82 protein-coding genes and 1 pseudogene (2 of these 83 cut by a window edge) are annotated in these 115343 nt (G+C 44.1%); 60 read left to right on the top strand and 23 right to left on the bottom strand.

Features of this window, described 5'->3' with window-relative positions; genetic code table 11:
- The 8 genes from tssH to tssA all read right to left on the bottom strand — a co-directional run.
- Nucleotides 1-928: the 5' end (the start) of a type VI secretion system ATPase TssH gene (gene tssH, locus P5V12_RS13925; protein ID WP_316953693.1), read on the bottom strand. Its footprint begins 1763 nt before the window's first position; only the first 928 of its 2691 coding nucleotides appear in the window; the start codon lies at nt 926-928; the stop codon falls past the left edge of the window.
- Between the two features lie 35 nt (nt 929-963).
- On the bottom strand, nt 964-2094 hold the full coding sequence (gene tssG, locus P5V12_RS13920; RefSeq protein ID WP_316953692.1) for a type VI secretion system baseplate subunit TssG: 1131 nt from the start codon (nt 2092-2094) through the stop codon (nt 964-966).
- Entirely contained in the window at nt 2058-3893 is a 1836-nt protein-coding gene (tssF, locus tag P5V12_RS13915) for a type VI secretion system baseplate subunit TssF (RefSeq protein ID WP_316953691.1), read from the bottom strand. Before tssF ends, tssG begins: the two co-directional genes overlap by 37 nt.
- Entirely contained in the window at nt 3886-4383 is a 498-nt protein-coding gene (gene tssE / locus P5V12_RS13910; protein ID WP_316953690.1) for a type VI secretion system baseplate subunit TssE, read from the bottom strand. The genes tssF and tssE overlap by 8 nt, the downstream gene beginning before the upstream one ends.
- 5 nt (nt 4384-4388) lie before the next feature.
- Complete coding sequence (gene tssC / locus P5V12_RS13905) at nt 4389-5915, bottom strand: type VI secretion system contractile sheath large subunit (RefSeq protein ID WP_316953689.1); 1527 nt, start codon at nt 5913-5915, stop codon at nt 4389-4391.
- Between the two features lie 66 nt (nt 5916-5981).
- Entirely contained in the window at nt 5982-7475 is a 1494-nt protein-coding gene (tssC, locus tag P5V12_RS13900; RefSeq protein ID WP_316953688.1) for a type VI secretion system contractile sheath large subunit, read from the bottom strand.
- A complete protein-coding gene (gene tssB, locus P5V12_RS13895) occupies nt 7465-7995 on the bottom strand; it encodes a type VI secretion system contractile sheath small subunit (RefSeq protein WP_316953687.1) in 531 nt (176 codons plus the stop codon). Before tssB ends, tssC (P5V12_RS13900) begins: the two co-directional genes overlap by 11 nt.
- Before the next feature lie 29 nt (nt 7996-8024).
- Complete coding sequence (gene tssA, locus P5V12_RS13890; RefSeq protein ID WP_316953686.1) at nt 8025-9140, bottom strand: type VI secretion system protein TssA; 1116 nt, start codon at nt 9138-9140, stop codon at nt 8025-8027.
- 384 nt (nt 9141-9524) lie between these two features.
- Here tssA and tagH point away from each other — a divergent pair, with 384 nt between their 5' ends.
- The 29 genes and pseudogenes from tagH to P5V12_RS13745 all read left to right on the top strand — a co-directional run bounded on the left by tagH (nt 9525) and on the right by P5V12_RS13745 (nt 61238).
- Nucleotides 9525-11222 carry a type VI secretion system-associated FHA domain protein TagH gene (gene tagH, locus P5V12_RS13885; protein WP_316953685.1) on the top strand — a complete coding sequence of 566 codons (1698 nt, stop codon included), beginning with the start codon at nt 9525-9527 and terminating at the stop codon, nt 11220-11222.
- A 24-nt stretch (nt 11223-11246) separates the two neighbouring features.
- Nucleotides 11247-11741 carry a type VI secretion system lipoprotein TssJ gene (gene tssJ / locus P5V12_RS13880; protein WP_316953684.1) on the top strand — a complete coding sequence of 165 codons (495 nt, stop codon included), beginning with the start codon at nt 11247-11249 and terminating at the stop codon, nt 11739-11741.
- A gap of 41 nt (nt 11742-11782) precedes the next feature.
- A complete protein-coding gene (tssK, locus tag P5V12_RS13875) occupies nt 11783-13117 on the top strand; it encodes a type VI secretion system baseplate subunit TssK (RefSeq protein WP_316953683.1) in 1335 nt (444 codons plus the stop codon).
- A gap of 15 nt (nt 13118-13132) precedes the next feature.
- Nucleotides 13133-14044, top strand: coding sequence for a type IVB secretion system protein IcmH/DotU (icmH, locus tag P5V12_RS13870; protein WP_316953682.1), 912 nt, complete (start codon nt 13133-13135; stop codon nt 14042-14044).
- 73 nt (nt 14045-14117) lie between these two features.
- Nucleotides 14118-17681 carry a type VI secretion system membrane subunit TssM gene (tssM, locus tag P5V12_RS13865; protein WP_316953681.1) on the top strand — a complete coding sequence of 1188 codons (3564 nt, stop codon included), beginning with the start codon at nt 14118-14120 and terminating at the stop codon, nt 17679-17681.
- Nucleotides 17682-17690: 9 nt separating this feature from the next.
- Entirely contained in the window at nt 17691-18434 is a 744-nt protein-coding gene (gene tagF / locus P5V12_RS13860) for a type VI secretion system-associated protein TagF (RefSeq protein WP_316953680.1), read from the top strand.
- A gap of 7 nt (nt 18435-18441) precedes the next feature.
- Complete coding sequence (locus P5V12_RS13855) at nt 18442-19221, top strand: PP2C family protein-serine/threonine phosphatase (RefSeq protein ID WP_316953679.1); 780 nt, start codon at nt 18442-18444, stop codon at nt 19219-19221.
- Between the two features lie 66 nt (nt 19222-19287).
- Nucleotides 19288-22101: a protein kinase domain-containing protein gene (locus tag P5V12_RS13850; RefSeq protein WP_316953678.1), complete on the top strand. Its 2814-nt coding sequence runs from the start codon at nt 19288-19290 to the stop codon at nt 22099-22101.
- A 48-nt stretch (nt 22102-22149) separates the two neighbouring features.
- On the top strand, nt 22150-22410 hold the full coding sequence (locus P5V12_RS13845; RefSeq protein ID WP_316953677.1) for a hypothetical protein: 261 nt from the start codon (nt 22150-22152) through the stop codon (nt 22408-22410).
- 55 nt (nt 22411-22465) lie between these two features.
- The gene (locus P5V12_RS13840; RefSeq protein ID WP_316953676.1) at nt 22466-23083 is read left to right on the top strand and encodes a MotA/TolQ/ExbB proton channel family protein; all 618 of its coding nucleotides are present in this window, start codon (nt 22466-22468) and stop codon (nt 23081-23083) included.
- A gap of 9 nt (nt 23084-23092) precedes the next feature.
- Nucleotides 23093-23644 (top strand): biopolymer transporter ExbD, encoded by a 552-nt coding sequence (locus P5V12_RS13835; protein ID WP_316953675.1) that lies wholly within the window; start codon nt 23093-23095, stop codon nt 23642-23644.
- Nucleotides 23644-24159 carry a biopolymer transporter ExbD gene (locus P5V12_RS13830; protein ID WP_316953674.1) on the top strand — a complete coding sequence of 172 codons (516 nt, stop codon included), beginning with the start codon at nt 23644-23646 and terminating at the stop codon, nt 24157-24159. The genes P5V12_RS13835 and P5V12_RS13830 overlap by 1 nt, the downstream gene beginning before the upstream one ends.
- A gap of 31 nt (nt 24160-24190) precedes the next feature.
- Entirely contained in the window at nt 24191-25132 is a 942-nt protein-coding gene (locus P5V12_RS13825; protein ID WP_316953673.1) for an AgmX/PglI C-terminal domain-containing protein, read from the top strand.
- A 159-nt stretch (nt 25133-25291) separates the two neighbouring features.
- Entirely contained in the window at nt 25292-27169 is a 1878-nt protein-coding gene (locus P5V12_RS13820) for a hypothetical protein (RefSeq protein ID WP_316953672.1), read from the top strand.
- Nucleotides 27170-27267: 98 nt separating this feature from the next.
- Complete coding sequence (locus tag P5V12_RS13815; RefSeq protein WP_316953671.1) at nt 27268-28029, top strand: hypothetical protein; 762 nt, start codon at nt 27268-27270, stop codon at nt 28027-28029.
- A gap of 23 nt (nt 28030-28052) precedes the next feature.
- Nucleotides 28053-28526: a DUF3592 domain-containing protein gene (locus tag P5V12_RS13810; protein ID WP_316953670.1), complete on the top strand. Its 474-nt coding sequence runs from the start codon at nt 28053-28055 to the stop codon at nt 28524-28526.
- Nucleotides 28527-28975: 449 nt separating this feature from the next.
- Entirely contained in the window at nt 28976-30886 is a 1911-nt protein-coding gene (locus P5V12_RS13805) for a hypothetical protein (RefSeq protein ID WP_316953669.1), read from the top strand.
- 174 nt (nt 30887-31060) lie between these two features.
- A complete protein-coding gene (locus tag P5V12_RS13800; RefSeq protein ID WP_316953668.1) occupies nt 31061-31468 on the top strand; it encodes a DUF6795 domain-containing protein in 408 nt (135 codons plus the stop codon).
- 125 nt (nt 31469-31593) lie between these two features.
- Nucleotides 31594-32004 carry a DUF6795 domain-containing protein gene (locus tag P5V12_RS13795; protein ID WP_316953667.1) on the top strand — a complete coding sequence of 137 codons (411 nt, stop codon included), beginning with the start codon at nt 31594-31596 and terminating at the stop codon, nt 32002-32004.
- 10 nt (nt 32005-32014) lie between these two features.
- Nucleotides 32015-33157 (top strand): lipase family protein, encoded by a 1143-nt coding sequence (locus P5V12_RS13790; RefSeq protein WP_316953666.1) that lies wholly within the window; start codon nt 32015-32017, stop codon nt 33155-33157.
- Between the two features lie 226 nt (nt 33158-33383).
- On the top strand, nt 33384-34250 hold the full coding sequence (locus P5V12_RS13785) for a hypothetical protein (RefSeq protein ID WP_316953665.1): 867 nt from the start codon (nt 33384-33386) through the stop codon (nt 34248-34250).
- A 7-nt stretch (nt 34251-34257) separates the two neighbouring features.
- Nucleotides 34258-34707: a hypothetical protein gene (locus P5V12_RS13780; RefSeq protein ID WP_316953664.1), complete on the top strand. Its 450-nt coding sequence runs from the start codon at nt 34258-34260 to the stop codon at nt 34705-34707.
- Between the two features lie 186 nt (nt 34708-34893).
- Nucleotides 34894-35388: pseudogene (locus P5V12_RS13775) on the top strand (DUF6795 domain-containing protein).
- Between the two features lie 242 nt (nt 35389-35630).
- Nucleotides 35631-36506 (top strand): hypothetical protein, encoded by an 876-nt coding sequence (locus P5V12_RS13770; protein WP_316953663.1) that lies wholly within the window; start codon nt 35631-35633, stop codon nt 36504-36506.
- Nucleotides 36507-36638: 132 nt separating this feature from the next.
- Entirely contained in the window at nt 36639-36971 is a 333-nt protein-coding gene (locus tag P5V12_RS13765) for a hypothetical protein (protein WP_316953662.1), read from the top strand.
- Nucleotides 36972-37213: 242 nt separating this feature from the next.
- A complete protein-coding gene (locus tag P5V12_RS13760) occupies nt 37214-37627 on the top strand; it encodes a DUF6795 domain-containing protein (protein ID WP_316953661.1) in 414 nt (137 codons plus the stop codon).
- A gap of 470 nt (nt 37628-38097) precedes the next feature.
- A complete protein-coding gene (locus P5V12_RS13755) occupies nt 38098-56634 on the top strand; it encodes a filamentous hemagglutinin N-terminal domain-containing protein (RefSeq protein WP_316953660.1) in 18537 nt (6178 codons plus the stop codon).
- A gap of 70 nt (nt 56635-56704) precedes the next feature.
- Entirely contained in the window at nt 56705-58666 is a 1962-nt protein-coding gene (locus P5V12_RS13750) for a POTRA domain-containing protein (protein WP_316953659.1), read from the top strand.
- Nucleotides 58667-59087: 421 nt separating this feature from the next.
- Nucleotides 59088-61238 carry a hypothetical protein gene (locus P5V12_RS13745; RefSeq protein WP_316953658.1) on the top strand — a complete coding sequence of 717 codons (2151 nt, stop codon included), beginning with the start codon at nt 59088-59090 and terminating at the stop codon, nt 61236-61238.
- A gap of 403 nt (nt 61239-61641) precedes the next feature.
- Here P5V12_RS13745 and P5V12_RS13740 read toward each other — a convergent pair whose 3' ends face one another.
- The 4 genes from P5V12_RS13740 to P5V12_RS13725 all read right to left on the bottom strand — a co-directional run bounded on the left by P5V12_RS13740 (nt 61642) and on the right by P5V12_RS13725 (nt 69601).
- Complete coding sequence (locus P5V12_RS13740) at nt 61642-64470, bottom strand: glycosyl hydrolase family 18 protein (protein ID WP_316953657.1); 2829 nt, start codon at nt 64468-64470, stop codon at nt 61642-61644.
- A gap of 668 nt (nt 64471-65138) precedes the next feature.
- Nucleotides 65139-68003 carry a TonB-dependent receptor domain-containing protein gene (locus tag P5V12_RS13735; RefSeq protein WP_316953656.1) on the bottom strand — a complete coding sequence of 955 codons (2865 nt, stop codon included), beginning with the start codon at nt 68001-68003 and terminating at the stop codon, nt 65139-65141.
- 110 nt (nt 68004-68113) lie between these two features.
- The gene (locus tag P5V12_RS13730) at nt 68114-69076 is read right to left on the bottom strand and encodes a FecR family protein (protein WP_316953655.1); all 963 of its coding nucleotides are present in this window, start codon (nt 69074-69076) and stop codon (nt 68114-68116) included.
- Between the two features lie 12 nt (nt 69077-69088).
- Nucleotides 69089-69601, bottom strand: a complete 513-nt coding sequence (locus P5V12_RS13725) for an RNA polymerase sigma factor (protein ID WP_316953654.1) — start codon at nt 69599-69601, stop codon at nt 69089-69091.
- Nucleotides 69602-70645: 1044 nt separating this feature from the next.
- Between P5V12_RS13725 and P5V12_RS13720 the strand changes: the two genes are divergently transcribed.
- Entirely contained in the window at nt 70646-72001 is a 1356-nt protein-coding gene (locus P5V12_RS13720) for a trypsin-like serine protease (protein ID WP_316953653.1), read from the top strand.
- A 166-nt stretch (nt 72002-72167) separates the two neighbouring features.
- Here the strand turns inward: P5V12_RS13720 and P5V12_RS13715 are convergent, their stop codons facing one another.
- The 3 genes from P5V12_RS13715 to P5V12_RS13705 form a co-directional block, all read right to left on the bottom strand.
- Entirely contained in the window at nt 72168-72851 is a 684-nt protein-coding gene (locus P5V12_RS13715; protein WP_316953652.1) for a nucleotidyltransferase domain-containing protein, read from the bottom strand.
- A gap of 34 nt (nt 72852-72885) precedes the next feature.
- A complete protein-coding gene (locus P5V12_RS13710) occupies nt 72886-73410 on the bottom strand; it encodes an HD domain-containing protein (protein ID WP_316953651.1) in 525 nt (174 codons plus the stop codon).
- 384 nt (nt 73411-73794) lie between these two features.
- Nucleotides 73795-74028 carry a 4-diphosphocytidyl-2C-methyl-D-erythritol kinase gene (locus tag P5V12_RS13705; RefSeq protein WP_316953650.1) on the bottom strand — a complete coding sequence of 78 codons (234 nt, stop codon included), beginning with the start codon at nt 74026-74028 and terminating at the stop codon, nt 73795-73797.
- A gap of 274 nt (nt 74029-74302) precedes the next feature.
- On the opposite strand from P5V12_RS13705, the gene prfB reads away from it, so the two are divergent.
- From prfB to ung, 3 genes are all read left to right on the top strand, one after another.
- A protein-coding gene (prfB, locus tag P5V12_RS13700) for a peptide chain release factor 2 (RefSeq protein ID WP_316953649.1) occupies nt 74303-75398 on the top strand; the annotation gives its coding sequence in 2 pieces (ribosomal slippage) (nt 74303-74374 and nt 74376-75398; 1095 coding nt in all).
- Between the two features lie 115 nt (nt 75399-75513).
- Entirely contained in the window at nt 75514-77034 is a 1521-nt protein-coding gene (lysS, locus tag P5V12_RS13695) for a lysine--tRNA ligase (protein ID WP_316953648.1), read from the top strand.
- Nucleotides 77035-77088: 54 nt separating this feature from the next.
- Nucleotides 77089-77775, top strand: coding sequence for a uracil-DNA glycosylase (gene ung, locus P5V12_RS13690; protein WP_316957433.1), 687 nt, complete (start codon nt 77089-77091; stop codon nt 77773-77775).
- Between the two features lie 12 nt (nt 77776-77787).
- Here the strand turns inward: ung and P5V12_RS13685 are convergent, their stop codons facing one another.
- The 5 genes from P5V12_RS13685 to P5V12_RS13665 form a co-directional block, all read right to left on the bottom strand.
- Nucleotides 77788-78630 (bottom strand): HDOD domain-containing protein, encoded by an 843-nt coding sequence (locus tag P5V12_RS13685; RefSeq protein ID WP_316953647.1) that lies wholly within the window; start codon nt 78628-78630, stop codon nt 77788-77790.
- A 78-nt stretch (nt 78631-78708) separates the two neighbouring features.
- Nucleotides 78709-79644 carry a folate-binding protein gene (locus tag P5V12_RS13680; RefSeq protein ID WP_316953646.1) on the bottom strand — a complete coding sequence of 312 codons (936 nt, stop codon included), beginning with the start codon at nt 79642-79644 and terminating at the stop codon, nt 78709-78711.
- Nucleotides 79645-79794: 150 nt separating this feature from the next.
- Nucleotides 79795-80640 (bottom strand): helix-turn-helix transcriptional regulator, encoded by an 846-nt coding sequence (locus P5V12_RS13675; protein ID WP_316953645.1) that lies wholly within the window; start codon nt 80638-80640, stop codon nt 79795-79797.
- 566 nt (nt 80641-81206) lie between these two features.
- On the bottom strand, nt 81207-81953 hold the full coding sequence (locus P5V12_RS13670) for an SDR family oxidoreductase (RefSeq protein WP_316953644.1): 747 nt from the start codon (nt 81951-81953) through the stop codon (nt 81207-81209).
- Between the two features lie 69 nt (nt 81954-82022).
- Nucleotides 82023-82619, bottom strand: a complete 597-nt coding sequence (locus tag P5V12_RS13665) for a Crp/Fnr family transcriptional regulator (protein WP_316953643.1) — start codon at nt 82617-82619, stop codon at nt 82023-82025.
- Nucleotides 82620-82689: 70 nt separating this feature from the next.
- Between P5V12_RS13665 and P5V12_RS13660 the strand changes: the two genes are divergently transcribed.
- Both P5V12_RS13660 and P5V12_RS13655 read left to right on the top strand, forming a co-directional pair.
- Nucleotides 82690-82938 carry a succinate dehydrogenase assembly factor 2 gene (locus P5V12_RS13660; protein WP_316953642.1) on the top strand — a complete coding sequence of 83 codons (249 nt, stop codon included), beginning with the start codon at nt 82690-82692 and terminating at the stop codon, nt 82936-82938.
- A 5-nt stretch (nt 82939-82943) separates the two neighbouring features.
- Nucleotides 82944-83375, top strand: coding sequence for a protein YgfX (locus P5V12_RS13655; protein WP_316953641.1), 432 nt, complete (start codon nt 82944-82946; stop codon nt 83373-83375).
- 12 nt (nt 83376-83387) lie between these two features.
- On the opposite strand, the gene nadB is transcribed toward P5V12_RS13655, so the two are convergent.
- Nucleotides 83388-85025 carry an L-aspartate oxidase gene (nadB, locus tag P5V12_RS13650; RefSeq protein ID WP_316953640.1) on the bottom strand — a complete coding sequence of 546 codons (1638 nt, stop codon included), beginning with the start codon at nt 85023-85025 and terminating at the stop codon, nt 83388-83390.
- A 282-nt stretch (nt 85026-85307) separates the two neighbouring features.
- On the opposite strand from nadB, the gene rpoE reads away from it, so the two are divergent.
- The 13 genes from rpoE (at nt 85308) to rnk (ending at nt 97054) form a co-directional block, all read left to right on the top strand.
- Complete coding sequence (gene rpoE, locus P5V12_RS13645) at nt 85308-85895, top strand: RNA polymerase sigma factor RpoE (RefSeq protein WP_316953639.1); 588 nt, start codon at nt 85308-85310, stop codon at nt 85893-85895.
- Nucleotides 85896-86053: 158 nt separating this feature from the next.
- On the top strand, nt 86054-86710 hold the full coding sequence (locus P5V12_RS13640; protein WP_316953638.1) for a sigma-E factor negative regulatory protein: 657 nt from the start codon (nt 86054-86056) through the stop codon (nt 86708-86710).
- 16 nt (nt 86711-86726) lie between these two features.
- Complete coding sequence (locus tag P5V12_RS13635) at nt 86727-87701, top strand: MucB/RseB C-terminal domain-containing protein (protein WP_316953637.1); 975 nt, start codon at nt 86727-86729, stop codon at nt 87699-87701.
- Nucleotides 87701-88144: a SoxR reducing system RseC family protein gene (locus P5V12_RS13630; protein ID WP_316953636.1), complete on the top strand. Its 444-nt coding sequence runs from the start codon at nt 87701-87703 to the stop codon at nt 88142-88144. Before P5V12_RS13635 ends, P5V12_RS13630 begins: the two co-directional genes overlap by 1 nt.
- A gap of 76 nt (nt 88145-88220) precedes the next feature.
- Nucleotides 88221-89612, top strand: a complete 1392-nt coding sequence (locus tag P5V12_RS13625) for a Do family serine endopeptidase (protein WP_410483341.1) — start codon at nt 88221-88223, stop codon at nt 89610-89612.
- 214 nt (nt 89613-89826) lie between these two features.
- Nucleotides 89827-91626: a translation elongation factor 4 gene (gene lepA / locus P5V12_RS13620; RefSeq protein ID WP_316953634.1), complete on the top strand. Its 1800-nt coding sequence runs from the start codon at nt 89827-89829 to the stop codon at nt 91624-91626.
- Nucleotides 91627-91666: 40 nt separating this feature from the next.
- Nucleotides 91667-92542: a signal peptidase I gene (lepB, locus tag P5V12_RS13615; RefSeq protein ID WP_316953633.1), complete on the top strand. Its 876-nt coding sequence runs from the start codon at nt 91667-91669 to the stop codon at nt 92540-92542.
- Between the two features lie 28 nt (nt 92543-92570).
- Complete coding sequence (locus P5V12_RS13610; RefSeq protein ID WP_316953632.1) at nt 92571-92984, top strand: DUF4845 domain-containing protein; 414 nt, start codon at nt 92571-92573, stop codon at nt 92982-92984.
- Complete coding sequence (gene rnc / locus P5V12_RS13605; RefSeq protein WP_316953631.1) at nt 92974-93642, top strand: ribonuclease III; 669 nt, start codon at nt 92974-92976, stop codon at nt 93640-93642. The genes P5V12_RS13610 and rnc overlap by 11 nt, the downstream gene beginning before the upstream one ends.
- A 21-nt stretch (nt 93643-93663) precedes the next feature.
- A complete protein-coding gene (gene era / locus P5V12_RS13600; protein WP_316953630.1) occupies nt 93664-94572 on the top strand; it encodes a GTPase Era in 909 nt (302 codons plus the stop codon).
- Between the two features lie 8 nt (nt 94573-94580).
- A complete protein-coding gene (gene recO / locus P5V12_RS13595) occupies nt 94581-95264 on the top strand; it encodes a DNA repair protein RecO (protein ID WP_316953629.1) in 684 nt (227 codons plus the stop codon).
- Nucleotides 95265-95440: 176 nt separating this feature from the next.
- The gene (locus P5V12_RS13590; RefSeq protein ID WP_316953628.1) at nt 95441-96277 is read left to right on the top strand and encodes a DUF2007 domain-containing protein; all 837 of its coding nucleotides are present in this window, start codon (nt 95441-95443) and stop codon (nt 96275-96277) included.
- A 363-nt stretch (nt 96278-96640) separates the two neighbouring features.
- Entirely contained in the window at nt 96641-97054 is a 414-nt protein-coding gene (gene rnk, locus P5V12_RS13585) for a nucleoside diphosphate kinase regulator (protein WP_316953627.1), read from the top strand.
- 79 nt (nt 97055-97133) lie between these two features.
- Here the strand turns inward: rnk and P5V12_RS13580 are convergent, their stop codons facing one another.
- The gene (locus tag P5V12_RS13580) at nt 97134-99905 is read right to left on the bottom strand and encodes a response regulator (RefSeq protein ID WP_316953626.1); all 2772 of its coding nucleotides are present in this window, start codon (nt 99903-99905) and stop codon (nt 97134-97136) included.
- Nucleotides 99906-100116: 211 nt separating this feature from the next.
- Here P5V12_RS13580 and cysM point away from each other — a divergent pair, with 211 nt between their 5' ends.
- The 3 genes from cysM to mazG are packed head-to-tail and all read left to right on the top strand — an operon-like array spanning nt 100117 to nt 104115.
- Nucleotides 100117-101007 (top strand): cysteine synthase CysM, encoded by an 891-nt coding sequence (gene cysM, locus P5V12_RS13575; protein WP_316953625.1) that lies wholly within the window; start codon nt 100117-100119, stop codon nt 101005-101007.
- Between the two features lie 46 nt (nt 101008-101053).
- Nucleotides 101054-103291: a GTP diphosphokinase gene (gene relA / locus P5V12_RS13570; RefSeq protein ID WP_316953624.1), complete on the top strand. Its 2238-nt coding sequence runs from the start codon at nt 101054-101056 to the stop codon at nt 103289-103291.
- 2 nt (nt 103292-103293) lie between these two features.
- Entirely contained in the window at nt 103294-104115 is an 822-nt protein-coding gene (gene mazG, locus P5V12_RS13565) for a nucleoside triphosphate pyrophosphohydrolase (protein ID WP_316953623.1), read from the top strand.
- Nucleotides 104116-104253: 138 nt separating this feature from the next.
- Here the strand turns inward: mazG and P5V12_RS13560 are convergent, their stop codons facing one another.
- Nucleotides 104254-104589: a type 1 pili tip component gene (locus P5V12_RS13560; RefSeq protein ID WP_316953622.1), complete on the bottom strand. Its 336-nt coding sequence runs from the start codon at nt 104587-104589 to the stop codon at nt 104254-104256.
- Nucleotides 104590-104934: 345 nt separating this feature from the next.
- Between P5V12_RS13560 and adk the strand changes: the two genes are divergently transcribed.
- From adk to P5V12_RS13515, 9 genes are all read left to right on the top strand, one after another.
- Nucleotides 104935-105579, top strand: coding sequence for an adenylate kinase (gene adk, locus P5V12_RS13555; RefSeq protein WP_316953621.1), 645 nt, complete (start codon nt 104935-104937; stop codon nt 105577-105579).
- A gap of 1384 nt (nt 105580-106963) precedes the next feature.
- A complete protein-coding gene (locus P5V12_RS13550; protein WP_316953620.1) occupies nt 106964-107698 on the top strand; it encodes a hypothetical protein in 735 nt (244 codons plus the stop codon).
- 498 nt (nt 107699-108196) lie between these two features.
- Nucleotides 108197-108901 carry a tRNA (adenosine(37)-N6)-threonylcarbamoyltransferase complex dimerization subunit type 1 TsaB gene (tsaB, locus tag P5V12_RS13545; RefSeq protein WP_316953619.1) on the top strand — a complete coding sequence of 235 codons (705 nt, stop codon included), beginning with the start codon at nt 108197-108199 and terminating at the stop codon, nt 108899-108901.
- Nucleotides 108902-108951: 50 nt separating this feature from the next.
- A complete protein-coding gene (locus P5V12_RS13540) occupies nt 108952-109752 on the top strand; it encodes an undecaprenyl-diphosphate phosphatase (protein ID WP_316953618.1) in 801 nt (266 codons plus the stop codon).
- Nucleotides 109753-109780: 28 nt separating this feature from the next.
- On the top strand, nt 109781-111076 hold the full coding sequence (locus P5V12_RS13535) for a M18 family aminopeptidase (RefSeq protein WP_316953617.1): 1296 nt from the start codon (nt 109781-109783) through the stop codon (nt 111074-111076).
- Nucleotides 111077-111245: 169 nt separating this feature from the next.
- The gene (locus tag P5V12_RS13530; protein ID WP_316953616.1) at nt 111246-112289 is read left to right on the top strand and encodes a cyclic nucleotide-binding domain-containing protein; all 1044 of its coding nucleotides are present in this window, start codon (nt 111246-111248) and stop codon (nt 112287-112289) included.
- A gap of 89 nt (nt 112290-112378) precedes the next feature.
- A complete protein-coding gene (locus tag P5V12_RS13525; protein WP_316953615.1) occupies nt 112379-113497 on the top strand; it encodes a DUF3524 domain-containing protein in 1119 nt (372 codons plus the stop codon).
- A 102-nt stretch (nt 113498-113599) separates the two neighbouring features.
- A complete protein-coding gene (locus P5V12_RS13520; protein ID WP_316953614.1) occupies nt 113600-114607 on the top strand; it encodes a tryptophan--tRNA ligase in 1008 nt (335 codons plus the stop codon).
- A 286-nt stretch (nt 114608-114893) separates the two neighbouring features.
- On the top strand, nt 114894-115343 hold the 5' portion of the coding sequence (locus tag P5V12_RS13515; protein WP_316953613.1) for a methyl-accepting chemotaxis protein. 639 nt of this gene lie beyond the right edge of the window; only the first 450 of its 1089 coding nucleotides appear in the window; it begins with the start codon at nt 114894-114896; its stop codon lies off the right edge, out of view.

Raw genomic sequence — 115343 nt, 5'->3', positions numbered from 1 at the left:
CAATCATGGTGTGGGCCTCGTCGATAAACATAATAATCGGGTCGGGTGAGGCTTTTACTTCGGCGATCACCGATTTAAGGCGGTTTTCAAATTCCCCTTTTACGCTGGCGCCGGCTTGTAATAAACCGAGGTCGAGGCTGCGAATGGTTACACCTTTTAATGGATCGGGTACATCACCAGAAACAATCCGTAAGGCGAACCCTTCCACCACAGCGGTTTTACCCACACCGGCTTCACCTGTCAGGATTGGGTTATTTTGTCGACGTCGAATAAGGATATCGATGATTTGACGAATTTCTTCATCGCGACCAAGTACCGCATCGATTTTGCCTTCCTTCGCAGCAGCTGTAAGGTTAACTGTGTATTTGTCCAAAGACGGTTGCTTGCTTGGCATACCGCTTGGAACACCTTCTCCACCTGCACCGCTGTCACCGGTTTGCGTGGTTTTGGATTCAGTGGTGGTGCCGACGATTGCACGGACCACATCGCGTAAGGATTCTGGTGGGATTTTTTTCAGTTCACCATTGATCGCACCTGTTGACCGGCGTAAGCCTTCGTCCAACATCAAGGCTGCAAGCACATGGGCGGATGTGGTTTGTGGGTGACCGTATTCAACGGAAGCCAGTAACCAGGCGTTTTTGGCTAAATCAACAATAGTGGGAGAGAGTGCAGGTGCGCGTGAATTACCCGACTTGATGTGGTCCAGCTCTTTATTTAATTCCTGGGCAAACTTGCCGAGGTTTATTTCGAATTTTTCCAGAATGGCGATCATATCGCTGTCGGAAATTTCGAGTAGCTTTAAAAGCCAATGCTCGATCTCAACGTTGTAATGGGTACGGGACAAACAAAGTCCGGCGGCACCTTCCAGTGCCAGCTTACAGGGTTCGTTCATTCGTCCTACAAGGGATTTAAGATCTATGCTAATCATTGCATTGGTCCTTACACGTCGTTTTAATTATTCGCCTAGTTCAGCCGTGATGCCGAAATAGATATTTTCATAGTATTGGATTCATCATCGGGTTTGGGTTTACTGGCAAGCCAGGTATTCCAGCCCATGATGGGTTGATCTTTACTGTCGAGCGTGACTTTATCGGGAATATCTGCTCGATTCACCAGGATGTTGAAGTCATAATCGTTTTCAACACCAATATAAGTTCTTACTAATTCATTAAGTGCTTTTAATGCACTGCTGCCAGGGGAGAATGTATAAAACTGTTCCCGATTAAGTGGCCCCAATACGATGCGTATTTTACCTTGAGCGAACCAGCCGCGGTTGCCCAACATGGCTGAACGGCCGAGGCAGACATTTTGCCCTTTTGGTGTTTGTTTGTCTGGTAACCGGGTTCGGATATCGTCAATTAATTCCTGCCAGCGCCCGAGAAACTCTTCCAGTTTTACCGGGATACCAAAATAACTGGAGAGTATCTGTTTTAAACCGGAAGCGGTACGGATTTGCTGGCTAAACAATCCACCATAGTAAATTAGGGATTCATCTTTGACTACCAGGCGATTGTGTAAACCTCGGGTACCAAAACCGATAATGGAATTCAGTAGTTGAGTTGCGGAGTCTTTAACCTGATTGTTATTGCTTGGGGCGGTTAAACGTTTACGTTCGTATTCCAGCGGTAATTTATATTTGAGTGATGCTTGATAAAACAGCGAAATAATTCTGTGGTTAAACAAATCAAAGAATTCCATCAAGGACGGGTCTTTTTGTCGAATTCGCTGCAGAATCATTTCTGTATAGTGAAATGGCAGTACACCGTGAGAACCGGTTAACCCAAGAAAGCTGGTATAAATTTCCCACTGTTTAATATTGTCTGGATTTGCGTCCCCATCCAGGTGGTTAATTTCTGTTACCGGAAAAGAGAGTGATTGCCGGTTGCGAAAGCGTACGCACTCACTGTTTGGGGGCGTAAATTTCGCGACTGCATTCACCGGGGGCAGGTGCGCCCCTCCGAGTTGGGTTGATCGATTTTTAAACGCAGCGCTACGTTCTATCAGACGAATTGCCTGTAGAAAGTCGAATCCTTGCGGCTGCTGTTTAAGCAGATCAATTACAGAAGTATTTTTTCCCCGGCTCTTGGTGGGCATTTTTTCAGATAACCTTCTTTACTTTTAATTTTAACCAAAACCCTTGAGAAAGAGTTTATTGAGCAATAAAGCCCAAAAAAGTGTTCGAGTACGCTGGCAAACAAGTACGCACTGCTACCAGTGAGTTGCGAATCGTCCAGAGTGATTTCAACTTCAATGCCCCTGCACATGGTTGCCCGCCCTTCAATGGGAAGCGGGGCACTAATCGCGCGTGTATCCACTTCGTAAATTGACTCGACAAGTGCGCGTGACACGGAGGAATCCTTGAAGTCGTACAACCGTAAAATTTCTTTTAACGCGTTAGTGGCATCATCTCGCCCGGTAATGGACAAATGATTTAAGTTCAGGTGCGAAATTAATCGCCAGCGTGCGTGATCTCTTAGTGGTGGTCGGACAACCGCTGTTGGTTGTGTCAGGCAGCGTATGCGCTCACATGGTGGCGCACTTTCCACACACTGTAATTTAGGGTGATCCATATTGTATGGCAGTTTGGCCGGTAGATCCCTATTGCTGCATGTGGTTTCCAGCAGAAGAGTTTTATCACTGGGAACATTCGGATTAAATTTTAAATCCACCAAACTTAAAAAGACGTCAGTGCCGTCGTCGCGCTCATAGTTACTTAATTTGGCGTGTCGTCGGTTGGCGATCCAATAGGCATATTCTTCTGTGTCATGCTGGGCGTGGGTTAACCCATAAAAAGGCAGATAATCTTTTTTATCGCCGTCTGGGGACGACGCGGTCACTTTATCAACCGAATAAACTTCGTATCCTATTGGTCGGCGAATATCCGGGATAATTTGATATTCCGTTTGAGTGTGGTCGAGTTTAATCGGGTCTGCAGTATGGGAGAATAAATTCACCACTGGTGAACAGCCCATAACAAAGGTTTCCGCAGAAATATTATGTTCCAGCTCGACATCCGACTCGGAGAAATAAATATACAGGTTTATTTCATCGGTTACGTTTTCAGGTAATTTATCTTTTAACCCTTCAATGTCGATAAACATGTATTTTTCGGGAAAGACAAAAAACTCAGTCAGCACCCGATAGCCAACGAACGAACCGGGAGGGTAGGGCAGGAGTGCATCCTGACTATCAAACCCAACGGACTTAATGATGTCTTTACCCAGAAATACCGGCGAGGTGTCTGTCTCTGATGCAGTCATGACCACGTTGAGACATTTGCTGAGTAATAATTCATATAGCGGGTGGACGTGCTGCGTTTGTCCTTTCAAATAAAAACGCAGTTTATCCAACTCAATTTCCGGCAGAGAAATATCTGGCGTAAAGCCTTTTATGGTGAGTTTTAATACCCCTGCTGCGCCGCGAACGGAGTCTGAACCGGGAGTAGAAAAAGGAATACCGACCAGGGAAGCATCGCTGACTTCGACGGGTAGCAACTCAGTTTCATACACGGTTGAGAAACGACAGTTCTCGCCCTGGAAGTGCTCCGTTTCCAGAAGGGTGTGTCGTTCAACAGTATACGGTGCGTCCAGCTGATCTTTGTCTGGCACAAATTGGACAATAGAGGTCGACGGAATTGGACGTTGGTAGTGCGGAAATAACACACTGAGTATGGCATCACTTAATTCTGGAAAATCGTCATCCAGTTTGTGTTGAATTCTGGCATTGAGATAAGCAAAGCCTTCAATCAAACGTGATACATGGGGGTCTTCAATCGTGTCTGAACTGATGCCCAGTCGTCCAGCTACTTTGGGGTGTTCTTTGGCAAAGGACGCCCCCATCTGGCGAATAAAAGCCAATTCTTTTTCGTAATAGGGCAGTAACTCATCAGCCATGTTGAGATTCTTCCACGTTTACCGCTCGCGATGCCGGTTCCAAAATAGAGTCGAATACCACGATCTCGGGCGCAGGATCAGCGTAGAGTGTGGCATCGATACGGAATCGAAGTGTGCGGTCAGTATTATCTTTGTTGTCTTGGTAGCTCACTTTGACGGATTTAAAGCGAGGCTCATATGTTTTTAATACGCGTTCAAGGTTCTGGGTAAATTCGCGTTTTTTATCGAGGTCAACAATATTCACAGTGGCCAAATCGGGTAAGCCATAATTCAGTAGCGAAGTATTGGATTCCTGTAATTCTTCTGGTGGTGAAATGACCCGATAACGCGAATTCAAAAGGTTTTCCAGATCCCGTCTAACGCTGTTTCTTAATTCTTTTAAGCGTTGGTGGCGAGTCTTTTCTGTTTCGACCTGTAGATGTGGTTCATCATCAATTAAGCGATCCAGTATCGATGGTCGTAAATTCTTTTTCTTATCAACTCTAGCCATAGATATTATTTCGTTTGCGCCAGTTCAGTGACCAGTTCCAGTTCGGATACCATTTGATCGATTTGATAATGTGGCACCAAGTGAATAACACACAAATACTGCCCGGGTTTTTCCGGGTGCTCGCGAACTTTGACTGCGGCCTCTCGTAATGGGAAACGCGCCTGTTCTTCCCAGTCGAGGTCTTCCCGACCAGTTGTATATTTAAATAGCCACTTACGTAAAAAGCTTTCACATTCTGCGGCACTGATAAAAGAGCCAATTTTGTCACGGATCATGACTTTAATATAGTGCGCCACGCGTGAACCGCAGAGTACGTGTTGTAACATGGCGGACAGCCGGGCATTCACTTCGGTATTTTTTTCTTTATAGTCTTTTGGACGTTGTACCGACTGGTTGTTATAGAACGCGGCAAATGGCACATCGTAGCATTGGCACAATGGAATAAGCCCAATCTCACTCAACTCTTTTTCTACGGCATCCGTAATAATGACGTCCGTTGTGGGTTTTGCGATTAATCCTTCTGAATCGGTAGGGAAGTGATCTACCGCCATATTGGTCAGCAGGCCACCGCCAAGTTGATTTCTGGGAACGCCTCGAATATGGCCAAACCAACCAACGTTATCAAATTCCCGAATTAATATTCGAGCAAAGGCGTAACAGGCATTGCCCCATAAATAACCGGTTAAACCATCGTGAGACAGCTTTTCCTGAAAATACACGCCTTTATAGCTACCGGGCGTTTTTCGGTAGGGAAGACGCATTAACACTCTGGGTAATGTTAAACCCAGAAAACGCGAATCCGCTTTATTTCTTAACGCGTTCCACTTTATGTATTCCTGCTGGGTAAAAATATTCTTCAGGTTTATCGGCTGGCCAAGTTCGGCAAAACTATCAATGCCAAATAACTCTGGAGCCGCAGATGTCACAAAAGGAGAAAATGACGCGGCGGCAATTTGTGCAATGCCTTCCATCGTGGCGATGTCGTTATAGGGATTGTCTGGGGATGGGCGGTGGCTAATCGTGTAATCGCCGATTAATACGCCATATGGTTCACCCCCGGGTGTACCGTATTCCTCGTTGTATACTTTTTGAAATAACTGGCTTTGGTCAAAGTCCAACGCTCGGCCAATGTCTTTCGACACTTCGCTCCAGTTGATATCTAAAACTTTGACTTTAATATTTTTGGTACCTTCAACCTGCTCAACAAGAGACCATAAACCTCGCCACGAGGCTTCGAGTTTTTGGAACTTGGGGGTGTGAAGTATGATGTTAAGTTGATCATTAATTTTATGATCAATTTCTGCAATGCTGTGGTGAAGCGCTTCTTTTATTTCCTGTGCGTCTTCTAAACGCTGGTAATCCTCGTATTCTTTTAACCAATACTCAAGTGCTCGTTTGTAATTTTTTTCTGCGAGAAAATCATCCAGGTTTTTAATATAAGCATCCTGGGTGTACAGCAGATCCAAGTCTATCCGAAAGGCAGACGGGTCCTTTTCTGGCTGAGAGTCCGGTAATACGATATTCGATGTCACAGACAAAATTCCACGAAGTTAGCGAAAAAAAGGGGGGCGATGCCCCCCTTTGTTTTAAGCTATTTTTTAGCCTGCTTTAGGAATATTGGCTACCAACCGTAACGAGGCAGTCAATTCTTCCATTTGCAGCCAAGGACGCATCCAGGCCACTGCGTTGAATACACCAGGTTGACCTGGTACTTCTTTAACTTCAACACGCGCTTCTGCTAGTGGGTAGCGGGCTTTCATTTCAGCACTTGCGCCTGGCGTTCCATTTACATAGTTGCTGATCCACTTGTTCAACCATTCTTCCGCTTCAGACGCTTCCATAAAGGAACCGACTTTATCTCGAGCCATTACTTTCAAGAAGTGAGCAATACGAGAGGTCGCCATGATGTATGGCAAGCGAGCAGAAATCGCCGCGTTTGCAGTTGCATCCGGGTTATCAAATTTCTTAGGTTTCTGAGTGGTTTGTGCACCGAAGAACACCGCGTAATCAGTATTTTTGTAGTGACACAATGGCAAGAAACCAAGTTTACTAAGCTCTGCTTCACGACGGTCAGTAATACCAATCTCGGTTGGACACTTCTGATCCATGTCGCCGTCATCACTGACGAAGGTGTGACTTGGTAAGCCTTCAACTTTACCGCCACCTTCTGCACCGCGGATACTGGTACACCAACCGTATTCAGCAAACGCTTTTGTTAAGGTTGTACCCAAGGCATAGGCTGCGTTCATCCAGCAATAAGTGTCATGTTCACTGGTAACGTGCTGACCAATTTCGTTTGTTGCCGCTTCTTCATAGTTGAATGATTCAACGGGCTTGGTTGCCTCACCATATGGTAAACGAGCCAATACACGGGGCATTGCCAATGTAACAAAGCGAGAGTCATCGCTATCGCGGAAACTGCGCCATTGGATGTATTCTGCCGAGTCGAAAATCTTTTCAAGATCGCGAGGTTTGGACAACTCTGTGTAGCTTTCAAAACCAAACATCTCAGGTGCTGCAGCGGATAGGAAAGGACAGAAGCCCGCAGCCGCAACGTTAGACATTTTTGAAAGTAGCGATACGTCTTCTGGGTGAGAACTGAATTCGTAGTCACCAATCAACGCTGCATAAGGTTCACCACCGGCAATACCAAATTCACTTTCGTAGATTTTCTTGAAAATCTGGCTTTGGTCGAATTCAACCGCTTTCTCAAGGTCACGGCTTAATTCTTTCTTGCTGATATTCATCATGCGGATTTTCATCTGAGAACCTGTTTCCGAGTTCATTACCAGATGGTTCAATCCTCGCCATGAGCCTTCCAGTTTCTGGAATTTCTCATTGTGCATAACAGCAGCAAGCTGCTTTGACATCGCCGCGTCGATGGCAGCAATGGCATTGTTAATCGTTACTGATAGGTTTTTATCCCACTGTAATGAGCCGGATAATGCTTCTTTAGTTAGTGCCTTTAGCAAATCCTCAGTTTGGTCTTTAGGAGTTTGCTTAGTTGCAGAGATTGCCTGATCAAGGAAACTGATTTCCTGGGCTTCCGCCTCCTGGCTGCTATCTGCTACTTGTTCTTCATTATTCGCCATCTTTGCCGTCCTCTCCGTCACCTGATTCAACGCCTAGTTCACTGGATAAAGCGTTAAGTGCGTCAGTATTGCTGAGTATTTTCTCTAAAACTTCTTCTAGCTCTTCAGAGCGGTCTGCCTTGGTAAGCAGGTCGCGGAGCTTGTTGCGAGTGTCCATAAGCTTTTTCAACGGCTCAACTTGTTCCACAACTTTGTGTGGCTCAAAGTCTTCCATATTGTTGAAATCCAGGCTTACTGAAAACTCACTACCGTCATTTTCAAGGGTGTTTTCAACTTTCATATCGAGTTTTGGGTTTACTTTACCCATGACTTCGTTGAAGTTGTCCCGGTCAATTTGAGAGAACTTGCGGTCTTTCAGGGCTTTTTTCCCTTCAGTGTTGTCTCCGGAATAGTCTCCCATAACACCCATAACAAACGGGATTTCCTTATTGACGACCGCTCCATTGGTTTCAAGGTCATAGGTAATATGAACCCTGGGTTTTCTAACACGTTTCAATTTATCATGAATGCTTTCGGACATAATTCCACCCTTGCAGCAATTGGTTTGGATTAATTCTCAACTTTAACGCCTGTTAGTTCGCTAAAGCGTTCTAGAGAGTTGTTGTCTGTAATTAGCTCTTGAATTAGCTCGTTCAATGGCATATTGCCCCATTTTACTGCTTTTTCCAGAACATATGAAACTGGTGAGTGTGGTTCCGTTTTACGGAAGAACTCGGCTATTTCGGTAAGTTGCTTGAATGCGGCTTCGCGACTTTGTACTGGGCCCCGTTGTACCGCAGCGGGAGCAGCTCCTTCCGTTGAATCTGGCGATGATTCTGCGCCATCTTCTGTCATTTCTTCTGCCCCAACTTCCTCAATTGGAAACTTGTGCTTACCTATGTGGTTTACTGCCCCACAACATTCTTCCAAAACTTCGATGATATTTCGGATGGGGGGAGCATCATTGACTCCGCAGTGCTCGTCCAGTAACTGGCCTGCGGCTTTGTATGCGTCAATCGCTTGGGTAATGTCGTCTCTTTGGTTGACAAAAAATTCCTGGCTGGATTCCGATACCGCTTTTTCAACTTCGTCCAGTGTAAAACCTAATTTAGCAGCTTTTGCAGATTTCGTTGATTCATCGGCTACTTTCTGTACGTCGAGAGCTTGTTGGTACTCCCAAAAGCTGTATGGGCCAACAGATTGGCCTTCAGTGATCATCACTTTTCTGATGGGCGCAATCAAAACACCTTCTGCGCCTTCACCATTAAGGCCGGATAGAGATGAGACGCGAGTTTCAATGCCGTCTTCATCTGGCATGGGATACAAATTATCCCAATACTTTTCGATTAAACCGTGAACAAGTTTAAAGCCGTCCCTTAAGCCTTGAAACCCATGGCGACGAACTAGGGCTTCGATATACCAGCTGGCAACTTCCAGGTCTTTGCCTACTGATTTAAGAATTTCTGGTGCAGTGGTTAATACTTTTCGCCAATGATCATCGGCTTCAGTGGTATTGCCGTCGTGCACGCTGTTGCGTTCTGCAGCGCGTGCAGCGTTTCTTTCTGCTTTTATTGTTTGATACGGTGAAGTGGGGGAGCGGTCCTCTCTAGGATCTGAGCCAGCAGGTAGATCGTCCGAAATGGGTTCTAATAAACCACTAACGTCAATGACTTCTGGTGAGGCCATGTTCCTATGTTCCTTTGCAAAAACTTGTTTATCAACTTTAGGCGCTGAAGCATTTTGGCGTCTAAGTCATTTCTTTTTTGTGCTCTGGTTCACACTTAAGGGCTGAGCTGTTTGATGTCCAGAATAAACACCGCTTTTATTGCGGGCAGGTTAACATTGAAGACGGATTTGCACAATTAACTCGCATCGTAGATGTCTGATATAGTGCGGGGTTTGAGCGCATCGTAGGCTTTACCATCAAAGTTGGTAAAAAATCCAAACTCTTTTGGGTTCAACGATTTATACCCCGGCTCAGGGGATATATACTCGCGAGTCTGCTGATGAAGTGGGTGGTGGTAAAGAAGCCCGTCGTTGTGAGTTAAGAATTATTATCAGGACGATCAAATGTCATTAATATTAACAATTGTTAAATCGCCTGAAGGGGTAAGCTTGCCGGAAACCAGTCGTACCTTCGGAGAGGAAGGTGGGAGTATTGGGCGAGGTTCGAATAACCAGTGGATTTTGCAAGATCCCGATCGCTTTTTATCTTCCAGACATTGTGAGGTCAGCTTTTCCGGCGGCCAGTATTTCATCACTGATTTAAGTACCAATGGGACATTTGTTAACGGTTCTCCCGAGCCTTTGGGAAAAGGGAGTCAGATGCCGTTGGCGGATGGTGATACATTCGAGCTTGGGGACTATAGCTTCGAAGCGAGTGTCGACAGTGCCGGTGCGTCTATGAGTGAAGGCATGGGGTCGTCTTCGCCTTTCGGAGATTCTCCGTTCGGTGTTATGGCTTCTGACGATAGCTTGTTCGGTACACCTCCAGCTTCAGATCCCGGTCCTTTTGGTTCATCAGGGCTCAATTTCGAAGACAGTCTTTCTCTCAACCCTGAGCCTGAAGTTTCTGATCCACTTGCCGCGCTTGATAATGCATACAAAAGTCAAAATGATCCATTTGGTGGCGGAATGACGTCGGATAGTGGTTTTGGCTCTGACCCTTTCGGTGGCAGCAGTGCATCCAATAGCGGATTCACTTCCGATCCTTTTGCACCACCTTCAGGGAATTCTGCTTCGCCTTTTGGTTCCGAACCTTCACCGAATAGTTACGGTGACGGTTCAGATCCGTTATCACAAAATGTGAGTTGGCCTTCTTCTTCCGAACAGAATCTGATCCCAGAAGGATGGGATGACGATCTCATGGGTGGCGGTACCGATAATTCTCCTTTCGGTGGGCCAGATATCTCTTCCGAGCCGACAGATTTTTCTATACCTAACCCTGACCCGTTACAAGCGGCTCCACCAGTTGCGCCTGTTCCAGCGCCAACACCTAAACCTGCACCAACGCCAAAGCCTCGGCCTCGCCCGGTTCCTGCTGAGCCCGCAGCCGAAGTTGCGTCTCAGAAACCGCGTCCGGCACGTCAAACTCAAACCGCCTCACCAAAGCCTGGTGGTTCTGCTGAGGCCAAAAAAGCCGAGATGCGAAAAAATGCGATTCAATCCATTAAAGCGGGTAACGCTTTTATTGATGCAATGGGGTTGGATAGCTCTGGCTTGAGTAATGAGCAAGTGTTGGAAATCAGCCAGTTGGCCGGTGAACTGATGCGTGAAGTAGTGGAAGGCATGATGCAACTGTTACGTTCGAGAACCAGCATCAAGAATGAATTTAGAATGAATGTCACCACCATTCAGCCGGTGGAAAATAATCCGCTTAAGTTTTCTGTCAATGTCGAAGAGGCATTGGAAAACATGTTCGTCAAAAAAAGCGCTGCTTATAAAGAGCCTGTTGAAGCATTTAAAGAAGGTTTTCAGGGCGTGGCGGAACATCAGATAGCGATTATTGCGGGTATTCGTTACGGCTTCGAAAGTATGATTGAGCGTTTTAACCCGGAGAATCTGGAAAAAATGTTTGATAAAGGCGGCAAAGCAGCGGTTATTCCTGCAATGCAAAAAGCCAAATATTGGGCTGCCTATCATGAGCACTATAAAAACCTGATGGATAATATGGAGCATTCTTTCCAGCATTTATTCGGTGACGATTTTGTTCAAGCATACGAAGATCAATTACGTCGGCTTGTAGCTGAGCGAAAAAATAAAAATTAAAGATAATTTTTGGGGGACGTCAGTATGTTCAAATACAAATTAGCATGGATCTTTTCCGCCGTGGTTCTAGTTGGATTATCCGGCTGCGAGACTGTAAATAGTGGTGTTGGCGGCGTACTTAATCTGGATACCAACTTAAAGCTCAACTTAATCGTTGATTCTGATATCAATCCAGATGAGCAGAATCGTCCATCACCTCTATTTATTCGTCTTTATCAGCTCAAGTCGACCAAGATGTTTAATAAATCAGATTTTATTGATTTATACGAGCGCGATGAAGAGATTCTGGGAGCGGACTTCGTTTCCAAACAAGAGCTAAAACGATTAGTGCCGGGGCAAAGCCGAATAGAGAAATTTGTATTGGAAGAAGATACTCAATACATCGCGTTATTTGCTCAGTTTTTTAAATATAAAGATGCGAACTACAAATTGGTTTTCCCGGTAACATCAAACAATGTTATTCGTGATTCGGTTAAGGTTCGTATCACCAGCAACGACATTAAATTAATCGAAAAATAATAGCTAATTCGAGTTCATTCGATACCATAAAGAGAAAAGGTATGTCGCTAGATAGCAAGGTAATATGGTCTGAGGGAATGTTTCTTAACCCGCAGCACTTTCAACAGCAGGACCGATATTTTGAACGGTACATTCACGGACGGTGTTCAGCATACGGAGCTTATGGTTGGGGTGTCAGTGAGTTGGAAATTGATCAACAACTTTTGCCTTTAGGTAAAGTATCGTTGCTTCATGCGAAAGGCGTGTTTCCCGATGGAACACCTTTCAGTTTTCCAGATGTTGACGATGTGCCGCCAGTTCTTGAAGTGCCGGAAAATACGCATAATAAAATTGTGTATCTTGCGGTACCGGTAAAACGTGCCGGTGCGGTTGAAATCCTTCCACAGGAAAGCACGCGTGGCCTGGCTCGTTATTATTCCTCGGAAGTGTCGGTTCGCGATGTTGCAACAGATGGTGGCGATAATCAGCCTTTGGAGGTTGGTAAGCTGCGTTTACGGTTGTTGTTGGAAGGTGATGACTTAAGCGGCTACGCCTGTATCGGGGTATTGAAAATCTCTGAATCGAGAGATGATAAAAATGTGTTGCTTGATGACCAATATTTACCGACCTGTGTTGATTGTAAGGCCGCGCCGAAACTGACAGGGTTTATTTCCGAGCTTGCCGGTCTGTTGCATCATCGGGCGGAAGCGATTGCGGGGCGACTTGCAGATGCACGTCGCGGCGGCACAGCAGAAATTGCCGACTATATGATGTTGCAGTTAATTAATCGACTGGAGCCGCTCACTAATCACCTGGCGAAAATGAACGGCCTGCATCCTGTGAATTTGTATGCTGAGGCGCTGCAAATGGTGGGAGAGCTGTCGACATTTGTTGCGCAGGAAAAACGTCCGCCAGCGTTTCCCGAATATTTACACGATGATTTGCAAACGACTTTCTCTCCGGTTATGGGTAGCTTGCGTAAATGCTTGTCTATGGTTTATGAACAAACTGCCGTCGCGCTTAGCCTGGTTGAAAAGAAATACGGTATTCGTGTTGCCGAAATTACCGACAGATCCATGCTGTCTACGGCGACATACATTCTCGCTGTGCGGGCTGATGTGCCTGAAGATGTGATTCGTAACCGTTTGCCTGCGCAAATTAAAATCGGGCCAGTTGAGCGTATTCGTCAGTTAGTGAATGCGGCAATGCCAGGTATTCCGCTTAAAGCGTTACCAGTTGCACCACGTCAAATCCCATTCCGTTCGGAAACCACGTATTTTGAGTTGGAAAAGCAAAATGCTTTCTGGAAAGAGCTACAAAATTCCGGTGGTTTTGCTGTGCATGTGGGTGGGGAATTCCCTGGTCTTGAATTCGAATTTTGGGCGATCCGCCAATAACACTGCTGGTGAATTATGTCAGACGATTCAGATAAAACCGTATTTCAGCAACCGCGCCCGGGAATGGACCGCACGGTAATGCGTCCTTCTCCTGGTCGGAGGCGAGCAGCGGCCCAACCTCGGGCCCCGCAACCTCAGCAGCAAGCACCTGCGAGAGCCATGGCTGGAGGCCGGCCTTCCCTTGACACTGAAGCGGCATACTTTAGAACTGCTTCAGGGTTAAACCCATTGGTCAATGCGGCATCCACATTAATTGCCGTGTTTGAAAAAACCCGACAATCCATGAGTCACCCGGATGTTGCAGGCTTACACACGCGGTTAACCAATGAGATACGTGCATTTGAGGGAAGATTGCGTGACCTGGGCTATAAACAGGAAATTATGCTTTCTGCTCGTTACGTGATGTGTGCAGCATTGGACGAAGCCGTGCTGAATACACCCTGGGGAAGCAATAGCCCCTGGGCACAGCGAACGTTGTTAACGGTATTTCATAACGAAACTTCTGGCGGTGAAAAATTCTTTCTTATCCTGGATCGGATGCGACAAACTCCGGGTGAAAACCTCGACATGCTTGAGTTGATTTATATCTGTTTGAGCCTGGGATTTGAAGGAAAGTATCGATTGGCGAATCGTGGTCGGGATCAACTTGAGCATATTCGCGATGAATTATTCAGCGTTATCCGTTCTTACCGTGGTGAGTATGAGCGCGCTCTTTCAGAAAATTGGCAGGGGTTAGGGAATATTCGTCGTACTCTGACTGATCATATCCCCATGTGGGTCATAGTGACCATTGCTGTTGCAATTCTTTTCTTTGGCTATTCCGGGTTCCGGTATTGGTTGTATAAAACATCGGCTCCCGTGGCGGAAAAACTGGTAGAAATCTCTACCATTGAAGAACAGGAAAATTCAAATAAAAAGCCACAATAATCCTTTGTTGCATTTGAATACGAATTAAATATTGGAATCAGGCCATTAGCTGCCCATTAAACGTGATATAAAAATGAAAAAAATTAAAAATTTTTTCACACATCCAGTAACCATCGCACTGCTAGGCTTATTGCTTATATCGTTGCTTATCTGGTTTGCAGGTCCGCTCATTAAATTCGGGGAAAACAATACTGCTCCTCTCGCCAGTCCGGTGGTTCGATTGGGCATTATTATGGTGTTGCTTGTTCTATGGGGGTTAAACAACCTTCGTGTTCAAGCAAAAGCCAATAAACAAAATGCTGAACTGGTTGAAGACCTGGCGAAAAATCAGGAAGAAGAAAAAAAGAGCGCTGCAAACGATCAGGCAGCAGAAGAAATTCGTCAAATGAACCAACGCTTCTCGCAGGCGTTAGGCACATTAAAAAAACTCAAGTTTTCTGGCGGTCGCTCAAATAAAGCATTATATGAGCTGCCCTGGTATATCATTGTTGGGCCTCCTGGGTCCGGTAAAACAACGGCTTTAGTCAATTCCGGGTTGGACTTTCCGTTGGCTGAACAGTTTGGTAAAGGTGCTGTTCAGGGTGTGGGTGGTACCCGAAACTGTGATTGGTGGTTCACCAATGATGCAGTGCTTATTGATACCGCCGGCCGCTACACAACTCAGGATAGTCACCGAGTGGTGGACAGTTCTGCCTGGGAAGGTTTTCTTAATTTATTAAAACGAAATCGTAAGCGCCGTCCCATTAACGGTGCCATTGTTGCGATTAGTCTGCACGACCTGTTATTGCAGACAGAAGAAGAGCGAATTCAACACGCTAAAGTGATTCGTTCGCGTTTAGACGAGCTAATGGAAAAACTGGAAATTCGCTTTCCGATTTATCTTATGTTTACTAAAGCAGACTTGGTGTCCGGTTTTAGTGAGTTCTATGAGGATTTGGGTAAAGAAGAGCGCGAGCAGGTTTGGGGGGTGTCATTACCCAACGCACCTAAATTAACTCAAAGCCCAGAATTTGATTACATGAATGAAGAGTTGGACAAGCTGATTGGCCGACTTTACGACCGGGTTTTATGGAAAGTGCACCAAGAGCGGGATGTAAAACGTCGTGCATTAGTGCAGGGTTTCCCGCAACAAATGGAAAACTTAAAATCCATTGTCGATGCGTTTGTTCGTCAAACCTTTATTAAAAATCGCTATCGTTTCCAGCCTTATCTTCGCGGCGTATATTTTTCCAGTGGTACTCAGGATGGAACGCCAATTGATCGCTTGATGACCTCGGTCTCATCCAATTTTGGTTTCTCCCGTGAAGTGGCTCAATCACCCTACCAACAAGGTAAAAGTTATTTCCTTGGCCGCCTGTTCCGTGAGGTAATTTTCCCTGAAGCGGAATTGGTGGGAGCCAACGTCCGTTACGAGGCCATGATCCGTTGGGCGCAGAGAGCAACACTGGTTGGCCTGAGTGTGGTAACTGTTGTCTTGGTGCTTGTCTGGAGTGGCAGTATTACTCGTCACAAAATGTTCATGTCCAACGTGAATGATTTTATTGCAGAATTTAACGCTGAAAATAAACGACTCAGCCCATGGAACAAAGATATTCGTGCGGTATTACCGCCGCTGAATGCATTGGCCAACGCAAGTATTGTGTATGACCAGGAAGAACACCCCTGGTTGGCCGGTATGGGAATGTACGATGGCCGTGTAGACCATGAAGCGGATAAAGCCTACGAAACCTACCTTAAGAAATTATTGTTTCCAAAATTAATTGAAAGTATTGAAGAGCAACTTAAGCGTGGGCATGAAGGCGGAGACCTATACAGCACATTTCGTATTTATATGATGTTCGACAAAATGGAAAATATGGATGTGCAAATGGTTACCAACTGGTTTGAAGAACGTTGGGAACAACAATTCCACGGTGAGGCGACCCGCAAGCAAGAGCTTGAAGCTCACTTGCATGCGCTTATGGCGTTGGATCTGGAAGAGAACAGGCCGGAGTTGAATAAAAGCCTGATTGCTTCGACTCGTGGTTTGTTAATGCGCGTACCCGTGTCGCAACGGGTTTATAGTCGCCTTAAAACCAACCCTGAATATCTTCAAAAAGTGGATTTGCGCACGCAGCTGGGTGAGAGTGTGACCTCGGTGTTTAAAATGACCCCGGAAGCGGAAGATGCGTTATCCATACCTTTGCTCTACACCATTGAGGGGTACGAAAATACGGATTTCTCCGTCGAGTCCCCGGTTGTATCCGGTGTGGTGAATGAACGCTGGGTCTTGGCTGACGATGATTCTGAGCGTGTTGATTTTGTTAAAGACGATTTAAATGAAATCAGTGAGAAAGCAAAAGATCATTACTTATCGGATTACACCAAAGTATGGACCAAATATTATCAGGCAATGGAAGTTGCACCCTTCAAGAACTTAAACCATGCCAATGACGTGCTGAGTTTGTTTGTTGATCCGGTTTACTCTCCATTTATTGCGTTGTTGCAGGTGGGTAAAGGCAACACGTTATTGACCCCGATTCCTGAAATTCAGCACACAGAAAAAATTGAAAACGCGAACTACCGTTTACGACATTTTGGTGCAGCGTCTGAATTTGCAAATAGCAAGCTGCCAATTACCAAAGTGGATCGACGTTTTAAAGATGTAAACGCATTATTAAAGGCCTCTTCTCAAGGCGGAGCGCCAATTGATCGAATTTTGGCGAAAGTACAAGAGGTTCAAATATATATTCAGGACATTACCACGGCGCCTGACCCAGCAATGCAGGCTTTTAATATTGCCAAGGGGCGATACTCAGGTGGTGCGGGTAACCCCATTACTAACTTGCGTGAATATGCCAAGAAAACGCCACCGGAAATTCGCGGTTGGTTAACAACGCTGGCGGACGAAAGCTGGAAAGTGGTGATGCGTTCTGCGAATGGGTACGTTAATGCCGAGTGGCGTACACGGGTTTACGAACCTTATTCTCGTGCCTTGGCAGGTCGGTATCCATTAAATAAATCATCACAAGATGAATTAGCTCTGTACGATTTCAGCGAGTTCTTTAAGCCTGGCGGTACAGTCGATTTATTCTATGCCGAGATTCTTCAACCTTTCGTTAATACACGTAAAGATTGGTCAAACAGAGTGGTTGACGGATATTCAATGGGCTTCTCGGAAAGCAGCATTAAGCAAATACGACGGGCGCTGAACATAAAAAATGTCTTCTTCCGCGAAAACCCGGAAACACCGAGTATTAGCCTTGAATTACGTCCTTACGCGTTAGGTGAAAGTGAGGCGAGGTTTACTCTGGATATCGGTGACACACGTTTAACTTACAACCACGGACCAAAATTCTGGAAAGCGATTACCTGGTCTGGAGCGGATGAAAACAAACGTGTGAGGATTGTGTTCGAAGACTTGGATGAGCGAACCCGTGATATGTCTTATAACGGCCCTTGGGCATGGTTCCGGTTAATGGACGATTCCCGGGTTGAGCGCACCAGTCAATCTAATGTTTATCGAATTACTTTCAAGTTGAAAGAAGATGCAAACGACGAGTTGCATCAGATCACCTATGAAGGAAAAGCAAAAAGTATTAATAACCCGTTTAGTAACAACCTGTTGGCGGCGTTCCGTTGTCCGGACAAAATATAAGGTGTCACTATGAATAATACGGGCCTGTTTGGAAAGCTGCCGACCTACGGCGACTTCTTGTGCCGAGATCTGGACGCTGGTTTTGTTGAAGTCTGGGATACTTGGTTGCAAGGTTTTGTCGGAGGCACGCAAGAGCAGCTTGGTGAAAACTGGTTGGATACTTATCTGACCAGTCCGATATGGCGTTTTGCGCTTTCCGAAGGCGTGGTCGATGATCATGTTTGGGCTGGTATTGTGTTACCCAGTGTTGATCGTGTCGGGCGTTACTTTCCGTTTTCCATTGTTCGACAGTTGAAAACTCATATGCGGCCAACGGATTTAATCGCCAACCGCATAGAGTGGTTTGAAGAGTTGGAAGAAATTGCATTGCAAGCGTTGGATGGCGAAATCATGATTGATGAGATCGTCGAGGAAATTAATTTTGCCAAGCTTGACGATACAACCAACTATCAAAAAATGGACTACATGGGTGGTGCTATGGGGCCGGTAATCAATATGGACTTTGAAGGTCAGGCACCAAACTCTGTGTACCCGTTATTTCTTGATGCTTGTATGAGGCAATTGCATGTAAGTTATGGCGCCTGGAGTACTCGAGGCTCTCAGTTAGTTGAGCCCTGTGTATTTTTTACTAAAGGTTTACCACAAATAAGCGGTGTTGCATCTATGTTAGATGGCGAGTGGGCCGAGAGCAATTGGGACGAACCGTTCCAATTAATTCAGCAACCCGAAGAACAAGTAGATTCAGAACTGTAGAAGCGTAATGAGTGATATAACCTGTAGAAGACCCATTACTTGGAGAAGCTGTGCCAAAACCGATGTCGGTACGGTACGTGAAGCCAATGAGGATTCCGTAATCTCTATGCCGAACCGGTGCTTGTGGGCTGTTGCCGATGGCATGGGTGGCCATGCTGTTGGTGATGTTGCCAGTAGTAAAGTCGTGGCTGCGTTGGAGTTTATGGATGACCAGGACAGAATAAGCACCTTCGTTAACACTGTCGAAGACAGATTAATTAGTGTTAACGAACAGCTAATAGAATATGCCGATATTATGTTGGAAGACGCAACCATCGGCAGCACGGTGGTGGCGTTGTTGATTAAAGACCGTGTTGGTGTGTGTTTATGGGTGGGAGATTCCCGCTTATATCGCTACCGAAATTACGAACTTGCACAGCTTTCCCGTGACCATAGCCAGGTCGAAGAAATGTTGCAAATGGGGTTACTCACTCCCGAAGAAGCAGAAAATCATCCCCAGGGTAATGTCATTACTCGAGCTATTGGTGTGGAATCGCCATTGTATGTGGATATTAATGCGTTTAGCACACAGATTGGTGATACCTTTTTACTTTGCAGTGATGGTTTATATAACGCAGTGCCCGAAGCGGAAATTGTCAGTTCTCTTGCCATTCGTGATGTTGAAGAATGCGCTCAGGATTTGATTAATAAAGCGTTGGAAAGCGGGGCAAAAGACAATGTCTCTGTGATAGTAGTACGTGGTGAACCGGGCAAATTTGAATCGCCTGGTTCGAATGATAGCGAATAGATTCATGCATGACGCATTGGAATGATGTGAATTTAGGTTTAGGGACGATAGTGGTAATTTTTTGTAATGAATAATTCGAACGACGATAAAACTCAAATTAAACCAGCGGTTAGAAATACAGACTCAAACGCTTCGTCTGCGCCAAGTGCCGACGACAAGACTCGTATTGCGCCTAAAAAAAGCAATCTTATTGAAGATCCGGACAAAACCCGAATAACAAAAAAAAATCCATTGCCGGATGACAAAACTCGTATAGCAGTAAAAAAACAACCACTGGATGATAAAACGCGGATCGCGGTTGCCAAAGCACGTGCTGTGCAGCTCAAGAAAAAACAACAGATGCAGCAGCAAGCGGCGGCTGATGACCGCACACGCATTAAACAACCGGTTGATGATAAAACCCGAATAAAAACCGCTACGCCGGAACCTTCCTCATCCGGTGCTGATGATACTCAATTTTCCGGTTCAACCCGAACGCAGATGGCACCCGCAGGGTCTGATCGAACAGAAATTTTTGGTAAAACGCAAATGCCAAATCCCAACCGCCTTTCTTCCGAGGCGGTTGCAGAAGAAATGAAATCCGGTGCGCATGGGCTTTTGAAAAAACGTTTTGTTTTGGAAAAAGTGCTTGGTGCCGGTGGCATGGGGGTTGTGTATAAAGCGAAAGATTTGCTGAAAATTGAAGCGCAGGATCGTGACCCCTATGTGGCGGTTAAGGTATTGAGTGAGGAATTTAAATCTCACCCTGAGGCATTTATTGCTTTGCAGAGGGAGTCTCGAAAGTCCCAGCGTATTGCTCACCCGAATATCGTGAACGTACATGACTTTGACCGCGATGGCGATCAAGTATTTATGACCATGGAGTTTCTCGATGGTAAACCCCTCGACAAACTGATTAGCCAATATCGTTCAACCGGGTTGCCTCACGATGAAGTTTGGCAAATTCTGGAAGGTATTTCCTCTGCGCTCGAACATGCGCATAAAGAAAATATCATTCACTCGGACTTTAAACCGGGCAATATCTTTGTCACCAATAAAGGTGTCGCCAAAGTTTTTGACTTCGGTATTGCACGCGCGGTTGCAAAAGCCGAGCATCTGGAAGAAAGCATTGACGACAAAACCGTTTTTGATGCGGGAAATTTAGGCGCATTAACACCGGCTTACGCCAGTTTGGAAATGCTGGAAGGTAGCCCGCCTGATGTGCGTGATGATATTTATGCACTCGGTTGTATTGCTTACGAGTTATTTACCGGAGAGCACCCATACAACCGCGTCCATGCGGATGAAGCTGCACGTCAAAAGTTAAAAGCCAAACGTATTCCGGGGTTAACCAAGCGTCAATGGAAAACCATTGAACGAGCCATTGCCTTTAAACGTCCAGACCGTGTTGCAACGGTTGAAGAGTTTTGGGATGAGCTATCGACTAAGCGTTCTTCCTCGGTAAGAATGTTTATGAGCTTATTCATTATTATGTTCATAATCGCGGGGGCGTATTACCAGTTTGGCCCGCAGCGCCCATCAGACTTTAAAGAAGATGAAGTGCGTAATGAGATCGAATACCAGCTGCGACTGGAGTTGCAAACGGAAGCCATTAACAGCTTGATGCAAAAGATGATGTTTACGCCCACCTGGGAGCAGGAGTTATGGACCCAGATTCAAGCTGCGCGTGAGTTGATGGGGCGGGACGATGTCTGGTTATTGGAAACCGAGGGCAAAATATATGCGGCCTACCTCGATAAGATCAACGAAGGCATGGAAAACAAAGCCTACACTGACGTCGAGCGTTGGTTAGCCGGTGCACGCAACTATACAAGTGATGACAGCAGCTTGGTTGAACTGGATAAAAAGCTGGCACTGGCATTGGAAGCAAAGAAAAAAGCGGAGCAGGAAGCCATCCGACAGCAACAGCTTTCACAACAACGAAAGGTTGAGCGAGCGGAGCAGGCGAAAGTCGAAGCCAAACGTCGTTCGCTTTACGATGCGGCCTTAAAAAATGTGAATGAACAGTTGGCGTGCCGTTCAAATATCGATATGAAAGACTTGGGGATTGCCGTAAATAAGTTGCGAGACCTGGATATGGCGCGCTACCAAAAAGAAGAGACCCGGGTGGTCAGTGCGCTGGCGGTATGTCTGGAAAAAATTGGTCGGAATTTCCCTGAACGGGCAAAAGATTCCAAAAAAGCGGCAATGCGCTTATTCGAATCTAACAAAATTATTGCCGGAATTAACATTATTCCGAAAGACCCATGCGATAGTTCTCTTGAAGGCTTGGGCGCCAGGGGCAAACGCGCAATTTGTCGGGACCGAATTCCGATGGTCGGTAAAGGGCCTGCGTTAGTGGTTGTGCCTGGTCGAGGGAACATTCGCTCTTTTGCGATTGGCAAGTATGAAATAACCGTTGGAGAAATAAACGAATACTGTGAAGCCAGTGGTAAGTGTTCGGTGTTTAGTGGTAATGAGGATTACCCTGTTACCAACCTGCCGGTTGAAACAGTAAAAAACTATTTGAAATGGTTAAGTAACGAAACCAAGAAAAAGTATCGTTTGCCAACTCGTTCGGAGTGGCTTTACGCAGCTGAGGCCGGGAAAAAGAAATTGGATTCTAATCGAAACTGCACATTAAGTTCTCGTGGCATCCAGAAAGGCGGTTCTTTATTAAAAGCCTCTGTTGGGCAGCAAAACGCTTGGGGCCTGGTCAACCACATTGGTAATGCCCGTGAGTGGGTTGTTGAAAAAAGTGGTGGCTATTCGGTGGTAGGCGGTTCTCATAGCACCCCAATGGAAAATTGTAATTTCGATTACCGCGAATCGCACAACGGCGCAAAAGATAAGTTAACCGGGTTTAGAGTGTTGAGAGAAGTTGATAAATCAGCGAAGTAACTCGTAAACAAAAAACGAAGGGAGTCTGGGGATTAATTAGGTGACCCTATGAACAACCAAAATTATTTTTCGATGCTCAGAGCAGTGTGTGACAGTTACTACAACCGCCACATCTCTTTGCAGGATTACAAATTGCAACGCAGCCAGATTCTGGATCAAATAGAAATGGATCTGAATGGCGGCGGTTCTGAACCGTACATGGAAGGGAATGAGGATATTACTCAGCCCTCGCCAAATTATGAGACACAAACGTTTCAGGCGGACGAAATACAAGCGATGCTGGATCAAGAAGAAAAGAAACGGCATTAACCATCATTTAATAAAAGAATTTACACGAAAAAATAGAGATTAAAAGGTAAATACTATGGAGTTAATAAAGCTTTTTCAGTCTGGTGGTGCTTTTATGTACCCAATACTGATCGTCATGGCAATAGGGTTGGCTATCGCTATAGAGCGCTTTTTATACTTGACCAAAACTCAGTCCAAGACCAATAAAATCTGGCGTAATGTTGTCCCTATGCTCAAAGCAGAAGATAACGAACGCGCAGAGAAAAGTGTGGAAGGAATAAACAGTCCGTTGGCAATTGTTTTGAGCTATGGTTTTGCTCGCTTACGCAATAACTCCCGCCGGGAAATTGTGGAAGCAGCAATGGAAGAAGGCATTATGGAAGTGGTGCCCGAGTTGGAGCAACGTACCCACTACCTGGCCACGCTAGCCAACATCGCAACTTTATTGGGGCTACTCGGAACCATTATCGGTTTGATTCAGGCATTTACCGCCGTGGCTTCTGCAGACCCTGCAGAAAAAGCGAACTTGCTTTCTGCCAGTATTTCGGTGGCCATGAATACCACCGCATTTGGTTTGACCGCTGCGATCCCTTTGTTGCTATTTCATTCTTACTTGGCTACCAGAACAACCAAGTTGGTTGACAATATCGAAATGGCTGCCGTTAAGTGCCTAAATATTATGAGCAAAGAGTAAGCTTGAATTATGAAGCTTGTACGTAGAAATCGAATGCAGGAAACCGTTGAGTTAAACATAACCGCGTTTATGAACTTAATGGTTATTCTTGTTCCTTTTCTTCTTATTACTGCAGTGTTTTCCCGCATGACTGTGCTGGATTTGAACTTGCCCGCACTAGATGCAGCTGCAAATGAAAATACAGAAGAAAAATTCCGTTTACAGCTTGTTATTCGTCAAGATAGCTTTTTGTTTCAGGATGGCCGTACAGGAATACCACTCAAGTCTGTTACACGCAGTGCAGAAAATCCAAACTGGAAGGAATTTGACGAGTTTATCAAGCGGGTAAAAATGAAATTCCCCGATAGCCAGGATATTGCGCTGTTGTTGGCCAAAGATGTGACATACAACACCATGATCGAAGTGATGGATCATGTTCGTTCCTATGACGATGTGGTTGCCGCAACGCTGGAAACCTATGAGTTGTTTCCCAATATTTCTATAGGTAACGCGCCAGAAATATCTGAACAAGCAACGACAGTAGAAGCGGGTGCTGGTGAATTGGAAGGGGAGGCGCAGTAATGAAAGTATCAAGACGTGCGCGGAGAATGGAACGTCACCACAAACAGCGTAAACAACCAGCGTTAAACCTAATTTCACTGATGGACATCTTTACCATTCTGGTGTTCTTTTTGTTGGTGAACTCCTCAACATCCCAGCAGATGCCAAGTCAGCAGGATATGAAGTTACCCAACTCCATTGCCAAGAAAGCACCTAAGGAAACTTTGATTATTGCTATCACCAAGAATCAGGTTCTTGTAGGAGGGCGCAGTGTTGGTTCAGTTCAGGAGATTATGGCAAACGGTAAAGACAACATTCCTCAATTGAAAGAGGAGTTGGAGTTTGAGGCGAGTAAAACACTCGTTACTGAAGACGCTATTCAAGCTGCCCAAAAAGGCCGCACAGTGACCATTATGGGTGATAGAAATACCTCCTATGAACTGGTGAGTAAAATTTTGACGACCTGTCAGCAAACTAACTTTACAAATATATCGTTTGCCGCGAATCAAAAAGCAAAAAGTCAGAATGAGTCATAGGCATCAAGCGCAAATAATTAAGAATTGATAAATGACAATATCAACCTATCAGCAAATCGCCTTGCAGTGGCGGCCGGAAAGTCAGGACAACCGACGTTTTTACGTGATTGTTTCGATTGTTCTCGCGGTCTTTCTCGCTATTGCAATTGCTTTCAGTCTTGTCGATGTACCACAAGATGAAAAACGAAAAAAGGTTAACGTGCCGGATCGTGTCGCTCAGTTTATAAAAAAACAGCCGAAAGTAGAGCCTCCGAAACCGAAACCTAAACCCGAGCCAAAGCCCATACCGAAGCCAAAGCCCAAGGTTGAACGGCAAAAAGTGGATGACAAAAAACCGTTAACCAAAGAAGAGAAAAAAGCCAGGGCAAAAGCCGAGCAAACGGGTATTTTGGCGCTTGCCGAAGAGTTTGCAGATTTAATAGACAGTTCAGCTGTGGATGCAGCCGTTACTGCTCAAGTGGTTTCCAGCGGCTCAGGCAAGGAAAAGAAAGCCGGGCACAGTGCGGATATTTTGACCGCTGGTGCGGGAAAAGGCAGTGGTGGTGTAGATAGTGGGCGTTATGCTACCAGTGTTGGCAGCACGCAATTGTCACAAAGAGAAATCGCACTCGTTCAGCAATCCCTGTTTAAAGAGGATGTGGAAGTCGATGAGTCTGATGATGCGGGAAGAGAACGTGGCGATAATGTTCGTTCTGAAGAAGAGGTCACCATTGTCTTTGATCAGAACAAAGGACGTTTGCAATCTATATACAATCGCGAGCGACGGACAAAGCCGGGCTTAAAAGGCAAGATTGTGTTTGAAATTACTGTTGCCCCATCGGGTAACGTGACAAGTGTCAGAGTGGTCTCCAGTGAACTGAACGATCCGGCTCTTGAGCGTCGTCTAATCGCTCGAATTAAGACCTTTGTCTTTGGTTCTAAAGATGTTGAACCTGTAACCGTGACATTTCCTATCGAGTTCTTGCCGTCATAAGCTCGGAAAAGCATGACTTCAGTGAGGAGTAAAGGAAATTAGAACCGCGTCATAGCTATAACCGGGTGTAAAACATATTCTAGTGTTTTACACCCTTGTTTTATTGTTATTTATATTAGCTTAATTTAATAAGCAGATATCTTCAGGGAAGCACAAAGAGTGAACACCCAATTTCTATATAGCAACCTCGGAAAACGATATAAATTGTACTTTGATGGCCGCAGGCCAGAAATCAATAGCACTGTGGGCGCCTCAATCAAGCCCTTGGCTTTTACGGATCACGTCTACACCAAACAATTTATACGTACACTAAGCGCACCGCCAAGCCTATGGCGGAAATTGGCCAATACGCAAATTACCCCTGTACTCAGCCCCGAGCGCGATCAGGACATTGAACATAAAATCAGCCTTTTGTTTATGTCCGGTAAAATCAATGTTTATGAACTGCCGGATGCTCACCATGTTGCCTCCTCCCCTCGGTCATTAAGGACCATAAAAGGTAAAGGCAAGCTATCCTACGAGTTTGCACCCGCATCAACGCTTCTTACTGAAGAACCGACAACGGTTAAAAGTTTTGGCTCTAAAGACGAAGTGGCCAATTTTATTGATGAGCTTGGGCCAGAAACCAGCGAACTTGCTGATCTGGCAAAACAATTAAAAATTCAAGCGCCCAGTAATCAGCAAGCCGATTACACCGCGTTGGTGAATTTAATTGCCGAAGAAATTAGCAAAGGCAATGTCGTCACCATCGAAAATACTGTGAACAACCAAACTCAGCTTCCAAATCAGGGTGGTGATCAATCCAGCGCTGCTTCACCGCAAGACACGCAAGCACCGAGCTTGGGGCCACACGCTGGAGAAGGTGGTGCAACGGCGGCAGTCGTGCAGCAAGCTGCAGAGGAAGAAGAATGCGGTGTTTGTACGGTTAAAGAATTTATTGCGACCTGTGGCCATGGCAGATCCCAAAGTTTACAGGGCAAACTTCGAGTGGTTCCAGGGCAAACTGAAACTCGCAGCATAGAAGTAAAACTCATGGGCGTTAAAGTTGCCATTAAGGAAGAGTTTGGTGGAAAAGAAAAAATTGATTTTTCTGTTTCACTGGATGGTGCAAAAAGGGGGGATTGTCCATACGTTAAAGGAGAGAATGGTTGGGAGCAAAAAGAGAAAGGTTCCCTGGAGGTTCAAGGCACTGTAGGAGAGAATCTAGACCTATGGCCAATTGATGCGGCTCCAAAAACTTATCAGGTGAGTGGTAAAGGATGTACTGGTCCGGCAGGAAATACGACCATTGAAGTCTATCCAAACCAAAAATACACTATCGAAGGAAATCTGGATCTTTTTCAGAAGTGGTCAAAAGAAGTTAATGATGCCTGGGGTAAATGGGGAGAAAAAGTTTTTAGTTATTCCCCTGTCGAATTAAAACCTAAAATCAATCCTCCGTCTGGTAGCTTTTCTGCATCCTGGGGTTGGAAGGAAGACAGTGACTGGAAAGCGTATTACGATGTCGCGGTTTCTCTTGGTCTAAACCCTGTTTTCGGTGTTGAGATTGAAATCAAACTCAGTGTCGTTAAATTGATCGGCACTATGGCTGGCGTGCCTCCTGTTATGTCGAAATTTGCCGCTGAACACTTGGCAGATGTCCTGCTGGGAGCTAAAGCGGGTGCCAAAGCATCGCTTATGGGGACTCCTCATGGGAAAAAATACCCGGATGGAGCCATGTTAGTCAGTGGGGACGCGAAGTTCTCTGCTGAAGGCACTGTTGAGTTATCTCTTACTGCCAGAGTGGGAAGTGACTATATTTTCTCAGCGGCTATGATCGCAAGTGGCCAAGCGAAACTAGCTGGTGAGTCCACCTTGGATTTGAATCGAGATGGTCTGTTTGCGCAAACAGCGATAACGCTAGATCCTCTGATTGCAACCGTCAAAGTTGAATACAAATACCTTGTTGTCTTTACCCGAACAAAAGAGAAAAAATGGACGCCGTGGAAGCAAATGGAACTTTATAAGAGTCCAAACAATAAAATACTGCCAAGGTGATAAAGAGCCTTATGAAAAAAGCTTACTTGCCTTTATCGTTTTTAAAAATTTTCGCAGCACTACTTTTGTGTGCTGGTTGTTCGAAAGGAAATGCTGATATGCAAAACCATTATTTTATATACATTGATGTTGTAGATGCTGCCGTTGAAGTAAAAATAAATGGCGCATCGATAGAAAAGGAAAAGAGAGGCTCCATCAATACCACTAAGCCTGTCAATAAGTGGATTCGCTCCGGTGAGAATACATTGGAATTGAGCTTGGCTGCCTTAAAAAAACAAGACTCAATTAGTGGTCGTGCTGAGATAATGGTTTATTTACACGATAACGCAGAGGATTTTCCTACGCCTAAAGTTGTTCTAGCGAAGGTGTTATTTCCAAACGAGGAATACAAGGGCGAGAAAACCTATAAAACTACAGTTACGTTTGAACTGGCGGATTCTGTACCTGCATTAGTTATGGATCAGGCAGAAGAAGTGCCAGAGCTATCCGCTGCGGATACAGATGAGATCGTGTTACTGATCGAAGGTTTACGAACTGCGTTAACGTCTGGTGACTATAAAAAAGCGGTTGAATTGCAAAAATATAAGATCGAAGAAGACGCGCGTATTGATGGAAAGAAACCAGAGGACCTTTACAAAGTCGCTGAAGAAACATTTCAAATGATTGGCAAAGAGCAAAATCTTGTTTCCCAACCATTCGATAACGAAAGCATGGTTACCGAAGCAATATGGAATGGGAAAATGTATAAAATCAGTAGAAATGATGGTGAGGAAGCGATCACTATTGATTCGGATGACTTGTCTTTTGCGATTCCCATTTTTGTCAGCAAAATATCAGGTCAGTGGAAAATCGTAAGATAGGTTGACTTTAAGTGAAGGTAAGAATGATTGATTTAGCTTTATTTGGCGTTGTTGCTGTGGGGGTTCTCTTTGCCCTGGTAATGCTCTTCAAAAGCTCCAACTGGGAAACCACAGAAGGGGTAATGCTTGAGGCTTCATACAAGCAGAATTACTACAGTAACCCGAATCGCTCTGTTGGAGATAATAGCCCTTTATTTACCTATGATATCAATCTTTCATATGAGTACCATGTAGATGGTCAGCGGTTTGTTGGCCATAAGCTTTATGCTGCTATGCCAAATAAAGTCGATCAAAGCTTTGTTGCCGAAGATGTAGTAGAAAAATATGCGAAAGGTAAGCGGGTAAAAGTCTATTTCGATGCTAAAAACCCCGGTAATGCATGCCTGGAAACTCTTGCGAATGTTGGGCTGGGTGGAAAAATTGCTCTAGTGTTGTCTATTCTCTTCGTTATGGGCATCGTTGGTGGTGGAATCTATGCGTTCAATAAATATTTATAAGCTAAAAACCTCTTATCTGACTTTATAAAAGCATCTCTATATTCCACACCTTATGATCTACTGCGCTTTGCAGTGGATCTCTATTTTTGCAGAAATCTGTATTTTTTTCTCGTTCAGCTTATGAACAACAAACCTTGCTCGATGTATATTATGTGTACCTCTCAGGCTAATTGTTTCAAATCTTTTGCGGTTTTTTATCGATTTTTTGTCTTGTGGTTGAATATTGATCGGTATTTTTTGAAGGTAGGTTCGTGGAAGCGATATGTGAACTAAGTCCACTTTTGATGCCTCTCGGTACATGGAATTTCGCGAACTGGATACCAGCCAGAAGAATTCCTTGATTACACACGCCAAAATAACCAATTAGCGTTGAAACCGATACCGTAAACGCCGAAAATAGGCGTCTTATAACAATCCAGAAGTCTGTCCATCAGGGAGTGGCATATCCTATGTATTCACACGTTAGTGTACGTAAATGGTTAATCCTTTTTACGAGTATTCTTTTTATCGCTGCATGTGGTGGCGATAACAATAACCCTCCATCGCCTCCAGCGAATGACACCCGTCCGAACGCATTTACATTCACTGCTCAATCAGACGCCACGTTGAGTACTCAGTACTCTGCGAGCGCCACGATCAGTGGTATCAACTCTCCTGCAACAGTCAGTATCTCCGGCGGAGAGTATTCGGTAGCGGGAGGAGATTTCACCTCAGCTGGTGGTAGTATTTCAAATGGTCAAACGTTAGCGGTTCGAGCGACTTCTTCTGATCAATTTGCCACCGATACGACAGTAACCGTTACGGTAGGTGGTGTTTCCGCAAGTTTTGTAATTACTACAGAAGCGGAAGATACAACACCAGATGCCTTGGTTTTTACGGCTGTTACTGATGCGACACTGAGTTCGGTACAAACATCTAACACTGTTACGGTGCAGGGAATTAACTCTACATCCGCCGTTTCTATCCAAAATGGTGAGTATGCAATCAATGGTGGCGCATATACCACTGTGGCAGGAACGGTAACCAATGGTCAAACAGTGACCGTGCGCCAAACCTCTGCTGCCAGCTTGGCTACAGAAACAATAGCCACTCTTACAATTGGTGGCGTTGCCGGGCAATTCTCAGTAACCACTTTTGCTGATACTACTGCGCCAACCGTTACTATCGATTTTCCAACCAAGACTTCGGTATCTAACGCGCCAACAGCGTGGATTCGTGGCCGAGCGGAAGACGATTACTCAACTGTTTCGGCTATTACGGTTAACGGTGTAGCGGCAACCACAACAGATAATTTTGCTACTTGGACTGCGGAAGTAAACCTAACTGCAAGTCAGGCTAATACCATAACGGTTACATCACAGGACTCGGAAGGCAATACCAATACTCAAGCGGCAGAGATTTCTGTGCTGCAGGGGAATATTGAAAATGCTTTCCCTAACGACCAAATAGATTTCGATGGTGGTGCCATGGCATATGACGCTGCTAACGAGAGGTTGATTGTTCGGGATTATAACCATACATCGCTGCTGGCTTTAGACATCCACACTTCAGAGCAAACTGTATTATCAGGCCCTGCTACACCTAATACTGATAATGCTTTTTCTGCGATTAAAGATATTGTTGTGGACCAAGCCAATAATCGGGCATTGGTATTAGACAGTACCTTGCTTTCCATTATTGCTGTGGATTTAACAACCGGGGCAAGAACGCTGCTTTCAACTCCAACACAACCGGATCCAATCAATAAGTTTGTAACGCCTGTTGCGTTGGAGTTAGATGTTGATCGTAATCGCCTGTACATCACTGATCAGGGATTGGATGCGATTATCTGGATGAACCTGGATACTGGTGGAAGAACAGTATTATCTAGTTTATTAGTTCCGAATGCGGATACTCAAATTACAGATCCTACTGTTATGGGGGTTGATTCTGGGAACAATACTCTATACGTCACCGCTAACGAACCACAAGAAAAGCTTTATAAGGTGGATTTAACTACTGGTGAAAGAACGGAATTTGTTCTGTTAAATAACTTTGGTATTTTTATTCCTCCCTTATCGATCTCTTTAGATTCCAATCGAAATAATATATTGATGTACACTGGGGGGGGCTTTGAGCTTTCGCAGGCTTCCTTGGCGGGTGATGCTATTACTGTTCTTTCTAGCCCCACGGTTCCTGATACAATAAATTATTCTATGTATTCTTGGCCGGGGCAGCTGCGTGGTGTGCATATGGATACAGGGAAAGATATTACGTTTGTATGTGACTGGGATAATGTTGCAGGTGGTATTATCTATGTTGTAGACATGAAAACCGGTAAAAGGTCTGTAATGGCAGATAGTTTCTCGGTTAGAGATTAAGTATTCAGTGCTTTATGGCTGCAGTTTTAAATACTTGCGGCCATTTTGCTCTATATCTCTCCAATAATATTTTTGGTTTAAGGTAGATCTGTGCTGCCAAGCCCTACTTTAGGAAGAGTTATATTCATCAGCTCGACCTTTCTTTTGTTCTTTATAGCTATCCAGGGAGGGGCTATGTCTATGTTATTTCCTAAAAAAATCTGTCTGTTCTCAGGTTTTACTGGTCAGGTTACGATTAGTGGTAGTCCTGTCGGTGAGGTTCTCGTAAAACGATCTTTTGAGTTTGAAGGAAAAACAACCGAAGAAGAGATTACGACTAATAGTCACGGCTATTTCACCTTTGAAAGCGTATGGACGAAAACTCCTGTCTCGTTTTTAATTCAGTTTGTTGTTCAGCAGCGTATTTATGTCTATGTAAATGAAAAGGAATACATCATATGGGGTGGGGCAAAGTTAATCGAGGACGAATTTGGCGAGTTTAATGGCAAAGTGCCAAAAAACTTAGTGTGTAAGCTCGAAGAAGATATTCGAAGAGTGGACATGGAAATAGGTGCTATTGGAACCAACTGTTATTGGGAATAATTAAATAAACCCCAACTAGTTAATATTTTTGGAAATCTACAATGTTATTAAGCTCTTTAAAAAAATATACGACTCGTTTGAGCTTATTGCTTTTATTTACTTTGTTAGCTACTCAAGGAGAAGCTATGTCTATGCTGTTTCCTAAAAAAGTCTGTTTGTTTTCCGGCTTTACAGGCCAAATAACCTTTGAGGGAAAGCCTCTTTCGAATGTGCGAGTGAAGAGAAACTACTCGTTTGAAAATAAGCGTACAGAAGAAGAAACCACTACGGATGACCAGGGGTATTTCACCTTCGAAAGTGCCTGGGCCAAGACTCGGGCTCCCTTTATCGCGCAATTTGTTGCAGAGCAAAACATATACGTTTACTTTCAAGGTGAGGAATACCACATTTGGACCGCAGGGAAAATGGCAGAAGAGGAATTTGGTGAGTTTGGTGGGGAGCCTGAATCTTTCGCATGCGAACTAACAGAAGAACAATATGCTCCAGAACTCGAAATAGGTTTGGTTTACACAAACTGCCGATGGCAAACTAAGTAAGGATATACTGATGACTACGTTAACACCTTCTCAAGCCTCGTCCCTTTCTGCTGGGGTATATGCGGTTTTAACCCCGGAGTTATTAAAAGCTTTTTATGCCAGATATTCGAATTTGTTTGGGGCTGCTCCAAAAGTTATTAATGCTGACACAGGAGCAAGGCTTGTAAACGGGGAAAGCAGTTTTGCGATATGCGCAAGAGGGGAAAAGGAATATAAGAATGACGCTTTTTTTGTTTTTCGTGGAACGACTGGCACAAACTATGGTGCGGATATCATTACTGATTTACGCATAGGTGTAAGTGTCAGTGCCGGGAATGATCTGGTTCATTCGGGGTTTTATCAAACATTTCGGAGTATGACGGCAGAGCTGGGAAGTTTTATTGCGAAACACCCCGACGTTACAACTGTCCACTGTGTTGGACACAGCCTTGGTGGTGCTATTGCTACATTGGCGGCAGACTGGGTTAATAGAACACTTGGGAAAAAGGCCAAACTCTATACCTTTGGTGCTCCCCGTGTTGGATATGGTTTTAAAGGGTTTTCAAATAAGCTCACAGCGAAACTTGGGAATAGTAATATTCATCGGGTATATCACGGTAACGACCCCGTTACGATGATTCCTGTGTTTCCATATTCTCATGTGCCCAACCCAGGATACGGTCATTATCTTCCATATGCCGGTGTGGTCATTAACCCTAAAGCGCATTTTATCCGAAACTACGTTTCTTCTGTCGGTGGTGCAAGCTGGGAGCAGTTAAGACGTTTACCGCCGTTAACCTTGTCAACAACCAATGTAAAACAGTGGCTTAAATCCAGCTCGCCCGCCAATCTTAATGATTCGAGTGTGTGGGAAAAATTGAATTACGCATTGGCATATGTAGCGCAGGCAGCGCTTGCCACACTGCAACCAGTTTTTGTTGGTACGCTGACGATAGCAGATCAATTGGCTATGATCTTGCAGAAAGGATTAACAAAAGGCAAAGAGATAAGTGGCTGGGTTTTTCATATCATACGCAGATTGATGCAAATGTTAGGTATGAAGTTACTGGAAAAAGTCGAGGACTTGACTACGGCTGTTATACGACTTGTTTTAAACCGTATTATTAACAAGCTGGCGGAAGATGTTCGTAGGGCTATTCGCTCTCTACGCTAAATACATCGATATGCTAACCAATTTTTTTTCTTCTAGGAGGGTGATTAGAATTGTATTTCTATTCGCCCTTTTGTTCATAGTTGCTCAGGAAGGCGCAATGTTTATTATCTCATAGAAAGGTCTGTTTATTCTTAGGTTTTACAGGTCAAATACGTTTGATGTAGAGCCGTAAGTGCATAGTACCTTTATCTATACCGTTTTTAAAAACATATACAAGGATTCCAGTATGATATCTCCCAATCAAAAAGAGCAAATTAAAGCAAAAATACAGGCCAATAAGCATGAAGTATTCATTGTGTCAGTGGAGCAAATGGATGCGATTGTGAATAACTCACCACAGGGAAAACATGAAAGCACGAAAAAAGCTTGGGCAGTGTTAAGGGAGAAGCTTAATATGGGGGCGAGTTATTATGCCTCTGCCGACGATGTGGTGACGTTGACAAAATTGGTAGGAGATTTAGGTGGTATTGGTGCCAGAGCCTATATCAAAACCTACGCCGGAAAGCCGCATATTATCTTGAAAGGTCGTCCAGGGTTGAGAACCGTCTTAACCGGAACCCGGTATGGGATACAAAATCCGAAAGTGATTGCGATGGGGCTAGGGAAATCTGGAGCTGTTAATGCGGTAAAAACGGGTGGTGTGTTAACCATCGTGCTGCTTACCGCATTCAGAGTGGTGGATTATTTTTTGACTGATCAGGCAACGTTAACACAGTTAATCGGAATCTTGGCTACGGATGTGGTCAAGGTGGGAATTTCTGTTGGTGCATCGATTGCTGCTGCTTCATTCGCTGCTGCTTTTTCTATTGCAATAGGACCTATAGTCGCAGCAATCTTTGTAGGAGTTGTAGTCTCGGTTGCTTTGGAATCTTTAGATCGAAAATATGGGCTAACCGATAAAGTCATTTCCGGGCTTGATGAGCTTGAACGTGGCACTAAGGCTCGAATTGAATTGGCAAAAAAGAATATTATTCGAGGAGGAAGTGAAATTGCTAATTCAGTATTGGATTGCATGATAGATTCTGCGAGGCGAATAACAGTTCAACTAATTAAGTCGCGACTGAGAGATTTTATTACTCCATCTTATAGGTGATAAACACATGAATGAAGTGGAAAAACCACCGAAATTAGTCTTATATGGTGGTGTGGCAGTCTTTATATTGATCTCAGTAGCGGCATTTATTTGGTTTGCGTGGTCTATGTTTAGTTTAGCCGTTCAGGTAATCGCTTTATCTTCAATTATTAGCTTAGACAAAGGCGCATTATATTTTTTTGGGGTTTCGCTTGGTTTAGGGGGGGTGTCCGTCTTTATGGTAGTTGAGTTATATTTGGGCAAGCCTCCATCGGAAAAATTTGGCAAGTTTATTGGAAGGTGGGCGATTTCGGGGTTAGTTATTATGTTGATTGTTCCACATTTTGTTCATTATTCTTTAGATTCCTATTTAATGAAAAAACAATATTCTATTTGTGAAAAAGCCTCCCACGCATGGTTGCACGCAAGAACAATTGTATATATGAAAAATCAAGCTGATTGTGATGCTATTGAATAATCATTGTATCCCCAAATTTTTACAAAGTACTCATGGGATCTCTGAATGCACAGAGATTCTGGTTAATGCGTCGTCAATGAAGAATGTAGGGCTGGATCTGATGGTGCGTTGTTTGTTTTCGCTATTGATTATACCTAGGTTCATCGAGTTTAATTTTTAAGTGTTTAATGATTAGGTTATTTCCCGATGGTGTTAAGGTTCCATAAAAAGCATACGATTATTTTTAGTGTATTACTTTTGTTTGCTTCGTTTACTGTTCAAGGAGAAGCTATGTCTGCGCTGTTTCCTAGAGAAGTCTGTTTGTTTTCTGGTTTTACAGGTCAAATTACCTTTGAGGAAAAACCTCTTTCTAATGTGCGAGTGAAGAGAAACTATTCGTTTGAAAATAAGCACACGGAAGAAGAAACCACTACGGATGATCAAGGGTATTTCACTTTTGAGAGCGTCTAGGTTAAGACGAGAGCGCCGTTTATCGCACAATTTGTTGTCGAGCAAAACATATATGTTCACTTTCGAGACGAGGAATACCATATCTGGACAGCAGAGAAAATGGCAGAAGAGGAATTTGGTGAGTTTGGTGGAAAACCTGAATCTTTCGTATGTGAATTAACAGACGAACATTATGCGCCTGAATTAGAGATAGGTTTGGTTTACACAAACTGCCGATGGCAAACTAAGTGAGAATATATCAATAATTGGATTATTAACACTTTCTCAAACTTTGTTTTTTTCACACCTTAAATACAAGTTGTATGGAATTGTATTGTTAACTGGCTGGAGGAATATCTTCGCGGGACTATTTCCTAAAGGGAATACTAACTTTAAGGCATTATTGGTTAATAAACGCTTGATGAAAAAACTTTGAGTATGAGGTTTGTTCATCTAAATAGTTTTTCAAGGAAAATACATACAAGGATTCCAGTATGATATCTCCCAATCAGAAAGAGCAAATTAAAGCAAAAATACAGGCCAATAAGCATGAAGTATTCATTGTGTCTGTGGAGCAAATGGATGCGATTGTAAATAACGCACCACAGGGAAAACAAGAAAGTGCGAAAAAAGCTTGGGTAGTGTTAAGGGATAAGCTTAATAGGGGCGCGAGCTACTATGCCACTGCCGATGATGCGGTCACGCTGACAAAATTGGTGGGAGATCTAGGTGGGCTTGGTGTCAGAGCCTATATCAAAACCTACGCCGGGAAGCCGCATATTATCTTGAAAGGCCGTCCAGGGCTGCGAACCATCCTAACTGGAACTCGGTATGGCATACAAAACCCGAAGGTAATTTCGATGGGACTAGGGAAGGCCGGGGCGATCAAAGCGGCAAAAACTGGAGGTATATTAACGATTGTGTTACTTACCACTTTCAGAGTTGCGGATTATTTTTTGACAGATCAGGCAACATTAACGCAGCTAATCGGAACCTTGGCTACAGATGTGGTTAAGGTGGGGATATCCGTTGGGGCTTCAATAGCACTGGCTTCGTATGTTACAGGGACTACAGTAACAACTTTAGCTATAGGTCCATTGGTTGCCGTTATTGGTATGGGGTTGTTGGTGTCCCTAGCTCTTGATGGGGTTGATTCTCAATTTGGTATTACAAAGAAAGTAATAGCTGGATTGGATGAGTTAGAAAACTCGATAAAACAAAATGTCAATCATACAAAAGCTGGTGTACAAAGAACGGTTTCAGAAGCGGTAAATTCGGCCATTGATTATGTTGTAGATTCAACTACATCATTTGTTGTCAACTGGGCAAAACATCGTATAAATCGTTATTATCCTATTGGAATTCGATAAATGCAGGACAATACTGAAAAACCTCACTTTTTAATCCTGATCTTAGTACCTCTAATACTTTTTGGTTTAGAGGTATTTGTTTTTATCGCATTTCCAATAGAATTGTTTAGAAACATTCGATCACTTATAAATATGCCTGATATTGTTTCATTTAATAAGGGGCACTACTATTTGCTTGGCTTGGGTGTGTGTGTTGGTGTTTTTGGTTTGATTGCCACATTGGAGCATTGGTTTAGCATTATTCTTAGTGAAGCAACTGTTAAAAAACTATTTCGTGTGGCTGTCTTGGGGTTGATGCTTGGACTACTGTTGCCACACTTTTCTCACTTTGGTTTTAGCCGATATTTTCAATCTCATGGTTACATAAGCTGCGACGCAGCTTCGCATCGTTGGTTGCATTCAGTAATACTGGTATATACCAAAAATGAAATGTTATGTAAGGAATTGATTGAAGCGAGAAAGTGACTGTAATACCAAAAATCAAAAGAAAAGAGTTTGTGGAAAACGCTAATATGAGGAACAAGTGAACGAAACTAATGGTTCGGAATACTCAGCTTTATCTGAAGGCTTGTTAGTTATTGTCATGACGATCAGAACGGCGGTTTGATTCATTACATTCTTAACGTGTTGTTAACTATTATTGAAAACATATGGTTCGTTTTAGCTTATGTCTTTTATTTATTTTATTTGCCGTTCAAGACGATGCTATGTCTATGTTGTTTCCTAAAAAAGTCTGTTTGTTTTCTGGCTTCACAGGTCAAATTACCTTTGAGGGAAAGCCTCTTCCGAATGTGCGTGTGAAGCGAAGTTATTCCTTTGAAAATAAGCACACTGAAGAAGAAACCACTACGGATGACCAAGGCTATTTCACCTTTGAAAGTGCTTGGGCTAAGACGCGCGCGCCTTTTATCGCTCAGTTTGTTGTAGAACAACATATATACGTCTACTACCAGGAAACGGAGTATCAGGTATGGTCAGCTGGTAAGTTGCTGGAAAATGAGTTTGGTGAATTTGGTGAGGGTGTAGAACGGTTGAAATCGTTTTCATGCGAACTCACAGAGGAGATTCGATCTCTTAGGCTTCGACCCGGTTTAGCATTAACCAACTGTCGCTGGGAATAAACAAGAGTCTCTTTTCAGTGATCTCTATTAACACCTGATTAGGCTTACGAAACAACCATTCACAGTCGTAATAACCGCCCGTTAACTGGTATTCCTTATCTAAATTAGGGTTTTCTAAAGTTGCTAGCCTTTAAAGTCTGTTTTGTAAAGAGTTGATATTCTTTTTTTTTCTGTTTTTTGTGAACTATATCACTATATGTTTGGCGTTCTATAGAACTAATTGTTTATTAATCGTACAATTGGCCTCGCTTGCTTGGAGTCTGCATGTGGGCAGCAAAGGCCTTTTTTGGCATAATTCACATCCCAAATTTTGGACTCACACGAGGTATGCGGTAAGCATTTCACCTCTGGCAAGACCAAACCCAAAAAATGGATAGGATACACCGTTAAATCAACAAATATCGCGGTGTGCAAGGAGCTTTCCCTTGCTTTTTGAAAGGCAAACTAAAGAGTTTTTAGGATCACATTCAATGAATAAGTCTCTCCAGCGCTTCACCGGGCGCCGTGCCCCAACTGTGTCTAAAAGAAAGCTACCTCTGGCCATAGCCGCGATAACGCAGATGCTTGTTTCCGGGGCTGTTATTGCCGGGCCGGAAGGCGGCGTAGTCGTTGGGGGTAAGGGAAGCATACAGCAATCTGGTCGATCCACGACCATTAACCAGGCGACAGATCGTTTGGCTATCGATTGGCAGAGTTTTGATGTGGCTGCCGACGAACGAGTGACTTTTCACCAGCCAACCTCCAGTTCGATTTCACTTAACCGTATTCTCAGCAATCGGGGCTCTGAGATTCACGGCCGGATTGATGCCAATGGTCATGTGGTATTGGTCAACCCTAACGGGGTGTTCTTTAGTGAAACCGCCACGATTAACGCGGGCGGTTTGCTCGCTAGTGGTCTGAATATTCGCTCCGAAGATTTTATGAACGGTGACTTTGCCTTCTCCGCGCTGGAAGGCACGGATGGCACTGTGATTAATGCCGGGATTATCAACGCGGCAACCGGTGGTTCAGTCACGCTTTTAGGTAAAAAGGTCGAGAACAGCGGCATGATTACCGCCAACTTGGGGGCGGTGAACCTCGCGGCCGGTAAAGAAGCGATTGTGACTTTCGACAACGAAGGCTTGTTGGGTGTCCGTGTTACCGAAGGTTTATTGCAGGAAGAGATTGGCGTAGACCCTGCTGTTTTGAACTCTGGGGATATCAATGCCCAAGGTGGCCGTATTCTGATTTCGGGCAGTGCCAGTCAGGATTTATTCTCCCGCGCGGTCAATGCGGGCGATTTAAATCAGGAAGTCAGCGTGGTGATGCACGATGACGGTAGCTTCACCCTGGGCGCCGGGGCGGACGTAGTGAACACCGGTAACTTGAATGTATCCGCCAATAATACGGACGCCGGTCGCGTAATTGTTGTTGGCGAAAACGTCACATCTACCGGTGAAATACGCGCGGATTCCGCACAGGGTTCCGGTGGTCAAATAGAATTACACGCAACGGACAAAACAGAATTAAAAGAGCTTGCGGTTGTGTCTGCCAACTCCTCTTATGAGGGGGAAGGCGGTAATGTCAAAGTATTGGGTAACAAGGTTGGTTTGTTTGATGAAGCAAACGTAAGTGCTTCTGGTGCAAATGGCGGCGGCACGGTATTAATCGGTGGCGATAAAACCGGTGCGAATAATTTAGTTCGCAATGCAGAATTTATTTATTTAGGTGAAGAGACTCACGTTAGCGCCGATGCACTAGATAATGGCGATGGCGGAAAAGTGATTACTTTCGCTTCCAATACGGCGCGAATATACGGCGGTTTATCGGCACGAGGTGGTGTGCAGGGAGGTAATGGTGGCTTTATTGAAACCTCGGGCTTAAGAAGTTTTGAAATCTGGAATGCCCCAAATGTTAATTCTGTTGATGGTGGTGGTGAGTGGTTAATTGATCCATATGATGTGGAAATTACATGGCGTGAGGATCGGCGGTGGGATAATAATTCCAACGTATATACCCCAAATGATGATACCGCCAGGGTGAATATTGATACTCTAAGAACCGCTTTTATTAACAACACTGGAATAAATATAACCATCACAACAGGTGGGGACGGTTCAGATGGCAGCGAGGCTGGCAATATTATATTTCGAACTGATTTTGATTATAACGGAATAGGAACTGGAGATACTTTAACCTTAACTGCATACAATAATATCGAAACTGGAAGTTACAAAATATATGATTCCAATACTTCAGTTACGAGTACGGATAACTTAAGTTTAAATTTTTCCACAAGCAACGGTGCAATTTATATTGGTCCAACTTCTCCAAGCTCTGCTGTTAATGGCGGAGCGTGTATTACTGCGTACACTGGTGGCTGCATTGATACAAACGGGGGAAGCATTGTTCTCAATTCAAATAATAATTCAGGAGGCTGGACTTCTGATGATGGAGATATTGAAGTCTCTGTCAATATTTATACTGATGGGGGCGATGCCACTTTTATTGCGGATGATAGTTTTTATCATTGGAGAACAAGTAATTCGATAATCGATATTACCGGTGGGCATCTCGATATTCGTGCCACTGATATTAGTGGGGGAGATAGCAGTATAAACCCCGATATTGTGTTGGGAAGAACAAATGCAGGGCAGTTAACCCTTACCAGTGGAGAAGCCATTCGAGGTTGGTCGACACTGAGTACTTCGACGCCGGTGACAGATGCGAACTTTCACATTAATGTTACTGGTACAACAACAATTACTGCAAAAGAAAAATACGTTGACCTACGAAATACGAGCAATAGTTTTGCTGGAAATATTTCCATTGATACAAGCCAGACATATGGAGTATCGGGTAATGTCGATCTTTACGGCACTAACATTCAGTTAGGGGATATCAATACTTCCAATGACAGCGGAAATGCGGGTGTTATCGATGTTAGGGCGTCAGGAACTTTAACGTCAAATGGCACCATCAATGCAAGTACATTGTCAGGTAATGCGGGGCAGGTTGATCTTTCCGGTGCGGACGTTGTCGTTAATGGAACGATAAACACATCAGCGGTTAGTGGAAATGCCGCACAGATAAATGTTGATGTTTCCAATAGTTTTACTGGCAATAGTTTACTTGATGCGAGTGCTGATACCGGCGGTGGCGGTTCGGATGCGGCTATTTCTATAACAGGAGATGCAAGTAATAATACATTTTCAATTGGCTCTGGTTTTTCCTGGGCTGGTTCAGGCTTAACTTTAGATGGCGGAAGTAACACTGCAAGTTCAGCTGGTGATACATTAATTTACACCGGCTCTGCAAACAATACTTGGCTTATCGATGGATCAAACCAATTAACAATCGATTACGATAATGCTGCTGATGCGATTGCTCCGATTGTTATTAATTTCTCCAATATTGAGAGTCTTACCGGTGGCACAGGGAATGATTCATTCACCTTTGATGGTGCCACGGTATCCGGTTTAATTGATGGTACATCTGGAGCAGATGACACCTTTACAATTACCGATATTACTGCTGATTCTACTGTCCAAATTGGTTCAGAAATCAATACCAATATCAATGTTATTAACGTTGATTCAATCGTCAATAACGACGCGGATAATACTCATTCCCTTTATGTGGCAACCGGAAATAATTCCTGGTCGATAAATAACAGCGTGGGCGATGGTACAAATGATGGTTCGGTATCGAGCGCTGCAATTGATCCCGATGGTACTCCAGCAAGTGGTGATGAAATTGCTGCGGCGTTTGATGGCACCGTAAATTTTGAAAATTTCTCTGTGCTCGTTGGTGGTGCGCATACCGATAGCTTTACGATTGATGTGGCTTATGCCGGTAATATTAACGCCGGGGCCGGTGACGACACGTTTAATATTAATGCAGCGTCAACCGGTACGCTTTCCGGTGAGGATGATAATGACAGCTTTATTCTCGGTGCAGCAGGAACGGCAACGTTACTTGAAGGTGGTGCTGGCACAGCAGATTCTATAACGGCAAAAGAGCAGGATACCGATTGGAATATTACAGGTGAAAATGCAGGGAACTTGGAACTATCTCCAAATACCGGCACCTTCTATGTGGATAGTTTTACCGGAGTTGAGGTTCTTAACGGCACTGATGCATACGATGATACCTTTATTTTCTCCAGTAATACTGCACTAAATTCCATTGGACAAATTAATGCGGGTGAGTCGTTATCTGATAACGATGCAATTGATTTATCCGGCCTTGCCGAAGCTATTCAGCTCACGCTTGCTGACGATGGCTCCGTATTAGGCTTCGCCAATATTGAAACGGTTGTGGGGATTCACGATGGTGATGGTGGCGCAACAGATTATAACAGTACATTAATTTTTAATAGTAGTTCAGCCGTTGCCTGGCAAATCGCGAATAACGGTGATGGTCGATACGATGGTATTAATGACGGCAGCGTAAACGGCGTTAATTTTATTAACTTTAATAACTTGACGGGCAGTGATACCGCCGACACCTTCACTTTCAATGGTGGTGTTGTGACTGGTGATGTTCGAGGTGCTGCAATAGCTGCAACCGAAACAGGCAGTGATACGATTATTGTTAACAGCATTGCCACCGATGCCATTGCCTGGACACTCAGTGGTGCCAATCAAGGGGATATTGTGTTAACACCGGATGGTGGTTCTGCGCAAAATATTCTGGGTACCTTCTACAGCATCGATACGCTAACAGGTGGCGACGGTACAGATACCTTAACAGGAAGAAACCAAGCCAATACCTGGACGATTAACTCCGCCGGTAACTCTGTAGCCGGTACAGTCGATTCTTCTGACTCCGTATCGTTTAGCGGAATGGAAACACTTGTCGGGAATGTACTTGAGGATATTTTTAATATCGCAGATTCCATCGCCAATATTTTTGGCGGTGAAGGCGCAGATACTTTTAATATTCAAGCGAATAATATTACAACTACGGTAGTTGGTGGTGAAGAAGGCACTGATACCAGTATTGATGTTATTAATGGGAATAACGCAACAACTGCTTGGAATTTATCAGGTGGTGAAAGTGGACAAATAGATTTAGGTTCAGCGAATTATGCTGTAGCAGATATCACCTTTTCTGATGTGGAATCGGTTGTTGGTGGAACAAGCTCAGATTATTTCTTTGTTGAAGGTGCGATTACACTCACTGCCGATGGCGGCGCTGGCGATGATACATTTAGTATTGCTGATGCTGGTTCTGTAGGCGTTGGTGCGGAACTAAGAGGTGGTTTAGGCTCAGATACTCTGCAAGGGCGAGCTGGGACAAATACCAATTGGGTTTTAGTATCACTAAATTCAGGTGAGTTAACGGATCAAGCTGCAACGCCTTCATCTTACGTTTCCAGCTTTACTGGATTTGATAAATATATTGGTCGAGCGCCATCCAATATTTTAAATGGATTGGATGAAGCAAGTACTTGGACGATTGATACAACTTCAACCTTGGCGTTAACCGCTGCTCCTACAATAACCGTAGAGTTTTCTGGAATGGATGTTTTATCCGGCGGAAACTTAGCGGATATTTTCAATATTAATACCGGTTTTTCCGGGCAAATTCTGGGTAATGCCGGTGATGATGACTTTAATATCAGTGCGATAGTTTCTTCTGCTCTACAAGGTGGTGATGGCGCCGATGAATTTTATCTGCTGGCCAATAATATTACTGCAACAATAGACGGCGGTTCAGATGCCAGTACCGATATTGTTTATGGTCACAACTCGGAAACCTCGTGGAATTTAACCGGTGGTGAAGGTGGTCAAATAGACTTAGGCTCTGCTAACTATGCTGTGGCGGACGTTACCTTTACGGAAATTGAATCAGCTCAAGGTGGAGCAGGTATTGACCACTTTGATATTACGGGTGCTGCCAGTCTGAGCCTGAGTGGCAATGCCGGGGCCGATATTTTTACAATTACCAGTGACGCTTCCAGCGTTATTTCGGGCGGCGCCGATGCTGATACGTTTAATATTGGCGGAAATGTTTCCGGTACCATTAGTGGTGACGCGGGTGCAGATATTTTCGAGATTAATACTACAACGTCAGGCAGTTTAGATGGTGGCGCTAATGACGATGTCTTTAATGTCAATGTCGCAGGTGTTACAGCCAATGTCGTTGGTGGAACGGAATCTGATAGGCTGACTCTCGTATATAGCGATAATGCCACCTGGACGTTCGACGGTTTGGATGGCAATGAAACCGTTACAGACCAAAGTGCGACCCCTGGCACGATTTCATTTGCAGGTGTGGAAGTCGCCTTAGGCTCAGATACGGGTCAAGACACCTTCAACGTTACTTCTGTTTTATCCGGTATTACTACCTTTCAAGGCCGCGGTGGCAACGATACCTTTAATCTAGGTGTGGCCGGTGCAACAATTACCGCTCAAGGTGGTGCTGGAGATGACCAGTTTAATATTGCTGATGCGGGTGTCAGTGGTTCTGTCGATGGTGGTACAGAAAACGACACGTTAACCATTACCCATGGCGGGGCTCCTACCTGGACAATTAATTCAAGCACACAACAAGTCGTGCATGGTACAGGCACAATTACCTTTGATGGGGCGATTGAAAACCTTGAGGGCAGTAATACCGGTGTTGATACCTTCAATATCTCCAATACTTATTCTGGCAATATTACCGGCCGTGGTGCCAACGATATTTTCAACCTGACAGCGCAGGTTCTGGGTGATTTACTCGGTGGTGCGGGCTCAGATATTTTCAATATCAATGCAGCAAACTTTTCTCAAATATTAGATGGTGGGTCAGGTACCGATACGGTTGCGATTGGCCACAATACCGCAACAACATGGACAATCGATGGCGCAGATGGAAGTGAAACTGTTACTAATGGTTCAGGTACCATTACCTTTATTTCAGGAAATACTCTCCAAGGCAGTGACTCCGGTGTTGATAGGTTCAATGTAACCGCGGCGTTTAGTGGCTCTATCGAAGGTCGTGGTGGTAACGATATTTTCAGTTTGGGCGGCGATGTTTCTGGTGGTGTGGCCGGTGGTGATGGAGCGGATGACTTTAATATTTCTGCGAATCAAACAGGAAGTTTGGATGGTGGTCTTGGCCAGGATGATTTCAATATTCTTGCAGAAAATATCGGCGCAACGATTGTCGGTGGCTCAGACGCATCAGGAGATATTCTTTCCTTTGAAACCTTAACAAATGTTTTGGGGTGGACAATAAATGGTGAACCGGAGGAAGTAACTAACGGAACGGGAACTGTTGTCTTTAGTGAAATCGAAGAGGCGAAGTCTGGTTCAGGTAATGACACCTTTACAATTACTTCCGACTTCGCTGGGGTGTTGTTTGGCGGCGGTGGGAATGATACCGCGGACTACTCTGGAAGAAGTGGGGCTTTTGATATTGTTTTGGGAGCGGGCTTTAGTAACGCGCTACAAGAATTTGAAATTATAACTGGTAACAATAACGTAGGAACTGCGTTGGTTCGGGAAGCAGGAACTAGCGCAACTTGGGATGTGTCCGGAGTTAATAGTGGGACTATCAATATTGTTGGCAGTACAGCATTTCCTGATCCAATAACATTTTCTGGTTTTGGTAGTTTAACCGGTGGTTCTGGTAACGATACCTTTAATATTACCGGTGCGTTAGGTGAAATTACTGGCTCAATAAGTGGTGGAAATACCGGTACAGATGTTATTCAAATGCAGCGAGACTTTGCGACCACGTGGACTGTAAATGCGGGTAATACAGGAGAGTTTGTTTACGGAACCGCAACAACGCAATTCAGTTCAATTGAACGCTTAGTTGGATATGCTGATCAGGTAGATACATTTGCCATTACAAGTACATCCGTTACTGTTCAAGTGGATGGTTTAAACGGTACGGGTATTGTCGATATTCTGGATTTGTCGGGTATTGGTGATGCCTTGGATATTACTTTGGGCACTGATCCAGCCGGAATATCCGCTATGAATATTGAACGCATTGAAGGCAATGGGCACGTTGATTCTGTTCTAACAGGTGCTGACGTAGTTAATGTTTGGACAATAGATGGCACTAACTCAGGCAGTGTTTTATCTAATGGAGTTACCACAGAGTTTGGTGGCTTTAGAAATATCACCGGTGGTTCAAATAATGATGATTTTAATTTAGAAAACACTGGCATTATTCAAGGAACAATAAGTGGCGGTACGGGTGGTACAGACACCATTTATGGTCGTGACACGGCAACAACCTGGTCGATTACCAATGGTGGGTCGAACACGCTTTCAGCCAGTGGCGTCACCTATGTTGGCAACTTTACCAATATTGATATTTTACAAGGCGGTACTGCCGACGATCTATTTACTCTGGGGGCAGGGGCTTCTTATATCGGCTCCATTCAGGGCGGTGCTGGAACCGGCTCTGATACGCTGACAGTAACGGACGGCACAAACAATTGGGAATTGAATCCATCCACTTCTACCGGCGTATTAAATACAAATACGCTATTTAGTGAAATCGAAATAGTTAATGGTGGCTCGGGGCAAGATACTTTCGTTTTTGTCACTGCGGGTAATTTTGGCACCTCTGTGGATGCAGGTGGCAATACTGATACCGTTGATATTTCGGGAATTCCTAACTATAGCGCGGTGTTGGGTACCACAACCATTAATGGTGTTACCAATGCAGAACAAATAATTGGTGGTTCAACCAGCTCCTTAACGGGTTTGAATTCTGGAACCAATACTTGGCGAATTTATGATTTTGATGGTGTCGGTGGTGTTGATGGATTAAATGATGGTGAGTTAGAAAATGGTGGTACATCTATACGTTTTATTAACTTTACCAATTTAATTGGTGGTAACAGCGCCATAGATAATTTCACTATTACTTCAACTGGTGCATACAGTGGTGTTTTGAATGGTGGTACGGATACAGCAAATAACTCCCTGACTAATCTGCATGCAAATGGTGGCTGGCAGTTGACATCAGCTTTTGGTGGCTCATTAACTGCAAATGGTCGAACCAGTACATATTTAAATATTCAAAATATACATGGTTCCGGTTCAGATTCTCTAACCGGACTCAATCAAATCAATGATTGGCAAGTCACCAATGCAAATACTGGCACAGTTGGCTTGTCGGGCGATGTTGCCCAGCATATTGCTTTTTCGGGTATGTCAAACTTGTTTGGTAATGTCGATCAGGACATCTTTACGTTAAGTGCCTCAGGATCAATTACAGGTGACATTCGCGGAACCCTTGCAGGGCAAGCGGATAATAATAATGATTTCTTGTACGTTAACAGTACGGCATCCGCTCTTATCGACTGGACGGTTTCTGGGAATAATTCAGGTACAGTGACACCCATTGGTGGCAGCTTTATTGGTATTGAAAACCTTATTGGTGGTGCTGGTTTGGATACCTTTGCCATTAATGCGAATATCACAGGTGTTATTCGCGGTGAAGGTGGGAACGATACCTTTAATGTGAATAATGCAGCTTTAAGTCTATCAATTGATGGCGGAGCCGCGACGATAGGCGATATTTTAACGCTTGGTTATTCAGAGGCATCGAACTGGAGCATCACCGACGCATTACAAACTGCAACCTCAGCAACCTCGAATGGTGTGATTACCTTTGCTGGTATTGAGAATGCCGAAGGTACTGCACAAAAAGATGTGTTCGATATTAATGGCGGCGGTGTGACGGGTATTACCAGTGGTAACGGTGATGATGAATTTTTTATTCGCTCTGCTAATCAAACTCTGAGTATTGATGCGGGAACCGGTGTTGATAGTGACCGCCTGGAAATCGCTTATGCCGATAACACCACCTGGTTAATTAACGGTTCAGGCTATGAAACTGCTACAGCCGATGTGGGCACGGGCGTGGTCAGTTTTACCGGTATTGATGCAATTGATGCGTCTGTGCAAAAAGACACCGTCACAATCAGTGGTGGTTCGGTGGATATTATTCGCGGTCGCGCTGGCAGTGATGACTTTAATGTGGATGCTGCGTTAGTGCTTGAAATTGATGCTGGTGCAGGTGAAACCGATACCTTAACCATTAATCATACTCAGGCAACCACATGGGTATTAGACGGTGGTGATGAAACGGCAGTCGCGAGCGGCAATACACTGACCTTTAACAGCATTGAGACGATTACCAGTTCCAATGCAGCAGATACCGTAACCTTCAATGCGCCATCAGGAAGTGGTGTTGAAGTCACCACCTTCTCCAGCCGAAATGGCGACGATAGTTTCACTGTTAATGATGCGGGTTTAAGTATTACTTTAAATGCGGGCAGCCAAAATAATGTTGATACATTAATACTCGGTTATTCCGAAGCATCGAACTGGAGCATCACCAACGCATTACAAACTGCAACTTCAGCAACCTCGAACGGTGTGATTACCTTTGCTGGTATTGAGAATGCCGAAGGTACTGCACAAAAAGATGTGTTCGATATTAATGGCGGCGGTGTTACTGGTATTACCAGTGGTAATGGTGATGATGAATTTATTATTCGTTCTGCCAATCAAACTCTGAGCATTGATGCGGGAACCGGTGTTGATAGTGACCGCCTGGAAATTGCTTACGCCGATAACACCACCTGGTTAATTAACGGTTCAGGCTATGAAACTGCTACCGCCGATGTGGGCACGGGCGTGGTTAGTTTTACCGGTATTGATGCAATTGATGCGTCTGAACAAAAAGACACGGTCACAATCAGTGGTGGTACGGTAGATATTATTCGCGGTCGCACTGGCAGTGATGACTTTAATGTGGATGCTGCGTTAGTGCTTGAAATTGATGCAGGCGCAGGTGAAACCGATACCTTGACCGTTAACCATACTCAGGCAACCACATGGGTGTTGGATGGTGGTAACGAAACTGCAGTAGCAAACGGCAATACGCTGACCTTTAACAGCATTGAGACGATTACCAGTTCCAATGCAGCAGATACCGTAACCTTCAATGCGCCATCAGGAAGTGGTGTTGAAGTCACCACCTTCTCCAGCCGAAATGGCGACGATAGTTTCACTGTCAATGATGCGGGTTTAAGTATTACTTTAAATGCGGGCAGCCAAAATAATGTTGATACATTAATACTCGGTTATTCCGAAGCATCGAACTGGAGCATCACCAACGCATTACAAACTGCAACTTCAGCAACCTCGAACGGTGTGATTACCTTTGCTGGTATTGAGAATGCCGAAGGTACTGCACAAAAAGATGTGTTCGATATTAATGGCGGCGGTGTTACTGGTATTACCAGTGGTAATGGTGATGATGAATTTATTATTCGTTCTGCCAATCAAACTCTGAGCATTGATGCGGGAACCGGTGTTGATAGTGACCGCCTGGAAATTGCTTACGCCGATAACACCACCTGGTTAATTAACGGTTCAGGCTATGAAACTGCTACAGCCGATGTGGGCACGGGTGTGGTCAGTTTTACCGGTATTGATGCAATTGATGCGTCTGTGCAAAAAGACACCGTAACAATCAGTGGTGGTTCGGTAGATATTATTCGCGGTCGCGCTGGCAGTGATGACTTTAATGTGGATGCTGCGTTAGCACTTGAAATTGATGCAGGCGCAGGTGAAACCGATACCTTGACTGTTAACCATACTCAGGCAACCACATGGGTGTTGGATGGTGATAACGAAACTGCAGTAGCAAACGGCAATACGCTGACCTTTAACAGCATTGAGAGCATTACCAGTTCCAATGCGGCAGACACGGTGACCATTAACGTACCTTCTGGCGGTGCTGTGGAAGTGACAGAATTTTCCAGTCGCAATGGTGACGATCGTTTCACAATTAATGATTCAAACCTGAATTTAACTATTGATGCGGGTTCTCAAAATGCTTTTGACTCGCTCGATTTAGGCTATACCGAAAATGCAACCTGGGAATTAAATGGCGGAAGCGAAACCGTCACTTCATCGACAGGTGGTGAAATAACGTTTAGCAATTTTGAAAATTATTTGGGTAGTGGTGGTACGGATAACTTCACTATTGCAACGAATGTGTCCAGAAATATTGAAGGGCAGGCTGGTGATGATCGTTTTACGTTTACCACAGCAGGTTCTGTCGGTGGCCAATTAATTGGTGGAGCAGGGGATGACACACTTATTGGCGACAATAACAATAACAGCTATACCATTTCTGGTACCAATAGTGGTACTGCAAGTGGTATTAGCATTGGATTTACAGAAATAGAAAATATTACTGCCGGTTCTGGCAGGGATACCTTTACCTTTACTGACATTAATGCCTCAATTTCGGGTTTACTGGATGGTGGTGAATCCAGTGCGACTGGAAGCAGTGAAGTTCGCGATACGTTGAATGTCGAAGTCTTTACTAATGGCGTTGTGGTTGAGATTGGGGAGCCTATTTTTAGCGGATCTTTGGTGTCAGGAACCAGCTCACTACCTAACGTCAATGTGACAAACTTTGAAGTAATTGACGCCGCAGCAGGTACTGGAGCGGAAGAAGCAAATAATTGGCTGGCGATAGCCCATTCGGGAGCGGTTGAGTGGCGTATTACAAATGCCCCTAATAATGGTTTTGTGCAAACACTGGATAACATTGCAGACAAAAACCCTGTCACAAATGAGATTACTCGCTTTACTAACTTCGGTAGTTTTGATGGGGCAAGATCTTCCGGTGAAGAGTCTAATCTAGAGACGGAAGGTAATATCACCGGTGAGTGGCGAAGAGGTTCTGGTTTAATTGCTCTGGATTTCAGTGATGCAACTGGTTTTGTGATTGTTGATATAACAGACCGTGTTCAAAGCGTTTTGGGTAACAATGACACACTTCTTCGTATTACATCCGATACCGCTGAGTTCAATATTGATAACACTTGGACGATTGATGGCGAAAACTCTGGTTCGTTTATTGTGAATTCCGGTGATCAGGCTGGCTTTACGTTTACTTTTACCGACGTGAATCAGTTTGAAGGTGGCAGTGGTCGAGATGCCTTCGTATTCCTGGCAGATGGTCGGTTAACGAATGGAGATTTGGCTAACCCGATTTCAGCTGGTGCAATCAATGGTGGACTGGGTATCAACACGGTTACTGCTGATTTAGCAATAAATAACCTTTCATTTGGTTTGAACCAAACTGACTTGAGAAGGGTGACAGATGGTTTCCCTATTAGCCTAAGAGGTCAGGATGTTGAGGTTTTGCTTGATCGTGAAGGCATTATTGATTTAACTAATGTTGAACAGCTTACTGGAAGTAGTGTTGCTAATGTTGATACTACGTTGTTCAGTGGTTCTGCCGATACATCATATGTCTGGAATATCGCACGTCCTGTAAATGGTTTGCCAACCAATACTCTCGATGGGAACGGTGACAGTTTAACCTTTACTGGTGTCGATTTTATTCGTGGTGGCGAAGCTTCAGATACATTTAATATCTACGACTTGTTAGCGGTGAATGCTAATTATGATGGTGGTGCTGGAACAGGCGTGGATGTTTTAAACCTGCAAAATATTACCCAAGATATTCAACTCTCTTTGGATAGTGCGCTCGCTGCAACAGTTGATGTGGTGGCGACCAATATGAGTCAAATACAAGCCAGTCAGAATTTTGTCAATACATTAATTGCTGAAGGAAGTCAGAATAATAACTGGATTATCAATGGCACTAACTCCGGTACATTAAATGGTATGACCTTTAGCCATTTCGCTAACCTGACTGGTGCCGGTACCGATGATTACTTTGCATTGAATGGCGATGATGCAATTACTGGAAAAATAGATGGTGGTTCAGCCGGTTTTGATACTTTGGATATATCGTCGTTAAATGGTGACACAATTATTTCGTTTGATCCGAGTGTTGCCTCGACATTTAACATTACCAATATCGATTCTTTGATGGGGAATGTGAATACCAATAATACGCTTATTGGTAGTACTGCTCACACGTCATGGACTATTTCTGATTTGAATAGTGGTTCATTAAGTGGTGTGTTATTTACCAATTTTGGCAACCTTATTGGTTCGACTGCAGTAGATATATTCACTATTAACGGACTTGGCCGTATTTCCGGTTTGATTGATGGTGGAATTACCGGAGCTAATACTCTGGATTTCACTGCGGCTACGCAAGATATTGATGTATCTCTTGATCCTAATATCACGCAAAATATCGAAATTAATATCGTGAATGTTTCCACTATTCGCGGTAATGCTACTCGAACCAACTCACTCTACGCAGGTGGCAGTGGGCCGAATACCTGGAATGTAGTGAATGAAAACGCTGGAGACCTGAATGGTATTGCATTTTCTGGCATGTCTAATTTAATCGGGTCAGACCTGGTCAATGATTCGTTTATATTTGGTGTTAATGGTGATGTAACAGGCCTCATAAATGGTGGTACCAATGCCAACGCGGGTACGCCGAATTCTGACTCTCTGAATCTTTCCGCGAAGAATCAAGGTATTGTTGTTGAATTGGGTTCGGATACAACGTCAGAAAATTTGCATGTCGTCAACATTGAATCCATTACAGCGGCAGATACTGCTGCCCTGGCAACCGGTGTGACTGAAGATGCAAACCGATTAATCAGTAATCGCACAGGTAATTACAATTGGATCATCACTTCAGAAAATGATGGCCGTATTGAACCGGATGCGAACGTTACTGAAGAAAATACCATTGTATTTGAGAACTTTGGCTATCTGGATGGTGGCTCAGGCGACGACAACTTTAGGTTTGAAACCACAGGGCATATCACCGGAGCAATTACCGGTGGTTTAGGTACCGATCGTTTGGATCTTTCCATTGTGGAGCGTAATATCGAGTTTACTGTGGGCGATGTGATTGATTTAGGTGCAAATGGTACTTCAATCAGTGGGCTGGAGGGCTTAATTGGTAATAATGATGGTTCTTCTGCAACGGGTTATAACGCCGTATTGAATGTTGCCAGTGGTGATTCAACCTGGACCATTCAGCAAGACACAGGTAATGCTTTGTCTGACGGCATCAACGATGGTACCTATGATAATGGTAGCGGTGGCGCACCAGAAATGTCATTTATTAATTTTAACCAAATTCAATCTGGTTCCGGTAATGACACATTCCGATTTGTTGGTGTAGGTCGATTAACCGGTGGTTTGGATGGTGGAACGGGAACCAATAGAATTCTTTCTGCCGGCTCCACGATTAGTCTAACTGTCAACTTGGGCGCTGAAGTGTTTGACCAGATAAATGCTTCCAACGTTTCCGAAATTGTATTGGGTAATGCCTCCGGTTTAAGTAATCGTTTGGTGGCTGACAATATAGAGAACACCTGGGTTATTAATGGCACAGATGCCGGTACACTGAACAGTGTTATTGATTTCGAAAATATTCAAAATCTTATTGGTGGTACCAACGTTGATCGGTTTGAGTTGGATGGTAATGATTCAATTTCGGGATTAATGGATGGTGGTTTGGGTTCTCTGGACCATTTGGATATATCCGGTATCGCGTCTGGTAGAAATCTGGTTGTTGAACTTGGTACAAACGTATCCAGTAATCTTAATGTTAACGGCGTAGAAACAATTCAAGCCAACCTTGGTAATGAAAATACGCTTGTTGCGGATAATAGTAATAACACCTGGAAGATTGATGGTGATCGGTCAGGGACGCTTGCTCCCACCGTCGGGGCGACACCGGAATCATCGATTGCTTTCTCTGGATTTTCATCGTTAACCGGTGGGACGGGTGATGATCAGTTCACTATTACCGCAACGGGAAATATTCCTGGCATGATTGACGGTGGAGAGGGGAATGACTCACTGGATATTACTGCCTTCACAACAGATAGTTATATTGTGGTTGGAAATTCCATTGACGGTACTTTAAATATCAATCGTCTGGAAAACATTGATGCGAACAGTGCTAACACTGTTACCAATACCTTGCGCGCAGATGACATTGTCAATAGCTGGATAATTGATTCAGCTAATGCAGGTTCCTTAAATGGTATGGCTTTCTCTGGTTTTGCAAACCTGGAAGGTGGTGATAATAATGATCGCTTTGGCTTTACTGATGCTGGTAGTTTAACTGGCTATCTGGATGGCGGTAGCCAAACTGTTGATGGGCAGGATATTTTGGATCTAAGCCAGCAATCGGTAGTGAATATCGTTCTTGGTGGTGGTTTGAATAACGTTCGTGATATTGAATTATTGTTAGGTAACAACACCAATAGTACATTGACTGCAACAGACTCAGTAAATATCTGGGATATTCTTTCCGGGGAAAACTCGGGTTCAATTAACGGTAGTGTATTCTTTGAAGGTTTTAATCACCTAGTGGGTGGAAGCGCTCAAGATACGTTTAATTTGGCTGGTGGTGATGTCACAGGCAATATATATGGTCGAAACGGGAACGATATTTTTAATATTTCAAATGGTAGCAGTGTTGGTGGTGTGATCTATGGTGAAATCGGGAATGATATTGTCAATGCAACTATCCTGGGGGGCACCGCAGCGGTTATCACTTTTGATGGTGGGAGTGACATCAATACGCTAAATACTGCATTAGTGATACCAACTGGCAGTACGGTCAGTTACAACAGTGTTGACTATTCTTTGACGGCACAGGGGAGTGAGAGACTTTTATATCAAGCCGATAATGCGGCGCAGTCTTCGATTGTTTTTACCAATGTAAATACGGTAAACGAAAACGTGGATTCGACTTTGTTGAATATCCAAACAACCGGAAGTGGTGACCTTCTAACATTACGTGATAATCAGTTTGTCTTGAATTCCAATAATATTACTTATTCCACTGTTAATTTCGCCAATAAAGATAGCGTCCGTATCAGTGCTGGAGCGAACGATGAAGTTGCATTAGATGGTGTGATTAACATTGATTCCCAACTGACAATCAAAGGTGCGTCCATTTCTGTTACTAACAGTAATGCACGAATTAATGCGGGAGAGTTAGTACTTGATCAAACTGGTGCTATTGGTTCTGACACGAGTCGCTTGGTCATAGATGTTGATCGTTTGAATGTGACTAACGCCGGTTCTGCAATTTATCTTGCTGAGCAAAACGATATTGAGATTAGTGGATTAAATTCCAGAGATATATTTGATTTAGAGGCGGTAGGAAATATTCAATCCGGTCAGAACCTTACCTCTACAGGAACGTTAACTTTGGAAGCTGGAGGAAACATCAACTTAACCGGTAGTGGTAACCGCTTTGATGGTGATATAAACCTTGTGGCTGGAGGCGCTGGTCTTAACCCTGCGCTAGGAAGTATTAATCTTGTAAATTCAAGCTCAACGATTTTAAATTCGATTTCTGCTCGTGAGTTAAGTGTGCGTTCTTCCGGTGATATTTTGACGAGTACATCAGGAGGTGCAATCCGGGTATTTGAGAATGCTCAGTTCACCGCTCTCAACGGTGCAGTAGGTCAGAGAATTGAACTGACAAACAACAGCAACGACTTTATGGGTGAGTTCCGAATTTCCAATGGCAGCGGTGGTTTGGGAGCAAGCCAAGTCACTTTGCATGATGGAAATGGATTAAATATTGTTGAAGCAGTTGTTGGCGATTTATCGATTAATAATTTGGCCGGAGTACTTCAGACCAGCGGTGTTGTTGCTTCTGGTGGTGTGAATATTGTGACGGAAGATATGACGGTTGCGAATGGTGTTGCTGGAAACGGTATTTCTGCAAGCACGATTAATATTAATGCTTCTGGTCGCTTTGTTCAGGATGGTGGCTTGTTGGCTACTGGTTCGGACTCCATCACCAATGCCTTGGTCATTAATGCCAATCAGTATGAATCGTTAACCGGGCCTGATATTTTCTCCCGTACAACAAATGGTTCAATCGACATTCTGGTTGAAAACGACATTACTACCCAGACATTAGATTCTGCCGGCAATATTACGATTACGTCAAATACTGGAGACGTAAGTTTAGGTCAGGCATTAACGGTTGCGGATTCATTGATTATTAATGCGAATCAGGGAATTCGATTAAGCGAAGATGTTGTGGTTGAGAACGATGCTAACTTTACTGCTGGTGCCGGTGGCTTTACACAGAATGCGAATCTGGTATCTACCCGAGGAGATATTTATGTGGATTCCGCTGCGGGTATTAACATGGCAACGGGAGCTACAACCACAGCCATGGCAGGAAGCATTACCTATGAAGCAGATGGAAGTATTAATCTTTACTCATTAGTTTCCGGGCAATCTGCCAGCTCGATTACTATACCGGATGCTGCAAATATCGTATTACGATCCGGGGGCGGTATTAGTGGTACCACCGGTGTGGTGGCGCTTTCTGCTGACTATGTTCAGATGACTGCTGAATCCGGTATTGGTAATACTGCCGGTGGCTTAGATTTGAGTGTGGGTACGTTATCTGCAGTGAATAATACAGGCGCAGTGTCGTTAACTAATGACAAGGAGATTCATGTCGAGCGTATTCACAATAACGGCAACATTCAATTGTCAGTTTCTGACGGCGACATTGTTATTGGAAGCTCAACTAATGTGCCGTATTTAACGGGGGCATACGCAGGTGATGATCCTGCCTCACTAGATGCACGATTAGGGCAGGGGACAATTAACGCTAACTACGAAATTGGCGATGTACTTCTGACCACAACGGGAAGTATTCGCTTCTTTGGTTCTGCCGGTTGGGCAAATCCTGAAGTCATTGCTAAAACTGCTGTATTCAACGCTCCATTGGGAGAGTTTGGACAACTCGGTCGTATCATGTGGCTCTATGTGAAAGATTATCTGGAAATCCGCTCGCGCTTGAGTAACGTTTATCGTTGGAGTTTTAGTGTACCTCCTGCGGATTGGGAAGACTTTTCTCCTGCTCAGCGAAGCTTAAGCGATATTCTGAATACCGCTGCTGATCAACTTGTTGAAGTAGAAACCCTTGAAGAGGTTGATCCCGCCGTGTTTACCAACGTGCGTAACTATTTTTATGATGATGTTTCTATCAAGATGCCGAGGGATCAATTGTTTGATGACGAATTGGATGATGGCACAGAACTATAACAAGTAGATAAATTGGGGGAGGCGCTTGCAACGAGCGCCTTTTGAATTTAATTCAATTAGATTTAACTGAATGTTTAAAATTACAAAGTCACAAGTTAGTGCACTGGCAGCGCTTTTTCTTCTTGGGCCTGTTGTTCAGGCTGGATTTTTGGAAATGCCGGATACCAGTGAAGTACCGGAATATGAACGGGAATCAATGTTAAAGGATCTGGATATTCCTTCTGTACGCGAGCGGGATCCTGATCCGGAAGCTGGGCCTCGGTTAAATGTTTCTGAGTTTAGAATTCAGGGCATCGTGGAGTTTCCTGAATTGGGTATTACTCGTGAAGCTTTAATTCAGCAGGTAGAGGAGCTTCGGTTTGATTTAATGGCCGAAGGGGAAATGTTGGATTCAGGTTATACGCTTGATGAGCTTGGCGAAGTTTCCGACATGATCAGCGATATTGAAAAGGAAACCGAAGGGGAGCATGTTGGTCCGGTTGATGTTCAGCGTTTGGTTTTTTTGATTCGGGATCAACGTAGAAAGCGGGGAGTCACCCTTGGCATGATCGAAACAGTGGCGGATACGATTACCCGTTACTATCGAGAGAGAGGTTTCATTCTGGCCAAAGCCTACATTCCCAAACAGCGAGTGAGAGACGGTGTTGTGACTCTTACTGTACTGTTGGGCGAATTAGGTGAAGTGGATGTTGTTAACAATAAAAAATACAAGAAGAAAACCATCCAGAAAGTTTTTAAAGACTTAATGGGAAAACCAGTTACCGCAAAGAAAATCGAAGAAAAACTCTATTTGGTAAACGATTTACCTGGATTTACCGGGCAGGGCTACTTTCAACCTGGCTCTCAGGTCGGGGACACCAAGCTAACAGTAAATACACTTGATGAGCGGTGGTTTGATGCCAACGTGCGTGTGGATAATCATGGTTCTGAGAGCGCAGGTGAAAATCGAATATACGCGGATTTATTGGTGAATAGCCTTTTAGGTGGTGATAGTTTGCATCTTGAAGTTCTAACCGCAATAGACCAGACTTCAACGACTTTTGGTTCGATTCGTTATACCACGAAATTTTTTCATCCTAAATTAGAATTCTCTGTCAGCACTTCAACGAATGACTTTATTATTGATCAGGATTCTTTAATTAACGATGATTCTGGCTCATCGCCAACATCGTCATTTGCGTTGGATATTGAAGGGAGTTCTCAGACAAGTAACGCTTCATTTCGTTTGATTCGTACGAGAAGTCGTATCAAGAATACCTCGTTCAATCTGGAGTACTCAAAGATTTCATCTCAACTGGAATCGAGCGGTTCTCCTATCGTGGATGACCAGGTAAGTAATATATCCTTGCGGTACAACTTCGACTTTTTGAACGAGAGGCGTCGCTTCCTTCATGTTGGTAGTGTTTACCTTACGCAAAGCTCGTTGGATAACTCCTTGGAGGTTTCAAGTAATGAAGGTGAAAACGGGCGGGACACCAGTGCAACAATTGTGGGTTACGACTATTCGTTGCTAACATTTGTAAACTCCCCGTTTAGTGATAAAGATACCCGTGTAGTAATTCGAAGCTCCGGGCAGTATTCTGGCGTTTCTATGTCATCCATTAATCAGTTTGGTTTGGCCGGCCCAACCAAGGCGCGTGGTTTTGAAGTAAATAAAAGCTTTAATGATGATGCGATTTATTTGGGCGCGGATTGGTTGTTTAATGGCCCCTCGTTTATGGGGAAATTTGTCGAAAAAACTATTCAGCCATTGCTGTTTATTGACGCGAGTTATGGTATTACGCATCCGATTGTTTCTCAAGGTAGTGAGAAAACCGAAACTCAGTTGGCAAACCTTGGCTTAGGTTTTAAGTTTAATCACAAAGGTAAAATCCGCGGTAACATGCTATTTGGGTTTCCCGTGCTATCGGAGACTAGCTCGAAAGGGCAGGTAATTAGTGGTAGTGAGGGCGGTGGTGGTGATAGCCGTGGTGCTTCGAGTGAGGATGACAAAAGCTCAGTGATTTATTTTGATCTTCAGTACAGTTTTTAATTGGTTCGATACAATTCATTCCCTATATTAGGCACCTTTTGTTAGGTGCCTTTCTTTAGTTTTTTCTAATAGATATTTGGTTCACATTGTCGAAAGTTAAATAATGTCTTGGGTGACAATATTTAACGGGGATATTTCTATTCGATAGACGTATTTGTACAATACTCGAAACAATAATAATAAGTTAAACCCAAGCCCTTTGGTGGTCGAGTATATGATTCGAAACGGATGTCGAGCTGTTCTGCTCTTTGTTAATTTTTTTTCAGATCTGTGTAGCAGAAAGCAGCATGCCTTATATATTTTGGCTTTGTGGTGTTTTCTTTTCTTTATATCGTACCTTTATTTAAATCTTTCATCTTCGGCGCATTGGAGTTCTCAGCTGGAGTTGTATTTAAAAACATCTGAGCCATTTTATGGGAAGATGAAGATTGATACGCCGCGGGGAATGTTGGAAAGCTCCGTATTTGTATCAAACCTGAAAGATTTATCACAAGAAAGGCATAAAATTGAAATAATTAATACGGGTATCTCGAATAAACGCGCACAAACTAACTTGGTTACAATCCAAAGTATCAATATAAACGATAATAATATTTCTTTGGTTCAGTTTGATAAACCGGGTTCAGTAAAATACAAAGATGGATACTTAAGCTTACTACCGAATAGGAAAATATCTTATCAAGGGCATGTCCGTAAAGGGCATATATATTTTTCTGAGCCGGTGTATTCTGCTTTTAGTGAAGTCTATATCGATGATAAGTATTATGCCGGGGTGGATCTATACTCGCATCAAGGTGCGTACAGCTTCAAGTTGCCAATAGGGGAGCACCAATCAATACCGTATTTGCAGAAGTTTGATCTGCCAATTTCCAAAATTAACTCTGTTGCCTTTCAGTTTGATCAAATTCCCAATGATTTTACTTTAATGACCGCAAACTTGCGTGTGAATGGGAAGCTTATCTATCTTAAGCCAAAGGTGGATATAGATCTTGGTCGTATTGAGTTTGATAATGAGGTATTTACCAATAATAAAAGAGATCATAAAGTAGTCGATTTTGCGATATTTATGGTTTCGTTGATTTTATCGTTTTTAATGGTCGAGTTATTTTTATTGTTTAGACGGCGAAGGATGTTTTCCAGACGGTATTGGCCATTTTGGGGCATGTTTATATGTTCGTTATCGATTATCTCTATTTTTTCTCTGTCCGCCTGGCCATCTATTATGCAGACAGACTCGATGGCAACTTGGGCACAAGTAAAATATCTGGATTTTAATACCTGGCACTCTCATGTATATAGTTTTTTTATCCTGTGTCTAACTATAATAACTGATACGCCTGCGGCTTTAACTGCGTTGCAGACCGTGTTGATGTCTCTGCTTATTTCTTATCTGTTTTTTAATTTGCTTGAGTTAGGTTTAAGTAAATTCGTTTTAATTGCTTTTTTTGTTGTGACGCTCACTTCTATTCCAGTTCTAATATACCCTTCATTTTTCGTCAGGGATGTTATTTACTCGATAGCGAGCGTTTTTCTATTCGTATTGTTGTTCTTCTGGTCAATTAGGAAACAGCATTTACCGATACGTTACGCAATTTATATTGGTGTGAGCATTGCTCTATTGGTTGGCTTTCGGTCAGAAGGTATTTATCTGATTGCGGTTGTGCCTGTTTGGTTAATGTTGTTTGTTCGCCCTCGAGTTCCTTTTGTTGGTCTTATGTTTATTTCCAGCTTGGTTGTTTTTTATGCTCAAGGTGCTCCGCTTAAGCATCTTTTAAATGCTCATGAAGATAAGAACTATATCTTAACCCTCTTGATAGAGCCTTTGGGCGAAATAATTAGCCAGCATCACCAAAGCGATAATTACGAAGAAGATAGAAGGGCAATTGATGCTGTTATTTGGTATGACGATTTGGCTAAGCATTATAAATATCTTGAAGCATTTTGGAGTGGGCGTCATTTAAAATATGGCGTGTATTCGGAACGGGATATTGAACGATTAAAAGATGTTGCAATAAAGCTTGTTATAATGAATCCACATATTTTTATAAAAAATCGAGCTAGAGTTTTTTACGATTCATTAATGTCTATTACCGGGGATGTGAATGTCTTACCTGCATATCACTTTTCAAATTCTCGACGTTGGGGGTGGCATGCTTTTGAAGACGATAAGTATCGTTTGGCTGTGTTTGATAGTGTTCCCACTCATCCAGCACTGATTTCTTTTCAATATAAAGTATATGAACGAATCAAGAAAACCCTGGATCTGGGGACTAATTTTTTCTTGAGTGGTAGAACGTTAGTTTGGAATGCAATGTTTTCTTTTTTGCTGACCCTTTTAATCGTTTCTCAGTGGAGCTTTTTTCCTAAGACCGCTGCGGTTTCCATGCTTATATTAATGCGTATGGGAATGCTGTTTCTGTTTTCTCCGATGTCTCACTTTAAGTACTTTTTCGACATTTATTTGTGGGGGTATTTCCTTCTGCCAATGGCGATAACTGAATTTTATTTGTATCGAAGAAAGAAAGCTGAGGCCAATAGATTATTCATGGTTCAAGCGGAAGTGAATGTGTAGTTCTCTTAGATGGGTGATGGTTCTATATTGCTCTGATTTGTTAAGGATCATACGAATAATGGCTTTTGCTCACAGTTATGTGATGGATGCTCCGGTTCTTTATTATGTGAATTTCCTTTTTATCCGTGTCAGTTTGATTATTGTCAGATTTGGAGTATGTCTTGACTCTACCATATCCATTAAAAATCAAAACGTAGAAATGCACATCGAATAGACGACGGCAGGGCGGTCTTCTTCGGCGGGTATAGTGTTTACAGATCTAAAGATAATCAGCTGCTCTAGGTGGAATTAGTCTAAGTTCAATGGAGGCGGGAACTTGTTGCCTCTGGGAATTTCGTAGTGATAACCATGAATAAAAAAAGGCGGCCATTGGCCGCCTTTCTATTATTCTCATAATAGAGAATTAGATATTACATACAAATGTCCAGGAGCCGTCGCTACCAGGCGCTGCCTGAGTCCACCAGTTAGCGCGGTATACCGCACCAGTGTTAGACATCATATCGCCACCAGCCGCATAGCTTGGATTACCCGCCCAGTCGTTTTGAGTCCAGTTGGGGTATGCATTTATCGCAGTTGGGTCAATGCCTTGAGCTGCACAGTCACCGGTTCCACCAGAAGAGCTAGAGCTGCTGCTTGAAGAAGAGCTGCTTGAGCTGCTGGATGAAGAGCTAGAGCTTGAAGACGAACTGCTTGAACTGCTGCTTGATGATGATGAGCTTGTACCACAATCAGCAGGAGCTGTAGTTGCATCCCACGCATAGTTCCATGCCCAACCTACACCTGGCTCATATGCAGAGTTACCGCTTGAACACCAGCCTGCAACTTTACAGCTGTAGTATCCACCCGCGTTAGAAACAACATCACCTACAGAGTAGCTGGAACCCGCAACATATGGGTTACAAGTTTGACCACCTGAAGAAGATGAAGAGCTAGAGCTTGAAGAAGAGCTGCTTGAGCTGCTGGATGAAGAGCTAGAGCTTGAAGAAGACGAGCTGCTTGAGCTGCTGGAAGAACCAGAACCGTCACAAGACTTCAAGAATACCCATGGGCCACCGGCAGTTGGAACATTGCCTTGTGTCCAGTAGCTGTTCTGGTATAAGTCGCCTTGGTAAAGTACTTGGGTTCCGCCTGCGGCGTATGTGGTACCTGCATCCCATTCTGGAGCGTCACATTGAAGAAGTACGAAGTCTGCTGTTGCAGTTTTCGCAAAACCATCGCTGCTGGTAGCAACAACTGTCAATGTGTAGTTACCGAAGTCTGCTGGTGTGAATACGGCGGAGTAGGTGCTGCCACTATTTGAAACAGCGAGTACTTGCGTTCCTACAGCCATTTCAACACTGGTAACAGTTCCTGCAGCGTAGGTAACGTCGGCAGATACCGCAACAGTTCCAAGAGGATCTTGTACGATCTTCACGTCTGGGGCTGTAATGGTTACTTCAGGAGAAAGGTGATCAGTGTTAACCGCTACAGTAATTGTGGCTGACTTCTGAGCGTTGTTTACATTGTCTGTTGCCACAGCGTGTACTTTGTAAGTACCTTCTGCGACGTTTGTCCAAGTGTAAGCAAAGTCAGTACCTGTAGTAGAAGTACCTAGAAGAGCATCGTCTACATAGTAGTCTACGCTTACAACAGTTCCGTCAGAGTCGGTTGCAGCTACTGCTAGAGTAATGTTGCTACCTGGAGCGTGCTTGTCAGCTGAGGTTGGAGCCGTAATACGAACAACTGGGCAGCCTTTACAACCAAGTGCAAAAACTTCATTCATTTTGTTCGCTAGAACTGGGTTTACGCCGCCACACACAGGTAGTTTACCTGCCATTGTGTAACCGCCAACACATTCAAAGTCGCCAGCAACTTGCCAAACAATACCACCGCCTAGGCCGTAGTCGTTTACGTATTGTGCTTTAAGACCAATTGAACGCTCATTGTCATAACTGACGAAGTAGCTTTTAAGGCCGTCTTTAGTCAGGTATGGCACTTTTGCACTGTCATCCCAATGCTCTGTCCAGCCGTCTGCTTTCTTCGATTCGACGAAGAAGTAGTTTGGCGTACCGTCATATACATCTAAAGGCCAGTTGTCATAGTCAGCAGCTGTTGTAACAGGGCCATCAGGCTGGATAGTGACAGATTTCTTGATCGTTGTCTGACCAAGCGCTGCTGGAGCTTCTGTGACAACACCGCGACCGTAGAAGCCGAAGCCCATGTTGATTTTCTCTCCAGGGATACCTTGAGCAAGTAGCCATTGAGCAGTGTCATCAAAGCTCAAGCCCCAAGCGGATCCAGGGTAGTTGAATAGTGGAGAGTTGTGGCCTGCATTATCTGACCAACCACCATCAACGTCATAGGTCATCATGTTGTAGTAGTCCATGTAGTTGTTCAACTCAGCCCAGTTGAAGCCAGCCAATTTGGTTGGGTTCATTGAGAAAGCGGAGGTGATTAACTTGTCTGGACCAATTTTCGTGCGAATTTCCTTAACAAGAGTCAGGAAGTTTGCGTAGTCAGCTTCAGTACCGGTGAAATTCATTCCAGAATATGGGCCTGGGTATTCCCAGTCTAGGTCGATACCATCGAAACCTAGAGCCATCAACTGGTCAACACCTTCCATAAACTTGGCGCGTTTTGCAGGATCTGCAGCCATTTCTGGGAAGTGTTTACACATACTCCAGCCACCAATCGACGCCATAACTTTCACGCCATTGGCGTGGGCATGCTCGATGATACCAGGCTTGCCACCCACTTTTTTAACAGGAATTGGTGCGACACCACTTAAGCCTGTTGCAGTGTGAGTCCAGTTTTGTCCGCTTACTACGAAACCTTGAGCAATACTCTCAGGTGTTTCTTGGTAAACAGGGTCTAGCTCACCCCAGATGAGGTACAAGTCCCAGGAAGAATATACGTCTGTCATTAATAGAGGAGCAGGTTGTTGTACCACACCCTCTTGATAAATGCTCTTGTTGCGGTAGTCACCTGAGTGAAGTGAGCCGTCAACAGCGACACCAAAGAACGAGTAGTTCAATATGGTGTATTTTGACATATCAACGTTTAAGTGGTTCGCGGCACCTTGAACAGGAAAACCTGCTTTAGCGTCTTTCCACGGATCCCACTGAGTAATGTAACCCACGATTTGTTTTTCGTGGTCGGCGGTTGTTGCTGCCAATGCCGAGTTAGCCAAACTCGAAATCATCACTGCCAGCATGGCCACCGCGGCTAATCGTCTGCAAAGCATCGTAATCATATTATTATCCTTATTGGAGTTAGATTTTACGTGCGTAAGTGACACAACGGGTTGCTACGTAAATTTTTTACTGGTCACGGGGTAACAAAAAAACAGGTCTATGCAAGACGGTTTTTAAGTCGCCTTTGAATAGCAAAAGAATTAAAACAGCTGAAAACGAATTTTTGATAATTGGTCATCGCTTCGTAGCAACGTTCATTATTATTGTTTGCCCTCCAATAGCGCGTTTCTATGCATTTTGAAGAACAAACACACGTTACATCAAACTACAATATGACACGGTGACTTGATCTACATAAACGAATAAAAACAGTTGGCCCAAGTCAAATTATGAGCCAATCCATTGCTCAATATTTTCTAATTTATTGAGTTAAAAGAAAATTTGAGCCGTAGTAATTTTAGAACGAATTAAGTTCATCGGGTAAGAGAAATTGGGTATTTCGTTATGTCCTGGATATAGCAATTTTGAATTTAAATACCATTTTATGGGGGAGTTTTAGTTGCTCGCTAATAACTTTATATGGATATCTAATAATGTGTTAATGCTAAAGTTTGGTTCTGTTGGTGTTGATTGTGGTTTTATTATTTATCTTTCCCTTTTTTTTAATACATACATTAATCCGTTGGGTTACACATGCAAATAAACATCGTCAATAATTATGGGTGGTTTAGTTTACTTGCCAGGATAACTGGGTATAAAAATAACGGCCTCTTAAGTCGTGTGTTCTAGCATCGTAGTTGTCAGTAAACGCTGTTGCTGAATAGGGAGGGGGAGTATCGAGTAGGTTGTCGATACCAAGCGAAAAGGTTACTTGAGGGTGAGTGAATGTGTGTTGAAACTGAATATTATGAATCGACCATGAGTCAATTCCCCTAACACCTTTCTCTATCGATGCCTCTTTCATCTTATCGACATAGAGGTGTGAGTAAGTAATTCGATTATCATTAAATTCTGCGGTTATCGAGGTGTTGGTTTTCCATTTGGGCAATGCACCGTGTCCCCCAAGAGTAACATCGACGAAACTACCGGAGAGATCACCACGGCTTTGATCGATCGTGGACCCCATCTCGTATTGTTCAATATAAGTCGCAAAAAAATTAATGTATGTGTTGAACTTCGGGCGTGTGAAATTCAGGCCGAGTTGTAAATCATAGCCTGACAATTCACGTTTTCCTGCATTCACGAGTGTGGTGTCAACCTTTTCCAGATATCCTTCTGCGTTGCGCGTTACCCTATCCGATTCACCTTCCATTGCCTGTTCAAAAACAAGGTATATTGGGTTAAGTAGATGAATAACATTTGTTTGGTTAATGCGAAAGTAATCAACACCGATTGTGTAGGTGTTGTTGGGTGAGCTCTGCCATAAAAAACCAACGGTCTTGCTGCGAGCCAGCTCCGGTTCCAGATTCATATTTCCCTGCTGTGAAATCAAAACAGATTGTGCGTAGTCGGAGATCTGCTGTGTGCAGCCGGGATAGTTTGTCACACTGTCTTCGTATGAACATGGATCTAATACGTTCGAATAATATATAAATTTTTGATCGCTTAATTCATAAAATGAGGGAGCCTGGAAGCTTTCTGAATAACTGGATTTGACTGTGAGTTGTTGGAACGGTTGAATTCTGATTCCAGTTCTGGGGGAAAAATTTTCTCCAAAATCGCTGTAGTTGGAATAACGAAATGCCAGTTCAAATGCTGTAGCGGTGTTTTCGCCAAGTAGCTTTGGGCTGTACTCTAATTCGTTATACCATTCCTGGATATTTCTCTCTCCTTCTAATGGCGGTGTATTTACCGCACCAAAAAAATAAGAATTTTTCCAGTCGTATTCTGGTCGCGTACGTGCTTTTTCCTGGCGGTACTCCAATCCTGTTGCAATCAGTAAAGGTTGATCGCCGATTTCATTCAGGTCGAAAGCGGTTTGAATATTCCAGGAAGATAAGCGACTGGTGGAGATAGATTGCGTTTGTGTGGATATATAATCAATTTGCTCTTCTGTAATACTTCCCCTTGGCCCTAACAAATTAATTGGGGTACAGCCGTCGAATTGGTTCCCCTGGCAAGATGCTGATGGGCCAATTCCTCTTATCAGTCGATAACCATCAACAATATTTAAATACTGCTGCCGTTCCTTGGATTCGCTGTAGTGGTAGGACGCAGATACGACTGCACCTGGCGTTATGTAATCGATGTTGGTTGCAAAAAAATGGTTATCTTTTTGATGAATATTTTTTTGATTTCCAAGTTCCACAAGCCTGCGAGTGACAAATGGTAGATCCATCCCGAATGGATTATAAATGTTGGACATTGATACGTAGGCGGGTAGCACACTGTAGCCTGTTATCACCGGTGTTGGGGCGGATTCCACCTCGCTTTCTGAGTAGGTATAGTAGTAGGAGAGATTGCCCTGTAGAGAAGACGAAAAATCCAGTTGATGATATGTGTAGGCTCCGTACCGTGTTGCAGGGGCGTAGGATGTTGTGTTTTGTTGGATATTATATGCATCATCACTTGCCAATGCTCTGTAGGGGGCTTCTGGATTGTTTGTTGCGATTATGCTGGAGCCATCTGCAAAGCTAATAATGCTATCGGGTGTTGCCCATGAGCGTTTATCGAAGCCACCGTTATCGAGAGTGTTTGCATCATTTGAAATCTGCCTATCTCGACTGTAAATGGCAGACTGATCAAAATAATATGCGGATACATATGCATGGTAACGGTTGAACTCTTTTCCGGCTTTTATCTGCGATACCTGAGTTTCTAAATCGTTTTTGTCCGTTAAACCATAAACGTATCGAGTCTCTATACCATCGTAATATTTTTCCAGGTTAATATTGACCGTTCCTGCTATTGCATCTGAGCCATAAATGGCGGATGTGCCGTCCTTAAATATTTCAATATTATCCGCCGCAAAACTGGGAATGGTGTAGAGATCTACTGACTGGAAATTAGCGCTTTTCGGTGCGACCCGTAACCCATTTACCAACACCAGTGTGGCATCTGATGGAAGGCCTCTAAGGGAAACGGTTGACGAGCCATCACTGCCTAAGCTGATTGCTGTGCTGGAGCTTTCCCCTGTCACAAGGGGATTGTTTTTTAATACATCGTGCAGCGAGGTGGCACTGGTAAGGCTTATTGTATCGCTGTTTATTGTGACTAGTGCGCTGTTGTTATAGGTGCTTTTTCTTATCAAGTGTGAACCGGTTACGGCTTGTCCTTGTACTCGGACTTCCTCAATTTCAGTGACCATTTCTTTACTTCCCGGTTTTGAAACAATTTGAATAATGTATGAGTCCGGGCCCGTGTTAAGGATTTGGCATGAACAGTTCTGGGTGGCCAGTTTTATGGCTTCCATTAGCGTGAGCTTGCCTTTGATCTCGGGGGCTGGGGTATCACCAATATCGTTGGTCTTGAATACGATGGTTGAATGCGTGTCTTTCCCAAGTTTGATCAATGTTCGGGAAAGCATGCCAGCGGGAATGTTGAAGGTAAAAGAAGTGTCGGGTGTGGCTGTTGGTTTTGCACCAGTAGTCACTGCTGAGAATGCTATGAGTATTCCCCAGAGAACACTGAAGATGCATTTAAAATCGACGCTTCTGGTATGAAAAGGTTTCATTTTTAGGGTTGAGAACCTTTACGGCTGGATCAGGATTCATGGACGATCAATTCCTGATCGTCAAACTCCAAATCGTTATTTTTAAGAAGTGTTCGTAATGCGGTTTCGGGGTTATCGAGATTTACTGTGCCGGATATGAGTATTGTTCGTTGAAGCTTGTCGGTGATGCTGATTGAGTAGGGAAGGTAGCGATTCAGTTCCGAAATGACTTCTTCCAAAGGACGAGAGTCGAAAACCAAAAACTTCTCTTTCCACGATACGAGGTTGTCGTTAATGTTCTTGGTAACTTTACCGAGACCGCGGGAGGTGAAGCTCACTGAATCGTTTACTGTGAGTTGTTTGCTTTCCGGTTGATGGTTAGAGGGGGTTTTTCGTTCTTCAACTTTTACGGTGCCTTCTGTTACCACGACACTGGCGTTATGTTTGTCTACTTTAATACTGAACTCTGTTCCCAGGGCGGTGACGAGGCCAGACGAGAGTGAAACCTGAAATGGCCGGCTTTTATCTTTAGCTACGCGGAAATAGGCTTCACCGGAAATCAAACTCAGCTTGCGCAAGCTTTGCTCAAAGCTGACTTCCAGTTGTGAGTTGGTGTTGAGTGTGACCCGACTACCATCTGTTAATGTATAAGACGCCTGCTCCCCAACATGGGTTTGGTATAGCTTGGATTGCGTTTGCTCAAAAGAAAAATGAAAAAATACACTCAGACCGATGAGTAATACACACAAACCAGCCGCAGCTTTATAGTAGTACTGCCTTTTCTGTGAGTTTCTATGTTGGTTTTTATAGGTTTGATAGCTCTGTTGATTGGTATACCTGGATATCGTACTCCAATCTTTTTCGATTCGGTTAAATTCTAATTGATGGGTTTGGTCTGAGTTGTACCAGTTTTTGAACTCGGAAAACTGTGCTTCTGTTAACTTGTCGGATTGCAGTTTTATAAACCACTGTTCTGCTTGCGCTGTAATATGTTTATCCGAAATGATACTCATAGTTTTGGCATATTATTCGTTAATAGTCGATCGACATGTTCTCAGTGCTTGAAGCATATATTTCTCCACGGAAGAAACAGACACCTGCATTTTTTCAGCGATCTGGCTGTAGGACAGTCCATGCATCCGGTGGAGCAGGAATGCCTTGCGCACTTTCTTTGGCATGGATTCTATCGCTGTTTGTACTTTTATCAACTGTCTTTGAGCTTCCACAGTAATCTCGGGTGATCCGAATTCCAGTTCATTCTTATAAATATCTGTTTTGAGTTCGTAGTATTTGTCTTCTACAGATTTATGTCGGAAGTGATCTACTACCAGGTTCTCAGCCATACGGTATAGGTAACCGGGAATGTTTTGCACGTTTTTTAGGCGGCTTTGGTTGGATGAGAGCCGAGTGAAAGTCGTTTGCATGGCATCTTCCGCAAGCTCCTGGTTGTCGTATTTACGTGTTAAGAAGCTGGTTAATCCATCCGAATGCTCTTGATAGAGCTGCTTGAGATTAATCTTGCCTGATTCTGAACTCATATTATTTTTCTGAATTGTAGGTTCAATTTACAAGAGTTGTCTTTATTGCGACCGCGAATGCCTTTATCGGCTGCGGTCGTTGAAAAATCTTAAACTAGTTTTTGCCAAATAGAAACAGGCGAGGTTTGGCTGAACTTCCGGCGTTATTCGAATAGTTGTTGTTAGTTAGTAATAAACGCCCGTCTATATTAGCTAATGTTATATGTGGTTGAGATCAATAAGCGAGATTTTTATATGTATATGTTTGCATCGTGAATGGGTGTGAAAAAAAGGCAAAAAAAACAGATTTTACATGAGGTATTTAAGTTTTTGATCGTCCAAAAATAAATCTATATTTATGTGTGCTTTTTCGCATTTTTAGCCAAAATTTTACGAAGGTTATGGAATAAATCCGAGATTTCGGTGTTTCCTGCTTACTTTTTTGCCGTTGAACGGGAAAAAGCTTTCCTCTGTATATTTGACCTGATTCTTATTCTCATCGGAATGTCTGCAGTTACATAGGGCTTTTGGTCACTTTATTTCTCCACGTTGTTCGTGGGGAGACTCTTGTTGCCGTGCTTGGGTAAGTTGGTCATTTCATTAATAACCGGAGTTGAATGTGTTAGTGATTATGGCGTTTGTGTTTTTTATATTTCTCTAAGCTGGTTTTGTTCTTCGTGGTCATGGCATGTTTATCTTTGCCAAATGGTTTCTCCTCAGGCTGATAGAGTAATTTGAGCATCCTTTATTTCCTAAAAAATGATTTTGACGATTTTTTTTCTAAAAGCCAACGTTTGCGAGACAAAAGAATAAACGCAGTATTAAAGATTCTCTGCAATAGAAAATGTTCGCTTTCTATTTGGATAAACGTTTTTGTTGGGTTCTCCCTCAAGTAAAAAATATGTTTTTTATATGTCTGAGGTGAACGCAAAACTATGCGTCTATTAATTTGAAGTGACTGCTTTATTACTTCATTCCAATTCGTTGTAGTTGACAATAACGTATAAGAGTGTCTTGAGAAAAATGGCATTCTCATGCACACCTATCTATAAGAAGGTATGTTCTATGATTGATGTAATTACCAAGAAAAAATGGCTGCGCTGGACTGCATTGTTGTCCATTGGTATCGCAAGTTATTCTGTTTTTTCAGTTAACGCCGAGGACATAACGCCGAGAGTCGTGAATGGAACTGAAGCTGTTCCTTATTCTCGTCCATACCAGGTTGCGTTAATGTTTAATGGTCGCCAGGGATGCGCCGGAACCTTAATTAGTCAAGACTGGGTACTTACTGCGGCACACTGCCTGGATAATGTGAGCACTTCCTCTTTGAGTGTGCGAGTCGGTGCGCATAGGCTAAGTAGTGGTGATGGTACGGACTATCGCGTTGCGCAAAAAATACAGCACCCAAACTGGACTCGAAATGTGACCAGTGGATGGGATTTGGGGTTGTTGCGTTTACAAACTCCTGCCAGCACGCAGTACACGCCGGCAAAATTACCCACACCTGAAATCGAAGCCCAGTATGCGGGTGTTGGAAGTTATGTAACCGTGTCTGGTTGGGGGGCAACTCGTTTTCAAGGCAGTGGTAGTGATGTCTTGATGGAAGTGGATTTACCGATAATTTCTAATTCACAGTGTGGTAGTGAGTTGAGTACCAGTCTGCCCGGTTCTGTTATTTGCGGTGGATGGGAAAGTGGTAAGTCTGCGTGTAATGGCGATTCTGGTGGCCCGTTCGCGACTCAGGTTGGCAATGACTTTTATAGCATTGGTACGGTGAGTTGGGGGCAGAATTGTGCTTCTGCTTCGGTGTTTACTCGAACCAGCAGTTACCTGGATTGGATTAAGCAAAATACGGGAATCGGTTCGGGTTCATCGTCCTCTTCTTCCAGTAGTTCGAGTAGTTCATCATCATCAAGTTCGTCTTCTTCGGGTGGTAGTTGTAATGGTACGCAGTATGTTCCTGGCACCAACTATTCCGCGGGGCAACGTGTGCAAAATAATGGCCGAGAATATGTGTGTGATGTTCCTGGCTGGTGTTCATCAGATGCTGCGTGGGCTTATGAACCAGGTGTTGGTTTGTACTGGACTACGACTTGGAGCGATGCGGGAGCCTGTGGAGGCAGTTCTTCTTCCAGTAGCTCTTCCACTTCGTCCTCCAGCTCAAGTTCGTCCTCCAGCTCGAGTTCAAGCAGTAGTTCGTCGTCTTCATCTTCGTCGTCAAGCAGTTCGTCCGGTGGATCAACGTGTACTTCACCGGTGTTTGTTGAGGGAGCACATTATAATGCGGGCGACTTAGTGCAAAATGCCGGCAGTGAGTACCGGTGTACAGTTGGTGGTTGGTGTACTCTTGGTGGACCATACGCTCCGGGCACCGGTTGGGCATGGCAATATGCATGGACGCTTAAGCAAAGCTGTCAGTAAGATTTAGCGCTGACTTATGTCACGCTTTTAACTCGGAAAAATCGCCACCTCCTATTTGTTGGAGGTGGTGATCGATAGAAAAAAATACCAACGCCAGTTTATTTGTTTAAACTAAATTGGGACGGTTTTTCGTCAGTGTCATCAAATGAAATATTTGATAATACGACTATGGTTTATTTCCTTCACTGGTCGAGATAAAACTCTCCCATTCTTCTGCATGCTCAGTTTGAATTAAATCCAGTAATCGATTGTAAGACATGCGGATAATCGATTTGCCATCGGTGCTACTCCGTCCCTGAACTCGAATGTCATTTTCCGGATATACCGATAGCTCGACGGGGTATTCCGTATTTAAATAAATATGGGTGAACTGGCGAAAACCATTTTTATAACGTATATCAACAGTTTCCTTTTCATATTGCCAATCTATTTGGTTTAGCTTGGATTCAAGTTTTTCCACGGTATCGGTAAAGACATGTAAATCGATATCACTTCCTTTTTTAATTCTGCCTGTACTGACTGAGCCAATTAATCGAGGAGAATATTCCGCCAGCGTTGCCATTACTTCGAGTGCTAAGAGACGCATTTCAAATAGTCTATCTGTTAATGTTCTGCCTTCATACATGGATGCTAATTGATATGCCCGCTCCGATATTTCGCCATTGGATGGTAAGTCACGGGTACGCACCGTTGCGGCTTTTCCTCCGCCCTGACTCAGAATATTTTTCGCTGCACGCCATTTAGCTGTGTGATATTGCTTAACGTTTTCTTCATACATAAGCCTGGCGGCTTCGTTGGTTAGTAATTGTCTGAAATGTTTGCCTGAAATACTTTTTTTGTTGGTTTTCATTTTGATGAGGGCTTTGTGCCCCGGGTGGTTGAGATTAGTTACAGAGAGAATGGTCTAGTATTTTATGCGAGTGTGGATGCAGAATATTTAAGGCGGTTTGCACACTCATTACTTCGACGCCGACTTTTCTGCCGGCAAGGTCCCAGCGTCTTAATTTCTCTAAGTTGGCCAGCTGGGATGTTCCTTTAAGCTGTCTTCTGGTTTTCGTTGGATTATTAAGTAAATCCAAATGATGTTCGATTAACCAACAAATATCGTTATTCAGTACTCCATAAAATGCTTGGGCACCAGCTTTGTCATGGTTCGGGTAATCGATTCCTTTACCTACATCATGAAATAACGCTGCTGCCAGCAATGTTGGGTCCTGGGTTTCGCGCATCGCGTAGCCAAACACCTGTAGTGAATGGTAAAGAGTATCGCGTTCTGGGTGGTATTTTGGGGATTGAATAACGCCGTTTAAATTACTCAGTAATTCATATAGGTAAGCGTAAATGGTTTCTAACGTCTGGCAAAAAGAATGTGAGTTGTGTTTTGGAAATGCCGTGGGGTGGTTTGTCACATAGTTACCGGTGGAGCCCGGCTGTCTGAAAAGTCGTCGACAAAACTAACAGTCTGATATTTACGCGTCAAGTTTTATTAAGGAAGCGAAGTTTTCTCTTTTCGTGTTTTTCCTCAAGCTTCTTTAAAGTGTGTGTGCCGACGATGCATGCATAATCTGGTGGGTGTTGTAGACAAAAAAAGCCCACCAAAAAGGTGGGCGAACGGTAGTGATGACTACAAGGAAATAGATTGTAGAAGTGCTACAGCTATGTACTACGTGTTTCAAAGGTTATAGGGGAAAGTCATTACAGCCATATAACTTTCCCATATATCGTTACTGAGACGAGTCGGCTAAAAAAAACCTCAAAGAAAAATAACAGAGGTGTGAGTAAACGAAGAAAAGCTAGGCGCAGGCCCAGGAGATGGCTGCCCGGCGTCTTTCTATATAGGCGAACTGTTTTTCACCTGTGCGGGGGTGTTTGGGGTGGCAAAAATGGTGGTGGTCATCGGTGGAGCCCATGTACTCCCAGCAGTGTCCGACAAACAGGCAAATTGGATCGCCTTCGTTAATCGGTTCCAAGGCGAGCATTTCCCACATTTCTAACCATTCAGGGTCTTTTGCTTCTAAGAAGTCCATAGGGCTCTACGTATCTATTGGAAAAGGAGTGATGCCAGTAATCTATATTTTCAATACTTTATTGTAGAATTGTAAAGTTGTTTGTCAATAAAATACTTTAACTTTTTGTTTTTATTGGAAAAACTTCTCACTTTGTCTGTTGGTTTTGATAGTGGATACCGACAGTTGTCCCCTTAAATTAGCCACTTTTTCGGGGGTAAACACATGGAGAAGTCGTACCGGGTCATGTAAAATTGCCGCTTTTTTGCTAGCGGTTGAATCTACGAGAGAAATTATGGAAATCGCCCCACTAATGAATACCCTTGCCGACCTGGAAGAACGCACTAATGTGCTTAGGGGGTATCTTTGACTATGTCGAAAAGAAAGAACGTTTGGCGGAAGTAGAGCTTCTACTTGGCGAACCGGATGTTTGGAATGATCCTGAGCGCGCCCAGGCTCTTGGAAAAGAGCGAGCTTCATTAGAGTTGGTGGTTGAAACCATCGAATCGCTGGAGCAGGGGGTTGCCGATTGTCGCGATCTGGTTGAAATGTCCGTTGAGGAAGACGACGAGGAAGGCATTCAGGATGTTGAAGCCGAAGTTGATGGCCTCGAAAAACAGTTAGCAATTCTTGAATTTCGTCGAATGTTCTCTGGCGAAATGGACCCGAATAATGCGTATTTGGATATTCAGTCGGGCTCTGGTGGTACCGAAGCACAAGACTGGGCTGAAATGATCTTGCGTATGTACCTGCGTTGGGGAGAAGCAAAAGGGTTTAAGACCACACTGGAAGAAGCCTCTCCTGGTGATGTCGCCGGAATCAAAAGTGCAACTATCCGTTTTGAAGGTGAATATGCCTTTGGTTGGTTACGTACCGAGACCGGTGTTCATCGTCTGGTTCGTAAGTCACCCTTCGATTCCGGTAACCGTCGTCATACATCCTTTGCTTCGGTGTTTGTGTCCCCTGAGATTTCTGACGATATCGAAATTGATATTAACCCGGCGGACTTGCGGGTAGATACCTACCGTGCCAGTGGTGCGGGTGGGCAGCACGTAAACAAAACGGATTCTGCAGTGCGTATTACCCATGAGCCTACGGGGGTTGTGGTGCAGTGCCAAAGTGAGCGCTCACAGCATGCCAACCGTGACAAGGCGATGAAGATGCTGCGTGCAAGAATGTACGAGCAGGAATTGCTGAAGCGCAATGCTGAAAAGCAGGCGATGGAAGACAGTAAGGCCGATATTGGTTGGGGAAGCCAGATTCGTTCCTATGTGTTGGATGATCAGCGAATCAAGGATTTACGCACATCGGTTCAAACCAGTAACTGCCAGAATGTATTGGATGGAGATCTGGATCAGTTTATCGAGGCAAGCTTAAAGGCTGGTCTCTAAATACCCGGCGTTTCATCCGCAGGGTGACATGACGATGACCAAAACCGGCTTTAGCATTATTGCTTAGGCCAACATAACCGAACATTTTTTAGTTTAATTTAAGGTGCCACTTAGAATGAGCGACCAACAGAAAAACGCAGCGCAAGATGAAAATAAATTGATTGCAGAGCGTCGAGTTAAATTGTCCCAATTGCGTGAAGAAGCGAAAGAGCAAGGGGTAACGGCGTTTCCAAATGATTTTATCCCTGAGAATAAAGCCAGGGAATTGCAGGACGTTTTCGGGGAGAAATCCAAAGAAGAGCTGGAATCCCTTGGTAATGTTGTGAGTGTTGCCGGACGGGTTATTCGCAATCGCGGTGCGTTTTTGGCGATCCAGGATGTCTCTGGTCAAATTCAGCTTTATGTCACGAAAGAGGCCCGTCCTTTCGCAAAGAAACTGGATTTGGGTGATATTGTTGGCGTTAAAGGTGAGTTGCATAAGTCAGGTAAAGGCGACCTGTATGTGCAACTGGATGAGTATGTACTGTTAACCAAAGCTCTGCGCCCGCTGCCGGATAAATATCACGGCTTGGCTGACCAGGAACTGCGTTATCGACAACGCTATGTGGATTTAATTGCTAACCCTGAAGTTCGCGACACCTTTGTTATTCGCTCCAAAGTGATTCAATTTATTCGCAACTACCTGAACGGCAATAACTTTTTAGAAGTGGAAACGCCGATGTTGCAAACCATTCCCGGTGGCGCAACGGCCCGTCCATTTATTACGCACCACAATGCGTTGGATATGGACATGTATTTGCGTATTGCTCCAGAACTGTATCTCAAGCGTTTGGTTGTGGGTGGGTTTGAGCGTGTGTATGAAATTAACCGAAACTTCCGTAATGAAGGTTTATCCACACGGCATAACCCTGAGTTCACCATGCTGGAGTTTTACCAGGCCTACGCGGATTACAATGCATTAATGGACCTCACTGAAGACTTACTGCGCAAGTTGACATTAGAAGTATTGGGCACCAATACCATTGTTAATACCAAACCTGCCAAGGGTGAGGAAGAGGCGGATACGGTTACATACGATTTCTCCAAACCATTTACGCGTTTGAGCGTGTTCGATTCCATTTTGCATTTCAACCCGGAACTGTCTGCTGGTGATATCGACAACATGGATTCGGCAAAAGCTTTGGCTGAAAAGCTGGGTATTCCACTGAAAAACTCGTGGGGGCTGGGCAAGGTTCAAATCGAGATCTTTGAAAAAACTGTTGAGCACCGTTTGGAGCAGCCAACGTTTATTACCGAGTACCCGACCGAAGTGTCGCCTCTGGCCAGACGTAACGACAAGAATCCGTTTGTCACCGATCGTTTTGAATTTTTCGTTGGTGGACGGGAAATTGCCAATGGCTTTTCCGAGTTGAATGACGCGGAAGATCAGGCCGAACGGTTCCAGGCCCAGGTGGCGGAAAAAGATGCCGGCGACGACGAGGCCATGCACTACGATGCAGATTACATTCGCGCTTTGGAATATGGTTTACCACCGACTGCCGGTGAGGGAATTGGGATTGATCGTTTGGTGATGATGTTGACCGATTCTCCATCTATTCGTGATGTCTTGCTGTTTCCACACATGCGCCCTGAATAATCCGTTAACTGGAGCATCAATATGAACGACACCCTGGCCGACTCAACGGTAAGTATGGATAAAAAGGTTGATCTGAATGAAAGCTGGATGCGTGTGATCGGTGACGAGTTTGATGCTCCGTATATGACGCAGCTTAAGCAATTTCTATTGGCAGAAAAGCAGGCGGGAAAAGTCATTTACCCGCCGGGAAAACAGATTTTTAATGCGTTAAACACTACTCCGTTCGACCAGGTGAAAGTGGTGATTCTCGGCCAAGACCCGTATCACGGCCCTGGTCAGGCGCATGGTTTGTGTTTTTCCGTATTGCCCGGTGTGCCTTATCCTCCCTCGTTACAAAATATCTTCAAAGAAATTCAGGCGGACCTTGGCTTGCCCATGCCTAATCACGGCTGTTTGCAAGCTTGGGCAGAACAGGGGGTGTTGCTACTCAACGCCACATTAACGGTGGAGCAGGCGAAGGCCGGTTCTCATCAGGGGAAAGGGTGGGAGGTTTTTACCGATTCTATTGTCAACGCGTTGAACGCCCATCGTCAGGGAGTTGTATTCTTGCTTTGGGGTAGTTACGCGCAGAAGAAAGGTGCAATGATCGATCAAAATAAGCATTTTGTGTTGCGATCTGCTCACCCCTCACCCTTATCGGCGTATCGGGGTTTTTTCGGTTGTAAACACTTCTCGCAGACGAATCAATATCTTGTGCAAAACGGGCAGAGCCCGATTAACTGGTCTCTGCCGAATGTTTAAGCGTTGAGCTTATCAGCCTGACAACATTTTCATTGCCGCTTCCATGTCTTCGCTGAGGTCTTCGGCTTCGGCGGATTCAATATTTGGATCCAGTCCCAGGCGGTCAAATGCTGTGACGGTACTGAAATCCAGGTTGGCATAGATCCCTCCTTTGTCCCCCGCATAATCTTCAAGCATGGCCACGGTCACCAAGTCCGCGTAGTCTGGAGCGGCTATCTGGCGAGTAAAATTGAGGTGGTCAACTGGAACGTTGCGAATCTCTGAGGGAAACTCCCAGGTGGTCAGGATCTTGACCCCGAGTTGAGGATGGATTTCGTTGATGATTTTATCCAGGGTGAAACTGTCTCTGAGTAAGCTGGGGTGATCTTCGGCGAATGACAGGATCGGTAGCACACCTATCTGATGGGTGAGGCCGGCCAGTGTTGCCTGATCGGGTCTTAACTTGGTCTTATGTTTACAGAAAACGTGGCAAATACCTGCGATCTCACTGGATCTGGTCCAGGTTTCGCGAAGTTTTTTATCGACAAAATCGGTAGTGGCCTGGAACATTTGCTCCATTGCCAGGCCTGTTGCCAAATTACAGGTGTATTGCATGCCCAGCCGGGAAAGCGCCATGTTCAAGTCTTCAATTTCTCGCGCGGCCCGAAACAGCGGACTATTGGCAACCTTGATAATTCTTGCAGTCAAAGAGGCATCGGTACTTATGACGGCGGCTAGCTTTGGGATGCTTGCATTTTCGTCTTCTGCAACTTCCCTCACTCTCAACGCCATTTCGGGGAGGGTGGGAAGTACCAGCCGGTCTGTTTCGATGGCTTTGTTGATTTCTTGCGCAACTTTTTCGGCAAGAGCACTCATAGGTAGGCCTCTCTTTTGCTATTGTTCTCGGTCTAACCCCGGTCACCTGCACTCAGGCGAGAGATTAAATGCGTACCTTTAACTTATAGCATAGGGGAGGGGTAACCATTGAATAATTGAACGAGATTCATCACCTAAAGTCACAGAGTCATTTTCTCGACAGGTGTCGCTGGCTAACACTAAGAGCTCACATTTTTTGTCATTTACTTTTGATGAAAATATAACCGTTCCGCACTTTGTTTCTTGATCGTCTACGTAAATCGGGTTGCCGGAAGCGGGGGGGGAATCCGTTTCACATTCCGCTCTGTACATGTGCTTTTTGAGCTGCCCTTTGTAATGCATTCGGGCAACAATTTCCTGCCCTGTATAACAGCCTTTTTTAAATGAAACACCATGCACGAGTTGAAAATTAATTTCCTGGGGTAATAGGAATTCAAGAGTTTCGATTCGTACTTCTCCTAGCCCTCGACGAATGTTTTCCAGTTGCCAGCGGCTTTGCTCCACCACAGAAAAGGTGTTTTGTAGATCTTTCCAGTGCTCTTTGAGCGTGTCTTTTGCAACCCACATTTCTTGAATATTGTTTTCGTTTAAATGCACAGAATGCTTCAGGTTAATATTCAGAATGGTATCTTTGGCGGATTCTGCTTGGATAATACCCAGCAATGCAAACTGGTCCGATTGCAAAATTTCTACTTTGGAAAATACGGCGTATTTTTTTAGCGAAGCCAGTAGTTGCGGGCAAACACTGTTGTGGACTCTCAAGCCGATTGCATTTTCTCCCATCTGTGCTGCCACAAAGCTGGCGATCATTCTTCCTTTGGCTGTGCAGTGTGCACCGAGGATTGCGGAAAAAGAATGGAGCAGGGTGAAGTCGCAGGTACACTGGCCTTGCAAAAATTTTTCAGCATCTGGGCCTTTTACCGTTATCAGAGAATAATCTATGAGTGGGGCAAATCTCAGTTGATTTTCCGAAGCCTCGGTAAAATGAATATCAATAGATGACCAGTCGAACATAGGTAAATGTTATTCCGTAGTAAGCAGAAAAGGAAATAGCATGTGTGGGGACAGTTTGACACAAATACAATATGCAGTCTCAACTTACTTGTAGCAAATGCTCGTCATTAAGCAAGTCGAGAATAATGGGTATATTGATTGAGGAGGCTGCTAGAAAATATACGCGTCATTTTTTCCTGCTATATGAGAAACACTTTTAAACAATCGGCAGTAGGCTTGATACTCATCGAGAGGTGCGGTGATAAATGTTTCCGCAAGCATAACCAGTCTGTTTATTTGTCTTTTTCGAATTTGGCTGAATATCAAATGAGGTGCCAGAGCTGTCAGGTGTTTGCTAAAGCAGGCAAAAAAACGGATCTCGAGCAAAAAGGAAAAGCGTTTATCCTGTTCGATGTTTTCGTAGTTTCTATAGGTATTAATACTCAGGCCAAGCTTTTCAGCCATGACTTCCTGGCTATAGCCGTGGATACGGCGAAACTCTCGTAAAGCTTGGGCAATACTGGTATAGAGTTGATTTTCCAGCTCTGTTGTAGCTTCATCCATTGAATACTTATCCATGCAAATATCCGTCTTGGGCTGAATAAGCAGCGTACTTTTATGGCAGACTGACCTAATCAGCTCAAGGAGGGCAAAAAACGAGGTGTCGGTTTGTTGGGCTATGGGCCCATAAAAGGGAAGTAACTTCCAGCTCACCAGTTTTTCTGGAAGCATATCCACGTATGGGGTGTTGGCGACAAGCAGGTAGGCGGGAATACCGGTGATTAACGACCATCGGCAAACAGAGTGATAGCGGGGGATATCCTGGCCTGTTTCGTACTTCCGGTATTGGGGTACGGAAATGTTCATAAATGCAGCAAACTGGGATTGGGTAACTCCTGCTTGTTTACGCAAACCTCTTAGGTTTTCGCCTATTCTTGCTGCTATCCCATCCTCTGCGTCGTCAAACCGCATGTTGTTGTAGGTCTGGGTATTATTATTTTTAATGAAAGTGTTCACACTCGACCTTAATTTTCCTTAATGAACCTTGGCGCATAATGCATTTAGTTATTTGGATACTATTCAACCACAAATTCGATCTGGTTGAAGCACTGAATTGTGCATAATCAGGTCATTCTCAAGTCTTAAGTTAATTATGTGAATTTCATCACGTAGTTAGCTGGCCTGCATAAACTTCCGGCTAAAGTGTTTCGATTTAAATGTCTACTTTTTCTCATTTTTGACCGACCATTCAACTTTAGTTATGCACTTTTCTTTATTTATATAAGACGTTAGTGAAATACATTTTTCGTATTTACCCACAATAGTATGATTTATTGATGTCGATAGTCATACTATCGTGTCTGGTCGCTAGCTCTGTTGCTGGATTATTATTTGCCCATACCGGCTGGTTTGACAGGGATAGAGAGAAAGTCTGGAGCCAGGTGGTGTGTGTTTATTGTTATTAGTTATGTTTTTTGCTTAAAAGATTAATACTTTAGTAAGTATTAATCTTTTTTTTGTCTGATGATTTTGTTTATGGTCTATGTTTATGCCAAAACTAACATCTCTGCTGTTAATTTCTCCTAATTTTGATTGATTAGTCTCATTCCTGTTTTCTTGAGAAAATATGCGAGATATCTGGCCAGATTGGATTTCCCCAATCGTATCTCATGTTTATCTTGCCTTATTGCGCGTATTGTTTTTTGGGCTGCGATATTTGCCGGCATAGCCTCGATGGATGAGGGCAGTGTTCCTTTGTGAAAATTGGTATTTACCAGTGGCATAATAACTTCAATGATTTGTATGCCCGTATCCTGTAGAGACCAGCGCAGGCTTTGAGTGTAAGAATGGAGCGCAGATTTAGCTGCACAATAGAATGCTTGTTGTGCTTTCGGTAAATAAATTAAGCCGGTGGTGATATTTATAATTGCAGCTTGTTCCGTTCGTTTTAGAAGCGGCAGGTATTGATGAATTAAGTTTATCGGTGCGTAATAGTTTATTGCGAAATCCTGCTCCAGCTTTTTAAGGGTTGTATCTTCATTATCCGTTCTTAAATTTGTTTCTGTTTTACTTCCAGCATTATTTATTAAAACATCAATCTTCTTGTGCTCTTTCTGGATTTGTTCAAGCATTGATTTTACTTGATTTTTATCGGTGATATCGCATTGGATTGTGTGAAGTGAGGGGGTGTGAGACTTTGCCTGGTTGAGTTTTTCTTCTGTTCTGCCACAGATAATTATCTGGTTGTTGGGATGCAACTGCTTGGCTAATTCAAGTCCAATGCCTTCGCTTCCTCCAGTGATGAGAATGGTGTTACCGCTGAGTTTCATTGTTATCTCCCGTGAATACAGCCTGTAAATGACGAGAGAGATTGTCCTCAAATAGCTTTGGGAGTGGCATTAACCTGGGTTAATTAGTCCCATTGATTTTCGTATGCGAGAGAGGGCTACTTCAGTAATGCCAATATATGATGCAATATGATAGTTCGGGATAATATTCTCAATGTGGGCGAAGTCTTCTAGGAATTTTGTATAGCGTTCTTCGGCAGTCAGCAGGAGAAAATCGGCCTCGCGTATTTCTTTTTTTATGGCAAGTTGTTCAAGAGAGTAAAGATGAAACTGATTCCACTCTGGAAAGCGGTTCGATAAGATTTTGAGCGTTTTGTATGTCAGGGAGAGACACTCCATATCTTGAAGACATTGGGTGCTATAGGTGCAGGGGATGCTATTGGCTGATGAGGAAATGCTGCCCAGTATTTGACCTGTTGTTGAGAATGACTTATTAAATTCTTTACCTTCTTGGGTCAGGTAGTAATATCTGGCCAATCCCTTAAGAATGAAATATACGTGATCAACGGTTTCGCCAGCCTTAAAAATGTGCTCGTTTGCCGTGTAGTTTATTAGCTGGAATTCTTGTGCCGCGGCAAGCCATGCTTGGTCGCTAAATTGAACAATTTTACTTAGATTGTGTTTGAGCGTTTGAATTTGTTTGTTCATTCGTGAGTATGTTGCTTCAGGGTGGTCGGCCATCCTGTATAATGCCTGAAAAATATGTTTAGAGGTTACTGTGGATATTAATCGATTACGGTGGGCGTGTCGTCGTGGAATGCTGGAAGTGGATTTGGTTCTGCTCCCTTTTCTTGAGAACGAATATGCTTCATTGCCTGATGCTCAGAAAGTATTGTTTGAACGCCTGCTTGAATGTGAAGACCAAGATCTATTTTCCTGGTTTTTGAAGAAGTCTGATCCTGAGGATCCAGAAATTAAAGAGATTGTTGCCATAGTTAACAGTAAAACCGGGCTTAAAGTTGAGTAGTGGGTTTGAGTCATTTTCCTCCTCTTGAGATTCATCTACGTACCTCTGAAAAGCTTTTTTATATTTATATCGGCGTTTTTATTGTCGCCGCCAGCTTGATCGCTGCTGTGCCTGCAGTATGGGTGGCCAAGCTGATTGCAGCTTTGCTCTTTGTGTTGAGTGGTATATGGGTTGTTAGGCAGCTTCGCATGCTGAGTTCAATTCATACCATTTGGTTAAAAGAGGGAAAGTTGGCGCTTGAGTTAAATGGACATAAGCATGACGCCCAGATAGTTGGTGATATATTGAATTCGCGCTATCTGATCGTCATACCAGTGAAGATTCTCGGAGATAAACAACGACGCCTGTCGTTAATTGTATTTCCAGAGTGTATTGGGCACGATTTGCATCGTCAGCTACGTGCCCGAATTCAATGTGGTGACCTCGAAATAGATTAGTTCCACTGGAGGTTAATCATTGGCTATGTGTACCACGATATCCTGAGCAGCGTAATTCATCGGCACCAGGATGGTATTTTGCGCAACGTCAGAGGTTTCGGGGTAATCCAGAGAGTAATGCAATCCGCGGCTCTCTTTACGTTGCGTAGCTGAACGAATAATCAGTTCTGCTACCATCGCCAGGTTTCGTAGCTCAATTAGGTCGTTGCCGACGATATGGTGTGAGTAATAATCGTTTATCTCCCGTTGCAATAGCTTGATTCGGTGCGTTGCCCGTTCCAGGCGTTTTTGGGTTCGAACGATACCCACGTAGTCCCACATAAAGCGGCGTAATTCATCCCAGTTATGGGAAATGACTACGTCTTCGTCAGAATCTGTTACGCGGGATTCATCCCAGGGTTGGAGGACCGGCATGGATATGCTATCCAGTCTTTTTTCGATATTTTGTGCGGCTGATTTCGCATAGACAATGCATTCCAGCAGTGAATTGCTGGCCATTCGGTTAGCACCGTGTAGCCCGGTAAAGGTTGTTTCGCCAACAGCATAAAGGTTTCTTAGATCTGTTTCGCCATTGTGGTTTACCACAACACCGCCGCAGGTGTAATGGGCTGCTGGCACAACTGGAATGGCTTCTTTGGTGATATCAATTCCAAAGTCGAGACAGGTGTTGTAGACCGTGGGGAAGTGAGAACGAATAAAGTCTTCGGGTTTATGGCTAATATCCAAATACACGCAGTCGCTTCCCAATCGTTTCATTTCGTGGTCGATTGCTCGGGCAACAATGTCTCTGGGGGCTAATTCTTTTAATGGATGGAAGCGCTCCATAAAGGGTGTGCCGTCCGGCAACCTGAGAATGGCGCCTTCGCCACGCAGTGCTTCAGTAATTAGAAATGTTTTTGCTTTTGGGTGGTATAAGCAGGTTGGGTGGAATTGGTTAAATTCCATATTGCCGACCCGGCAGCCTGCCCGCCATGCCATTGCGATACCATCACCGGATGCGCCGTCCGGGTTGCTGGTATAAAGGTAAACTTTACTGGCTCCGCCCGTGGCCAACACTACTGTTTTGGCTGCAAAGGCTTCAACTGTATCTGTGATGCGGTTGTATACATATGCACCAACACAGCGGTACTTTGAATTGCCGGGCTCAGGTTGTTTTATCAGGTCAACGGCAATGTGGTGCTCAAAAATGGTAACACCCTTGGCGGCTCGTGCTTGTGCCGAGAGCGTTGTCTGAATTGCTTTGCCGGTTGCGTCAGCGCTGTGAATAACCCGTCGATGGCTGTGTCCCCCCTCGCGGGTCAGGTGTAAATCGCCTGATTCTGCTGTTCGGGTGAAATCCACGCCGAGGTTAAGTAACCATTCAATTGCTGCTTTACTATTACGTACTGTGTATTCCACAGTTTCTTTCACGCATAATCCTGCCCCGGCCTTGAGAGTGTCCGATACGTGGGATTCAATACTGTCTTTATCGTCGAGTACCGCGGCTATCCCTCCTTGGGCATACCAGGTTGAGCCTTCTTTCAACTCGCTTTTACTGAGGACTGCTACTTTGCTGGTTTTTGACAAATTGAGTGCAAGGGTGAGTCCAGCGGCACCGCTGCCAATAATCAGGACGTCAAATTCTTTACTAGTAGTACGGGGGGTCGACATAGGTTGTTTGATACCAAGAGTTATCTTTTACCGGGCAAGCCATTGAGATTGACGGATTTGCCTCTATTTAAGAGGTGCTAGTATACAAGTATTTGTCGAAATTGATCATATCTCCTTGCAGGCTGTCTGTGTTTAAAAGTAGGGCGGTTGGGAACTTTTGGTTACGGCATTAGTCTTTTAAGCCTATAAAATATTGAAGCCATCAATGGCTCAACCTATATTGATAACGTTTGACTATTTTGTCACCGCATCCTTTTGAGGTATGCAGTTGGGGAGTAATGAATGACAGCGCAGTCTGCGCAGGTAACAGATAAGCAGCTTGTTGAACGAGTGCAAAAAGGTGATAAGCGGGCGTTTGACTTGTTGGTTCTCAAATATCAGCACAAAATTTTATCTATTATTAGCCGGTATGTGAAAGATTCTGGAGAGATTCACGACGTAGCGCAGGAGGCATTTGTCAAAGCGTACCGCGCAATCGGTAGTTTCCGGGGCGAGTCCGCGTTTTACACTTGGATTTATCGTATCGCCATTAATACAGCAAAAAACTATCTGGTTTCTCGTGGGCGTCGTCCACCGTCAAGTGATGTAGAAATTGAGGATGCTGAATACTATTCTGGCGGCGATCAACTTAAAGATGTGTCTTCTCCTGAAAACCAAATGATGCGTGATCAGATGGAAGAGGTTGTGCATAAAGCGATCAGGGAGCTACCAGAAGATCTCAGAACAGCTGTGACTTTGCGAGAAATGGAAGGCTTAAGTTATGAAGAGATTGCCGAGGTAATGTCTTGCCCGGTGGGTACTGTGCGCTCACGGATTTTTCGGGCTAGAGAGGCAATTGATAAGCATTTATCGCCACTTATAAACGGGTAGCCAGTATTTGGCTATTTTTTTTAAAAACTGTGAAACAAATTGAAAAAACACCTGTCAGAACTATCGAAGTCCAGCAGCTCTGACGAAAAAATGGCGCAACTGCCTGGCAGCAACAATAATAACTTTATTATCGGTACGGCTAAGAAGTAGGTTTATATATGACAGATTCAGTAGATACAGCGTTGAAAGAATCCATCTCAGCAATGGTCGATGGAGAAGCCAGTGAGCTTGATCTTCAGCGTGTATTGAAACAGGCTTCAAACGAAGCTGTTCGCCAAGCTTTTCGTCGCTATCATTTGCAGGAGGCAGCTCGTTTGGGGGCTGTTGAAGACGTTCATCTGATTGATATTTCTGAAAGTGTACGTGAAGCGATTGAGAATGAATCTGTTCCCCTGGTTGCTAAACCCGGTTTTTATAAGCGATATGTTAATAGTCTTGGTAAGGTTGCTGTTGCCGCGACGGTTGCTTTCGGTTTTATTCTTGGTGTTCAGCAGTTTAATAATGGCGGAACCAATAGCGGTACTGACCTGCAAGCGTCAAACCAGTACATTCCACCAGCAGGTTATGAAATGCCTGCGCTGAATGCTCGAACTGTCAGCAGTGTTGTCGGTGGCGGTGATATTCATACGCAAAATCTTTCCGCTTTCGATGTTCATGGTGCCGAATCCCGGCCTGTGAATATGACTACGGACCCTGCGTTACGAGAGTATTTGAATCGACTGTTTCTCAAGCACTCAGAACAATCTTCTAAGGTTAATGGAATTACGGTGATGCCTCTGGGGCGTTCATCGCGTTTAACTGAAATCGAGGAATAGGCGCTTAGGTCGAGTTGTGTCAAAACATATAAAGCAGAGTATATTCGTTTTTCTCAGTTTCATTTCGTTTGAGGCATTGGCGCAGGGAGGAGCTCAAGAGCTTCCTAGCATTCCGCATCTGTTGTCAAAACTGGCTCAGTCATCTGAAGCTATCTATCAGGGTACTTTGACTTACGAAAGTCAGGGTGCCATTAGCAGTGTTAATGTCAGTCGTGTTCAAAAAGACGGTCGTATTTACGAAAATGTCGAGAGGCTTGACGGCCCGCAACGGCACCACCTGTTTGCAGGCGAGTTCCTTGACTGTATGTCTCCAGGAAACTTTTTGATTCGAGGTGGCGTGTTTAAAAATCGCGCCGGTGATCAGTACCATTTAAGTAAAAACTATGAGCTTGTGGTTCGTGGACGAGATCGTGTTGCCGGCAGAATAGCGACAGTGATTCAGTTTCTTCCCAAAGATGATTTTCGTTTTGCTCTGACAATGGTTATTGATGAGGATACAGGGGTATTGTTGAAATCACTGGTATCTGAAGCTGGTAATAAAGTGCTTGAGCGTTTTCAGTTTGTCACCATTGATTTTGCTGATACTCAACCTGAGCATAATGCCAACAAGCCATTGTGTAAGACCCTCGATGGCGAGCTGCAGGCAGAGGACAATAAGCACGCCCCTTGGCGTCCTACATGGTTACCAAATGGTTTTGTCCTGGCCAGTGAAAGCTATTCGGAAAATGATGGTTTCATGCAAACCTATACAGATGGTTTGGCTTCGTTTTCTCTGTTTTTAAAATCCCCTCCTGGAATACAGGATGTTACTGGTAATACGCACATCGGCGAAGGTGCTGCGCAATTGGGCGCGTCACTGGCATTTATGAGTGTTCAGTCAATTGGTCAGGATAGAGTTCACCTGACTGTTGTTGGTGAAGTACCTCCGGTAACAGCAAAAAAAGTTATCCAGTCCGTCTCCGGTAATCCTTTAATCCCTTCTGAAAGCTGATGTTAACTGAAATAGGGCGAATTGTTGCTGTTGAGAGTGACGGCTTGTGGGTTGAAACAACCAAGCAGTCTGCTTGCGCGCAATGCAATGCAAGTAAAGGTTGTGGTCAAAAACTACTTGCCTCAGTTGCTCAAAACATGGCGCATATAAAAGCCGAATTTGACGAAAATAACCTATCGCAACAAAGTCGAATCTGGACTGTGGGTGCCGAAGTGACGATTGGTATTCAAGAGGGTGCCGTTGTAAAAGGCGCGATGATTACCTATTTAATTCCTTTGTTGTTGATGTTGTTTTTTGGGGGAATTTCATCGAGGTTGGCGTTGTCTGACGTGTATGTGGCTGCCTTTTCTTTTTCTGGTTTGCTACTTGGAGGTTGGTTAGTGTCGAGATTTTCCCGACAAGTTGCTAAATCCGCAGATGCACGAGTTATCGTTGTGTCCTAACCTTGAATATAGATAAAAAATTCATATGTATTTGATCAGATCCTTTCTGAGCAAAGTTGGAGAGTTATGAATGATTTTGCGTAATATACTTTATTTAAGTCTTGTCATTATTCTGTCAGTACCTGCCGCTCAAGTTTCGGCTAAACCGGTTTCGGGCTTGCCTGACTTTACTCAATTAATCGACCAGACATCACCGGCTGTTGTAAAGATAAGTACGGTTACGCGGGTGAGTAGAAACCCACAAGTGATGCCATACGGGCAGCAAATTCCTGAAATATTTCGCCACCTCCTAGAGCCTCGACAAATGCCGAGGAAAGATATGCACTCAATGGGATCTGGTTTTTTTATTTCTGAGGATGGTTATCTACTGACAAATAATCACGTTGTTGATGGTGCAGATCAGATCTCTGTGCGCTTGGTTGACCGTCGAGAATTTGATGCGGTTGTTGTTGGGGTCGATCCTCGGTCTGACTTGGCCTTATTGAAGGTTGACGAAGAAGGTCTGCCGTTCTTGACGCTTGCAGATTCTGATAAGTTGAAAATTGGTGAATGGGTGGTTGCCATTGGTTCTCCATTTGGTCTTGAGTTCTCGGCCAGTGCAGGTATTGTCAGTGCGATGGGACGCAGTATCCCAACCGAGCAGAATGAAAATTATGTGCCTTTTATCCAGACGGATGTAGCGATTAATCCAGGAAACTCGGGTGGTCCGCTGTTTAATCTTGATGGCGAAGTGGTTGGTGTTAACTCACAGATATACACCAAATCAGGTGGTTCTATCGGTCTTTCGTTCGCTATTCCTTCCAACACAGCCAAAAATGTTATTGCGCAACTTAAAGATAAGGGGCGCGTGGATAGAGGCTGGTTAGGTGTGGTCATTCAGGAAGTAGACCGGGATCTTGCTCAGTCTTTTGGTCTGGATAAACCCGGTGGAGCTCTGGTGGCTCAGCTTGAGCCAGGTGGTCCTGCTGACAACGCTGGTCTTCAGGTAGGTGACATTATTCTCAAGTTTAACGGTACAGCGATTATGGCATCAGGGGATCTTCCTCATGCGGTCGGTTCTACCGCGCCAGGAGACAAAGTCTCAATGCTGATTGTACGCAAGGGGAAGGAAAAGACGCTCAAGGTTGAAGTTGGCACTTTAGCCGGAGATCAGGGGCGGATTGCTTCTTCTGGATCATCTTCATTGGGCGGGCGTCTCGGTGTGGTTGTGGAGAATGTTGACGACAGAATGAAATCGTCATGGAAGATTGATGGTGGTGTTGTTGTTCGCGACGTTTCTACTGACGGACCTGCTGCTAAAGCCGGTGTGGTTCCTGGTGATGTGATTGTTCAGATTGGGTATGAGGACATTGCTGATGTGTCTCAGTACGAGTCAATTGTCAAAGATTTACCGACAGATACTTTGATTCCTATCCGTTTCTTCCGGGAAGGGCGTCCTACATTCAGAACGATCATGCTTGAAAAGTAATGAATCATCACATTTGCCCAAGCTGCGTAGCGCAGATTGGGCAAATACTGTAGACTTGCGCCGTTTTATAGGCTGCCAAAGAACGCTCAATATATCTTGTTGGGTGCGATGAATTCACTCCCGTATAGTCGTTAGCTATCCGGCGTAACGACTCCATATTCCTTCTTCTGCATGCCTATGGTTTTTTGTTTTGGCACAGGTGGACAGTAAACACGTGACAGATCTAAGTCATATCCGTAATTTTTCGATCATTGCACACATTGACCATGGTAAATCGACCCTGGCAGACCGGTTTATTCAGCATTGTGGTGGACTGGATGCAAGAGAGATGGCTGCTCAGGTCCTGGATTCTATGGATATCGAGCGCGAACGTGGTATTACCATTAAAGCGCAGAGTGTGACCTTAAACTATCAAGCGAAAGACGGTAAAACTTACCAATTAAACTTTATTGATACACCCGGCCATGTGGACTTCTCATATGAAGTCTCCCGTTCTCTTGCGGCATGTGAAGGCGCCTTACTAGTGGTTGATGCCGCTCAGGGGGTGGAAGCCCAATCTGTGGCAAACTGTTACACTGCGATTGAGCAAGGGCTGGAAGTGATTCCCGTGCTCAATAAGATGGATCTGCCCCAGGCAGAACCTGAGCGTGTGGCTCAAGAAATTGAAGATATTATCGGTATTGACGCCACGGATGCAGTGCAATGCAGCGCGAAGTCCGGCCTTGGTATTGAGGAAGTGCTGGAAAAACTGGTTGCTGCTGTGCCGCCGCCAGTAGGTGATGTCGACGCACCTTTACAAGCACTGATTATTGATTCCTGGTTTGATAACTACCTGGGTGTTGTTTCCTTGGTTCGTGTTAATCAGGGAACCCTGAAAACTGGTGAAAAGATCATTTCGAAATCCATCGGTAAAGCGCACGTTGTTGATATCGTGGGGGTGTTCACGCCTAAACGATTGGATACACGAGTTCTTAAAGCGGGTGAAGTAGGCTTTGTCGTTGCGGGTATTAAAGATATTCATGGTGCGCCCGTCGGTGACACCATTACCCATATGAAAACGCCGGAAGTTGAGCCTTTACCCGGGTTCCAAAAAGTCAAACCTCAGGTTTATGCCGGGCTTTTCCCCGTCAGCTCGGACGATTACGAGTCCTTTCGTGATGCTCTGGCAAAGCTGACTCTCAATGATGCTTCACTATTCTATGAACCTGAAACTTCCGACGCATTGGGGTTTGGTTTCCGTTGTGGCTTTCTTGGCATGCTGCACATGGAAATTATTCAGGAGCGTCTGGAGCGGGAATATGATCTTGACCTTATAACCACTGCGCCAACTGTGGTGTACGAAGTTGTCACAAAACAGAAAGAAACTATTTACGTAGACAACCCCTCTAAGCTGCCAGAAGTTGGTTTGCTTGACGAAATGCGTGAGCCTATTGTAGAGGCCAATATTTTGGTTCCTCAGGATTACCTTGGTGCTGTTATCACGCTATGTATAGAGAAACGTGGTGTTCAGGTGGATTTGCAGTATCTGGGTACACAGGTTGCGGTGAAGTATGAGTTGCCTATGGCTGAAGTGGTCATGGACTTCTTTGATCGACTCAAGTCTGTAAGTCGGGGTTTTGCTTCTCTTGATTACAGTTTCGTTCGCTTCCAGCAAGCGCCTTTGGTGCGCCTGGACGTGCTGATTAATGCTGAAAAAGTAGACGCACTTGCACTTATCGTTCACCGCGATAATGCACAATACAAAGGCCGGGCGTTAGCTGACAAGATGAAAGAGTTGATTCCACGTCAGATGTTTGATGTGGCTATTCAGGCTGCCATAGGTGGGCAAATCGTTGCTCGAACTACGGTTAAGGCCTTGCGTAAAAATGTGACGGCCAAGTGTTATGGTGGTGACGTCACTCGTAAGAAAAAGCTTTTGGAGAAGCAAAAAGCGGGTAAGCGCAGGATGAAGCAGGTTGGACGAGTGGAAATCCCTCAGGATGCCTTCCTTGCTGTATTAAAGGTCGACTCATAAAAACACATAATATAATACAGGTTGAGATTTATTAAACGTTATGGATATTAATTTACCCCTATGGTTGTTTGTTGCGGTTGTGGTTACGGGCGTTGTATGGCTGTATGACCTTCTCGTATTACGTAAACCCAGATTGTCCGCACTGAAAGATGTTGAACGTCAATTTGATGGTTATTCCTCTGAGCAAAAGAAATCTGACGAAGGTTACCAGAAGGCAACGGAAGCGGCCAACCAGGTGCCTGTTGTGGTGGAATATTCGAAATCTTTCTTCCCTGTATTGCTTCTGGTCTTTGTTTTACGTTCTTTTGTCATTGAACCCTTTCAAATTCCCTCTGAGTCCATGGTACCTACTTTAGAAGTGGGGGACTTTATTGCAGTAAACAAATTTGCTTATGGCATTCGCCTGCCAATTATTCGTACTAAAATATTGGATGTCGATGAGCCTAAACGTGGTGATGTGATGGTGTTTTTCCCTCCTCATGAGCCTCGCTACTTTATAAAACGTGTTATTGGTTTACCTGGTGACACGATTCGTTATGTCGACCATACCTTATATATCAATGGTGAGAAAATTGAAAAGGAATATGTCGAGCAGGTTCATGCTCCTGACATTCGACGACGTAACGATTCTTGTTTTGACAATGGAGCCAGTTATCAGGTCTATGATGAAACCGTTGGTGGTAAAGCGCATAAAATGCGACGCTGCACAATTACCGGGCGTTTTAGTGAATATGGTGAGTGGGTAGTGCCTGAAGGGCATTACTTTATGATGGGCGATAACCGGGATAACAGTTTTGATTCTCGTGGATGGGGCCCTGTGCCGGAAAAAAATATCGTCGGCAAGGCATTTGGTATATGGATGCATTGGGAAAGCTTTTTTAGTATCCCCAGCTTTTCTCGGGTAGGTTCCATATAAATTGGTTAAAAAAAGAGAGTGGCATAATATGCGATTACCTAAGCATCAATACGGTTTAAGTTCGTTAGGTTGGTTGGTTGTCCTTAGCTTGGTTGGCTTTTTTCTATTGTGCACCTTTAGGTTGGGGCCGGCGTATATTGATGACCGAATGATTAAAGGCGTAATTGTCTCTGTTGCAGAAGCCAATCCTGATCTTCACTCCATGTCAAAAATGGAAATAAAATCGGCCATTCAAAAATTTTTAACCATTAACTCGGTCAGAGGTGAAGCCTCAAAAAACATCAAAATTGTAAAAAGAGCTGACCGAACTTTGATAAACAACCGCTATGAAGTGCGAGTCCATCTGTTTGCCAATATTGATGTGGTTATGAACTTCGAACATCAGTTAGACAGTTCAAACGTTGCAGCATGTTGCGAATATTTAATACCAGATGAAGAGTGATCGCCTTGAACGCGCATTGGGATATACGTTTACACAAAAGGATTTACTCAAACTTGCGCTATCTCACCGAAGTGTTGGCCGCCAGAATAATGAACGCCTGGAGTTTCTAGGGGATTCATTACTGGGGCTGATTATCACCGAGTACCTATATAAAAACTTCCCTAATGTCAGAGAAGGTGATTTGACTCGTGTTCGTTCGAGTTTGGTCAAGGGGGATACGCTGGCGAAAATCGCTAAGGAGTTTAGCTTAGGTGAATACCTGTATCTTGGGGAAGGTGAGCTAAAAAGTGGCGGCTTTCGTCGAGCTTCCATCTTAGCTGATACGGTGGAAGCGATAATTGGGGCTATTTATCTAGAGTCTGGAATGGATGTGTGCCGGGACGTGGTATTGAACTGGTATGCAGATAAACTTGCTGCGTTAGATATCGAAAAAGATGGTAAAGATGCGAAGACGTTGTTGCAGGAATATCTGCAAAAACACAAGCGCCCACTCCCACTATATGAGACGGTTTCTATTGCGGGTGAGTCTCACGCGAAAGAATATACGGTAGAGTGTTCAGTTGATCATGTTAAAGAAAAAACCCTGGCTTCCAGTACCAGTAAGCGCAACGCAGAGAAGCTTGCCGCTGAAAAAATGCTTGCACTGATGAATATATAGCGGGAAAACGGAACAAGTCATATGTCTGAAGAGATAAAACGTGCCGGCTATATAGCCATCGTTGGTCGCCCTAATGTGGGCAAGTCCACTTTATTGAATCATCTGATTAAACAGAAAATCAGTATTACTTCCCGAAAGCCACAAACTACGCGTAATAATGTTATGGGCATTAAAACGGAAGGAAATATGCAGATGGTGTTTGTTGATACGCCGGGCATTCATCAGGGAGTGGATAAGGCAATCAATCGATATATGAATAAGACGGCTTCAAGTGCTTTGAAGGATGTCGATGTTGTTATTTTTGTGGTTGATAAAACCCACTGGTTTGCTGAAGACGAGCAAGTTCTGCAGCAGGTTGCTCAGGTGTCTTGTCCTGTCATCGTGGCAGTCAATAAACTGGACCAGATAGAAGATAAAAAATTACTTCTGCCCCACGTAACCAGTTTGTCGGAAAAACTACCCAAGGCAGAAATTGTGCCTTTATCTGCTTTGCATGGGCATAATCTTCAGGAGCTTGAACAGCTAATTGAAAGTTTTATACCTGAGTGTGAGCATTTTTATCCAGAAGACCAAATCACTGATCGAAGTTCACGTTTTCTTGCTAGTGAGATTGTGAGAGAGAAAATTACCCGGCAGTTGGGTGCAGAGCTTCCTTATCAAATAGCGGTAGAAATTGAATCGTTTGAAGAAGAAGAGGGCTTAATCACTATTCATGCCTTGATTCTTGTTGAACGTGATGGCCAAAAGCGCATTATTATTGGGGATAAGGGTGCAAGAATAAAAAGCATTGGTCAGCAAGCCAGATTGGATATGGAAAAACTCTTTGATAATAAAGTCTTTCTTAAGCTGTGGGTAAAGGTTAAGTCGGGATGGTCCGATGATGATCGTGCACTGCGAAGCTTAGGTTATGATGACAAAAGAGAGTTTTAGTTGATGTAATGGATACCGCCTACATTTTGCATAAAAGGAATTTTACGGATTCAAAATGTATTCTGGAATTATTTTGTCAAAATGCTGGGCGGGTTCAGGTTGTTCAAAGAATGTCACAAAAAAAGCGTTCTTCAGCTTTTTTTCAGCCATTTGTCCCATATAGTGTTTCCTGGCAGGGGCGATCCGATTTAAAAACCTTACTCATGATTGAAGCAGAAAGCTCTGGCGTTCAGCTTCAATCAACACGCTTGTATTGTGGCTTATATTTAAACGAGCTTTTATGTCGAGCCTTGTTGCCTGGGGAAGCTCATACTACCTTATATCAGGCTTACCAAACGGCGTTACAGAATATCAGTATTCTCGATGACGTTGAGCTCGCGCTTAGGCAGTTTGAGTTAGTGTTTCTGCAAGACATGGGATACGGTATTAACTTTAGTTCAGACAGTTTAGGGGATTTGATACAAGATGGCGTTGAGTATCAGTATTTCCCCGACGAAGGTTTTGTAAAAGTCTCTGCTGATGTTTACCCTAAAAAGAAACAAATCCTGTTCTCTGGTCATGTGATACGTGCGATTTCTCATGGTGGCTATTCTTGCGATGTTGAGAGAAGAGCACTCAAAATTTTGTGTCGTGAAGCAATAAAAATAATCATTGGTGATAAACCCCTTTTGTCCCGATCTCTCTTTCAATAGCACTAGCTACTCCAAGAGCTCAATTGTTAGCCGCTTTTTTTCTGTATTTCCGTGTATTCTTTTATATACTGAAAGACAAAAATTTACCGGAAGAATAAAAGTAAGCTCAATAAATCCGTTATTGAATTTGAATCGTTAACGTCTTTCTTGCGTTTTTAGTATATTGGGGGAGTCCAGTGAAATTATTGTACGAAGCCGCGAATACAATCGAAGCACATATTATTGCTGATTTACTGGAAGAGGAGGGCTTGTCGCCGAGAATTGACGGGGAATACCTGCAAGGGGGTGTTGGTGAGCTCCAAGCGATTGGAGTGGTTCGAATAATGATCCAAGAGTCCGATTATGCTGTTGCAAAAAAAATCGTACAGAAGTGGGATGCAACTCAACCGGAATCAGACTCAGAATTCGAGTTAAGCCTGCCACCGAGTTCAGAATTGGGAATAGAATCAGAACCTGGTACGTTACCCCGAAAAAACGGGGGGATAGTTTCTCTTGTTGTTGCTTTTTTAATAGGGGTAGGGGTTACTGCAGCGTACTATCGCTCTCCGGTTACAGAGGATGGTATTGACTACAACGGTGATGGTCTTCTTGACGAAAAGTGGGTATATAGAAACTTTGTGCTATCAAAGATCGAGATGGACAGTAATTTTGACGGTAAAAAGGATATTGTTTATACATACGATCAAAAAGGGTTATTAAAGAAAGCACTTATTGACAGGAATTTTGACGGGACGTTTGAAACAGAGGCGCAATATAAAAAAGGCAATACAATTTGGGAGAAATCAGATACCACAGGGGACGGTTTTCAGGATTACAGAGTGTTTTATGAAAATGGTGTGATAAAAAGCATTAACCTCTTTGATTCGACATCTAAAAAAATCCGAAAAAAGCAGGAATTTGGTGCTTTTCATCTTAAACGTGCCGAAGTGGATACCACTTCTGATGGGATTTTAGATACTGTTTTTGAGTACGATATGTTTGAAGATATCGTCAAAACATACCCTAAAAATTAATTTTCTATCCAGGGTTGCGTATTTAGGTTATTTTTATGGCCTGTCTAAACACTTTGTTATAACGGAAGAGTGGCCAAGGACGATTCTTTTGGATAGGATATGTCAAACTAATACATATCTTTTTCTCGGGGCGTGCTTGTGTATGCCAGCTTAATCAAAAATCACCTCCGAATTCTTTAATTCACAGAAAACCTGCCGAATCCTTTTTGTTCTTGAGGTTGTTTAGTTATCTTCAGCAAAGTTCTGTGAATAGGTTAAATAAGCTTAAATAGTCTGGTGTTGTCCCCGTTGGAGCAGGGCTATAGGCTGCGGTTTTAAATAAGATTACGAGTTGCTCGTGTTTTTAAATTATTGAGGAAAAAAATGAATAAGAGACCGGAGATTGTTATCTCTTCTTTAGATCTGGATCGTATATATGAATTGTTGGACTCGTTGCCAGCAAATAGTTTTGCTGGAAAAGATGACCTAATTACGGAGTTGGAGCGAGCTAAAGTCGTTGATCCACAAGAAATGCCAGCAACCGTGGTTACAATGAATTCCACTGTGCACTTTGTTATTGAGTCGACTAAAAAAGAATTTAAGTTGACATTGGTGTACCCGAAAGACATTGATTCGAGCGGTACAAAAATATCGATATTGGCTCCTGTTGGTAGCGCTTTACTGGGTTTGTCTCAGGGCGATCAAATTGAATGGCCAAAGCCTGGCGGTGGACTATTAAACGTTAAAATCAAAGAGGTGACTTTTCAGCCTGAAAGAGCCGGAGATTTTCACTTGTAAATGTTGAGTTTGGTGGTGTGAACGACACCACCAAACTATTGAACTTGTGCGCGACGCTGCGAGGCGATCTCTGTTCCTTTTATTCAAAAATCACTTCTAGATCCACAGATTCATTCCATTCTTCCAGTTCGGCGATTGCCTGTTTTAGTAAAGTAAGCAACTCATCCAGTTCACCATTAATTGGCTTGTGGGTATTCTTTTCTTTTATTTTTCTTTGGAGGTAGTTGTCTGCTATCTCGCTGGCTTGTTTTAGCTTGGAAACCCCGCAGTAACAACTGCCACCGTGGAGCCTATGTACTTCCTCTTGTAATTCAATGATATCTTGTTCCTGATAAAATCGATCGATGGTTTGCACAACTTGAGGTAGTGATGCCAGTAGCATTGAGAGCATATCTTTTGCCAAGCCTCGGTTGTTCTTGGCTAGCCGTAAGCACTCTGTAAGGCTGAATACAGGCAGTGTTTCCTGTTTTTCCAGTGTGGTCGTTTGAACGGGTTCTTCTCTATGAGTGTCATTTAAGTTTGGCAGGGTTTCTCCTGTCCACCTTTCGACAACATGTCGTAATTCATTCTCGCCGACAGGTTTACTTAAAAAATCGTCCATTCCAGCTAAAAGCAGTTCTGTTTTTTGCTCATTTACTGCGTGTGCGGTTAATGCAACGATTGGAACTCGATTACCCCCAGACTGCAGTTGCCTGATTTGTCGTGTCGCTTCGAGGCCGTCCATTTCCGGCATTTGGACATCCATTAAAATAACGTCAAATTGTGTCTCTTTTACTCGTTCGATTGCATCTATACCTGATTCTGCGAGAGTAATTTCTGTGGTAAAACTTTTTAGTAGTTCGTTGACTAATTTCAAGTTTGAGGGGTTATCATCAACTGCCAGAACACGGACGTGTTTCTCTACAGAGTAAGTGGCCCTCGATTCTTGAATAACCTCCAGTGGCGCACTGTAGTTCAGTTGTTTACACACTATGTTGTGTAACTTATGGTAGATAATTGGCCGATTAAAATAAGAGGTGTGTGGTCTTTTTGCCTCGCGTTCCAAAAGTCTGCATATGTTGGGGGCAGCAAGCACAATTGAAGGAATACTGTATTTATGCTCGAGTATATCCAATGCATTGTGTAGCTGATCGCGGTTTACGGAAATGTTATCGGCTTGGGCATCGATTAACGCAATGACTTTCTGGTTGTAGGCGAGGTTCTGACAAATACCGTCGATATCGTCAAAACTTTCAGCTTCTATCGTTCTCATTCCCCAGTTTCTGGCGTAGTGAATAATTTCCATGCGCCCCATAGCATTGTGGTCGTAGACTAGGGCGGTATAGCCAGAAAGTGTGTTGGTAAGCAGATTGTCGGGTTGAACTTTTTTATCTACGCCAAATTGGCAAGTGAACCAAAAGGTGGCACCTTCACCTGGGGAGCTGTCCACACCAATTTCACCATTCATTTTGTCAACCAGACCTTTGGCGATTGCCAGTCCTAAACCTGTTCCACCGTGATCTCGGCTATCGCTGGAATCGACTTTGGTAAAAGCGTCAAACAATACGTCCTGTTGTTCTTTCGAAAGGCCAATACCGCTGTCAGTTATTTTGAATTTTAGTGTGAATTGATTGGTAATGGCTTTTTCGCAGCTGACACTGACCAACACGTATCCTGTTTGCGTGTATTTAATTGCGTTGGATATCAGGTTGCTTAAAACTTGTTTCAATCGTAGCGGGTCTCCTAACAAATTCTCAGGAATACCGTGGTCGATAACTGTTAATAAGCGAAGTCTTTTTTCGTTTGCGGCGGCGGATTGTAGTGCAATCACTTCTTCCACCGATTTTCGAATGGGAACCGGTTTGTATTCGAGTTTTAGCGTGCCGGTTTCCAGACGAGAAAAGTCGAGAATATCATTGATATTGGATAATAACCCTTTGGCGGATTCATCGATGGTGGTTAGATATTCCAGTTGTCTGTCATTTAATTCCGTCTTTTTTAATAGTTCAGTGAAACCAAGAATACCGTTGAGGGGAGTACGTAATTCATGACTGGTATTCGCCAGGAATTCCGATTTGGTGTTGCTCTCACGGATGGCATTTTTCTTTGCTAAATCCAGTTCAATATTTTGAATTTCAACAGTTTCCAGTGTTTCTCTGAGATCGCGTGTGGCTTGATCAATACTCAGTTGCAAGCCTTCTTGAGCTCGTTGCTGTTGTGCCGCCAGGTTATTTATTTCTTTTATCAGTGGGGTATAAATACTAGGCACTTTTAGAGAAAGCTGATATTTGAAATTACCCTGAGCAAACTCGCGAATACCGCTCACAATTTCCTGTATTGGATGGAGGATTATTTCATCTAACCGTTTAGTGGTGTAGACAATAATCAAGATGCAGGCTATCCCCATGATCAGGATAATAATGACAGCTTGTAGAATTTTTAGTGAGTTAAATTTTGTATCAAAACCGAGAATAACCGAATCAAAATCACTGTCATTTAAAGTTTTTAGAATAATAAACGACTTTGTGCCAAACGTTTGAGTTGAATCTGTTGCTTTCAGTCGAGTGATAATGTCGGATTCAATTGGCAAACCATAGTGAACTGCAATATTGTGATTTTTATCTAATGCGGCAAGTGATTCATAAGGTGCAATACGTAGCAGAGTATTGGCAATTTGCGCCAATTTTTTTTCTGTAATTTTTTCATCAGGCGCTAAAAAGCTGGAAAAAAAAGTATGATGGTTCCGCTTGTCAATGGGCATCACTGTTCGTTGTAAAAGCAGAAACCCTATTGCCAATATGCATATGGCACATATTGTGGGAATAATACCAAGACGGTTCAGGTGTTTTTTTAATAATTTATTATCTTGCATATTATTTAATGTACGTTGTTATAGGTGCAGTAGTTAACCAAACCTTTTGTCGGGTTTTCACCTGAGTTGCTTTATAATGCTACGCCTTATTTTAGTGCAGTGAATACTAATATTCTGTTTTACTGCATTTGGGGAGATTCTACTCAAATTTTTGTGAGGTTGCTGATAGAATCTCGCCCTTTATTTATTCGCTGGCAAGAGTTCCGAGATCATGGCTTATTTAACGATAGAAGACTACATCGGCAACACACCTCTTGTGCGCCTCCAGCGCCTGGTACAAAATTCGAGCAATACCGTTCTTTTAAAGTTAGAAGGGAATAACCCTGCCGGCTCGGTCAAGGATCGCCCCGCAATGTCGATGATTCGCGAGGCAGAGGCTTCTGGACGTATTAAGCCCGGCGATACGCTTATTGAAGCCACCAGTGGTAACACCGGTATTGCCCTGGCTATGGCCGCCGCGATACGGGGCTATAGAATGGTACTCATTATGCCTGATAACGCCACGGAAGAACGTAAAGCGTCCATGGCAGCCTACGGCGCAGAGTTAATTCTGGTTTCCAAGGAAGCCAGTATGGAAGGTGCACGGGATCTGGCCAAACAAATGGAGTCTGAAGGTCAGGGGATCGTGTTGGATCAGTTTGGTAATACTGATAACCCTCTTGCCCATTACAATGGCACAGGGCCGGAAATCTGGCGCCAAACAGACGGAAAGGTCACTCATTTTGTTAGTTCCATGGGGACTACAGGCACAATTGTTGGAACTTCTCGTTATTTAAAGGAACAAAACCCAGAGGTTCAGGTTGTGGGGCTACAGCCAGAAGAGAGTGCAAGTATTCCCGGTATTCGTCGTTGGCCTGAGGAATACCTCCCATCTATTTTTGATAGTACAAATATTGATCGTATTGTAAGCATGTCTCAGGAGCTTGCGGAAAATACTATGCGCCAACTGGCTCAGAAAGAAGGTATTTTTTGCGGGGTGTCCTCTGGCGGTGCAGTTGCGGCTGCCTTACAGATCGCCCGTGAAGTGGATAATGCAACAATTGTTGCGATTGTTTGTGATCGGGGTGACCGGTATTTGTCATCTGGCGTCTATTCTAAATAGAGTCAGGCAAGGCCTTTAGTAAGTAGAGAGTGTTTTATCAGGTCTCATGGTTAAAGTTAGGCATAGTCATAAGCTAAGTGAGAACGAACTGGATGTGTTCGAGTGGGCAGATAAGATTCTGTCCCTTGCAAACGCAACGGATCAGTTGAAAGAGCAGCTCCTTGCTGCGGTGAATGTTGCACAAGAGGTTGAACATGAGCCAGGAAACAGTCTGACGGGCTGGGGGGAAGAGCACTCTTCCCTTCACGCCGGCCTGGAGATGGCCGAGATCCTGGCAGACTTGCAGTTAGATGCTGAAACCCTTATTGCCGCTGTTCTCTACCGAAGCGTTCGCGAAGGTAAAATCCCCCTTGAAGAAGTCCGCAACAAGTTTGGTGATTCGATCGCCAAATTGATTGATGGTGTGGCCAGGATGGCGGCAATTAGCGGTTCGTCAAACCACAACCCGGAAAATGTGTTGGGACGGGAAATCGACGAGCAGGCTGAAAACGTTCGTAAGATGCTGGTCGCGCTAGTTGACGATGTGCGTGTTGCTTTGATTAAACTGGCCGAACGTACCTGTGCCATTCGTGCTGTTAAAAGTGCGTCCATGGAAAAACGTCAACGTGTCGCCAGGGAAGTGGCAGATATTTATGCTCCGCTAGCTCACAGATTGGGCATTGGGCATATCAAATGGGAGTTGGAAGACCTATCTTTCCGCTATTTGCAGCCTTTTGATTATAAGTACATTGCTAAGCTGCTCGATGAACGAAGGGTTGATCGACAAACCTATATCGAAGGTGTGATAGAAATTCTCAAAAACGCCCTGGCTCAGGAAGGGATTGATGCAGAGGTATTTGGCCGCGCTAAGCATATTTATAGTATCTGGCGAAAAATGCACAGGAAAAATATCAGTTTTTCCGAAGTGTACGATATTCGTGCGGTGAGAGTTCTGGTTGGCAACGAGCGTGAATGCTATGGTGCTCTGGGAATTGTGCACTCACTGTGGCGAAATATCCCTAAGGAATTTGATGATTATGTAGCAACACCCAAAGAAAACGGATATCGCTCATTACATACAGCGGTGGTTGGTCCGGCAAACAGGGTGTTGGAAGTGCAGATACGTACCCGGGATATGCACGATGAGGCCGAGTATGGTGTGTGCGCTCACTGGCGTTACAAAGACACCGACAAAGATGGCTCGGTTACCAGTTATGAGAACAAGATTGAGTGGCTACGCCAGGTGTTGGAGTGGCACGAAGAGGTCGGTGGCACCCCATGGGAAGATCAGCTGCCCAAAGGCATTGATCTGGACAGGATTTATGTATTTACCCCAGAAGGGCATGTAATCGATTTACCAGCCAGTGCCACCCCCGTAGATTTTGCGTTCCGTATCCATTCTGATATTGGTATCCGTTGCCGTGGTGCCAAAGTGAATGGTCGAATTGTGCCGCTGAACCATCCGTTAAAAACTGCCGACCAGGTGGAAGTCCTCACGGGTAAACGTGAAGCACCGAGTCGTGACTGGTTAAACCCGGCTCTTGGTTATATCACTACATCAAAAGCACGCAGCCGATTACAAGCCTGGTTTAAGCACCAGGATCGTGACCAGAATATTGCTGATGGACGAGCCATGCTTGACCACGAGTTTAAGCGTCTGGGGGTTGAAGGGCTGGATTACGAAAAACTGGCCAACAAGTTAAACCTGAGAACCTTAGAAGACCTGTATGCGGCGGTAGGTAACGCTGACTTGAGTGTTGACCGGGTAATTGGGGCAGCACAAAGGCAAATACACGGCAGTAAGCCGAGCCTGCCTGCGCAGTCGATTATTGGCCGGGCGCAAGATCACTCCAGTGGTACGGATGTATTTATTTCCGGGGTTGGCAACCTCATGTCGTCAATTGCGCAGTGTTGTAAACCCATTCCGGGAGATCGCATATCCGGCTATATTACGCTTGGGCGTGGAGTCAGTATTCACCGCCAGGACTGTAGTAATATTCTGCGTTTGCAAGAAGAAGAGCCAGAAAGAATTATTGAAGTAAGCTGGGCCGAAGAGCCTGGACAAACTTATTCTGTAGCTATTGTTTTAGAAGCGTTTGACCGATACGGTTTATTAAAAGATATCACCACCTTGCTTGATCGGGAAAAAATAAATATCAGTGCGTTACAAACATTATCCAATAAAGATAAAAACACGGTGGATATGACACTGACGATTGAAATTGGTGACTTCAGCGAGTTGAGTCGGGTGTTGGCTAAGCTTAATCAGTTGCCGAATGTCTTTTCGGTACACCGGAAAGCATAATTGTGTCGATTACCAAGTCGCATTCCATTGATGATTTACTGTATCTGATGTCTCGCTTGCGAGATGAAAAGGACGGTTGCCCCTGGGATTTAAAACAATCCTACCAAACCATTACATCGTGCACGATTGAAGAAGCCTATGAAGTCGTGGATGCAATCGAAAAGCAGGATTATTCCCACCTCAAGGAGGAGTTGGGTGATTTACTTTTCCAGGTGATTTTTTACAGTCAGTTGGGAAAAGAAGATCAGCTTTTTGATTTTCATGAAGTTGTCCATTTGGTTACTGAAAAGCTTATTCGCCGACACCCCCATGTATTTCCTGGAGGTCATATACAGTCTCGCCGGGGAGACGAAGAGGTGAATGAAGTCGACATAAATTCTACCTGGGAAACAATCAAACAATCTGAGCGTACGAATAAAGGTCGGGAAAGTTTATTAGACGATGTACCCGTTAGTTTGCCAGCGATTACGCGGGCGCATAAATTGCAAAAACGTGCGGCGAAAGTGGGGTTTGACTGGCACCAGTTAGAGGGGGTGTTTGACAAGCTTGACGAGGAAATTGCCGAGCTGAAAGAGGCTTTGGAAGCGGATAACAAAAAAAATGTACAGGAAGAGTTTGGTGATTTACTTTTTACCTGCGTTAATCTTGGCCGCAGTCTGGGGTTGGACAGTGAAACAGCCTTGAGGTTGGCAAATACGAAATTTGAAAATCGATTCCGAAAAATGGAAGAGTCGGTGCAAAATGATGGATTCAGTTTTGGTGATGTGAATATCGATCAGTTGGAAGCGTATTGGCAAAAAGTAAAGGCTGAGCACATAGAATAACACCTGCTTAAACTCTACTCACATGGAGTTGAGATGGGTGGGTAAATCCGATTTGAATTTTTAGATGTATGTCTAGTTGAATTAGGTCGTTTGCTTATATGGTAACGACCTAATCCAAGAGGTATTGATAATAATTGGTTAGTTACTTGAACCGGCTCGCAGTTTGGCTAAATGTTTTTTCGTCAAGTTGATAAATGCGGGTGTGGGGCCGACATCTTCAAACATTGGGTCGCCCATTTCGTCCTGGCTGATTACCTTTGCTCCAGCAATATACGGGAAGCTGGATTCCAACTCGCTTAGTGCGGCGCTGAGCAACTCCGTAATGAGCTGCTCCTTTGTTCGTTTTGGATACATTTCAGACAGTGCATCCAGTTTTGCAGCATCTTCGAGGGAGAGGTTTACCTGGTAGGCTTCCTTTGTCAGGTCTCCGTATGCCTCATCTTCCCAGCGTTTAACAAGATCTTTTACAGTCATAATTCTGTCCCAATACAAAGAATTAGATATCACCGTAGTAAGTTAAAAAATCACTACCTATCTCTTTATATAGACCATATTTTGCCCAGTATTCGCATAATGCGCTTGTTTCTAGACATATGCCCGTGTATCTTAGCGGCCGATATTTTTAACCATTAGGTCGTTTTTGGCTGAATTTTCTAGATGATTCCACCATTTGGGATGTTTCGGCCGGTTTCGAGTTTCTGTTCCAGCTACCCACACAAGTTGGTGGTTATCACTCTTAAGCCAAGCCTGCTTTTTTTCGGTGGTTGGACTCTATACTGATTTGACTAATTCAAAAGACAAGAGAAAGAGGTTTCCATAATGCGAGTAATTTTATTAGGGGCGCCAGGTGCCGGTAAGGGGACGCAGGCAAAATTCATCACTGAAGCCTTTGGCATTCCTCAAATATCTACTGGAGATATGCTAAGAGCAGCTGTGAAGGCTGGCACACCACTGGGTCTAAAAGTGAAGGATATTATGAACTCCGGTGGTTTGGTTTCCGATGAAGTGATTATTGACCTTGTGAAAGAGCGCATTGCTGCCGACGATTGCGCCAATGGCTTCCTTTTCGATGGTTTCCCTCGCACTATCCCTCAAGCTGAGGCGCTAGCTTCTTCCGGTGTGGATATTGACCATGTGTTGGAAATTCATGTTGCAGACGAAGAAATTGTTTCTCGTCTTGGTGGTCGTCGAGTTCACCCTGCATCAGGACGTGTTTACCATGTAGAACATAATCCACCAAAACAGGAAGGTTTGGATGATGAGACTGGTGAGCCGCTGATTCAACGTGATGACGATAAAGAAGAAACCGTTAAGCAGCGTTTGGATGTTTACCACCAGCAAACAGAGCCTTTGGTTAAATTCTATGGTGATCTGGAAGGTGACAAAGCACCGAAATACTCTCAGGTTGACGGTGTAGGCTCCCTCGACGATATTAAAGCTCGCGTGTTGGCTGCTTTGTCATAAGTCTAATATCGTAAACGTGAAACTTAAGACCCTCGTTCGAAGAACGGGGGTTTTTTATGCCCGCCATAAACATACTGTCAATAAATTGTGCTCTTGTCTTGGTCTATGCTCCATTCACTACTTGTTGCGTCATCATTCTTTTCGGCTAAATACAGGCATAACATAGATTTACACATTGGCGCTCGATAGTTTTGCTTCTCCTTTTTGTGTACCCCCATTATTTCTTCAATGAGCTCAGTTTGTTTATAGCATTGTGTTGAGGGTATATTCGATATAATCACGCTTGAATTTATTCTCATTCATTTATCGTAAAGCCGTGGACTGTATATCGAAGAAATTCCCTTAATCCTATCGATAAATTAGCAGGCTATATCTCAATCCAGCTTTCCTTTTAAGTTCAAATACTCATGATATTTATATTGAAGCGTTGATGAGGCATATTTTTACCTCCACGGTATATATGACTTTGAGGGTCGGCATAACGTTTTGTTTCGACGAAAAATGTACTTTTTACTTGGGGAGTTCGATTGTGACAATGCTCTAAACTTCCCAACTACTGTTTAATTTTCTGATCACCGGTATTACCAAGTAAAAACCATATTCAGAGTTTAGCGAGAAAAGAATAGCTCTGGTCCACTGTCTTAGGGGGTATATCTCCCGGCCTCCGTCTACTGTTATTCATTAGTTGTTTATCTGCTTTCTTTATTGGGTATGTGATCTGGTATTACATAGATAGGGAATAATGTTTTGGTTCGTCCTGGGTGCTTGGTTGCCCCATTTGGGGATATGTTTTCATTTGATCTATTAGGACTTGGGTGTATGCAGTAAGGGACGGTTACGTTTATTCCTTATGGTTTGTGTTTACATCTATTGAAAAGTTTAATTCATTGATGTTTGAGTCTATTGCTATCCTTGAATCATAAAAAAGATATATGGTTGGTTGTGATTTGCCGAACACAATATGTGAAAGAAATGATTTTACATTTGTTGATACCACATATATAGAAACGAGCGACTTTGTGCGAAGCAGCACTGTGATGGTCTTTATAAAAGCTCGTATTACTCCCCTGAATGCAATGCATTTTTTATAGAAATCTGGCTGTATCGTTTTAATTTGTTCCAAAAATGGTTTGTTTACCTGCTCAACTTCGCGTAATTCTGTCTAAAATGATTTATTTTTGACGTCAAATGATAAAAATTTAAAAAAAATGATCTTTTTTTGTATCGAAAACGTGCAAAACTTGAATTTATAAAATACTATTCTATAGAAGCAAGTGACTTGCTTAGGGTTAGGTTATTAATATTCTTTAATTGGTTAGGTGCATACACTTGGGAATCTTTCCGGATTTAAGCTTTCCCAAGCAGGAACATTGAGGAGATCTGTATGGCGAGAGTAACAAAAAAACGTGGCCGTCCGGCTGCGAAAAAGGGGCGTCCAGCAGCTAAAAAAGCTGCGGTCAGCAAACCGGCTCAAGTGGTAGATGCGGCAGTTGCTAAAGCAGAAAAAGCATTAGCTGCAGTAACAACCCAATTTACCTCAGAGCAAAGTAAAGTTGCCGCTGCACGTAAAAAAGCAGCTGCGGCTAAAACGAAAGCGGCTAAGTCCAAGAAAGCGGTTGATAAACGTGCTGTTGTTAGTGCCCGCAGTGCAGTTGCAAAAGCTTCTGCCAAGGTTTCTTCTATACGCGATAAGGTCGCTGAAGCGAAGACGGCTTTGGTAAATGCGAAAGCGTTGGCTTCCGTTAAAGCAGCCGAAGCTGCGGCAAAAGTTGCTGTTGATGCGCTGCAGTCTAGCTTGGCTACTAAAGCTGAAGCCGATTTGGCTAAAGCGACTAAGGCGTTCCAGGCTCGCTGGAGTAAAACTCGCGCAGTGGCGGATGCGAAGAAAGTCAAAGCTGCTGCTAAAAAAGCTGCCGCTAAAGTGAAGTCCGCTGAGAAGAAAGCGAAAGCCAAGGTTGCTGCTTTGGGGAAAAAGAAAAAATCCAAGCCTAAAGCGAAAAGAAAAGCTGTAGGTGCGGTTAAGGCGGCCCCTAAAAAGGTGGTGGCCAAGAAAGCAGCCGTTAAGAAAGCGCCAGCTAAGCGTGGTGCGAAACGTCGAGGCCGTCCAGCCAAGAAATAGATCCGTATTTTGTAGGATTATTCATCTCTGTAAAAACCTCCGGCTAGACCGGAGGTTTTTTTATGTCTCAGGTCAAATTCCACGTTAGCTCGCTGACCGCAAAAATCCTAAAACGAGCTTAGACCATCATTTTTATATGGCGCGAGAGCGTTAAACGACCGATCACTCTGAATAAAGTAAAAGCTGCTTGCTGTGTTTTGTCGGTTCTTTGCTTCGTTCATGTGCTTGTGGCGTTTCTACGTCGTGTGAAGTCACTTTTTGGGTCCAATCTCTATCGCTGATTGAATTTCTTTCTGTTGAGGAGTGGTATAGAGTTTGTTGGAGTGGCTTTGTGCGGAATACTTCTTATCGCATCGAGGTTGTTTCTAACCAGGTGTTCGAATGAGTTATTCTATGCGTGTAAACATGCTTTGAGGTACTTGGAAACTGGATTCTTGACTCGAATTCCAGGCATAATACGCGCCCCTTATCACTGTAGCGCATTGGTTTACGGTATCTATGAATAACCTGCTGGCAATTGAATCATCGACTGAAGTTTGTTCTGTGGCACTGTTGGCCGACGGCAATACCCATTCCGAGTTTTCCGATTCTCCCCGGTCCCATGCTGATTGGTTACTACCCGCAATTGATTCACTAATGAATAAGGCGGGGTGTCAAAAATCGGTGCTGGATGCGATTGTTTTATCTATCGGGCCTGGTTCTTTCACCGGCATTAGAATCGGTATTGGTGTTGCCCAGGGGTTAGCTTATGCGTTATCTGTTCCGCTGGTAACCGTGTCTTCATTGGAAGTTTTGGTACAACCTTATGTCGAACAGGTTAATTCCGGGGATATATTGCTGCCCGCATTAGATGCGCGTATGGGCGAAGTCTATTGGAGTGCTATGGAGAAAGGGAACGATGGACTCGTAGGCGAGATCTCAGCTGCTTGTGTGAGCCATCCACAAGAACTTATGGACTACGTAAAAGATAACGAGAGAAGTACTACTATGATGGGTGTTGGTCACGGATGGAAACTGGATGATTTAAACCCATTAACAATAACTAAAAATACTACTGCTTATCCACTTGCTCAATCCGCCATCGAGCTTGTGTTACAAAAACAATTATATAAAACGCGAACAATTGCCCCGGAAAAAGTTGAACCGCTCTATTTGCGCAACGAAATAACTTGGGAAAAGCGAAAAAGAATAAGGCAGTCATAAACATTTGCTAGCTTGAGTCATTTAAAATCGTCAGTGCTTTTGGGGGAAGAATGGAGTTATTACATATTATTGTTTTGGCGTTAATTCAGGGAATTACTGAGTTTTTGCCTATATCGAGTTCGGCGCACTTAATTCTGCCTGCGGAGCTTTTAGGCTGGCCAGACCAGGGCTTGGCATTTGATGTGGCTGTGCATGTTGGGACGTTGATTGCGGTCATGGTGTATTTCCGTAACGATATTTTTGATATCGTCGGTGGTTGGGGGAAATCACTTATTACTCGAGAAGCCACTACCGAATCCAACCTTGCCTGGTGTATTGCTTTAGCGACCATTCCGGCAGCACTTGCGGGTTTGGCCTTCGATGATTTCATTGAATCAAACTTGCGAAGCATTGCGGTGATAGCGGCAACAACTATCGGCTTTGGTTTGTTGTTAGGGTGGTCGGATCATCATTACTCAGGTAAAAAGACTCTGGCTGAAATGACATTCTTTTTGGCTGTCTATATTGGTTGTTTCCAGGCTTTAGCTTTGATTCCCGGTACATCTCGTTCAGGGATTACAATTACTGCTGCGTTGCTTATCGGTTTTCAGCGAACCGAAGCAGCTCGATTTTCATTTCTCCTCTCCATTCCTATTATTTTATTGAGCGGTGGCTACAAAGGCCTCGGTTTAATTAATGAGCCGAATGTAGATTGGACGAGTATTGGTTTGGGGGTAGCGATTTCGGCGGTAAGTGCTTATCTTTGTATTCATTACTTTTTAAGCTTTATTAACCGAATCGGTATGTTGCCTTTTGTTATTTATCGGTTGATTTTAGGTGCGATATTAATTGGCCTTGTTTTGATCGCATAAAACAGTAAGTTATCACGTTGGAATAAACATGAGCAGTGATGTAAACCATTCGTTGTTGGCTTTTCTTCAAGCGTCACCAACACCTTTTCATGCAACTCAATCATTGGAATCTTTTTTCCATGAGCGAGGTTTCATTCAGCTTCATGAAACGGATGAGTGGAATATTCAGCCCGGACAGGGGTATTTTTATTCCCGTTCCGGGTCCTCAATTATTGCGTTTATTGCAGGAAGAAAACCGGTACTCGAGGGGGGTATTCGCGTTATTGGTGCGCATACCGATAGCCCATGTTTAAAACTTAAGCCTCAGCCAGGTATTTGCACGCTGGGATATCAGCAGTTAAGTGTGGAAGTATACGGTGGTGTGCTGCTTTATCCCTGGTTTGACCGGGATTTATCCCTGGCTGGACGGGTTAGCTACCTGGATACGCAGGGCAAGCTCGGATCATCTCTGGTGGACTTCAAACGGCCGGTTGCCACGGTTCCCAGTCTGGCGATTCATCTGGATCGTACAGCCAATGAAAATCGCACTGTTAATCCACAGACGCAGATGTCTCCCATTGTTGGGTTGGGAAGTGAATTTGATTTTCGCCAATTATTAAAGGCGCAGTTAGAAGAGCAGAAGGTGGCTAACGTAAGGGAAGTGCTCGATTTTAATCTCTGCTGTTATGACACACAGCCTCCAGCACTTGTGGGGATTCATCAAGAATTCATCGCCAGTGCTCGGTTAGACAATCTATTGAGCTGTTATATCGGTGCAGAGGCTCTGGCGGCGTCTGACGGAGAGCATACAGCGGTATTGGTATGTAACGATCACGAGGAAGTCGGCAGTCGAACAGATATTGGTGCACAAGGGCCAATGTTGCAGGAATGGCTGCAAAGATTGGTCCCCGATGCGGAAAAAAGGCAGCGTGTCATTCGTGGCAGCCTTATGGTCTCGGTGGATAATGCGCACGGTGTTCACCCGAATTTCAAGGATAAACACGATCAGGCACACGGACCGGTATTGAACCAGGGACCCGTAATTAAATTTGATGCTGACCAGGGCTATGCCACCAACGACGTGACCTCGTCTTTCTTGCGTTGGTTGGGAGCTCAGGGTGAATCTGAAGTACCTTTGCAATCCTATGTTACTCGTGCTGATATGCGCTGTGGCAGTACAATCGGGCCTCTGACTGCATCTAATATTGGAATCAAAACGGTGGACATTGGTGTGCCGACATTTGCTATGCATTCCGTCCGTGAGCTGGCTGGCGCTAAAGACACACAAAACTTATTGGAATTATTGAAAAAGTTCGTGTTGATTACGGAATTGCCTAAAAAATAGACTGGCGTCTCATTCTACCTTGGGGGTGATAATTTTTGAGTGGTAGTTCCCGTTTATTAGTGAATTCTTACTCAGACAATTGGTTGGTTATCCAGCACACTCTGCTCCAAATCTCTCATGCTTTTTGATTTGTTTTGGCCGTAAAGGTTAGCCCCCCTTGGAGTAGTAAATGCTGAACAAAGACACCATCAAACACCACATCCCATTCAATGGATTGGATGATGAATATCTCGATGAAGCTCTAAAACACATTTCGGTGGAAAGCTTCCGTAAAGGAGAGATGATCTTCAAGCGCGGCAGGGCTGTTGCAAAGCGTTATTTCCTGTTGTCAGGGCATGTTGATCTAATTGATAGTAGTTATTACGTTGAGTCCTTAACCGAGGACAAAGACCGAGCCAAATCCACTTTGAACCCGGATTCTCCTACCCGATGCTCCGCGATTGTTAAATCCAGTAAAGCAACAGTGTACTCCATTGAAACTGCAGCGCTGGATCGTATCGTTGCCTGGAGTCAATCAGCCGCAGCAGCGCCCCAATCGAGCTTTAATGGTGAAACTTCCGGCGAGTTTAGCGTTGAAGAAATCAACGAAAAGACCGGGGACTGGATGTCTTCCCTGTTACAGTCACCACTCTTTTCCCGTATCCCTTTGACTCAGGTACAGGAGCTTTTCCTGCGCTTTGAAGATGTGACCTACAAAAAAGACGAAATGGTCATTAAAGAAGGGGAAAAAGGAGATTACTTCTACGTGGTCGCCTCAGGCCGGGCCCGTGTGGTTAATCGTCTCGGCAGTGTGGATCTTGAACTCAAACCCGGTGACTACTTTGGTGAAGAGGCGCTGCTGGGGGAAACACTGCGCAACGCATCGGTATACATGATGGGAAGTGGCATATTAAAACGGCTCAACTCTGCTGATTTTACTGCGTTACTCAAATCACCCGTATTACGCTATGTTGAAAACCGTATCCTCGAGAAACTGGATAAGCCCTATAAGTTAATCGATGTGAAAATGCCAATGGAGTACCGGGTTAACCATGTTCCTGGCAGCATCAACGTGCCTTTATCCCGTTTACGTTCCACCTTGTCTGAGCTAGGCGGGAATAGTATTTATGTGGTTCCCGATGATGCCGGAAGTCGTGCAGATATCGCTGCGCATTTACTATGTCAGGCCGGTTTCGAAGCTATGATCCTGAAGAGCCCGGAGTCGGTTCAATAGCGGGAACAAACATCCCCGCAGGCTATTGAGTTTTTCTTTTCCACCTGAGACCCTAGTCGACCTTTTGGGGGACTGGGGTTTATCATTTTATGACAAAGGCATTATTACTGTCGGCCTATGATGCGCAGAGCCATAAGCGTTGGCGTGAAGGGATTGTTGATAATCTCCCAGAGTACCAATGGACTCAATGTGTTCTGCCGCCAAGGTACTTCAGCTGGCGGGTTCGGGGGAATAGCCTGACCTGGGCCAAAATGGAGCCCAAGTTGTCCTCCGTGAGTGAGTACGAATTCCTTATCGCCACCTCGATGACGGACTTGGCCACGCTTAGGGGAATGCTTCCTGACCTGGCGAAACTGCCAACCTTACTGTATTTCCATGAGAATCAATTTGCCTACCCGAAATCTGCTCAACAACATCCGGGCGTAGAGCCACAAATCACCTCCATATACAGCGCGATATGTGCGGATAGAGTTGCGTTTAATACAGGCTTTAATCAACAAACCTTCATGCAGGGGGCTAGGGCGCTATTAGGTAAAATGCCAGATTGTGTTCCTCCTGGCGTGGTGGAAGACATTGAAAACAAGTCGGTGATCCTACCGGTCCCTATTGAGAGTGAACTGTTTTGTCGGGAGCAAAAAAGCGACGAAGAATTCCAAATTATATGGAATCACCGGTGGGAGTATGACAAAGGGCCGGATCGTTTACTCAATGGGTTGCAACGAATACCTGCTGACAGAAACCTTATTGTCCACGTTGTCGGGCAGGCTTTTCGCCGTCAACCTGATGAGTTTGATCAGATCAAGGCGTTGTTGAGCGAAAGGGGCTGGTTGGGGAAATGGGGCTACCAGGAATCGCTTCAAGATTATCGAGCCCTATTGGCAAGTTCACATGTGGTGCTTTCCACGGCTGTGCATGACTTTCAGGGCTTGTCCGTTATGGAAGCCGCTGCGTCTGGATGTTTACCTTTGGTACCCAATCGATTGGCCTACACCGAGCTATTCCCACCTTGCTGCTTTTACGTATCTTCTGAGGATAAGCCCGATAATGAGGCCATAGACCTGGCCAATAAGCTTGACGCTTTATATCAGGCGCACAGGCAGGGTGAATTGCCTCAGTTGGCGCTATCTGCCAAGCCATCGAACTATGATTGGGCACGTCTAAAACCGGCTTATGAGCAAGAAATCGAGCAGTTAATCTCCGGTTCTTGATCCGGTGATTTGAAATCGTTAGCCCAATGCGTATTATTGCCTCCTGCTTTAACGGAGTTTCGCTGCACGAAACCCTGAGTCACATACTGAGATAATAAAACAATGACAAAACCACGCGTACTTACAGGAATAACCACCACGGGGACGCCTCACCTGGGGAATTATGTTGGCGCTATTCGACCAGCAATTGCGGCAAGCAAAACCGGGGAGTTTGATTCCTTTTATTTTTTGGCAGATTTACATGCGTTGATTAAATGCCAGGACCCAGCCAAGGTACACCAATCAACCAAAGAAATCGCGGCAACCTGGCTGGCATTGGGTTTGGATACTGACAATGTTGTTTTTTACCGTCAGTCTGATGTTCCTGAAATCTCACAGCTAAACTGGATTTTGAGTTGTATGGCCGCCAAGGGGTTGATGAACCGGGCACATGCCTACAAAGCGGCTGTTGATAAAAACCAGGAAGAAGGCGAAGACCCGGATTTTGGTGTGACCATGGGGCTATTTGGCTACCCGGTATTGATGGCGGCAGATATTCTGATGTTCAACGCCCATAAGGTTCCCGTTGGTAAAGACCAGATTCAACATATTGAAATGGCAAGAGACATTGCAGGAAGATTTAATCACCATTTTGGTGAGCACTTTACGCAGCCAGAAGCGATTGTTGACGACTCTGTCGCTGTTTTGCAGGGGCTGGATGGACGCAAAATGAGTAAGAGCTATAACAATACCATTCCGCTTTTCCTTACCGAAAAACAGCTTAAAAAACACATTAACAAAATCAAAACCAATTTGTTAGAGCCAGGTGAGCCCAAAGACCCGGATACTTCCACTGTATTTCAGGTGTGGCAGGCTTTTGCCAATGCGGAACAGACTGAGTACATGCGCAAAGAGTTTGAAAATGGGATCGCCTGGGGTGAAGCCAAGCGCCAATTATTTGAATTGATTAATGCTGAAATCTCGGATGCGCGCGAACAATATAATGCGCTGATGGAAGACCCATCTTTAGTGGAAAATAAACTACGCGAAGGTGCGGCTAAAGCGCGAGACAAGGCGGCCCCGCTGCTTGCTGCTGTGACTAAAGCCGTTGGAATATACAGCCTCGCATAACATCATGCCCGATAATCAGGGGGCATTTTCTCTGCTCCCTGGTTCTCTTCTCTCTTCCTTTCGGCTTTGCCGCCGATACCCTCACTAACTAGATGAATCCTCGACCCATTGTTGGCGCTAACATAGTGTGCCGTCTAACCTTAAACATGAATCATCCTAGAAATGGGCCGAGTCCTTTCGTCTTGAGTCACATATTAGATGAGTAGTGAGGGTATTAGTGGAGAGCTCAACCAGTAAAATTATAGCGATTGTCATATTTACGTTACTGTCGATAGGTGCAGTATTTGTGTTCGAGTCTCGTATAGTGCCGGTAATCACCATACTTATATTAGGTGGTTTGGCTGTTTATATGGTTATGCAGCAGGAAAATGAACAGGAAGAATCCGAGGCATCATCTGAAGACATAACCAGAGAATTGAACGCGATTTCCGATCAGGTTCAATCTCACGCAGAACCGCTGTGCCTTCGGCTAAACGACTTGGCTATGGACATTCGTCATACCATCGAAGATTCCAGTATGCGGTTGCATAACTCTTTCCAGGGATTATCCAGTTCGGCCAATGCCGAAAAAGATCTACTGATGGGTATCGTCGATCGTTTATCAAATAATGCTGATGCAAAATCCGAAGTATCATTAAAACGCTTTGCCCATGAAGTCGGCAGTATTCTGGATGACTACGTCAAACTATTTATTGATATCAGCGATAAAAGTGTCCAGGCCGTCCACAACATTCAG

The sequence above is a fragment of the Teredinibacter sp. KSP-S5-2 genome (assembly GCF_032773895.1).
Taxonomy (GTDB): domain Bacteria; phylum Pseudomonadota; class Gammaproteobacteria; order Pseudomonadales; family Cellvibrionaceae.
This window is presented reverse-complemented; position numbering and strand designations above follow the sequence as displayed.

Excerpts from the sequence above, each read along its gene's own strand:
- tssG (WP_316953692.1), bottom strand. The coding sequence starts at position 2,094 with ATGCCCACCAAGAGCCGGGGAAAAAATACTTCTGTAATTGATCTGCTT.
- tssF (WP_316953691.1), bottom strand. The coding sequence starts at position 3,893 with ATGGCTGATGAGTTACTGCCCTATTACGAAAAAGAATTGGCTTTTATT.
- tssE (WP_316953690.1), bottom strand. The coding sequence starts at position 4,383 with ATGGCTAGAGTTGATAAGAAAAAGAATTTACGACCATCGATACTGGAT.
- tssC (WP_316953688.1), bottom strand. The coding sequence starts at position 7,475 with ATGGCGAATAATGAAGAACAAGTAGCAGATAGCAGCCAGGAGGCGGAA.
- tssB (WP_316953687.1), bottom strand. The coding sequence starts at position 7,995 with ATGTCCGAAAGCATTCATGATAAATTGAAACGTGTTAGAAAACCCAGG.
- tssA (WP_316953686.1), bottom strand. The coding sequence starts at position 9,140 with ATGGCCTCACCAGAAGTCATTGACGTTAGTGGTTTATTAGAACCCATT.
- tagH (WP_316953685.1), top strand. The coding sequence starts at position 9,525 with ATGTCATTAATATTAACAATTGTTAAATCGCCTGAAGGGGTAAGCTTG.
- tssJ (WP_316953684.1), top strand. The coding sequence starts at position 11,247 with ATGTTCAAATACAAATTAGCATGGATCTTTTCCGCCGTGGTTCTAGTT.
- tssK (WP_316953683.1), top strand. The coding sequence starts at position 11,783 with ATGTCGCTAGATAGCAAGGTAATATGGTCTGAGGGAATGTTTCTTAAC.
- icmH (WP_316953682.1), top strand. The coding sequence starts at position 13,133 with ATGTCAGACGATTCAGATAAAACCGTATTTCAGCAACCGCGCCCGGGA.
- tssM (WP_316953681.1), top strand. The coding sequence starts at position 14,118 with ATGAAAAAAATTAAAAATTTTTTCACACATCCAGTAACCATCGCACTG.
- tagF (WP_316953680.1), top strand. The coding sequence starts at position 17,691 with ATGAATAATACGGGCCTGTTTGGAAAGCTGCCGACCTACGGCGACTTC.
- P5V12_RS13855 (WP_316953679.1), top strand. The coding sequence starts at position 18,442 with ATGAGTGATATAACCTGTAGAAGACCCATTACTTGGAGAAGCTGTGCC.
- P5V12_RS13850 (WP_316953678.1), top strand. The coding sequence starts at position 19,288 with ATGAATAATTCGAACGACGATAAAACTCAAATTAAACCAGCGGTTAGA.
- P5V12_RS13845 (WP_316953677.1), top strand. The coding sequence starts at position 22,150 with ATGAACAACCAAAATTATTTTTCGATGCTCAGAGCAGTGTGTGACAGT.
- P5V12_RS13840 (WP_316953676.1), top strand. The coding sequence starts at position 22,466 with ATGGAGTTAATAAAGCTTTTTCAGTCTGGTGGTGCTTTTATGTACCCA.
- P5V12_RS13835 (WP_316953675.1), top strand. The coding sequence starts at position 23,093 with ATGAAGCTTGTACGTAGAAATCGAATGCAGGAAACCGTTGAGTTAAAC.
- P5V12_RS13830 (WP_316953674.1), top strand. The coding sequence starts at position 23,644 with ATGAAAGTATCAAGACGTGCGCGGAGAATGGAACGTCACCACAAACAG.
- P5V12_RS13825 (WP_316953673.1), top strand. The coding sequence starts at position 24,191 with ATGACAATATCAACCTATCAGCAAATCGCCTTGCAGTGGCGGCCGGAA.
- P5V12_RS13815 (WP_316953671.1), top strand. The coding sequence starts at position 27,268 with ATGCAAAACCATTATTTTATATACATTGATGTTGTAGATGCTGCCGTT.
- P5V12_RS13810 (WP_316953670.1), top strand. The coding sequence starts at position 28,053 with ATGATTGATTTAGCTTTATTTGGCGTTGTTGCTGTGGGGGTTCTCTTT.
- P5V12_RS13805 (WP_316953669.1), top strand. The coding sequence starts at position 28,976 with ATGTATTCACACGTTAGTGTACGTAAATGGTTAATCCTTTTTACGAGT.
- P5V12_RS13800 (WP_316953668.1), top strand. The coding sequence starts at position 31,061 with ATGTCTATGTTATTTCCTAAAAAAATCTGTCTGTTCTCAGGTTTTACT.
- P5V12_RS13795 (WP_316953667.1), top strand. The coding sequence starts at position 31,594 with ATGTCTATGCTGTTTCCTAAAAAAGTCTGTTTGTTTTCCGGCTTTACA.
- P5V12_RS13790 (WP_316953666.1), top strand. The coding sequence starts at position 32,015 with ATGACTACGTTAACACCTTCTCAAGCCTCGTCCCTTTCTGCTGGGGTA.
- P5V12_RS13785 (WP_316953665.1), top strand. The coding sequence starts at position 33,384 with ATGATATCTCCCAATCAAAAAGAGCAAATTAAAGCAAAAATACAGGCC.
- P5V12_RS13780 (WP_316953664.1), top strand. The coding sequence starts at position 34,258 with ATGAATGAAGTGGAAAAACCACCGAAATTAGTCTTATATGGTGGTGTG.
- P5V12_RS13770 (WP_316953663.1), top strand. The coding sequence starts at position 35,631 with ATGATATCTCCCAATCAGAAAGAGCAAATTAAAGCAAAAATACAGGCC.
- P5V12_RS13765 (WP_316953662.1), top strand. The coding sequence starts at position 36,639 with ATGCCTGATATTGTTTCATTTAATAAGGGGCACTACTATTTGCTTGGC.
- P5V12_RS13760 (WP_316953661.1), top strand. The coding sequence starts at position 37,214 with ATGTCTATGTTGTTTCCTAAAAAAGTCTGTTTGTTTTCTGGCTTCACA.
- P5V12_RS13755 (WP_316953660.1), top strand. The coding sequence starts at position 38,098 with ATGAATAAGTCTCTCCAGCGCTTCACCGGGCGCCGTGCCCCAACTGTG.
- P5V12_RS13750 (WP_316953659.1), top strand. The coding sequence starts at position 56,705 with ATGTTTAAAATTACAAAGTCACAAGTTAGTGCACTGGCAGCGCTTTTT.
- P5V12_RS13745 (WP_316953658.1), top strand. The coding sequence starts at position 59,088 with ATGAAGATTGATACGCCGCGGGGAATGTTGGAAAGCTCCGTATTTGTA.
- P5V12_RS13740 (WP_316953657.1), bottom strand. The coding sequence starts at position 64,470 with ATGATTACGATGCTTTGCAGACGATTAGCCGCGGTGGCCATGCTGGCA.
- P5V12_RS13730 (WP_316953655.1), bottom strand. The coding sequence starts at position 69,076 with ATGAGTATCATTTCGGATAAACATATTACAGCGCAAGCAGAACAGTGG.
- P5V12_RS13725 (WP_316953654.1), bottom strand. The coding sequence starts at position 69,601 with ATGAGTTCAGAATCAGGCAAGATTAATCTCAAGCAGCTCTATCAAGAG.
- P5V12_RS13720 (WP_316953653.1), top strand. The coding sequence starts at position 70,646 with ATGATTGATGTAATTACCAAGAAAAAATGGCTGCGCTGGACTGCATTG.
- P5V12_RS13715 (WP_316953652.1), bottom strand. The coding sequence starts at position 72,851 with ATGAAAACCAACAAAAAAAGTATTTCAGGCAAACATTTCAGACAATTA.
- P5V12_RS13705 (WP_316953650.1), bottom strand. The coding sequence starts at position 74,028 with ATGGACTTCTTAGAAGCAAAAGACCCTGAATGGTTAGAAATGTGGGAA.
- lysS (WP_316953648.1), top strand. The coding sequence starts at position 75,514 with ATGAGCGACCAACAGAAAAACGCAGCGCAAGATGAAAATAAATTGATT.
- ung (WP_316957433.1), top strand. The coding sequence starts at position 77,089 with ATGGATAAAAAGGTTGATCTGAATGAAAGCTGGATGCGTGTGATCGGT.
- P5V12_RS13685 (WP_316953647.1), bottom strand. The coding sequence starts at position 78,630 with ATGAGTGCTCTTGCCGAAAAAGTTGCGCAAGAAATCAACAAAGCCATC.
- P5V12_RS13680 (WP_316953646.1), bottom strand. The coding sequence starts at position 79,644 with ATGTTCGACTGGTCATCTATTGATATTCATTTTACCGAGGCTTCGGAA.
- P5V12_RS13670 (WP_316953644.1), bottom strand. The coding sequence starts at position 81,953 with ATGAAACTCAGCGGTAACACCATTCTCATCACTGGAGGAAGCGAAGGC.
- P5V12_RS13665 (WP_316953643.1), bottom strand. The coding sequence starts at position 82,619 with ATGAACAAACAAATTCAAACGCTCAAACACAATCTAAGTAAAATTGTT.
- nadB (WP_316953640.1), bottom strand. The coding sequence starts at position 85,025 with ATGTCGACCCCCCGTACTACTAGTAAAGAATTTGACGTCCTGATTATT.
- rpoE (WP_316953639.1), top strand. The coding sequence starts at position 85,308 with ATGACAGCGCAGTCTGCGCAGGTAACAGATAAGCAGCTTGTTGAACGA.
- P5V12_RS13640 (WP_316953638.1), top strand. The coding sequence starts at position 86,054 with ATGACAGATTCAGTAGATACAGCGTTGAAAGAATCCATCTCAGCAATG.
- P5V12_RS13630 (WP_316953636.1), top strand. The coding sequence starts at position 87,701 with ATGTTAACTGAAATAGGGCGAATTGTTGCTGTTGAGAGTGACGGCTTG.
- lepB (WP_316953633.1), top strand. The coding sequence starts at position 91,667 with ATGGATATTAATTTACCCCTATGGTTGTTTGTTGCGGTTGTGGTTACG.
- P5V12_RS13610 (WP_316953632.1), top strand. The coding sequence starts at position 92,571 with ATGCGATTACCTAAGCATCAATACGGTTTAAGTTCGTTAGGTTGGTTG.
- rnc (WP_316953631.1), top strand. The coding sequence starts at position 92,974 with ATGAAGAGTGATCGCCTTGAACGCGCATTGGGATATACGTTTACACAA.
- era (WP_316953630.1), top strand. The coding sequence starts at position 93,664 with ATGTCTGAAGAGATAAAACGTGCCGGCTATATAGCCATCGTTGGTCGC.
- recO (WP_316953629.1), top strand. The coding sequence starts at position 94,581 with ATGGATACCGCCTACATTTTGCATAAAAGGAATTTTACGGATTCAAAA.
- rnk (WP_316953627.1), top strand. The coding sequence starts at position 96,641 with ATGAATAAGAGACCGGAGATTGTTATCTCTTCTTTAGATCTGGATCGT.
- P5V12_RS13580 (WP_316953626.1), bottom strand. The coding sequence starts at position 99,905 with ATGCAAGATAATAAATTATTAAAAAAACACCTGAACCGTCTTGGTATT.
- cysM (WP_316953625.1), top strand. The coding sequence starts at position 100,117 with ATGGCTTATTTAACGATAGAAGACTACATCGGCAACACACCTCTTGTG.
- relA (WP_316953624.1), top strand. The coding sequence starts at position 101,054 with ATGGTTAAAGTTAGGCATAGTCATAAGCTAAGTGAGAACGAACTGGAT.
- P5V12_RS13560 (WP_316953622.1), bottom strand. The coding sequence starts at position 104,589 with ATGACTGTAAAAGATCTTGTTAAACGCTGGGAAGATGAGGCATACGGA.
- adk (WP_316953621.1), top strand. The coding sequence starts at position 104,935 with ATGCGAGTAATTTTATTAGGGGCGCCAGGTGCCGGTAAGGGGACGCAG.
- P5V12_RS13550 (WP_316953620.1), top strand. The coding sequence starts at position 106,964 with ATGGCGAGAGTAACAAAAAAACGTGGCCGTCCGGCTGCGAAAAAGGGG.
- tsaB (WP_316953619.1), top strand. The coding sequence starts at position 108,197 with ATGAATAACCTGCTGGCAATTGAATCATCGACTGAAGTTTGTTCTGTG.
- P5V12_RS13540 (WP_316953618.1), top strand. The coding sequence starts at position 108,952 with ATGGAGTTATTACATATTATTGTTTTGGCGTTAATTCAGGGAATTACT.
- P5V12_RS13535 (WP_316953617.1), top strand. The coding sequence starts at position 109,781 with ATGAGCAGTGATGTAAACCATTCGTTGTTGGCTTTTCTTCAAGCGTCA.
- P5V12_RS13530 (WP_316953616.1), top strand. The coding sequence starts at position 111,246 with ATGCTGAACAAAGACACCATCAAACACCACATCCCATTCAATGGATTG.
- P5V12_RS13525 (WP_316953615.1), top strand. The coding sequence starts at position 112,379 with ATGACAAAGGCATTATTACTGTCGGCCTATGATGCGCAGAGCCATAAG.
- P5V12_RS13520 (WP_316953614.1), top strand. The coding sequence starts at position 113,600 with ATGACAAAACCACGCGTACTTACAGGAATAACCACCACGGGGACGCCT.